Origin of the sequence: Halorhabdus sp. SVX81 (assembly GCF_029207715.1) — an archaeon.
GTDB lineage: Archaea > Halobacteriota > Halobacteria > Halobacteriales > Haloarculaceae > Halorhabdus.
Window position 1 is genome coordinate 681,680 of sequence record NZ_CP104322.1, and the last position, 110,744, is coordinate 792,423.

The 110,744-nt window shown below is 63.3% G+C and carries 116 protein-coding genes (1 of these 116 cut by a window edge); 49 read left to right on the forward strand and 67 right to left on the reverse strand.

The annotated features are described in order from the left end of the window. Nucleotides 1-132: 132 nt before the first annotated feature. Nucleotides 133-1,917, reverse strand: a complete 1,785-nt coding sequence (locus tag SVXhr_RS03245) for an Hvo_1808 family surface protein (protein ID WP_275739395.1) — start codon at nt 1,915-1,917, stop codon at nt 133-135. A gap of 143 nt (nt 1,918-2,060) precedes the next feature. Between SVXhr_RS03245 and SVXhr_RS03250 the strand changes: the two genes are divergently transcribed. Then, entirely contained in the window at nt 2,061-2,633 is a 573-nt protein-coding gene (locus SVXhr_RS03250) for a cysteine hydrolase (protein WP_275739397.1), read from the forward strand. After that, nucleotides 2,633-3,115 (forward strand): GNAT family N-acetyltransferase, encoded by a 483-nt coding sequence (locus tag SVXhr_RS03255; protein WP_275739399.1) that lies wholly within the window; start codon nt 2,633-2,635, stop codon nt 3,113-3,115. Before SVXhr_RS03250 ends, SVXhr_RS03255 begins: the two co-directional genes overlap by 1 nt. A gap of 151 nt (nt 3,116-3,266) precedes the next feature. Here the strand turns inward: SVXhr_RS03255 and SVXhr_RS03260 are convergent, their stop codons facing one another. Further along, nucleotides 3,267-3,950 (reverse strand): hypothetical protein, encoded by a 684-nt coding sequence (locus tag SVXhr_RS03260; protein WP_275739401.1) that lies wholly within the window; start codon nt 3,948-3,950, stop codon nt 3,267-3,269. Nucleotides 3,951-4,163: 213 nt separating this feature from the next. Beyond that, nucleotides 4,164-5,234 (reverse strand): aldose 1-epimerase, encoded by a 1,071-nt coding sequence (locus tag SVXhr_RS03265; protein WP_275739403.1) that lies wholly within the window; start codon nt 5,232-5,234, stop codon nt 4,164-4,166. A gap of 112 nt (nt 5,235-5,346) precedes the next feature. Between SVXhr_RS03265 and SVXhr_RS03270 the strand changes: the two genes are divergently transcribed. Next, complete coding sequence (locus tag SVXhr_RS03270; protein WP_275739405.1) at nt 5,347-6,792, forward strand: dihydroorotase; 1,446 nt, start codon at nt 5,347-5,349, stop codon at nt 6,790-6,792. 66 nt (nt 6,793-6,858) lie between these two features. Here the strand turns inward: SVXhr_RS03270 and SVXhr_RS03275 are convergent, their stop codons facing one another. Continuing rightward, on the reverse strand, nt 6,859-7,566 hold the full coding sequence (locus SVXhr_RS03275) for a helix-turn-helix domain-containing protein (RefSeq protein WP_275739407.1): 708 nt from the start codon (nt 7,564-7,566) through the stop codon (nt 6,859-6,861). Between the two features lie 166 nt (nt 7,567-7,732). On the opposite strand from SVXhr_RS03275, the gene SVXhr_RS03280 reads away from it, so the two are divergent. Then, the gene (locus SVXhr_RS03280; RefSeq protein ID WP_275739409.1) at nt 7,733-8,767 is read left to right on the forward strand and encodes an ATP-binding cassette domain-containing protein; all 1,035 of its coding nucleotides are present in this window, start codon (nt 7,733-7,735) and stop codon (nt 8,765-8,767) included. Next, nucleotides 8,764-9,696: an ABC transporter permease gene (locus SVXhr_RS03285; RefSeq protein ID WP_275739410.1), complete on the forward strand. Its 933-nt coding sequence runs from the start codon at nt 8,764-8,766 to the stop codon at nt 9,694-9,696. The genes SVXhr_RS03280 and SVXhr_RS03285 overlap by 4 nt, the downstream gene beginning before the upstream one ends. A gap of 69 nt (nt 9,697-9,765) precedes the next feature. On the opposite strand, the gene SVXhr_RS03290 is transcribed toward SVXhr_RS03285, so the two are convergent. After that, on the reverse strand, nt 9,766-10,545 hold the full coding sequence (locus SVXhr_RS03290; protein ID WP_275739412.1) for a DUF5806 family protein: 780 nt from the start codon (nt 10,543-10,545) through the stop codon (nt 9,766-9,768). 113 nt (nt 10,546-10,658) lie between these two features. Here SVXhr_RS03290 and SVXhr_RS03295 point away from each other — a divergent pair, with 113 nt between their 5' ends. Beyond that, entirely contained in the window at nt 10,659-11,027 is a 369-nt protein-coding gene (locus tag SVXhr_RS03295) for a universal stress protein (RefSeq protein ID WP_275739414.1), read from the forward strand. Beyond that, a complete protein-coding gene (locus SVXhr_RS03300) occupies nt 11,024-11,584 on the forward strand; it encodes a GNAT family N-acetyltransferase (RefSeq protein WP_275739416.1) in 561 nt (186 codons plus the stop codon). Before SVXhr_RS03295 ends, SVXhr_RS03300 begins: the two co-directional genes overlap by 4 nt. On the opposite strand, the gene SVXhr_RS03305 is transcribed toward SVXhr_RS03300, so the two are convergent. Next, complete coding sequence (locus SVXhr_RS03305) at nt 11,581-12,033, reverse strand: universal stress protein (protein ID WP_275739418.1); 453 nt, start codon at nt 12,031-12,033, stop codon at nt 11,581-11,583. The genes SVXhr_RS03300 and SVXhr_RS03305 overlap by 4 nt on opposite strands. A gap of 153 nt (nt 12,034-12,186) precedes the next feature. On the opposite strand from SVXhr_RS03305, the gene SVXhr_RS03310 reads away from it, so the two are divergent. Together SVXhr_RS03310 and SVXhr_RS03315 are read left to right on the forward strand one after the other, a co-directional pair. Then, entirely contained in the window at nt 12,187-12,645 is a 459-nt protein-coding gene (locus SVXhr_RS03310) for a universal stress protein (protein ID WP_275739420.1), read from the forward strand. A 2-nt stretch (nt 12,646-12,647) separates the two neighbouring features. Beyond that, nucleotides 12,648-13,715: a recombinase RecJ gene (locus SVXhr_RS03315; protein ID WP_275739422.1), complete on the forward strand. Its 1,068-nt coding sequence runs from the start codon at nt 12,648-12,650 to the stop codon at nt 13,713-13,715. Between the two features lie 313 nt (nt 13,716-14,028). Here SVXhr_RS03315 and SVXhr_RS03320 read toward each other — a convergent pair whose 3' ends face one another. Together SVXhr_RS03320 and SVXhr_RS03325 are read right to left on the reverse strand one after the other, a co-directional pair. Further along, entirely contained in the window at nt 14,029-14,451 is a 423-nt protein-coding gene (locus SVXhr_RS03320) for a GtrA family protein (RefSeq protein WP_275739424.1), read from the reverse strand. Next, on the reverse strand, nt 14,451-15,899 hold the full coding sequence (locus SVXhr_RS03325) for a sulfatase (protein ID WP_275739426.1): 1,449 nt from the start codon (nt 15,897-15,899) through the stop codon (nt 14,451-14,453). Before SVXhr_RS03325 ends, SVXhr_RS03320 begins: the two co-directional genes overlap by 1 nt. Nucleotides 15,900-16,249: 350 nt before the next feature. On the opposite strand from SVXhr_RS03325, the gene SVXhr_RS03330 reads away from it, so the two are divergent. Continuing rightward, complete coding sequence (locus SVXhr_RS03330; RefSeq protein ID WP_275739428.1) at nt 16,250-16,678, forward strand: zinc ribbon domain-containing protein; 429 nt, start codon at nt 16,250-16,252, stop codon at nt 16,676-16,678. Between the two features lie 119 nt (nt 16,679-16,797). On the opposite strand, the gene SVXhr_RS03335 is transcribed toward SVXhr_RS03330, so the two are convergent. Continuing rightward, a complete protein-coding gene (locus tag SVXhr_RS03335; protein ID WP_275739430.1) occupies nt 16,798-17,391 on the reverse strand; it encodes a TetR family transcriptional regulator C-terminal domain-containing protein in 594 nt (197 codons plus the stop codon). A gap of 407 nt (nt 17,392-17,798) precedes the next feature. Between SVXhr_RS03335 and SVXhr_RS03340 the strand changes: the two genes are divergently transcribed. Further along, entirely contained in the window at nt 17,799-19,283 is a 1,485-nt protein-coding gene (locus tag SVXhr_RS03340; protein WP_275739432.1) for an MATE family efflux transporter, read from the forward strand. Nucleotides 19,284-19,401: 118 nt separating this feature from the next. Further along, nucleotides 19,402-19,650 carry a hypothetical protein gene (locus SVXhr_RS03345; RefSeq protein WP_275739434.1) on the forward strand — a complete coding sequence of 83 codons (249 nt, stop codon included), beginning with the start codon at nt 19,402-19,404 and terminating at the stop codon, nt 19,648-19,650. A 19-nt stretch (nt 19,651-19,669) separates the two neighbouring features. Here the strand turns inward: SVXhr_RS03345 and SVXhr_RS03350 are convergent, their stop codons facing one another. The 18 genes from SVXhr_RS03350 to SVXhr_RS03435 form a co-directional block, all read right to left on the reverse strand. Continuing rightward, complete coding sequence (locus SVXhr_RS03350; RefSeq protein WP_275739436.1) at nt 19,670-20,107, reverse strand: DUF5807 family protein; 438 nt, start codon at nt 20,105-20,107, stop codon at nt 19,670-19,672. Between the two features lie 121 nt (nt 20,108-20,228). Continuing rightward, nucleotides 20,229-21,974 carry an archaellar assembly protein FlaJ gene (gene flaJ / locus SVXhr_RS03355; protein WP_275739438.1) on the reverse strand — a complete coding sequence of 582 codons (1,746 nt, stop codon included), beginning with the start codon at nt 21,972-21,974 and terminating at the stop codon, nt 20,229-20,231. Next, nucleotides 21,974-23,647 (reverse strand): type II/IV secretion system ATPase subunit, encoded by a 1,674-nt coding sequence (locus SVXhr_RS03360; RefSeq protein ID WP_275739440.1) that lies wholly within the window; start codon nt 23,645-23,647, stop codon nt 21,974-21,976. Before SVXhr_RS03360 ends, flaJ begins: the two co-directional genes overlap by 1 nt. A gap of 12 nt (nt 23,648-23,659) precedes the next feature. After that, nucleotides 23,660-24,421 carry an ATPase domain-containing protein gene (locus tag SVXhr_RS03365; RefSeq protein ID WP_275739442.1) on the reverse strand — a complete coding sequence of 254 codons (762 nt, stop codon included), beginning with the start codon at nt 24,419-24,421 and terminating at the stop codon, nt 23,660-23,662. Next, nucleotides 24,418-24,867, reverse strand: a complete 450-nt coding sequence (locus SVXhr_RS03370) for a flagellar protein G (protein ID WP_275739444.1) — start codon at nt 24,865-24,867, stop codon at nt 24,418-24,420. The genes SVXhr_RS03365 and SVXhr_RS03370 overlap by 4 nt, the downstream gene beginning before the upstream one ends. After that, the gene (locus tag SVXhr_RS03375) at nt 24,860-25,315 is read right to left on the reverse strand and encodes a flagellin (protein ID WP_275739447.1); all 456 of its coding nucleotides are present in this window, start codon (nt 25,313-25,315) and stop codon (nt 24,860-24,862) included. The genes SVXhr_RS03370 and SVXhr_RS03375 overlap by 8 nt, the downstream gene beginning before the upstream one ends. Next, the gene (locus SVXhr_RS03380) at nt 25,299-27,011 is read right to left on the reverse strand and encodes a FlaD/FlaE family flagellar protein (protein WP_275739449.1); all 1,713 of its coding nucleotides are present in this window, start codon (nt 27,009-27,011) and stop codon (nt 25,299-25,301) included. The genes SVXhr_RS03375 and SVXhr_RS03380 overlap by 17 nt, the downstream gene beginning before the upstream one ends. 252 nt (nt 27,012-27,263) lie before the next feature. Continuing rightward, on the reverse strand, nt 27,264-27,779 hold the full coding sequence (locus tag SVXhr_RS03385) for a chemotaxis protein CheD (protein WP_275739451.1): 516 nt from the start codon (nt 27,777-27,779) through the stop codon (nt 27,264-27,266). Then, a complete protein-coding gene (locus tag SVXhr_RS03390) occupies nt 27,779-28,996 on the reverse strand; it encodes a chemotaxis protein CheC (RefSeq protein ID WP_275739453.1) in 1,218 nt (405 codons plus the stop codon). Before SVXhr_RS03390 ends, SVXhr_RS03385 begins: the two co-directional genes overlap by 1 nt. Then, nucleotides 28,997-29,356 (reverse strand): chemotaxis protein CheY, encoded by a 360-nt coding sequence (gene cheY, locus SVXhr_RS03395; RefSeq protein ID WP_275739455.1) that lies wholly within the window; start codon nt 29,354-29,356, stop codon nt 28,997-28,999. A gap of 151 nt (nt 29,357-29,507) precedes the next feature. Further along, entirely contained in the window at nt 29,508-31,562 is a 2,055-nt protein-coding gene (locus tag SVXhr_RS03400; protein ID WP_275739457.1) for a hypothetical protein, read from the reverse strand. Further along, on the reverse strand, nt 31,559-32,071 hold the full coding sequence (locus SVXhr_RS03405; RefSeq protein WP_275739459.1) for a hypothetical protein: 513 nt from the start codon (nt 32,069-32,071) through the stop codon (nt 31,559-31,561). The genes SVXhr_RS03400 and SVXhr_RS03405 overlap by 4 nt, the downstream gene beginning before the upstream one ends. Nucleotide 32,072: 1 nt before the next feature. Continuing rightward, complete coding sequence (locus tag SVXhr_RS03410) at nt 32,073-32,729, reverse strand: hypothetical protein (RefSeq protein WP_275739461.1); 657 nt, start codon at nt 32,727-32,729, stop codon at nt 32,073-32,075. A gap of 120 nt (nt 32,730-32,849) precedes the next feature. After that, nucleotides 32,850-33,470 carry an archaellin/type IV pilin N-terminal domain-containing protein gene (locus SVXhr_RS03415; RefSeq protein ID WP_275739463.1) on the reverse strand — a complete coding sequence of 207 codons (621 nt, stop codon included), beginning with the start codon at nt 33,468-33,470 and terminating at the stop codon, nt 32,850-32,852. A gap of 211 nt (nt 33,471-33,681) precedes the next feature. Further along, nucleotides 33,682-33,966, reverse strand: a complete 285-nt coding sequence (locus SVXhr_RS03420; protein WP_275739465.1) for a hypothetical protein — start codon at nt 33,964-33,966, stop codon at nt 33,682-33,684. Nucleotides 33,967-34,087: 121 nt separating this feature from the next. Further along, the gene (locus tag SVXhr_RS03425) at nt 34,088-34,423 is read right to left on the reverse strand and encodes a helix-turn-helix domain-containing protein (RefSeq protein ID WP_275739467.1); all 336 of its coding nucleotides are present in this window, start codon (nt 34,421-34,423) and stop codon (nt 34,088-34,090) included. A gap of 315 nt (nt 34,424-34,738) precedes the next feature. Next, nucleotides 34,739-35,464, reverse strand: a complete 726-nt coding sequence (locus SVXhr_RS03430; RefSeq protein WP_275739470.1) for an ATPase domain-containing protein — start codon at nt 35,462-35,464, stop codon at nt 34,739-34,741. 90 nt (nt 35,465-35,554) lie between these two features. Then, nucleotides 35,555-35,980, reverse strand: a complete 426-nt coding sequence (locus tag SVXhr_RS03435) for a chemotaxis protein CheW (RefSeq protein WP_275739472.1) — start codon at nt 35,978-35,980, stop codon at nt 35,555-35,557. 259 nt (nt 35,981-36,239) lie between these two features. On the opposite strand from SVXhr_RS03435, the gene SVXhr_RS03440 reads away from it, so the two are divergent. From SVXhr_RS03440 to SVXhr_RS03460, 5 genes are all read left to right on the forward strand, one after another. Then, nucleotides 36,240-37,304, forward strand: coding sequence for a chemotaxis response regulator protein-glutamate methylesterase (locus SVXhr_RS03440; RefSeq protein WP_275739474.1), 1,065 nt, complete (start codon nt 36,240-36,242; stop codon nt 37,302-37,304). A 6-nt stretch (nt 37,305-37,310) separates the two neighbouring features. After that, nucleotides 37,311-39,317, forward strand: a complete 2,007-nt coding sequence (cheA, locus tag SVXhr_RS03445) for a chemotaxis protein CheA (protein ID WP_275739476.1) — start codon at nt 37,311-37,313, stop codon at nt 39,315-39,317. Between the two features lie 41 nt (nt 39,318-39,358). Further along, nucleotides 39,359-40,174 (forward strand): protein-glutamate O-methyltransferase CheR, encoded by an 816-nt coding sequence (locus SVXhr_RS03450; RefSeq protein ID WP_275739479.1) that lies wholly within the window; start codon nt 39,359-39,361, stop codon nt 40,172-40,174. Between the two features lies 1 nt (nt 40,175). Continuing rightward, on the forward strand, nt 40,176-41,402 hold the full coding sequence (locus tag SVXhr_RS03455; protein ID WP_275739482.1) for a HEAT repeat domain-containing protein: 1,227 nt from the start codon (nt 40,176-40,178) through the stop codon (nt 41,400-41,402). Between the two features lie 70 nt (nt 41,403-41,472). Then, nucleotides 41,473-42,336: a CheF family chemotaxis protein gene (locus tag SVXhr_RS03460; protein ID WP_275739483.1), complete on the forward strand. Its 864-nt coding sequence runs from the start codon at nt 41,473-41,475 to the stop codon at nt 42,334-42,336. 45 nt (nt 42,337-42,381) lie between these two features. On the opposite strand, the gene SVXhr_RS03465 is transcribed toward SVXhr_RS03460, so the two are convergent. From SVXhr_RS03465 to SVXhr_RS03480, 4 genes are all read right to left on the reverse strand, one after another. Further along, nucleotides 42,382-43,257 carry a CheF family chemotaxis protein gene (locus SVXhr_RS03465; RefSeq protein ID WP_275739485.1) on the reverse strand — a complete coding sequence of 292 codons (876 nt, stop codon included), beginning with the start codon at nt 43,255-43,257 and terminating at the stop codon, nt 42,382-42,384. 143 nt (nt 43,258-43,400) lie between these two features. Next, nucleotides 43,401-43,784: a 30S ribosomal protein S6e gene (locus tag SVXhr_RS03470; RefSeq protein ID WP_275739487.1), complete on the reverse strand. Its 384-nt coding sequence runs from the start codon at nt 43,782-43,784 to the stop codon at nt 43,401-43,403. A gap of 88 nt (nt 43,785-43,872) precedes the next feature. Next, nucleotides 43,873-44,322: a CopD family protein gene (locus tag SVXhr_RS03475; protein WP_275739489.1), complete on the reverse strand. Its 450-nt coding sequence runs from the start codon at nt 44,320-44,322 to the stop codon at nt 43,873-43,875. Between the two features lie 90 nt (nt 44,323-44,412). Next, on the reverse strand, nt 44,413-45,051 hold the full coding sequence (locus SVXhr_RS03480; protein ID WP_275739491.1) for a chemotaxis protein CheC: 639 nt from the start codon (nt 45,049-45,051) through the stop codon (nt 44,413-44,415). A 106-nt stretch (nt 45,052-45,157) separates the two neighbouring features. Here SVXhr_RS03480 and SVXhr_RS03485 point away from each other — a divergent pair, with 106 nt between their 5' ends. After that, complete coding sequence (locus SVXhr_RS03485; protein WP_275739493.1) at nt 45,158-46,201, forward strand: phytoene/squalene synthase family protein; 1,044 nt, start codon at nt 45,158-45,160, stop codon at nt 46,199-46,201. Between the two features lie 33 nt (nt 46,202-46,234). On the opposite strand, the gene SVXhr_RS03490 is transcribed toward SVXhr_RS03485, so the two are convergent. The 7 genes from SVXhr_RS03490 to SVXhr_RS03520 form a co-directional block, all read right to left on the reverse strand. Next, nucleotides 46,235-47,413, reverse strand: coding sequence for a cystathionine gamma-synthase (locus SVXhr_RS03490; protein ID WP_275739495.1), 1,179 nt, complete (start codon nt 47,411-47,413; stop codon nt 46,235-46,237). Further along, entirely contained in the window at nt 47,410-48,393 is a 984-nt protein-coding gene (locus SVXhr_RS03495; RefSeq protein ID WP_275739497.1) for a PLP-dependent cysteine synthase family protein, read from the reverse strand. Before SVXhr_RS03495 ends, SVXhr_RS03490 begins: the two co-directional genes overlap by 4 nt. Nucleotides 48,394-48,794: 401 nt before the next feature. Beyond that, entirely contained in the window at nt 48,795-50,204 is a 1,410-nt protein-coding gene (locus tag SVXhr_RS03500; RefSeq protein WP_275739499.1) for a DHH family phosphoesterase, read from the reverse strand. A 222-nt stretch (nt 50,205-50,426) separates the two neighbouring features. Beyond that, nucleotides 50,427-51,995, reverse strand: a complete 1,569-nt coding sequence (locus SVXhr_RS03505) for an ATP-binding protein (RefSeq protein ID WP_275739501.1) — start codon at nt 51,993-51,995, stop codon at nt 50,427-50,429. A 476-nt stretch (nt 51,996-52,471) separates the two neighbouring features. Beyond that, nucleotides 52,472-53,206 (reverse strand): uroporphyrinogen-III synthase, encoded by a 735-nt coding sequence (locus SVXhr_RS03510; protein WP_275739502.1) that lies wholly within the window; start codon nt 53,204-53,206, stop codon nt 52,472-52,474. Nucleotides 53,207-53,245: 39 nt separating this feature from the next. Further along, on the reverse strand, nt 53,246-54,367 hold the full coding sequence (gene hemC / locus SVXhr_RS03515; protein ID WP_275739504.1) for a hydroxymethylbilane synthase: 1,122 nt from the start codon (nt 54,365-54,367) through the stop codon (nt 53,246-53,248). 84 nt (nt 54,368-54,451) lie between these two features. Beyond that, the gene (locus SVXhr_RS03520; RefSeq protein WP_275739506.1) at nt 54,452-54,997 is read right to left on the reverse strand and encodes a CDP-2,3-bis-(O-geranylgeranyl)-sn-glycerol synthase; all 546 of its coding nucleotides are present in this window, start codon (nt 54,995-54,997) and stop codon (nt 54,452-54,454) included. Between the two features lie 120 nt (nt 54,998-55,117). Here SVXhr_RS03520 and SVXhr_RS03525 point away from each other — a divergent pair, with 120 nt between their 5' ends. Further along, on the forward strand, nt 55,118-55,318 hold the full coding sequence (locus SVXhr_RS03525) for a zinc finger HIT domain-containing protein (RefSeq protein ID WP_275739508.1): 201 nt from the start codon (nt 55,118-55,120) through the stop codon (nt 55,316-55,318). Here SVXhr_RS03525 and pyrF read toward each other — a convergent pair. Next, nucleotides 55,306-56,154: an orotidine-5'-phosphate decarboxylase gene (gene pyrF, locus SVXhr_RS03530; protein ID WP_275739510.1), complete on the reverse strand. Its 849-nt coding sequence runs from the start codon at nt 56,152-56,154 to the stop codon at nt 55,306-55,308. The two genes, SVXhr_RS03525 and pyrF, sit on opposite strands and share 13 nt — an antisense overlap. 142 nt (nt 56,155-56,296) lie before the next feature. Between pyrF and SVXhr_RS03535 the strand changes: the two genes are divergently transcribed. Next, nucleotides 56,297-56,956 (forward strand): HAD family hydrolase, encoded by a 660-nt coding sequence (locus SVXhr_RS03535; protein WP_275739512.1) that lies wholly within the window; start codon nt 56,297-56,299, stop codon nt 56,954-56,956. A 109-nt stretch (nt 56,957-57,065) separates the two neighbouring features. After that, complete coding sequence (locus SVXhr_RS03540) at nt 57,066-58,397, forward strand: hemolysin family protein (protein WP_275740861.1); 1,332 nt, start codon at nt 57,066-57,068, stop codon at nt 58,395-58,397. A 139-nt stretch (nt 58,398-58,536) separates the two neighbouring features. On the opposite strand, the gene SVXhr_RS03545 is transcribed toward SVXhr_RS03540, so the two are convergent. After that, nucleotides 58,537-58,902 carry a hypothetical protein gene (locus tag SVXhr_RS03545; protein WP_275739513.1) on the reverse strand — a complete coding sequence of 122 codons (366 nt, stop codon included), beginning with the start codon at nt 58,900-58,902 and terminating at the stop codon, nt 58,537-58,539. Continuing rightward, nucleotides 58,902-59,342: a DUF2240 family protein gene (locus tag SVXhr_RS03550; protein WP_275739514.1), complete on the reverse strand. Its 441-nt coding sequence runs from the start codon at nt 59,340-59,342 to the stop codon at nt 58,902-58,904. Before SVXhr_RS03550 ends, SVXhr_RS03545 begins: the two co-directional genes overlap by 1 nt. A gap of 166 nt (nt 59,343-59,508) precedes the next feature. Here SVXhr_RS03550 and SVXhr_RS03555 point away from each other — a divergent pair, with 166 nt between their 5' ends. From SVXhr_RS03555 to ppk1, 4 genes are all read left to right on the forward strand, one after another. Beyond that, nucleotides 59,509-59,709, forward strand: a complete 201-nt coding sequence (locus tag SVXhr_RS03555; protein WP_275739515.1) for a ferredoxin — start codon at nt 59,509-59,511, stop codon at nt 59,707-59,709. A gap of 149 nt (nt 59,710-59,858) precedes the next feature. Then, a complete protein-coding gene (locus tag SVXhr_RS03560) occupies nt 59,859-60,230 on the forward strand; it encodes a 30S ribosomal protein S8e (protein ID WP_275739517.1) in 372 nt (123 codons plus the stop codon). 422 nt (nt 60,231-60,652) lie between these two features. Further along, nucleotides 60,653-61,354, forward strand: coding sequence for a metallophosphoesterase family protein (locus tag SVXhr_RS03565; protein WP_275740863.1), 702 nt, complete (start codon nt 60,653-60,655; stop codon nt 61,352-61,354). 4 nt (nt 61,355-61,358) lie between these two features. After that, the gene (gene ppk1 / locus SVXhr_RS03570) at nt 61,359-63,581 is read left to right on the forward strand and encodes a polyphosphate kinase 1 (protein WP_275739519.1); all 2,223 of its coding nucleotides are present in this window, start codon (nt 61,359-61,361) and stop codon (nt 63,579-63,581) included. A 12-nt stretch (nt 63,582-63,593) separates the two neighbouring features. Here the strand turns inward: ppk1 and SVXhr_RS03575 are convergent, their stop codons facing one another. Continuing rightward, nucleotides 63,594-64,598, reverse strand: a complete 1,005-nt coding sequence (locus tag SVXhr_RS03575) for a PhoU domain-containing protein (RefSeq protein WP_275739521.1) — start codon at nt 64,596-64,598, stop codon at nt 63,594-63,596. Nucleotides 64,599-64,956: 358 nt separating this feature from the next. Between SVXhr_RS03575 and SVXhr_RS03580 the strand changes: the two genes are divergently transcribed. From SVXhr_RS03580 to phoU, 5 genes are all read left to right on the forward strand, one after another. Beyond that, nucleotides 64,957-65,949, forward strand: a complete 993-nt coding sequence (locus SVXhr_RS03580) for a phosphate ABC transporter substrate-binding protein PstS family protein (RefSeq protein ID WP_275739523.1) — start codon at nt 64,957-64,959, stop codon at nt 65,947-65,949. Between the two features lie 50 nt (nt 65,950-65,999). Then, nucleotides 66,000-67,004 (forward strand): phosphate ABC transporter permease subunit PstC, encoded by a 1,005-nt coding sequence (pstC, locus tag SVXhr_RS03585; RefSeq protein ID WP_275739525.1) that lies wholly within the window; start codon nt 66,000-66,002, stop codon nt 67,002-67,004. Further along, nucleotides 67,004-68,686, forward strand: a complete 1,683-nt coding sequence (pstA, locus tag SVXhr_RS03590) for a phosphate ABC transporter permease PstA (protein WP_275739527.1) — start codon at nt 67,004-67,006, stop codon at nt 68,684-68,686. Before pstC ends, pstA begins: the two co-directional genes overlap by 1 nt. A gap of 2 nt (nt 68,687-68,688) precedes the next feature. After that, nucleotides 68,689-69,552, forward strand: coding sequence for a phosphate ABC transporter ATP-binding protein PstB (pstB, locus tag SVXhr_RS03595; RefSeq protein ID WP_275739529.1), 864 nt, complete (start codon nt 68,689-68,691; stop codon nt 69,550-69,552). 87 nt (nt 69,553-69,639) lie between these two features. Then, nucleotides 69,640-70,320 carry a phosphate signaling complex protein PhoU gene (phoU, locus tag SVXhr_RS03600; protein ID WP_275739531.1) on the forward strand — a complete coding sequence of 227 codons (681 nt, stop codon included), beginning with the start codon at nt 69,640-69,642 and terminating at the stop codon, nt 70,318-70,320. Between the two features lie 124 nt (nt 70,321-70,444). On the opposite strand, the gene SVXhr_RS03605 is transcribed toward phoU, so the two are convergent. The 5 genes from SVXhr_RS03605 to SVXhr_RS03625 all read right to left on the reverse strand — a co-directional run bounded on the left by SVXhr_RS03605 (nt 70,445) and on the right by SVXhr_RS03625 (nt 73,547). After that, nucleotides 70,445-71,179 (reverse strand): class I SAM-dependent methyltransferase, encoded by a 735-nt coding sequence (locus SVXhr_RS03605; protein WP_275739532.1) that lies wholly within the window; start codon nt 71,177-71,179, stop codon nt 70,445-70,447. Between the two features lie 53 nt (nt 71,180-71,232). Continuing rightward, entirely contained in the window at nt 71,233-71,916 is a 684-nt protein-coding gene (radB, locus tag SVXhr_RS03610) for a DNA repair and recombination protein RadB (protein WP_275739534.1), read from the reverse strand. Nucleotides 71,917-71,993: 77 nt separating this feature from the next. Further along, the gene (locus SVXhr_RS03615; protein WP_275739536.1) at nt 71,994-72,902 is read right to left on the reverse strand and encodes a hypothetical protein; all 909 of its coding nucleotides are present in this window, start codon (nt 72,900-72,902) and stop codon (nt 71,994-71,996) included. Nucleotides 72,903-72,960: 58 nt separating this feature from the next. Beyond that, on the reverse strand, nt 72,961-73,314 hold the full coding sequence (locus tag SVXhr_RS03620; RefSeq protein WP_275739538.1) for a type II toxin-antitoxin system PemK/MazF family toxin: 354 nt from the start codon (nt 73,312-73,314) through the stop codon (nt 72,961-72,963). Then, nucleotides 73,311-73,547 (reverse strand): hypothetical protein, encoded by a 237-nt coding sequence (locus SVXhr_RS03625; RefSeq protein ID WP_275739540.1) that lies wholly within the window; start codon nt 73,545-73,547, stop codon nt 73,311-73,313. The genes SVXhr_RS03620 and SVXhr_RS03625 overlap by 4 nt, the downstream gene beginning before the upstream one ends. A 99-nt stretch (nt 73,548-73,646) precedes the next feature. Between SVXhr_RS03625 and SVXhr_RS03630 the strand changes: the two genes are divergently transcribed. Further along, nucleotides 73,647-74,384 carry a hypothetical protein gene (locus tag SVXhr_RS03630; RefSeq protein ID WP_275739542.1) on the forward strand — a complete coding sequence of 246 codons (738 nt, stop codon included), beginning with the start codon at nt 73,647-73,649 and terminating at the stop codon, nt 74,382-74,384. Nucleotides 74,385-74,409: 25 nt separating this feature from the next. Here SVXhr_RS03630 and larC read toward each other — a convergent pair whose 3' ends face one another. Further along, complete coding sequence (gene larC, locus SVXhr_RS03635) at nt 74,410-75,690, reverse strand: nickel pincer cofactor biosynthesis protein LarC (protein ID WP_275739544.1); 1,281 nt, start codon at nt 75,688-75,690, stop codon at nt 74,410-74,412. A 103-nt stretch (nt 75,691-75,793) separates the two neighbouring features. Between larC and SVXhr_RS03640 the strand changes: the two genes are divergently transcribed. Next, complete coding sequence (locus SVXhr_RS03640; protein ID WP_275739546.1) at nt 75,794-76,678, forward strand: ketopantoate reductase family protein; 885 nt, start codon at nt 75,794-75,796, stop codon at nt 76,676-76,678. On the opposite strand, the gene SVXhr_RS03645 is transcribed toward SVXhr_RS03640, so the two are convergent. The 5 genes from SVXhr_RS03645 to SVXhr_RS03665 form a co-directional block, all read right to left on the reverse strand. Further along, complete coding sequence (locus SVXhr_RS03645) at nt 76,675-77,040, reverse strand: NifU family protein (RefSeq protein WP_275739548.1); 366 nt, start codon at nt 77,038-77,040, stop codon at nt 76,675-76,677. The genes SVXhr_RS03640 and SVXhr_RS03645 overlap by 4 nt on opposite strands. Nucleotides 77,041-77,090: 50 nt before the next feature. Further along, nucleotides 77,091-77,411, reverse strand: coding sequence for a DUF5783 family protein (locus SVXhr_RS03650; RefSeq protein WP_275739550.1), 321 nt, complete (start codon nt 77,409-77,411; stop codon nt 77,091-77,093). Between the two features lie 91 nt (nt 77,412-77,502). Further along, entirely contained in the window at nt 77,503-77,784 is a 282-nt protein-coding gene (locus SVXhr_RS03655; protein ID WP_275739552.1) for a hypothetical protein, read from the reverse strand. Between the two features lie 66 nt (nt 77,785-77,850). Continuing rightward, nucleotides 77,851-78,714: a 2-oxoacid:ferredoxin oxidoreductase subunit beta gene (locus SVXhr_RS03660; RefSeq protein ID WP_275739554.1), complete on the reverse strand. Its 864-nt coding sequence runs from the start codon at nt 78,712-78,714 to the stop codon at nt 77,851-77,853. Next, complete coding sequence (locus SVXhr_RS03665) at nt 78,711-80,483, reverse strand: 2-oxoacid:acceptor oxidoreductase subunit alpha (RefSeq protein WP_275739555.1); 1,773 nt, start codon at nt 80,481-80,483, stop codon at nt 78,711-78,713. The genes SVXhr_RS03660 and SVXhr_RS03665 overlap by 4 nt, the downstream gene beginning before the upstream one ends. Nucleotides 80,484-80,703: 220 nt before the next feature. Between SVXhr_RS03665 and ftsZ the strand changes: the two genes are divergently transcribed. The 7 genes from ftsZ to SVXhr_RS03700 all read left to right on the forward strand — a co-directional run bounded on the left by ftsZ (nt 80,704) and on the right by SVXhr_RS03700 (nt 85,799). After that, the gene (gene ftsZ / locus SVXhr_RS03670; protein ID WP_275739556.1) at nt 80,704-81,864 is read left to right on the forward strand and encodes a cell division protein FtsZ; all 1,161 of its coding nucleotides are present in this window, start codon (nt 80,704-80,706) and stop codon (nt 81,862-81,864) included. A 97-nt stretch (nt 81,865-81,961) separates the two neighbouring features. After that, a complete protein-coding gene (locus SVXhr_RS03675; protein ID WP_275739558.1) occupies nt 81,962-82,135 on the forward strand; it encodes a protein translocase SEC61 complex subunit gamma in 174 nt (57 codons plus the stop codon). Further along, entirely contained in the window at nt 82,135-82,572 is a 438-nt protein-coding gene (locus tag SVXhr_RS03680) for a transcription elongation factor Spt5 (RefSeq protein WP_015788653.1), read from the forward strand. Before SVXhr_RS03675 ends, SVXhr_RS03680 begins: the two co-directional genes overlap by 1 nt. A 491-nt stretch (nt 82,573-83,063) precedes the next feature. After that, entirely contained in the window at nt 83,064-84,041 is a 978-nt protein-coding gene (locus tag SVXhr_RS03685) for an ABC transporter ATP-binding protein (protein WP_275739561.1), read from the forward strand. Next, on the forward strand, nt 84,038-84,871 hold the full coding sequence (locus tag SVXhr_RS03690; protein ID WP_275739563.1) for an ABC transporter permease subunit: 834 nt from the start codon (nt 84,038-84,040) through the stop codon (nt 84,869-84,871). Before SVXhr_RS03685 ends, SVXhr_RS03690 begins: the two co-directional genes overlap by 4 nt. A gap of 7 nt (nt 84,872-84,878) precedes the next feature. After that, nucleotides 84,879-85,508 (forward strand): hypothetical protein, encoded by a 630-nt coding sequence (locus SVXhr_RS03695; protein ID WP_275739565.1) that lies wholly within the window; start codon nt 84,879-84,881, stop codon nt 85,506-85,508. A 3-nt stretch (nt 85,509-85,511) separates the two neighbouring features. Continuing rightward, complete coding sequence (locus tag SVXhr_RS03700; RefSeq protein ID WP_275739567.1) at nt 85,512-85,799, forward strand: transcriptional regulator; 288 nt, start codon at nt 85,512-85,514, stop codon at nt 85,797-85,799. An 18-nt stretch (nt 85,800-85,817) separates the two neighbouring features. On the opposite strand, the gene SVXhr_RS03705 is transcribed toward SVXhr_RS03700, so the two are convergent. From SVXhr_RS03705 to SVXhr_RS03715, 3 genes are all read right to left on the reverse strand, one after another. Further along, entirely contained in the window at nt 85,818-88,955 is a 3,138-nt protein-coding gene (locus SVXhr_RS03705; protein ID WP_275739569.1) for a PAS domain S-box protein, read from the reverse strand. A gap of 216 nt (nt 88,956-89,171) precedes the next feature. Next, nucleotides 89,172-90,149: a phosphoadenosine phosphosulfate reductase family protein gene (locus SVXhr_RS03710; RefSeq protein ID WP_275739570.1), complete on the reverse strand. Its 978-nt coding sequence runs from the start codon at nt 90,147-90,149 to the stop codon at nt 89,172-89,174. A gap of 74 nt (nt 90,150-90,223) precedes the next feature. Then, entirely contained in the window at nt 90,224-90,802 is a 579-nt protein-coding gene (locus SVXhr_RS03715) for a hypothetical protein (protein WP_275739572.1), read from the reverse strand. Nucleotides 90,803-91,045: 243 nt separating this feature from the next. On the opposite strand from SVXhr_RS03715, the gene SVXhr_RS03720 reads away from it, so the two are divergent. The 3 genes from SVXhr_RS03720 to SVXhr_RS03730 all read left to right on the forward strand — a co-directional run bounded on the left by SVXhr_RS03720 (nt 91,046) and on the right by SVXhr_RS03730 (nt 95,181). Continuing rightward, the gene (locus SVXhr_RS03720) at nt 91,046-92,446 is read left to right on the forward strand and encodes an NAD(P)/FAD-dependent oxidoreductase (RefSeq protein ID WP_275739574.1); all 1,401 of its coding nucleotides are present in this window, start codon (nt 91,046-91,048) and stop codon (nt 92,444-92,446) included. 385 nt (nt 92,447-92,831) lie between these two features. Further along, nucleotides 92,832-93,860 carry a PQQ-binding-like beta-propeller repeat protein gene (locus tag SVXhr_RS03725; RefSeq protein ID WP_275739576.1) on the forward strand — a complete coding sequence of 343 codons (1,029 nt, stop codon included), beginning with the start codon at nt 92,832-92,834 and terminating at the stop codon, nt 93,858-93,860. Nucleotides 93,861-94,005: 145 nt separating this feature from the next. Further along, nucleotides 94,006-95,181 (forward strand): PQQ-binding-like beta-propeller repeat protein, encoded by a 1,176-nt coding sequence (locus SVXhr_RS03730; RefSeq protein ID WP_275740865.1) that lies wholly within the window; start codon nt 94,006-94,008, stop codon nt 95,179-95,181. 171 nt (nt 95,182-95,352) lie between these two features. On the opposite strand, the gene SVXhr_RS03735 is transcribed toward SVXhr_RS03730, so the two are convergent. Continuing rightward, nucleotides 95,353-95,691: a 2Fe-2S iron-sulfur cluster-binding protein gene (locus tag SVXhr_RS03735; protein WP_275739577.1), complete on the reverse strand. Its 339-nt coding sequence runs from the start codon at nt 95,689-95,691 to the stop codon at nt 95,353-95,355. Between the two features lie 86 nt (nt 95,692-95,777). On the opposite strand from SVXhr_RS03735, the gene SVXhr_RS03740 reads away from it, so the two are divergent. Further along, the gene (locus tag SVXhr_RS03740) at nt 95,778-96,224 is read left to right on the forward strand and encodes a hypothetical protein (protein ID WP_275739579.1); all 447 of its coding nucleotides are present in this window, start codon (nt 95,778-95,780) and stop codon (nt 96,222-96,224) included. Between the two features lie 457 nt (nt 96,225-96,681). Next, entirely contained in the window at nt 96,682-98,049 is a 1,368-nt protein-coding gene (locus tag SVXhr_RS03745) for a geranylgeranyl reductase family protein (RefSeq protein WP_275739581.1), read from the forward strand. A gap of 42 nt (nt 98,050-98,091) precedes the next feature. Here the strand turns inward: SVXhr_RS03745 and SVXhr_RS03750 are convergent, their stop codons facing one another. Next, nucleotides 98,092-99,369: an amidohydrolase gene (locus tag SVXhr_RS03750; RefSeq protein ID WP_275739582.1), complete on the reverse strand. Its 1,278-nt coding sequence runs from the start codon at nt 99,367-99,369 to the stop codon at nt 98,092-98,094. Between the two features lie 64 nt (nt 99,370-99,433). Then, a complete protein-coding gene (locus tag SVXhr_RS03755) occupies nt 99,434-99,760 on the reverse strand; it encodes an uS10/mL48 family ribosomal protein (protein WP_275740867.1) in 327 nt (108 codons plus the stop codon). Nucleotides 99,761-99,955: 195 nt separating this feature from the next. Between SVXhr_RS03755 and SVXhr_RS03760 the strand changes: the two genes are divergently transcribed. Further along, nucleotides 99,956-100,378: an NUDIX domain-containing protein gene (locus tag SVXhr_RS03760; RefSeq protein WP_008527220.1), complete on the forward strand. Its 423-nt coding sequence runs from the start codon at nt 99,956-99,958 to the stop codon at nt 100,376-100,378. An 11-nt stretch (nt 100,379-100,389) separates the two neighbouring features. Here SVXhr_RS03760 and SVXhr_RS03765 read toward each other — a convergent pair whose 3' ends face one another. The 3 genes from SVXhr_RS03765 to SVXhr_RS03775 all read right to left on the reverse strand — a co-directional run bounded on the left by SVXhr_RS03765 (nt 100,390) and on the right by SVXhr_RS03775 (nt 101,580). Next, entirely contained in the window at nt 100,390-100,719 is a 330-nt protein-coding gene (locus SVXhr_RS03765) for a hypothetical protein (RefSeq protein WP_275739586.1), read from the reverse strand. 146 nt (nt 100,720-100,865) lie between these two features. Next, nucleotides 100,866-101,105 carry a hypothetical protein gene (locus SVXhr_RS03770; RefSeq protein WP_275739588.1) on the reverse strand — a complete coding sequence of 80 codons (240 nt, stop codon included), beginning with the start codon at nt 101,103-101,105 and terminating at the stop codon, nt 100,866-100,868. A 184-nt stretch (nt 101,106-101,289) separates the two neighbouring features. Continuing rightward, on the reverse strand, nt 101,290-101,580 hold the full coding sequence (locus SVXhr_RS03775; protein ID WP_275739590.1) for a hypothetical protein: 291 nt from the start codon (nt 101,578-101,580) through the stop codon (nt 101,290-101,292). 175 nt (nt 101,581-101,755) lie between these two features. Here SVXhr_RS03775 and SVXhr_RS03780 point away from each other — a divergent pair, with 175 nt between their 5' ends. Beyond that, entirely contained in the window at nt 101,756-102,445 is a 690-nt protein-coding gene (locus SVXhr_RS03780; RefSeq protein ID WP_275739592.1) for a hypothetical protein, read from the forward strand. Nucleotides 102,446-102,510: 65 nt separating this feature from the next. Then, the gene (locus tag SVXhr_RS03785) at nt 102,511-103,560 is read left to right on the forward strand and encodes a DUF5787 family protein (RefSeq protein ID WP_275739593.1); all 1,050 of its coding nucleotides are present in this window, start codon (nt 102,511-102,513) and stop codon (nt 103,558-103,560) included. Between the two features lie 21 nt (nt 103,561-103,581). Here the strand turns inward: SVXhr_RS03785 and SVXhr_RS03790 are convergent, their stop codons facing one another. Together SVXhr_RS03790 and SVXhr_RS03795 are read right to left on the reverse strand one after the other, a co-directional pair. Then, entirely contained in the window at nt 103,582-104,070 is a 489-nt protein-coding gene (locus SVXhr_RS03790) for a DUF5797 family protein (protein WP_015788633.1), read from the reverse strand. 75 nt (nt 104,071-104,145) lie between these two features. Further along, nucleotides 104,146-104,595, reverse strand: a complete 450-nt coding sequence (locus SVXhr_RS03795; RefSeq protein ID WP_275739595.1) for a Mut7-C RNAse domain-containing protein — start codon at nt 104,593-104,595, stop codon at nt 104,146-104,148. Between the two features lie 134 nt (nt 104,596-104,729). Here SVXhr_RS03795 and SVXhr_RS03800 point away from each other — a divergent pair, with 134 nt between their 5' ends. Next, a complete protein-coding gene (locus SVXhr_RS03800; protein WP_275739597.1) occupies nt 104,730-106,796 on the forward strand; it encodes an alpha-glucuronidase family glycosyl hydrolase in 2,067 nt (688 codons plus the stop codon). A gap of 167 nt (nt 106,797-106,963) precedes the next feature. Here SVXhr_RS03800 and SVXhr_RS03805 read toward each other — a convergent pair whose 3' ends face one another. The 3 genes from SVXhr_RS03805 to SVXhr_RS03815 all read right to left on the reverse strand — a co-directional run bounded on the left by SVXhr_RS03805 (nt 106,964) and on the right by SVXhr_RS03815 (nt 109,974). Continuing rightward, nucleotides 106,964-107,422, reverse strand: coding sequence for a hypothetical protein (locus SVXhr_RS03805; protein WP_275739599.1), 459 nt, complete (start codon nt 107,420-107,422; stop codon nt 106,964-106,966). Between the two features lie 177 nt (nt 107,423-107,599). Continuing rightward, nucleotides 107,600-108,967, reverse strand: a complete 1,368-nt coding sequence (uxaC, locus tag SVXhr_RS03810; RefSeq protein ID WP_275739601.1) for a glucuronate isomerase — start codon at nt 108,965-108,967, stop codon at nt 107,600-107,602. Nucleotides 108,968-109,014: 47 nt separating this feature from the next. Next, the gene (locus SVXhr_RS03815) at nt 109,015-109,974 is read right to left on the reverse strand and encodes a mannonate dehydratase (RefSeq protein WP_275739603.1); all 960 of its coding nucleotides are present in this window, start codon (nt 109,972-109,974) and stop codon (nt 109,015-109,017) included. A 154-nt stretch (nt 109,975-110,128) separates the two neighbouring features. Between SVXhr_RS03815 and SVXhr_RS03820 the strand changes: the two genes are divergently transcribed. Further along, nucleotides 110,129-110,744: the 5' portion of an SDR family NAD(P)-dependent oxidoreductase gene (locus SVXhr_RS03820; protein WP_275739605.1), read on the forward strand. It continues 176 nt past the right edge of the window; only the first 616 of its 792 coding nucleotides appear in the window; it begins with the start codon at nt 110,129-110,131; its stop codon lies off the right edge, out of view.

A 110,744-nucleotide genomic window follows, 5' to 3' on the forward strand; every position in this document is an offset into this window, starting at 1 on the left:
AACTACAGAATCTGAAGTCGACTCCGTCCCGTGAAAAGCGGGATCAGCCAATCGATCTGCCAGACCGAACTTCCAGCCGGCCTGGTGAGGTATTCACCGAACTCGATACTGATAAAATAGTGGTGGCCCGGATCAGCGACGGCGAGAGACGACCAAAACGAACCCGACGAGCGCGAGGATTGCCGCCCCGAGCGTGAACCCGGGACCGGAGGCTGTCGTCGTTTCGGTCGACTGCCGGTCGGTTCCGTCCTGGCTTTCGGTCGTCGAATCGTCCGTCTCGGCCGCCGTGTCAATTTCGGCAGTAGAGACGTCTGTCCCGGTCGCTTCGTCAGTGTCCGTTGTCGAATCGTCCGTTTCGGCCGATCCGTCTGTCTTGGTCGTCTCCTCGACTTCAGGAGCTGCCCCCTCACGGACGGCCGAGAGTTCCTCGATGCTCGGCGCGTTGACGACCGTGAACGTCTCGCCATCCCGATCGAGGTAGAAGGCGTCGTTGAACTCCTGGCCGTCGGGGATCCGGTAGACGTTCTCGTAGCCTTCGACGGAGACCGCGTCGTGGAACTCGAGGAGTTGCTCGTACCCGTATTGGAACTCCTCGGCGTCGTCCGGCGAGTCCCAGATCGTCTTGTAGACGTAGCCAGTCTCGTTGGTCGCACTCGACTCGTCGGTCACGTACGGCACGAGTTTGTCGCCGTCCCAGCCGGCCGTGTACCTGTGATCGTAGTTGTATGGATTGAGTTCGCCGGGCCTGTCGTCATTCACGATATTGGTGTACGGGATGATATCGATCGCACCGTTGGTCTCGGAGCCCGGATACCACAGCATCATGTACAACCCTGCCTCGCCGAAGGAGGCGTAGTTGACTGTCCCGTTGATGTCGAGCGGTCGCCACCGGTCGTCGCTACGGTCCTCGATGGACACTGACGTCGGTGCGTCTTTGCCGTACTTCTCCGGGTGGATCGTCTGCTCGGTCGATGCGGGTGGGTTGTCGTAGATCGCGTTCACCGCGCTCCATCCACCCAACTCCTGGATGTCCCGGACGAACGCCGGACCGTCGCTGTAGGGCTGATACGTGAGCATCTGGAGGCCGACGTGGGTGTCGACGTCGGCGTTCGATCCGCTTTGTGATCGCTCGGGCATGATGCAGGTTCCGTTCCACTCGTTCTCACACCGCTTCTGGTAGAGATAATCGACGTAGTTGGCGTCGCCCTCGACGATGCCATGTCTGGCTCTGGCTTCTTCCGTGGTGGTCGGGTTACCTACCGAGGAGAGATTGAACTGCTGATCCTGGAGGGCGTGGAACAGTTCCTGTGAGAGGACGATCTCGTCCATCTTCGGCGTCGTGGCGTTCTCGGAGATGATCTTGATCTCTTCGTCGCCGTAGTATCCGAGCCAGGCGGCCCGGTTCTGCTCCGCATCGCGGATCACATTGGCCGACTCGTTGACCATGAACAACGCCTCAAACATGGTGTTCGCGCGCAAGCGCCGTGCGGTAGTCGCGTTCGACTGGTTCACGACCTGCTCGCTGTGTTCCTCCCGGGAGATCACTTCGACCGGGATTGTCTCCTCGAATTCGAGTTGTCGGACCTGCTCGACGCGAGCCATGCTCCGGGCCACAACCGCGTCGAGTTCTGACTCGTTCAACCCGTCCTCGGGTGTGACGGAAATCGACTCGTTGTACCAGTAGCCGTTCTCCCACCCGAGGACGTCTTTCTCGGGGTCCGGCGGATGCGTCTCGTTCGTTTCTGTCCCGTTCGTCTCCGTTTCGTCGTGTGTCGTCTCGGGGACGTCACCGACTGAGAGTGGGTCACTCGCTGTCGGCGTCGATACGTCGGTCGCTGTCGCCGTCGCGATCGTCACGGGCTGGAGGGCCAGTGCGACGACGACGATAGCCGCCATGATCTTGGTGCGGGAGACCATGCGATCGAACGTCGAACGCCCCCGATATTAAAAACAACTGAACAGCTACATACTCTGAAATCTGACAGCGAACGCCGAAGACGGACCGTCTGTACGCCGACGCCCGAACGTCTTTTGTCCGGCCGACCGTAGGACGCCACGCCATGGAATTCGATCCGGATTCGACGGCCGTCGTCGTCGTGGACATGCAAAACGGCTTCTGTCACCAGGAGGGGAGTCTCTACGCACCGCCGAGCGAAGACGCGGTCGACCCCTGCGTCGAACTGGTCGACCGCGCCGGTGAGATGGGCGCGTCAGTCGTCTACACTCGGGACGTCCACACGGACGAGCAGTTCGAGGACGCCCACTACTACGACGAGTTCGAGCGCTGGGGTGAACACGTCCGGGAGGGAACCTGGGACGCCGAACTCGTCTCGAAACTCAAGTCCCGCGACGCCGATCTGATCGTCGAGAAACACACCTACGACGCCTTCCACGAAACCCAGCTGGACGGGTGGCTCACGGCTCACGGGATCGACGACCTGGTGCTCTGTGGGACGCTCGCGAACGTCTGCGTCCTCCACACCGCCGGGAGTGCCGGCCTTCGGGACTACCGCCCGGTCCTCGTCGAGGACGCCGTCGGCTACCTCGAGGAAGACCACCGAGAGTACGCCCTGGAGCACGCCGACTGGCTGTTCGGCGAGGTACTCGACCGCGAGTCGATCGAATTCGCCTGATGACCGGCCGTTCCAGCGATTCGACCGTCCGCCGATTTCAGCCCGGCGACGGCCCCGACGTGCGGCGCGTCCACCGGGCGGCACTCCGGGCGGCGGGGACCGATCCTGACGATGTCCCCGGGAACCAAGATCTCCGGTGGATCGAAGAGACGTATCTCAGGTCTGGCGGGGAGTTCCTGGTCGCCGAGCGTGATGGCCGGGTCGTCGCCTGCGGCGGCCTCCTCGTCGAGGGCGAGACAGCCGAACTCATGCGGATCGCCGTCGATCCCGCCCACCAGCGGGCGGGCTACGGGACGGCGATCCTCGACGGGCTGGAGGCGACCGCCGCCGAGCGGGGCTGTGCTCGGATCGTCCTGACGACCGCCGACCGACAGGCCGCGGCGAAGCAGTTCTACCCCGATCGCGGGTACGAGCGACGGGATGAACGTCGCGTCAATGGCTACGAGCTTATCGAGTTCGAGAAATCTCTCAGCACCTGTTAATCGAAGCGGCCGACGATAGAGGGATGAGATCTTGACTGGTCTTCTCATCGAATCCGCGTGCGTAATGGCAGTTATAGTGCCGTTCACGGCTAATTTATGGCAATACCACCCTAATTGAAGCGGGTGTTTTGTGGGCGAACGAGTTCCCTTCTCATTCGAGCTCAAAGTCTTCCATCTTGACCCTGTAGATGCGAATGGATTGTATCTTGTTTCGAGGGATGATCTCGACGGTGTTGGTCAACTCATCGGGATCGAGATCTGGAAAACCGATCCCTGTAAAATCTTTTTCTGAAAGATTATCGAACCTAATCAATTCAATATCGTCTTCGCTGTAGCCGTTGAGAAATCCCCGGGTAGGATTTACGTCTTGATCGACAGGCTCGAGATCGACTTCCACGTAGTACTCCTTCGTGAAATCACCCAATCCATCCTCAGTATACTCTCGAATCGTCTTTTGCCAGCGACTAACATTGCCCACGTCTTTCAACGCAAGTGTGTCAGATCGTTCAACGATCTTTGTTTGATAGAAATCTACCCCTTTCGTAGCGAATATCCGGTGAATGATATCCGAAATCACTCCGAGGACTGGCGGGAGAACAAAATAGAACACTATTTCATGGCCTAACAACGGAATATCGGCGGTGATATCTTGAAGTATCTGAAAGAACAGAGCAAAGAACAAGACAAGAATGACGTGGCTACGCTTTAGCTCCTCGAAGTCTGACGTTCGAAGGCCGACGTAAACAAAATACGCGAAGAAGGCAGGGAAAAATAGTGTTAGCGATTCTAATATCTGATCTAGATTAGTTAAAATGTCGGGGAACGATAGGGCCACGCTTACTCGTCGTCAGATGTGGGTTTTTCACCCTTCGCCATCGTTGCAGGGATCTCTTTGGGGTTGTTCCCTCCACTCTTTGAGTTCTTTCGAAGCTCACGGCGTTTGTCGTTCTCGGCCATTTCGGCTGAACATACTCGCTCACAAACTAAAAAGATGGGGGGTCTGACACCGATCTCATTTCGATATGCTCTTGGAAGATCTAATGGGCGATTACTGCGTCTCAACCGTCCCGTCAGGCCCGACGCGATCGACGCGTTCCGCTCCACTGAACGTCGTCGCGACGAACGACGCCTCGACCGTCTCGCCGGGACCGAGTGTCTTCATCGTGCCGTTCTCGCGCTGGGCGCCCGGATAGGAGTGGCCGGGATGGGACGTCGTCGGTTCGAGGCCGGCCGTGTAGTTGCGCCCCCAGAAGGGCGCGGCCTCCACGCCGCCGAAGGGTTGCCAGTACCACAGCGACTCGAAGACGTCGGCCGGCCAGTGGATACCGAAACCCAGGTCGAGCTCCGGATTGGTGACGGCGTACCATCCCTCCTCGAACCCGCGCAGGTACGCCATGTCGTTGTGCCGGGCGTCCGTCGGCGGGAACGTCTCCAGGTCGACCGTCCCGCCGTCTGCACCTGGCGCGTTCGGCCACTCGAAGGTGGCACCGCTCTCGAGTCGGTTGTACTCGTTGCCGGGGTCGTAGTCCTCGACGTACCCCTTTTCGGCCGGGACGTCGAGGTGGGCCTGTGGGCCGATCAGCGGTTGCCCCAGCGTGAGGTGTTGCTGCCAGGCGTATTCGAGTTCGAACGCCCCCTCGTTGGTGACCGACTCCTGAATCTCGAGGCGGGCGGCGTCGGCCGGTAGCGTCAACTCGCGAGTGATCGAGAAGGGATACTGCCGGAGGTCCGTCGTGAGTTCGAGGGTCACGGCCGTCTCGTCGTCGCGGGCGATCGACGCCTCCCAGGGCACGAGTGCGGTCTCGCCGTGGTGCTCGTAGGTGCCGCCCGGGAACTCGAGCGGACCGGCCGCGACGGGGAGGTTGACCTGCCACCCGCCTGGGTAGTGTTCGTCCCACGACGGTTCGGCCCCCTGGAGGACGCTCGGGGGCGGCGACCACTCGTGATCGGCGTGCCAGAGTACGTCGACGTCGGTCCGCTTGTCCCTGAACTCCAGGATGTCCCCGCCCTTGCCCTGTAAGACCATCACGCGCAGGTGACGGTTCTCGAGGACCGAGGCGTCGATCCCCCGATAGGCGTAGTCCGTCGAGATCCGCGGTCGCTTGTTCCAGTCGTCCATGCCGGGACCTCAGGTGCCACGGGCTAAGAACCTGCGAACGTCCCGGGGTCTCTGCGCACCTCGGCTGTCTTACTCCGGGACACTTAGGGTCGCGGGGCATCGATCCGAATCCATGCTCATCAGGAATGCGACGCTCCCTGACGGCCGCCGTCGGGACGTTCGCCTCGACGGTGAACAGATCGCGGCCGTCGGCGAGGGCCTCTCGGGGGAAGACGATACTGAAATCGACGCGACGGGCAAGCGCCTGTTGCCGGGCATGATCGACACACACGTCCATTTCCGACAACCGGGAGCGGGCCACAAGGAGACCTGGGCGACCGGCTCGCGGAGTGCGGCCGCCGGGGGGGTGACGACTGTCGTCGACCAGCCCAATACCGACCCGCCGACTGTCGACGGCGATGCGTTCGACCAAAAGGCCGGTCTGGCAGCCGACTCGATCGTCGACTTCGGCCTCAACGGTGGCGTCTCGCCGCGGTGGGATCCCGACTCGCTGCTTGACCGCCCACTCTTCGCCCTCGGCGAGGTGTTCCTGGCGGACTCCACCGGCGACATGGGGATCGACGAGCGACGCTTCCGGGAGGCGCTCGCGGCTGCCGCCGAGGCTGACGTGACCGTTACCGTCCACGCCGAAGACGAGAGCCGGTTCAACCTCGGCGCGCGCGACCGCAGCGACGCCGACGCGTGGTCGGCCTATCGACCGGCGCGAGCCGAGATCGACGCCGTCGAGCGGGTCTGTGCCCTCGCCAGCGAGTACGACGTCGACGTTCACATCGCCCACGCGAGCACGCCGGAGGCGATCGACGCCGCCGGCGAGGCCGGCGTGAGTACCGAGGTGACGCCCCATCACCTGTTTCTCTCCCGATCGAATCTCAATGATCTGGGAACGCATGGCCGGATGAACCCGCCCTTACGCCGCGAGAAGCGCCGCGAGCGCGTCTACGACCGCGTTCGAAACGGCCAGGTCGACATCATCGCAACGGATCACGCCCCCCACACTAGCGGGGAGAAGGACGCCGGCATCTGGGACGCCCCGAGCGGCGTTCCGGGTGTCGAGACAGCCCTGCCGCTGTTGCTAGAAGAGGCCCGCCGCGGTCACCTCTCGTACGAACGCGTCCGTGATCTGACGGCCGCGAACCCGGCCGCGCTGTTTGACCTGCCGAGGAAGGGGCGGATCGCCGAGGGATATGACGCCGATCTCGTCCTCGTCGATCCCGAGGCCACCCGGGAGATTCGGGCCGACGATCTCCACACGACGTGTGACTGGACGCCCTTCGAGGGCTGGAGCGCTGTCTTCCCGGAGCGCACGATAGTCCGGGGAGCCATCGTTTACGAACGAACCGATGGCGAAGAGAGCTTCCAGGACCAACAAGGCCGAAACGTCCGACTGGAGCGTCCCACAGCGGATACTGACGATGAAATCGAGACGGGAGATCAGGGCGAGGCCACCGAACAGGCGGATACTGCGGGCGAAGCAACTGCGGAAATGCTCCCCGACGAATTGGTCGACAGTGATGACCAATCCCCGGAAGGGGTCGACAGCGCTGAATCAGCGGAATAGACCACCGACGCTACCTGCCTGACGGATCGGCCGACGGCACCGAATCACCATGGACGACCCGCACGGTCACTGCCGCTCGACGGTCTCGCTCAGCACCCCGCGAACGAGTGTCGCTTCCGCCCGTCTGAGGTGTTCGCCGACCGTCCCGCGGGAGACGTCACACGCCTCGGCGATCTCCCGCTGTGTCGCCGTCCGTGGGATCTCGTAGTAGCCCAGTTCGAGGCCGGTCCGGAGGATCTCCTGTTGACGATCGGTCAGGCGCTGAGTCGGGTCGTCCTGATCGGCCCGGTACTCCCCCGAGCGTTCCAGCCGGAGGCTCGCTCCCGGCGGATCGGCGTCGAAGATCGCTTGCAGCGCCGACTCCGTGCCAAGCACCGTCACGCGAAGGCCCTCGGGAGTCATCTTGGCCGGCCAGTCGACCGTGATCGCCTCGCGATCGATGACCTCGATCAGGGCCTGCTCGGTGGGATTGGGCTCGTAGTGCACCGAGACCAGCGGGGTTTCGCCCTCGCTCACCGAACAGGAGAGCACCCCGGGATACTCGTCGTCGATCGCTTCGAGCCGATCCGGATCGCCCCGGAACTGGGCGACGACAACGACGGTCCCGTCATCGAGAAGATTGATGTATTCGATCGTCTCCTGCGTGGCGACGTGAGCACCGTGCAGCCAGACCTCCCGCGGATCGGCCGATCCACTCCCGCCGTAGTGCTCGTCGTAGTCCTCGGCCTGGCCGGGGTCGTCGGTCGGCGAGATGACGACGGTCGCGTACCGCATACAACCGGCGTAGATTGCCCCGGGAGATATAATTCCTGTGTGTCAGGTAGGCCTATCGTCGCCAGGAGCCGGGCAGGTCCGATCGGCCACTTTCGAGGGGGTGGTATAGCTCCCCCGTGCATGCTCGGGATAACGCCGAGGGTGCCTCCGGTCCCCGTTCTGTCCGATGGTAGCTCAGACCGACGGGCAGACACGAAATAGGAACGCGATAGAAGCGACCGATCTCGCGGTGACATACGCGGACGGAACCCGGGCTGTCCGGGGGATCGACCTCGCCGTCGCGGAGGGCGAGTGTTTCGGATTCCTGGGGCCGAACGGGGCCGGCAAGACCACCGTTATCAAAGCGCTGGTGACGCTGCTTGGAACCACCCGAGGATCGGTGCGGATCAACGGCTTCGACCCGCATGATTCGCCGCGGGCGGTGCGGGCCTCGATCGGGTATATGGCCCAGGAGACCAGCGTCGACGAGACGCTCACCACCCGGGAAAACCTGGCGTTCGCCTGCGATCTATACGGCGTCTCTCGCGGGGAGCGGGCCGATCGGATCGCGGACGTCCTCGAACTCGTCGGCCTCGAAGCCGACGCCGATCGCCAGGTGGGGACGTTCTCCGGGGGCATGGCGAAACGGCTCGATGTCGCGACCGCGCTGGTCCACGAGCCACCGATCGTCTTCCTCGACGAACCGACGACCGGACTGGACCCGCGCTCCAGAAACCGTCTCTGGGAGCACGTCCGGGCGATCAACGACCGCGGTGTGACCGTCTTTCTCACGACCCAGTATCTCGCGGAGGCCGACGCCCTCTGTGATCGGATTGCGGTCCTCCAGGACGGATCGATCGTCGCGACCGACACGCCAGCCACACTCAAGGCCGCTATCGGCGGCGACGTCCTCGAGGTCACACTCGCGGACCCGAACGACGAGCGACGGGCCGAGGCCCGCCGGATCGCTCGCGACGTGGGCTTTGACCCGTCGGCTGTCGAGCCGACCGACGACGGGATTTCGGTTACCGCCGACCGCGCGCGATCGGCCGCCCCCGACCTCCTCGTTGCCCTCTCGGAGGCGGGTCTGGCCGTCACCGGGTTCGAGGTCCATTCGCCCACGCTCGATGACGTGTTCCTCTCGCTGACTGGCGAGGACGCCGGCGAGGAGCCGACACAGGCATCGCAGGCTGCCGCCGTCACGCCGGGAGGTGACCGATGAGCGCATCCGCCGCCGATGCGAGCGCGGCTGCTGAAGGCCGCCAGCGCGCATCCGGCAACTCAGTTCCCGGTGACGTCTGGATCACGTTCGTCCGCTGGGTCCGCAAGACCGTCCGGAACCCGTATCTCGTGGTCGGCGCGCTGTTCACGCCGGTTCTGTTGCTCGTGTTGTTCACAGAACTGTTCGGCGAGGTGACCGTCGGCCCGCTCCAGTCGGCGCTTGGCGAGGACGTCTCCTATATCACCTACCTCGTCCCGGCGGTCGCGATCCTCTCGGCGATGGACGCGGCGGCGTTTTCGGGGATGGGGCTGGTCGAGGACATCGAGAGCGGGATGTTCGAGAAGACCCTCGTCGCGCCGATCCACCGCAGCGCGATGGTCTTCGGGAAGACGCTCGCGGACGTCCTCCAGATTCTCGTCCAGACGGGACTGATCCTCGTGATCGGGTACGTCGCCCTGTGGATCGATACGGGTGGCGCGCCGGGGCCATACGTCCGGACCGGGTTCGTCGGCGTCCTCGCGATCGGACTGGTCGTCGTGCTCTTCTCACTGTGGTACGCCGCCGTTTCGAACATCGTGGCGCTGGTGACGCGTGACGCGGAATCGACGTCGCTCTGGACAAACGTCCCCCAGTTGCCTCTCCTCTTTGTCTCGACGGCGTTCCTGCCCGCCGACTTCCTGCCCGGGTGGATGGAGCTGGTCGCGACGGTCAACCCTGTCACCTACGGCGTCGAGACCGTCCGGGCGATCGTGCTCGGCCAGGACACCCTCAGCGTCCTCGAGGTATCGGCGTTCGGTGGCCTCTGGAACACGCTCGGCCCGGCGCTCGCGGTTATCATCGGCCTGAATCTCGTTCTCGGCGGCATCGCCGCCGTCTTCTTTCACCGCGCGACGAGTGCGAGCGTCCGGGGCGGGCGGGCCGACGACTGACCGTCCAGTCGGCCGGGCGTCGACTCGGCGCATTCAAATACGTCGTCCATCTCCGCGGCCGTGCGGGAGTCACTCGCCGTCGACGGCGACTTCGAAGGTATGCCCGCACTCGGGGCACTCGGCCTCGTCGTGGCGCAGCGCGACACTTTGATCGCGAACTTCGCGCATGACTTCAGAGATGCGATCTTCGGCTTCGAGTTCCTCGCCGACGCTCAACTCGACGCCTTCGACTTCCAGGAGGAACTTCGCCACTTCCGTGGCTTCGTACATCAGATCGTCGAGTTCGTCGGCGGTGAAGAAGTCGCTCATCGCCCCATAGAGGAAGGTTGCGCCGGCCATCCGGACCTTCTCTTCGAAGGAGGCTCGGGCCTGATTGACCGCCTGGGGCGAGTAGGTATCGGTCATAAAGGGGACGAGTTCGGGCAGGTTCTCGCCGATCTTGGTCATCTCGACGCCGGTCTCGGTCCGGAAGTCGGCACACAGCCGGGCGATCGCCCACTCGCGGGCAGTGATGTAGGTACGTTCCCGGAGGAAATCGTTGGCGCGCTCGTAGGTGCCGCCGTCGATTTTCTGGAAGCGTTCGTACGATCGGACGTCTTCGGGAACGCCGTCGGGTTCGTCCGGGGATTCGTCGTCGGCTTTGTCCGCGTGAGCACGTGACGCCTCTTCCGGGTCAGTCTGTGGTTCCTCCTCCTCTTCCGGATCGGCCCTCGTTGCCGCGTCGGTCGCATCGGGCTGTTGGGCCGTGGTTTCATTTGCGCTCGCCGCGGGGTCGGAGTCCTCGTCCGCCGGAGACGACGAGCCGTCGTTTGCGCCTTCCTCGTCTGCGGGCGGTGAGCGGTCGTCCATGCGGTGACGTTCGGCCCCGGTATGAAAAACATGTCGTCGCTGCCCCCCGTTACCTCTTTGGTACGCGTAGCGAGGAACAGAGACTTTTTAGGCGCTACCCCAATGGGAGACATATGAAAATCCTGTTGGGAGTCGGCGGGAGTGAACGCTCCCGACGCGCGCTCGAGGACACTGTCGAGCGGGTACAGGAAACTGGCGAGGCGCTCGCGGTGGCGATATTCGACGCCGAGGACGTCGACGCGACGGCAACCGAGGTCGAGTCCGACGTCCGTGAGACTCTCGAATCGGCGGGCGTCGAGGCGGAGATCCACCGCCTGTCGGGACATCCCGCCGGAGAACTAGTCGGGCTCGCCGACGAGGGGGACTTTGACAGGCTGGTGATCGGCGGCGGGACTCGCAGTCCGCTCGGGAAGATTCAGCTCGGGTCGATCGCCGAGTTCGTGATACTCAACGCCGAAACCCCGGTGACACTCATCCGATGAACGACGATCGTTCCTATCCGGTGGAGGTATCCGGGCCGTTCCCGACGCCGCCCCATCGCTTCGTCGACGGGGAAGACCGGGAGATCGTCGTCCGCGTCGCTGACGACGACCGGGAAGCGTTAGTCGCGATGTACGAGGCCTTCGACTCGGAGGACCGGGCCCAGGGGATCCCGCCGGTCGACGAACAGTCGATCCGTCGGTGGCTCGAACGCGTCTTCGAATCCGACTGTCTGAACGCGATCGCCTGGCACGACGACGACCCGGTCGGCCACGCGATGTTAGTCCCGGACGAGGAAGGCGCCCACGAACTCGCAATCTTCGTCCTCGGGACCCATCAGTCCGCGGGCATCGGCACGGAGTTGCTCCAGACCCTGCTTGGCTATGGGAAACGCGAGGGCATCGAGCGCGTCTGGCTGACGGTCGAACGCTGGAACGAACCCGCGATCGGGCTCTACCAGAAAGTCGGCTTCGAAATCAGAAACACCGAGAGCTTCGAACTGGAGATGGCGATCCGGATCGCCGATCCCGGTGACGACTCGTCGGCCGCCGACCCCTAGACGGAGAGGACGGGCTGGCTTGCATACGAGAGGACGTACTCGGCAACTTTTCCGAGCATCGCCCCCGGTTCGTCGATGGCACACTGTCGCGGGATGACGATGAAGTCCGCCTCGATGTCCTCGGCGGCATCAAGGATCACGCTGACTGGATGACGACGTAGCGAACTCGCCGAGTACCCGAAGGCGGTCGACTGCGAGAGCGCGATGTCGTGGCCGTCAGCATGCACCTGTTCCCGGACCGCGCGCATGAACGCCCGATGTTCGTTCGCGACGCTATCGGCTTCGATGTTGCCGTGTTCGAGTCCCGCGGCGACTGCTTCGTCGATCACGTGCAGGACGTGTAATTCGGCCCCGTAGCGGGCTGCGATCGGCAATGCGTGCTCGATCGCCTGCTCCGATCGGTCGGTCCCGTCGACCGGAACCAGGACCGTGTCGATTTCGACGGCCATTACGCCAGCCTGCGAGTGGAGCCATCAAAAAACCCACTGGGCGTCTCGCCGTGCTTGCGCTCCGCCCCGATCGGTCCGCATCGGTCCAAGCCCACCGGGGGTTGCGGGCGGCGGTCGCTGAACCTTTATACGAGCCGACCGTCCCTTTGCTCCATGTACGATACTGTCGTTTTGGCGACTGACGGTTCCGGGAGTGCCGATCGAGCGGTGACGGTCGGCCTCGATCTCGCCCGTCGGTTCGATGCCACGGTCCACGCGCTCTATGTGACTGACGCGGGCGAGGTCACCGCCTCGCCGGCGGCAGTCCGGGACGATCTCGAGGACGCCCTTCGAGCGCACGGTCAGGACGCGCTTGCGCAACTCTCCGGACAGACAGACCAGCCCCTCGTCACGGCTGTCAGGGAAGGCCGACCCGCCGACGAAATCTGTGCCTACGCCGCGGACATCGGGGCCGACGTCGTCGTGACTGGCACGCGCGGCCGTCACGGAGAGCATGCCTTCCTGCTTGGCAGCGTCGCTGAAGCCGTCGTGAGACGCTCGCCCGTCCCCGTGTTGACCGTCCGACAGCTCGAAGGCACCCAAGCTACTGCCGCGACACGACAGGAGGCCTAAGCGTGGACGACTGGCTTATCGACGACGACCGTCTCTCGATCGAGCGCAAGTCGATCCTCCCCGGTGAGGGCTTCTTTCATCCTGACACTGTCGAGGAGGCCGAACGCGAACGTGAGGCGACAGAGACGCTCGCCGACGCCGGGACGGTCGTCATTGCCGACCCCGACGCCGATGGGCTCGCCTGCGTCGCATTGATCCGGGAAGCGGCCGGCGAGGCGGCACTCCTGGAGGCGAGTCCGCACAACCTCGCCCGTGCCTTCGAATGGACCGCCGAGTACCTCGAACCCGGCGCGGACGTCTTCGTCTGTGATCTCTGCCCCGACGACACTGAGGACATCGCAGGGCTGGCCGACATTACAGCCCGCGCTGGGTCCGTCCGGTGGTTCGATCACCACCAGTGGGACGACGACCTCGCCGCCGCCGTCGAAGACGCCGGCGTGGATCTCACTGTCGGCGAGTCCGAGGAGGCGTGTACCGCCGACGTCGCACTGGCCGAACTCGACGCCGACTTCGACGATCGGTTCGTCGATCTGACGGCCGTCACCCGTGATCACGACCTCTGGATCCGCGACGATCCCCGAAGCGACGACCTGGCCGATCTCGCCCACTGGACCGAACCTGCGGAGTACATCGATATCGTCCGCGAGCACGGTGCCGACCTCCCGGCCGAGGCCGAGGAGCTGCTCGCCGAGCGCCGCATCGAGAAGGAAGCCCTAGTCGAGAAGGCCGTCGAGCGCGCCCAGTTGCGGGAGGTCGGCCCCTGGACGGTCGGCGTGACCTACGGTCGTTGCTCACAGAACGAGGTCGCAGAGGCACTCCGCGAGCAGGGGGCCGACGCCGCGGTGATCGTCAAACCAGCCGGCTCGGCGTCGATCCGCGGGACCGACACCTTCGAGCGCGCCCATGAGGTCGCCGCCCAGGTCAACGGCGGCGGCCACCCCAAGGCAGCCGGCTGCAAGCCCGACGTCTACGACGACATGCTGGATTACGCACACCACTGGACGACGAGAGGTGCGGTGGCAAAGCAGGCGATTGTGGACGCATTCAGGCGGCTGGACGTCGAGGAGTAGACCGCGAGCAATGCGAGACGCGACCGACGGGAGCGTCTCGGAAACGCGAACGGGGAACGAAGTGACCCGTGAGCAACGCGACCAACGGGAACGAGCGGATTTTTGGTCCAGATTTTTGCGCGAGTGGTGCGGAGCGAGCGGTGAAACCGCGAGCGAAGCACCCGAGCGGAAAAAGGTGGACTCGGACGACGAGAGGTGCGGTGGCAAAGCAGGCGATTGTGGACGCGTTCCGGCGGTTAGAGATCGAAGAGTAGTACCGCGAGTGACGCGAGACGCGACCGACGGGAGCGTTTCTGGTGGCGTTTGACGCGCCTTACCCCCACGTCCAGTGGGTGTCGAGTGCGAACCGATAGAGTCCGCTGACGCCGATCGCGACGGCGTTGGCCAGCAAGTACGGGATGGCTGCCCACTCGACCAGGACGAACAGCCCGACGAGCTGGATCGGGATTGCCGTCCCGCGGACGACGTTCGTCTTGAGGAGGCCGTAGAGATACTCGGCGACGCCGGTGTTTTGCATCGTCTGAAACGTCCAGGCGTTGTTGAGGACGTACGAGAGGACGATCGTGAGTTCGATCGCAACCACTGCCCCGATGAGGTACTCCAGGTCCCCGAACTCGACGAACACCCAGAGCAACACCATCTGGACGCCGGCCGCGAACGACCCGACGACGAAGAACCGCCGGAGCTGCCTGGCGTAGGGCCCGCTGTGAAGCGCTCTGAGTGTTGGTCGTACCATCATCGGTAGCCCAGTGCTTTCAGGCGTGTCTGTAGGTCATCGTCGACTTCTGCGTCCGTCTCCGCGCCCGCTTCGGCCGACCCCGCCGCCCCGCCGCGGATCCTGCTCGCGTGCTCGCCGACGATGTCGGCAAAGTCCTCGACGATCCGTCGTTCCTCGTCGGTCATGTCCGCCGAACGGTCGTCCTGCTGGGTCGGATCCGACGGCCGATGATACAGCTCCGTCGCCCCTGTATCGACGTTCTCGATGTACGTCCACTCCCGATCCCGGACGCTGACGAGCAACTCGCCGTCGTCGAGCGAGCGCGGGATCGGCTGGCTCGTCACCTCTTCGCCGCGGACAGTGATCGAGACGAGCGGCTCGTCGGCCGGTAGCTCGCCGTCCAGTAGCGTCGGGACGAGTGAGTGGCCCTCCCACGCCGGATGGGCGTCTACCGAGAGGAGGTCGGCCACCGTCGGCGGGATCGAATCGAGCCCAACCTGCCGGTCGACCCGTCTGGCCGGCGTCCCGGGTACGTCGACGAGCAGCGGAACCCGGATTAGCTCGTCGTAGAGCTTCGGATAGTGGGCGAGATGCCCGTGGTCCTGGAACTCCTCGCCGTGATCACCGGCCAACATGACCGCGGTCTCATCGGCGACGCCGGCTTCCGAGAGCGTCTCCAGGACCCGACCGACGCTGGCGTCGATCTGCCGGACGGCAGCCTGATAGAGCGTCCGAAGGTCCGCGAGGGTTCGCTCGCCGACTTCCCAGCCCAGCCCGGTCCGGGCGTGGGCGTGGAGCATCCGGTGGGTCCCGAACAGATCGCTCGAGACGTCCCGGATGTACCGCGGAGCCGGGACGTACGGCGTGTGGGCGTCCATGTAGTGGATCCAGAGGAAAAACGGCTCGGACGTGTCTTCGAGGAACGACTGGGCGGCGTGCTCGACGTCGAACATTCGAGAGGTGTCCAGAAATGGCCGGGCGTCGGTTTCCCGCCGGAGCCAGGAACCGATCCGCCGGAGCGGGGAGGCCGCGAACTGGAGCCACGCCTCGACCGTCGGATGGGTCGCCAGGTACCGGCTGTAGATGCTCGAACCGACGCTGGCAACGAAGGGTTCGAACTCGTCGAACCCCTCGTCGTAGCCCCACTGGGACGTGAGAAAGCCGTTGGCGGCGTTGAACCCGGCCGTCGCGACGCCCGCCTCGGAGAGCACCGACGCGAGCGACGGTGAGTCGGCGATTCCGACCCGATCCGAATCGGCGAAAACTGGCCGGGACGCGAGCATCGACGGGAACGAGAACGGCGTCCAGTTGCCGTTTGCGAAGGCGTGCTCGAAGACGGTCCCGCGCTCGGCGATCCCGTCCATCACCGGCGTGTGTTGGCCCCCGTCGTACGCCCCGAGCGCGTCCGCTCGGAGCGAGTCGACCGTGATCAACACGACGTTTGACGGCTCCCCGGTGGCTTCCATTTGTCTATCGTGGCCTCCGTCGGTCCGCCGGCGATCAACTCGTCTCAGAGCTAGCTGCCAGCGTGGATCCCCTGCCGTTCACACTCGCGTCGTCGCTGCGTTTCCGATGTGGTTGCCCCGTCCACACAGTAATTACACGGTTAGTCGCCCTCTTTAGCGTTCTGGTCTGTTTGACGACCATTCTTTGCCGTCGGCACGCTGCCGAACGGCATGCGTGACTGTATCAACCACCCATTATTATCTCGTCACATTTCTGAATTGTAACGTTTGTGGTGGCTCGAGTGCTACTTGCAGTGATGCCCGTCTGGTGAACAGAATGCTTATGGCTGACTAACCGTTCAGTTATCAGCATGAGACAGCCGAGTGAGCGAAAGCGACCGTGGCTTGCGGCCCTCCTTTCGTCGTTGGTCACCGGACTGGGGCATCTCTATCTGGGGCGATGGCGTCGTGCGCTGGGATGGCTCGTCGTGGTGACCGGTGTGGGACTGTTTTTGGTGGATCCGACAGCCATCGCGTCGCTCGCCGCCGGGTCTGTCCCGGACCCGGTGGCTCTCGGGCCACTGTTCGTCGTGAGTCTGCTTTCCGTTCTTGATGCGTACATCTTGGCACGCGCCCAGAACGTGATGCAGCGGGTCAGCAACACCGTCGAGGGGGCACGAACTCATTGTCCGAACTGCGGAAACGAACTCGATCCCGAACTCTCGTTCTGTCACTGGTGTTCGACGGAAATCGATCGGTCCACTGAATCGCAACCGGACCCGATTACCGAACGGACGTGATCCGTTCGTTGTTCCGACTGCGCGCTATTCGACACTGAGGGACCCGATACAGACGACAGCACGGTCTCGACTGCGTTCGGTCATACTCGGATAGTTCGGACTCTAACGGGTTCTACGCGTTATGCAAAGAGAACAGCCTCGATGTATTCATCGGCCGCCCGTCGCGCCGTCGAAAGCGTGTCTGTCTCGCCGTGGATGACGGCCCGTGTCCTCGCGCCGTCGACGATCGTCATGATCGCTCTCGCGACGTGCTCGGAGTCGGCCTCGACGAAGACGCCTGCCTTGATCCCGTGGTCGATCACCGTCTCCAGCAAGTACCGGACGTACTCGTCGTTCTGCCGGAAGCGGTCCTCGAAGGCGTCGTTGTACGGTGCCTGGCTCCGCATTTCCAGCAGGGCGATCAGAAAGTTCCGGTGGTCCTTCGGATCGACGAGCAACTTATCGAGCAATAATTCGAGTCGTTGCTCGGGCGCAGTCGTCTCGACTTCGTGAATCGTCTCGACGAACTGGTCGATGACGTAGTCCAAAAACGCCGCGAGCAGGTCGTCTTTGGTGTCGTAGTGATAGTGTATCGCCGCCGTCGACTTGCCGTACTCGTCGGCGATCCGTTCGATCGTGAGATCCGCGTACCCGTGTTCCCGAAGCGCACGATAGGTTGCGCGCATGATCGCCTCGTCGGTCTCGGAAAACGACCGTTCGAGCGGGTCGGCCATCGTCTTGACGTACGTCGGATCCTAATTAACTGTTTTGACTTACACGTCAGTGACATTTGCCCACAATCCCGCCGGTATTGGGTCTCTAAAGGGGAAGATTCTCGATTCTGGACGATTCTCGTCCGCTCCCAAAGACTTTTGACTAATTGGTTAGTAAGTACTGTATCTACTGTGATCGTCGACGCTTCACTCAGGACCTTCTCTGAAGAGACGCATTGTCGGGTCTGTGTGCAGCCTGTGACGGACCGCGGGCGGGACGCGGGGACCATCCCGGAACCCGGGCCTCCATGGCGTCGGTTCCGTCATCCAGTCCGGGAGACCCCCTTCGGCAGGCCGCTGAACGGGCCGGGCGTTCGAGCCATCGGCCGCGAACTGTTCACCCCTGACCTGCTGGACGGGTGTCGATAATGGGTGTTCGGGACCGCCTCGGCGCGCTGTTCAAGGGGCCCGAGGAGTTCGACCTCACGTCGGGAGCCATCGGCAAACCGTTGTTTTTCCTGTCGATGCCCATCGTCATCACGAACCTGTTTCAGACGGCGTACAACCTCGCGGATACGTTCTGGCTGGGGCAATACAGCACCGACGCGCTGGCGGCGATCAGTTTCGCGTTCCCGATGGTGTTTCTGGTCATCTCGCTGGGTATGGGGATTTCGGTCGCGGGGAGCATCCTCGTCGCCCAGTACACCGGCGCGGACGAGGAGCGAGAGGCCGAATACGCCGCGTCCCAGACGGTCACCTTCGCCGTCCTCGCCTCACTTCTGCTGGGTGGGGCCGGCTATCTCTTCGTCGATCAGTTCCTGGGGATCATGGGCGCGTCGGCGTCCGTGTTGCCCCTCGCGACGAGTTACATGGAGGTCATCTCGCTGGGGCTGGTGTTCATGTTCGGCTTTGCGGTGTTCGTCGCCCTCATGCGCGGGTGTGGCGACACGATCACGCCGATGGTCGTCATGTTCGGGTCAGTCGTCGTCAACATCGTCATCGATCCGTTCCTGATCTTCGGGTGGACCGTCGTCGAAAACGTCCCCCTCGTCGGGACGATTTCGTTCCCGGAACTCGGCATTCAGGGGGCGGCCGTCGCGACGGTGTTCTCCCGAGCGCTCGCCCTCGTTGTTGGGCTCGCAATCATGTTTCGCGGGACCCGCGGGCTCGAAATCCACCTCCGCGATATGGTCCCGGATCTCCACTATTTCCGCCGACTCGTCCGGATCGGGCTTCCCGCATCGATCGAGGGGACCGGCCGCGCGCTCTCGATGAACCTGCTTCTGTTCGTCGTCGCGACGTTCTCGGATCCGGTGGTCGCGGCCTACGGCATCGGGACGCGGATCTTCTCGGTCGTGTTCCTGCCGGCGACCGCTGTCGCTCGCGGCGTCGAGACGATGACCGGCCAGAACATCGGCGCGAACAGGCCGGCCCGCGCTCAGCGGGCTACTCGGCTCGCCGCGACGTTCCTCTTCGGTGTCCTCACCGTCGTTGGACTCGCCGTCTTCGCCGTGCCAGAACCGATCATCTCGGTGTTCGTGGGTGCCGGCCAGGACAACGCCGAGGCTGTCGTCTCCGCCGGGTCACAATTCCTGCGATACGTCGCACTTTCGTTCGGCTTCATCGGCATCCTGCGGGCCTACACGGGAAGTTTCCGGGGTGCCGGCGAGACGCTGACAGCCGCAGCGATCGCCGTGGTCACGCTCGGGGGAATCCGGTTCCCCGTCGCCTGGGTGGGTGCCGCCGCGCTCGGTGCCCCCGGCATCTGGGTCTCGTTTGCCGTCTCGAACGTCGTCGGGGCGGCTGTTGCCTACCTATGGTATCGTCGCGGGACCTGGCGCGAGGGTGATCTGACGGAGACGAAGATCAGCACTGACGGGACCGCCATCGAGCCGACCGCGACGGACGACTGATACTGACCCCGGGAGGGGAGCCATCCTGGCCTCCCTTTCCAGTTCTGCCGGCCGAACTGCGTTGGTGGCACGGCAGATATATTGACTGACTGGTTAGTCAGTCTATCGGCTGTTCGAAATGGACGAAACGACTCCATCGGTACGAGAGCGGTTCCGGGACGCAAACGAGGACGGCCGGCTGTACTTCTGGGGCGGGATCATCGCAGCTGCGATCTCGCTCCTTATCCTGCCGATCGTCGGGCTACTCGCGATCTACTGGGGGTACAAGCTTCATGTCGAGGCAGGACGGACTGTCCCGGCGGTCGTCATCGCCGGGGCCGGCGCGACCGGCGTCCTCTACTGGATAGCCTATCTGGCGACGCTGTGAGCGCCCGTCCTGCAATCGGTCACGCCGTCTCTTCGGCGAGCCACTTCTCGCTGTAGGTCTCGCCGCAGGTACAGACGGCGTAGGCGTGGATCACGTCACCCTCGGCGTAGAGCCCGCCGACCTCCTCGTTTTGGGCTTCGGCGAACGCGAACACGAACTTGGCCGTGTGATCGGCTTCGGGGTCCTCGCCGCTCACCGGGCAATTGCCACCGGTCAGATCGTCGTGAATCTCGCCCGGCGTATCCATCGCCTGCTGGGCCAGCCCCATCGGATCCATCCCGACGACCGATTGGAACGCGCTCCGGCCTTCTTCACCCGGGAGGACGAGGACGATACCGTTCTCGACAGTCGTTGCGTGGTCTTCGAGTGATTCGAGGTTCGAGACGCTGTCCTCGTGGAGAAAGAAGGCGATGTCCTCGGGGCGCTCGCCAGCCAGAAACTCCGTCGTATCGGTCATACCTCGACGAAGTCGCCGAGAGCCAAAAGGAACGTGATCCGGGCGCTGACGGTGCCTGCTCCGGAGCAGCCCAGCGTGATTTGGAAGTCAGCGGCGCCCATCCTCGCGAGCTTGGCGGGGATCAGATGCTAATGACGCTGGAGACGACGAACTTCGTGAAGATCGCGACCAGCGCCCCGATCCACGACAGCGCGACGAAGTGCATGTAGCTGTTGAGCTTGTGGCCGCCGTCGGTCGTCCGGATCATCAGCGACGACAGCAGGGCGTTGAAGATCACGACGGTGATCAGCAGGAACTCGATGATCGGGATCTGGTACACCGAGGTGTGAATGAGCGAGCCCACCTCGAAGTTGCTCGACCCCGTCTGCAGGTTCAGGCTCATCTCCGAGAGGATGTTGACGACCTGCAGCCCGATGAAGAAGGCGAAGGTCGCGGCCGCGGAGATGCCGTACAGCACGCCGATGAGCGTCGTCGTCTCCTGATCGCGTTGCTGGCGCAACTGCAGGACCTCGTTCATGTTCTCGCTGATGAGTTCGCCCAACTGTTTCGGGCTGCCACCCATCTTCCGGCCGATGAGGTACATCTCGCTGAACGTCTGGATCAGGTACGATCGGGACTCGGCGGTGAAGTGTCGCCAGGCCTTCTCGGGTTCGATCCGCATGTTCAGCCGTTTATAGAGGTTGTCGATGTTCTCGCTGAGCGGCCCGAATTCCTTCTCACGGAGGGATTCGAGGACCGCGCCTGTCGTCGACTGCTTGGCACCCTCGGTTGATCCGAGCGCACGGATGAAACTGGGATACTCCTGATCACGGGCCTTGATCTTCTTTTCCTCCCGTCGGATGACGAGCCCCGGGATGAGCAGCGGTGTGATCGGGAAGACCGCGTAAATCGACAGTGGCACCGGATCCCAGAAGAAAAAGAGCATGTCGAGCGTGATCGGACTGATCCCGGCGAACCCGCCGAAACTGATGAACCCGAACACGAACGTCAGCCCGACACCGACGGCGAAACTCACGTTGAGTCTGCGTTCCATCGGCGAGGTGATCTCTTCGGGGTGATACCAGACCGGATCGTAGGGAGCCAGCGAGCGGATCGCGACGAAAAAGCCAGTCTGGACGAAGATGAACAGCACGATGACAGCGCTGACGGTCATCATCGGGTTCGTCCCCGTCAGGATCGGGAGGACGACCGCGAACACCAGGGCGAACGTCATCGAGAGGATCATCGACAGGTAGAGGTCTTTCATCACTTCGAGGTTGCCAAGCGTCCCCTCGTAGAGCGTCTTGTAGTTCTCGATGATCATGTCCTGCTCCGAGAGCAGATAGTCGTCGATACTTTGGCCCGCACCCATGGTGTAGGCAAGTCGGTCGAAGAAGTCCGCCAGGGCGTCGCTCGGGACTTCTTTCGCCCGGCGGCGACACGCGTCGTCCAGACTCAGGTTCCAGGTGTCGACCAGCTCGACGACCCGTCCCATCTCCGTTGCGAGTTCGCCGTACTCCTCTTCCTCGGCGAGCGCCCGGAACACCTCCATGCGGTCGATCTTGGTCGTCGAGAGGACCGTCATGTGTGTGACCATGAGGTGAAACCGGTTGTTCAGCGCCTGTTTGCGCTGGGAGAGTCGCACTTTCGGGTAGAACACGGCGGCCCCCAGCAACAACAGCCCGAGCAGCGGGAAGGGCACCTTGATCGCCAGCGGCAGGTTCACCAGCACCGCGACGCCGAGGGTGCCGAGAAAGAACACGAACGCCGGGAGGAGGATTCCGAGCAGGTATCGCTGGATCGGGATCCCCATCCCGCGGTAGGATTCCAGTAGCGAGGCTATCGTCCCGGAAATCGTCAGGTCGAGGGTGGCTTCTTCGGAGGCCATCAGTCTTGGCGGTGGATGTCGAAGGGGAGTCCCTCGACGCCGTCGCGCTGGAAGTTCTCGATCAACTCGTTGACCTCGTGGTAGCCCAGCACGTTCTCCTGGATCGCCCGCTTGATGATGTTCGCCCGGAACTGCAGGTCGTCGTAGATGTCACGGGTGTCCTCATAGCCCAGCAGCGTCGCGATCTGCTCTTCCAGCACGAAGGAGTTGTTCATCCCCTGGAAGACGATCTCGTCCTCGACGGGGTCCCAGTAGAAGCTCTGGCGGGTGACGACGCCGTCCATCTCCTTGGAGTAGCCCTCGATCTCCTGAACCGAGGTGACCCGGCGAAGGACGTCGTCGCCCTGCTTGACCCGGTTCTGGAACAGCGCGATGTCGGCGTTGTCCATGAACGTCTCGGGGACGTTGATCGGGTCGCCCGTGAACCGCTGGATCATCGAGACGATGTCGCTCGCGTGGAACGTCAGCATGACCGGGTGGCCGGTCTGGGCGGCCTGGAAGGCCATCCGCCCCTCTTCGCCACGGACCTCACCCACGATGATGTAGTCGGGCCGCGAACGCAGGGCGGCGGCGACGAGGTCGAACATGTCGACGTCGGTGCCCTCGTCGTCGCCCTCGCGGGTCAACAGTTGCTGCCAGGTGTCGTGTGGCGGCAGCACCTCGGAGGTGTCCTCGGCGGTGTAGATCTTGCTGTCCCGGGGGATGAACGACATGATGGAGTTCAGCGTCGTGGTCTTCCCTGACGCCGTCTCCCCGACGACGAACACCGTCTGTTCGTTCTCCAGCGCGAGCCAGAGGTAAGCGGCCAGCTCCGGGCTCAGGGTCCCCCATTTCGTAATCTGGAAGATCGACAGGGGCACCTCGTCGCCCTGGCGGATGGTCAGGGAGGGCCCCTTCAGCGAGACGTCGTCGGAGTAGATGATGTTGATACGCGACCCGTCGGGCAGCGTCGAGTCGATGATCGGGTCGCTGTCGGAGACGGGGTCGCCGATCCGCTCGCCCATGTTGCGCAGCCACTGCTCGTACTGGCCGTCCTCGCCGAAGTCGACGGTCGTCTTGATGAGGCTGTACACCGAGTGATCGACGTAACACTCGTGGGGACCGATGACGTGGATGTCCTCGTTGGCCGGGTCCCGCATCACCGGCTCCAGCGGTCCGAGCCCGACGATGTCCCGATTGAGCCGGTAGCGGATGTTCTCGTAGGTCTCCTCGGTGACGTCGACCTTCCCGAGGTTGGTGATGTCGCCCAGCCGACTCATGACGCCGTTGCCGCTCTCGCGGCTCTTGACGTTCGTAGTCTCCTGGAGGAGTTCCTCGATCCGGTCGTCGTACTCGGCCTCCTCGCTGGGCGCGGGTTTCATCACGCTGCGTTCGAGCAGCCGGTTGCGGACTTTCTCGAAGACCGTCCGCTCGTCGTCCGCGAGTTCCGGTTCGATCGCGTAGTACTTGATGTCCTGGCCGATGTCGCCGTAGATGTGGGTGTAGATCGGGCCGCCGACGGGATAGAGGATGTTCGGGCGGTTGGTCTCGTACTCGCCGTCGGCCTCCTCGACGAACATCGGGAACTCGCCGGTGATCTGCTTGAACTTCTGGAGGTGATCACGGAGATGTGGCCGCCTGGCTGCGTGCTGGCGGAGTTCGTCCGACGGTTTGGGTCTGCCGTGATCTGTCATGTGTAGTCCTCGTTAGGCGACGCTGCGTGATTCGATGACGATCCCCGTCCCCGACCGGACGGAGTAGCCGATGGTATCGCCGACCTGTTCGCCCATGCCGGCGAAGCGTTTCACCGAGATCTGTCGGCGGACGTCGTTGCCGACCTCGACCATTTCGAGTTCGATGAACACGTCGGCGATCGCCCGGAAGGGGCCGATCGCGTCCTCGTCGAGCGTCGAGGGGTCGACTGTGAGCATGATGACCTTCCCCTCGGCGATGACGTCCCGGAAGAAGCTAATGATCTCCAGGGCGGCCTGGCGTTCCTCGTTCTGGCGGACCAGGGCCTCGAACTTGGGGTCGTTCCGGAGGATGGCGTCGAAGGTGTCGATGATGATGACGTCCGTGTCCCACATCACTTCGGCGTCCATCAGCCGTTTGAGCAGGTCCATCCGGTCGCTCTCCTCGTCGCCGCCCTGGAAGGTGTTGGAGTCGCCGATGTCGGCGTGCAAGAACAGCAGGTTCTCGTCGAGGAGATGCTCGACCATGCCGTAGTCGAGGCTATGCATCTGATCGAGGAAACTGCCAACGGTCAACTCCGTCGAGAGCATCGTGACCGTCTGGCCCTCCTCACAGAGCCCGTAAGCAAAGCGCTGGCTCATGGCTGATTTCCCGGCCCCGTAATCCCCTTCGACGAGGACGATGCTGCCGGGCGGGATGCCGCCACCGAGTTCCTTGTTCAGTCTGTCGCGCTCGTCGAGACCAAGCGAGTACAGGTCAGTCGTTGCGATGCTCATGTGTTGAACTCGAACACCTCCCTGTCGCCGTTGATCGTCACCTGGACGCGGTGATCGCCGGTCGAGAGATCCGGTGCCGAGATCTCCATCCGGATGACGTTGCCCGGCCGCCAGTAGTCGCCGTCGACGACGGTAAAGCCAATATCGGTCCAGTAGGCCCCGTCGACGAGCACGTCCATCCCGGTTCCATCGGCCGGTAACCGCTGGGAACCGGTGTTTTTGACGTACAGCGTGATGTTTCCGTCCCCGTCGATGTCGTAAATCTGGGCACCGCTGTCGCTGATGATCTCGACTTCCGTCCGGACCTCCTGGCTGGCGTCGACGCCGAGATCGTCGACCGCGCCGCTGAGCTGACCGACGGTACTGGTGATCGTCCCCGCGACGCTCGCCGCCACGAGGATGCTCGCGATGAAGATGATCAAGTGCGACGCCGAGACGCTAGCCACTCAGTCCCACCTCCGTATCGGCCACGCCCGGACCACTGATGACTTTCAGCCGGTCGGGCTGGTTCGGAACGGTCATGTTTGCGGTGAGTCGCTCGCCAGTCGCCCAGATGTCGGTCGAACTGTCGCTACCGACCGCCCGATCGAGAAACGCCGTTTGCAGGGCTCCATCGACCATAAAGTCCGTATCCCCGACACTCAACCCGGTCGCCCCGGTGTTCTCGACGGTCGCGTTCACGTAATATAGCCGATTTCCGGTGAGGTTGTACGCTACCGTCACGTCTGTCAGATTGATCGCCGTATTCTGCTGGGCGAGCAGATCGTCCTGGGCGGCCGACCGGGCGTCGTTGACTGCTTCCATCGAGTTCGAGGCGGCGCTGTAGAAGGTTCCAAAGGCGACGAAAAACGCCACCAGGAGGATCGCCGCCGAACCACTAACGCTGAATCCCATCGGGGCCACCTCCGGTCTGGCGTGGCACCTGCTGGAGGGCGATCGACTCGGCACCGCCGCCGTTGAGCTGGCTCACGTACCGCAGGCTCCTGGTGTGGTGGTCGATAGTCAGGCTCGCGGCCTCGCCACCTTCGTCGAAGCCTTTGAGGTACGCCCGCAACTGGTCGGCGACGGACTCGTCGATCCAGTCGATGCGCTCGTAGTAGTCGATAGCCTCCGCCGTATCTCGAACGCCGACCTCCTCGACTAAGAACTCGAGCCACTCGACGACGATCAAGTCGGCGAGGAACCCATCGGGGAGCGCCGTGAGGTACGGCTTCCCGTCGTCGTCGTCCGCCGTCTCTGTCTCCGCCTCGGCGGTCGTCTCGCCCGCCGTCGTGTCGGCTTCTGGCTCGGTCGGTTGCTCGTGGTCGACGGCCTCTTCGGTGGCCGTCTCCTGGTCCGGATCGGCGGTGTCGTCGACCGGCTCCGCTGTCTCCTCGACCACAGTCTCCTCGACGGTCTCCGTCTGTTCGACCTCGTCCGCTTCGTTCCCGTCGTCCTCGATGACCGTATCGAACAGTTCGTCATCGGCAAGCCCGTCGCCCGTGCCATCGGCTTCGTCTTCGTCGCCCGTCTCCTCTAAGACATCCGCAGCATCCTCCGCGAGGAGCTCGTCGGCGTCGTCCTCGCCATCCTCGACCGATTCTCCGGGACTCGCTTCGCCCTCCTTTTCCTCGCCTTCGGCCCACTCGGCATCGCCGGATTCGTACTCGTCTTTGAGTTCCGCGAAGGACTTTCCGCCTTCGCCGTCTCCGTCATTTTCCCCATCGTCGGTGTCGCCACCGTCATCCATCTCGAAATCGTCGTCGAATCCGTCATCGATGTCGCCGAACTCGTCGTCGTCCATCTCGAAGTCGTCGTCGAACTCGTCTTCGATCGCGTCACCACTTCCTCCGGCGTCTTCGTCGGTGTCGAGGACGTCGCCAACGTCGGTATCGGCTTCCAGATCGTCGCCATCTTCGACCAAGTCCTCGTCGAAGAACCCCTCTGCGTCAGCGTTGGCGATCCCTTCGTCGAGATCTTCTTCCTCGGTCTGATCGCCGCCGTCGTCGAACAGACCGAAGGACTCGTCGCCGGGGCCGCCCAGTCCGCCCGCGTCGATGTCGTCCGCGAACGGATTGACCCCACGGGTCACCATCTCGTAGATGTCAAGCAGCTTTCGAACGTTCTCCTCGACGTCGTCGACCGTCTCCGAGATCTGCTCGTTCTCGTTTCGGACCGTGTTGACCGTCGAAGAGAGGCTCCCGACTTCCGTCTCGAGCTCGTCGAGACGGTGCTGGAGTTCGTCGGTGTCCGCACCGCCACCGCCCTCCATACCGCCGAACTCGTCGTCCTCGAACTCGCCGAAATCGTCGTCTCCCCCGCCGAACCCGCCACCCAGATCGTCCAGATCGTCGCCACCCTCCTCGGGCATCAACCCGTCGTCGCCGCCCCCGTCGACGGAACTGCTAGCGTCCCCCTCGTCGGAGAGGATCGAGTCGAAGACAGACCGGATACTCATTCCGAGCGCTCCCGTCGTCAGGATGGCGACGGCGAGTGGCTCGGCCGACACCGAGCCGACCGACTCGACGATCCAGCCGCCCGTGGCGTCGAGGAGGGGTTGACCCACCTCGCCGACCACAGCCCCGGACTGGAATAGCGAGAGAGTACTCATTGGGAAAATTATTCCCGTACGCGCCCTTCAATCTACCGTCTAGAGTATCATATTTGATAACTGATGGTTTCCTTCAGCAATATTGTCCAGAAATTAGCGTCTGACGCCTCGCGATTATGCCCATACCTTCCCGCAGAGCGGCCCTGGTATCGATATTGGGAACGCCCTGGGAGTCGGTGTGGCAGCCGGGGCGGTATGACTGTTTATTTATGTCTCACTGGAACTGGACTACACACCGACTGTTATACCGGCTCAGAGTCGCTTTGACTCTCTATTTGCACTTTTGACGATGAGTTCGCCGGTTTCACCTTCGAGTCTGATCGAGCGCCCGTGGTCGCCGCCCACGTCCTCGCCGACGATCGGGATATCCAGTTCCGAAAGCGTCTCTTCGACGACGTTCGCGTTCCGGACGCCGATACCGGACCCGTTCTTCGAGAAGTCGAGCATGTCGCTCCCGCCGGCGATCTTCGCGATCATGCTCGATCGGTCCGCCCCGTGCGCCTCGAGTTCGCTGACCAGCGTCTCGACGCCGGTGTCGGCGAACTTCGCCGGGTTGCCGCCGTTGACTTCCTCGGCGACCGGGAGCATCACGTGAACCAGTCCCGAGACGCCGGTCTCCGCATCGTGAAGCGCAACCCCGATACACGAGCCCAGGCCGCTGGTCGTCAATGTCGCCCCGTCCGTCGAGACGTCGTACTCGGCGATCCCGACCTTGATTCGTTCGGGGGTACTCGTCTGCTCTGTCCCCGATCCGTCGTAGACCTTCATCACTGGAATATTTCCTCGGGATCCGCGTCAGTCTTTTCTGCCCGTTCGACCGCCAATGCTTCGAGTGCCTGCCGGAGTTCCTCGTCGTTTGGCAACGCGTAGATCTCACTCTCGAATTCGACGTCCTCGGTCTGCATCCGCGAGTCGATGACGAAGGCGTGGTCCTGCTGCTGGCCGACCTGGGCTGCCAGCGGGTCGATGATGGCCCGCCCCATGTCATGAACCAGCCGCGGCGGCGTATGATCGACCGACGTCTGGAGGACGTTTGCCCACCCGTCGACGAATCCACTGGTCATGATGTTGCCCAGCTCTTCGATCGCCGCCGTGTGTTGATCGGTGAGCCCGTCGCCGTCGACTTCGGTCGGCATTAGCGCCTCGGCCGCGTTTTTCGCCGAGGCTTCATCGAACAAGACGAGCAGGAAGCCGCTCGGGAGCCCGGTGAACTCGACGGCCGTCCCGACGTACTGGTCGGTACCGACCTGCTTTGGGACGTCCTCGATCCGAGCGAAGTTGATCTGGGACACTTCCGCTTCCACGTCGATCCCGGTCATCATCGAGACGTTTTCGGCTGCCTGCCTGGTCCCCTCCCTGGTCATGCGGTTGAAGACGTGGAGTTTGTCCACCGGGATCGCGTCTTCCTCAGCGTCGACGTGGTCCGCCATGACCTCCGTGAGCGAGTCTTGATCCGGCAACATGTAGATGTAGAAGTCGACGGACTCGTCGACCCACTCGATCTCACTTTTGAACACGAACACCTGGTCGTCCGGGGTAGCCGTATCCGATGTGGGTAGGATCCCCTTGCCGGTCCCTTCTATGTACGTCGGTGGGGAGTGTTCGATCGTGGTCTCGAGGTAATCAGCCCACCCGTCGATAAACCCACTCATCATGATGTTGCCGATCTCCTTGACCCCACTTTTCGCCATGTCCCCGCCAGCGCCGTCCCCGGGCAGTAGTGCCCCCGTCAACGTTTCACTACACGCCTGGTCGAGCACCAGTACCGTCTGGCCCGACAACTCCCCCTCGAAGTCGAATTCGACGCCGACGAACGCCTGTTCGCCGAGCGCTTCGCCGACGTTTGCCCGATCCATCAGCGTGATCTGGGTCACGTCCACGTCGGCGTCGATCCCGGTCATCTGGGACATCGACGCTGTCGCTTGCTTTGCCCCTTCGTGGGCGAGTTCATTGAACGTCCCGAGCGACTGGATGTCGACGTTCATCTATGAGGGGACAACGTCCTCGATGGCTTCCATGACGCTTGGCTTCTGGAACGGTTTCGTGATGTATCCGTCCGCGCCGGCCTTGACGGCCTCTTTCATCTTCTCCTCCTGGCCGACGCTCGTACACATGATCACGTTCGCATCGGGACTCTCTGTCTTGATCTCGTCGGTGGCCTCGATGCCGTCCCTGATCGGCATCACGATGTCCATCATCACGAGGTCGGGATCGTTTTCCTTGTACGCTTCGACGGCTTCGACGCCGTTCTCGACCTCGTCGACGATCTGATGATCCTCCTCCAAGATCTCGCGTAGCAGGTTCCGCATGAACTCCGAGTCGTCCGCGATCAATACTTCTGGCATGGGTTCTACTTCCCAGGTTGGCGAATTGCCGGGATAAATGCTTCCGTACCATTATCGTGTTTGATAGCAAACGCCGGCGCTCTCGCCGGAATTCGACGGTGTATTTACAGAAAACTCGGGTGCGAAAGGCCGGGTTGCCGTCGGCCAAAACTCAAAAGAGCGGTATCACAGCCGAGAGCCACTCGGTGACCGGGAGTGCAAACTCGCCATACGTGAAGTATTCGATCCCGGCGAGGACATAAAGCGTCGTCCCGGCCCCGCCGGCGGCCCCGATCGCTGTCCCGACTGGCAGGTCGCGATCCAGGACGGTATCGACGACGACCACGAGCGCCACGACCCCCGCGACCGCCAGGTTCAGCAGTGCGTGAAACTGCATCGCCTCGCCGATCGCCGGGTCGAGTGCGACGAACGCCACGGTGACGCCGGCGACTCCGATCACTGCGGTCCCGAGATACGCCCCGAGGAACTCTCGGAAATCCGTCCTGAGACTACGCCGGACGGCCGGCAGTCGCATCACGCCGTAGATCGCCACGGGCATGATCGGGACCAGATATCGCATCGTAATCTGAGAGTAAAGCGGGAGCTGAGGCAGGAATAGGAGCGTGAAGGCGATGACGAGCGTCCCTGCGAAGAGGTCTGTCTGGTATCGCGGGGTCGAGCGGATCGCCGCCAGTTGTTCGGGAAGTCTCTCACGTCCGCTTTCCAGCCCTCGCTTGCCGAGGACGATCGGGATCGCGATCAACGTCCCAAGCATCGGCGCGACTTCCAGAACAGTCAGTTCAATCGCTTCTTGATCGTTGATTCCATATTGGACCTCGGGGATGTGGCCACTTCGAAGGATGACGTGACTGAATCGGCCGATGTCCCCGAAAACGATGTTGATCCCCTCTGTGGCGTAACCCCATAACTCCCCGAGCCGTGCGATGGTCACTTCGACGCCGACGATCACCGCCGTCAGGACCGCGTTGAGAAATCCGATCGTGGTGCTCACTACGCCAGCTACCAGCCCAATTGCGCCACCGAGCAAGCCAGTGATCCGAGACCACATTCCCGGTCCGGGAGCCTGGGTGTCGCCCGGAGCGCCGGGAGTGGTCGTCTCAGCCGGTGTCGTCGTCCCTTCCGGCGTTGGGGCGGATTCACCACCAGTATCGACGATCACGTCGCCCCCGGGCCCGAGTTCGGCGATGTTTCCAACCTTCCACAACATCCGTGGTGGAGTGAACGGTGACCCGGTAATGAGGAGATTTGTCAATCCGAACGGCAACAGCGAGAGGACGAAGACGGCTCCGACGGCCATCAACTCTCGAACGCCGTTACGTTGCGCAGTCACGAGATCGAACGGCACGAGCACCACCAGCACAACCAGCGCCTCGGCGGCGTGCAACCATGCGAGCACCCCGACGGCGGCGTACGCCAGCGCTCGCGACGGGAGCGTTTGATCCGCGTTCCGACTCCGGCCGAACGCGAAGACGACGACCGCGATCAGCGCCGCCGACATGACGTGGCGTTTGGGGATCGTCGCCCAGAACGCGATCGGGAGGGCGAGCGCCGCCAATAATCCCCCGGCGAGGCCGACCCGTCGCCCGTGGAACTCGCAACCGAGTCGATATATTGCGACGGCGACGACTCCCGCCGCCAGGAGCGAGAGCAACTGAAGGGCGAGCAAGCCATTCCAACGCGGATCCAGCGGCGTCGACAGCCTGACGTTCGCGACGAACAGCCCCAGCGCGAGCAGCGTTCCCACGAGTGTCACCCGGGACCGATCCAGTACGCGGCCGAGTTGCGATGCGAACCCAGCCACGAGAAGGCTCCAGGCCCCTGCCAGGACCAGTCGCAATTCGGCGATTACCGAGGCCCCTTCGAGGAGCCAGTAAAAGGGCAACGCGAGCGCTGCCTGCCCGTAGTTTCGGCCGAAGACCTGCCCGCCGTGTCGGTACAATCCCGGTTGGGAGCCCAGCGTCAGCGAGTATTCGATGTGAGCAATGTTGAGACGACCCTCGGACAGGTTGATGACCGTATTCGCAATGGCGTACGTGTCCGTGATGAAAAAGCCGACCCGCCAGAGAGCCGCCAGCGAAGCGATGACTCCCAGAAACAGCGTCAGCCCGACTCGATCACCGAACAGGACTGGGACGGCACGGTGACGTACCTCTCGCCCGAGTGCACTGATCCGCTCGCGAATGTCGGCCGTCCGCTCCCGATTCACTGTTCCACCTCGATCGTGACGGATTCGTTGAAGACGGTTCGATCGGTCGACAACGACTGGACGCGGACGCTCAGAGCCCCGTCGTAGCGGTCGGCCGAGAGCTGTCCGGGGACGAACGCCACGTCGTCCAGCCGGACGGTGATGTCACCGGGACCAGCAAGCAGCCGGGTCTCCGCGTGGTCAACATCGAGTTTCGGGACGACCAGGCGGTAGACGATCCGCGGTTCGCCCTCGACGGCGTCGATTGACAGCTTCGCGTCAGGGATTCGGAGGTAAGAGACAGCGGTCCCGAAACGGCCCGGGGTGATCTGAACCGCGTCCGCATCGACAGCCACGGTCGAGACCGTCGCGTTACCGTCGCCGATCGTCGCCGGCGGACCGCTTCCGCCGAAGGACAGTCCGGGCACGAGCGGGCCGGAGAACACGAGTGTGACGATCACGACGCCGATCAGCAACTGCTGGCTCAGACTGACCGGATCGCCGAACAGTGGATCGAACGCCCGGGCCATCTCAGAGTTCGAAACCGTCCTCGCCGATCGCTTCCATGAGTTCCCCGATCGTATCGTCCGGGCCGAGCCCCCGAGCCTTGATCGCTGCCGAGAGACTTTCCGTCGGGTAACTGATCGGGACGTTCGATTCGGTGAGCAGGATGCCGAGGATCTCCTCGACGGGCGTCTCGCTGTCGATGTGCTGGGCGTACCACAGGATCAGGCTCTCGAAGATCGTCACCACGTCGTTGGACATCATCCGGCGCTGGGACACCCGGCCGTCGAAGGTCGCCGTGACGTGAAAGCCGTACCGGGAGTCCGCCGTGTTGAACGAGTCACGCAGCCACGCCTCGACGTCCGCTTCAGTTAGTTCGCCCGTGGCGGTCGCGTCGTCCTGCCACGGCTCGCCCGACGATTGCGAGGTATCACTGGCTTCGTGCGACGGCGGTGGCGACTGTTGTTCGGGTTCCTCGTCGGTGTCGCCTGCCGGTTGGCTGGGCGACGACTCTGTGGTCGTCTCGCTCGTTTCGATCCCGTCGACGTCGCCGATCGGATCGTTCGGGGAAACGACGTACCGACCGTCTTCGATCTCCGCGACATGCTCGTCGTCGGAGATGTCGAGCTCCTCGGGGGCGAGCACGCGACCGTCGTCTTCGTCGTTGTCGTCCCCTGGTGGCATGTGTGATACTCTATGTCGGATTCCTATAACTCCGTCGGCGTGACGGCAGTGTAATCGGCGAGATTCCGTCTATCATGTCCCGTCACGCTGCGATCCGACGAAAGCAAAAAGACGTGTAGCTTAGAGGTTGACTGCGGATTTACCCGAGAGCGAGTCAGGCACGACCAACGTCGTCGTGGTCTCACCGCCCGAAGAGGTACTCATCGTGATCGTGGCCGTGTCGCCACCATCTAGAGACTGCATCGTACCCGAATCACTGAGGTTGAACAACAACACCGCACGATCTTGCTGCGAGTTCAAGGTGTCGTCAGCGCTTATCGAGCCATCGTCATCCTGGAATGTGGTGTATCTGAAGGTTTCGTCGTTGGCGTCAGCTTCATCCGTATTACTGTTGGCAACTAACTTGTACGCACCACCTGCCTGGGTCCACTGGATCGTCATTTCTTCCAGATTTACGGCATCAGCCCCAGATGCAAGTCGGGTTGTCATGTTAACGTGGCCGACCTGCGCAGGACTGGTTCCCTCAACAACACCCTGCGTTCCGACGTGGACCAGCCGATTGGTAACCTGCTCGGCTGCCTGTTCGCCACTTTCTTCCGCGCTACTCTGGAGAAACCCGGCCGTGTTGATCAGCACGCCCGCGGCGATCGCGGCGACCAGCACCATCGCGATGAAGACGATGAGTGTGCCGATCCCGACCTGGGCTCGCTCGTTCGGTTTGTCGCTTTTGCGTTCGAACATTGTGTGCTCCGCCTGGGTTGCTCCCAGACTCTACTTCGAATGTTCCCGTACACCCTCTTAAGAATAACTTCCAAATTATCTCTTCTGAAAACCGGAATACACGGATGAAAACCACTGGTTCAATAGGTGAGAATGTGGAACGGGACAGGTTTCCCGGAAGGGAACATCCGGGGGGATCTCCACACGGTACTAGTTTCGTGGTCCTGACCACTCACGCTTCGTAGGTGACGAGACTGTACATCACGAAGAGATAGCCGAAGGTCGTCAACCCGCTGTTGACCAACAGGAGTCCGCGCGTGCCATCGAAGTCAGTCACGAACGCGCTGATCATCGTGGCCGCCGCACCGGCCACTGCCAGGGCGAACCCAAGCGAGAGGTGTAACATCGCTCGACGTGATGTCTGGGCGTACGCACGTACTGCCATGCCGACCATCGTGAGTCCCGCAACTACGAAGACGAGGGTCAAAACCGCATAGAGGAGTTCAAGTACTGGCACTATCAGAGGGTTTCCGAGCACCCGTATTAAATCATTCCTCGAAAATATCTGCTTTGATAACGATCGACAGCGGCCTGGAGCTCCGGTATCGTAGATGGCGTCGGTCCGCTTGGTTCACGAATTACGACTCCGAGAGCGTCCGCCACGCCTCGTCGAGTTTGTTCGTCACTTCCGAGCGTTCTTCGACGTCGACCATCAGCGACTCGTCGAATCCGACCTCGATCGAATCGACGTTTCGCCGGTAGACTTTGATCCGTCGTCGATCGTCCGAGAGGACATTATCGTGGAGTTCCAGCAAATCATGCTCGGTGAGCTCGTCGATGCGCCGATAGCACGTCGCGATCGGGATGTCGAGTTCGTCGCTCAGGTCCTGTGCCGACTTTGGCTCGTCGGTCGCGTCCAATATCTCGGCGCTGTACTTGTTCCCCAGCGTCCGCAGTAACTCGACCGATGCCATCGTTATCAGATAATGAATCAGGCCGAAAATAAAAGTATCGACGATGAAAACGCGGTGAAACAGCTATCGCAAGTCATATTTTGATTCTGTCACGAGCGCCCGCCAGCGTGGCTTTACCCATCGTTCTCACCAATTAGAATGCGGAATCAACGAGTGATACGGTCCGAAATAGGGTGAGGATTCACATTCCGGGTTTCCGTTGGTGGTGGCTCCCGTTCGGATGTGACCAGCGACTGATGTGTGGTTGGACCCAGAACTTCGAGGCGGCTCGCCCGCCCATTCACAGCGGTGGCTCGGAGTCGTTCATCCGCTCATTCACAGTGGTGACTCGGAGTCGTTCATCATCGAGAACGCACTCGCGTTGTCGTGCACCTGAATGCCGCCGTGGGCGATCTCCATCGGGAAAATATCCGTCTCGATCTCCTGTTTTCGCATTTTCGCGACCCAGACGTACCGATTAACGCCCGATTCCGTCGGGGTCTGAATGAGGTAGATGTTGCCATCCGTCAGGAAGTTCTCCAGGCCGATGTCGGTGTCGGGGAACACGGAGGATTGCTCGTTGGTCAACAGGCTGGTGAGGCCGTTCTGTTTCAGGATGTCTGTGAACTTCAGCAGATAGGTCCGGCGCTCGGCGTCGTCGTCGAAGAACAACTCGAACATGGCAAGCGAGTCCAACACGAGTCGGTCGTACTCGCCGTCCTGGATGTCATCGAGGAGGATGTCGAGCGTGTCGGTGAAGTTGTTCTCCTGTAGCAGCCGTCGCTTGTCGTAGACTTTGATGTCGCCGCGGTCCTCGAATTCGGCCCACTGGTCGAACCCGATCGACTCGGCCGCCGCTTTGAGGTCCTCACGGTTTTCCTCGAAAGACAGGAAGATGCCGCGTTCGTCGGACTCCCTGACGCCGTTGTATATGAACTGCAGACCGAGGATACTCTTGCCGGCCCCTGGCGTCCCGACAACCAGCGTCGTCGAGTTCGTGACGATGCCGCCGTTGAGAATCGAATCGAGTCCGTCAATGCCAGTTTCGGTGAGTTCTACCATCGTGGATACCCCGTGGGCGTTGCCATCTATGCCACGTTGGGGTGCCATCACTGAAAAAGGCTTCCAGATCGTCTCAGCTAAATAACCGTTTTACTCGGCATGTACCGCGACCGGATCGACCCAGATGATAAATCCGTCCTCGCGCTTGACGACGCCCTTGATCGACGCCGAGTCGGACCCGCCGGGCGAGCTGTCGACGTCGGCCTCGTCGATCTGTCTGACCTGCTTGACCTCATCGACGAGCCACCCTGCCGCCTCCTGATCCTCGATGATTTCGGGATCGAAGACGATGATCCGCCGCTCTGCCCCCTCGTCATCGATGCCGAATACGACTTTCGGGTCGACGATCGACGTCGTGCGTCCACGGAGGTCCATCACGCCCCGGACGTGCCGTGGCGAGTTCGGGACGCTCGTGACATCCCCGACATCGACGATCTCGGTGACGTGATCGATACTCACGCAGTACGTTTCCGATCCGAGCTCGAACTCGAGTACCTGGCCTAACGTGTCTGACATCTGTATATTCCCTCCCGGCGGCGCGTCGAAGTTCACTGCTGGTACCGACTGCCACCGACTGGCGCTACTGTGGATTTCGGCAAAACTACCTTAAGTGTGTCCACCAGGTTATCAACGTTGATTACGACGGCGGAGTCTTTATTTGCCCTGTTTAGCAAGGTCTCACCGGAGACAGCCACAATGTTCGGACGTCGGCCACCCGGCTGCCGTTCGGTCGGTCACATTTAAATCCGCCGCCACACAGGTCAGCACACGGAACATGTCATCACGATCATCGCCCCGGGCCGTCGTCGCCGACGACTCTCATTTCATGCGGAGCGTCATTTCCGATATCCTTGCGGAGGGTGGGATCGAGGTCGTCGCGACGGCCAGAGACGGCCGGGAGGCGATCGATGCCGTCGGCGAACACGACCCTGACGTTGTGACGATGGACGTCGAGATGCCCGAGATGAACGGCATCGAGGCGGTCGAGCGGATCATGGCCGAGCAGCCGACGCCGATCCTGATGCTCAGCGCCCATACCGACGAGAACGCAGACGTCACCTTCGAGGCCTTAGAGAAAGGGGCCGTCGACTTTTTCACCAAACCCGGCGGCGAGGTGTCGATGGAGATGTCGCGACTGAAAGATCAGCTGGTCGAGATGGTGCTGTCGGTCGCCGAAGTCGACGTCACGACCGACGCCGGTCGGACCGAACCGGCCAGCCGTTCCGAGCCGACCCTCGCGCCGGGTGACGTTCTCGAAGACGCGACGCTGGTGATCGGCTCCTCGACGGGAGGGCCGACGGTCGTCGAACAGATTCTCTCGGAACTGCCGGCCGCAGCGGAGCTGCGCATCCTCATCGTCCAGCACATGCCGACGGACTTTACCGGCCGGTTCGCCGCGCGGCTGAACAAGCGAAGCGAGTACGCCGTCCGGGAAGCCGGCGATGGTGACCGGATCGGCGGCGGCGAGGCGCTGGTCGCTGCCGGCGGCCGGCACATGGTCGTCTCGAACTACCGGAGCGGTCGACTCCGGGTGGCCCTGACCGACGAGGACCCGGTCAACAGCGTCCGCCCGTCGGTCGACGTCACCATGGAGAGCGCCGCCGAGGTCATCGACGACCCACTGGTCGGCGTTATTCTTACCGGCATGGGAACTGACGGCGCGGCCGGCATTCGAGCGATCAAGGCTGCCGGCGGCGCGACGTTTGCCCAGGACGAAGCGTCCTCGGCAGTGTACGGGATGCCGAAACGGGCCGTCGAAACCGGACAGGTCGACGAGATCTGCCCGCTCGATGACCTATCGGATCGGATACTTGAAGCGATACAACTGGAGGGACACTAACCGCATATGGACGAACAATATCTCGACGCCTTCATCCGCGAGAGCGAGGAGGCAATCACGGAGTTGAACAACTCGTTGCTCGAACTCGAATCGGATCCCAGCAACCAGGCGGCGATGGATTCGATCTTCCGGACCGCCCACACGCTGAAGGGGAACTTCGGCGCGATGGGGTTCGACGACGCAAGTAACCTGGCTCACGCCATCGAGGATCTCTTGGACGCCATCCGCCAGGACGAGATGGACGTCACACCGGAGATCATGGATCTGGTGTTCGCGGGCGTCGACGAGATCGAAGCCATCGTTACCGAGATCGAAGAGCACGGCGAATCGTCCGCCGATACAGCCGACCGGGTCGAGGACATCCGAGCGGTCATCGAAGACGGCGCTGACGCTGCCGGTGCGACGGCCGGCGACGGGGCGGCGTCCGGCTCGGACGGTGCCACCGGGGCAGACGATTCGGCCAGTGGACCGGCTGTATCGGACCACTCGATCGACGTCGAACCGATCCTCGATCGCGTTGACGTGTCCGTTCCTTCGGACGGGCCCGTCACGCTCGCCGCGGTCGACATCGGCGACGGCAACATGCAAGGTGTCGACGCGATGCTTGCGTTGGATGCCATCGAGGACGCACTTGAGGTCGTCGCGACCGATCCAAGTGCCGACGATATCGAGAACGGCGACTTCGAGGAGACCTTCTCGGTGTTCGTCGCCGCCGACGAATCGACCGTCGGCTCGGCGCTTGCCGATATCGGCCCCGTCGAATCGTCGACGGTGCAGGACGTCACGCAGGCCGTCAGGGAAGCGGACACGGCGGATTCGACCAATGAGTCAGCCGACACCGGATCGGCAAATTCGAGCGCAGCCGACACGTCCGTCGACGAGATCAAGTCCGTCCGCGTGGATGTCGATCAACTCGACGATCTCCACGGGCTGGTCGAACAACTGGTGACGAGTCGGATCAAGCTTCGCCGGGCGGCCGAACAGAACAACGTCGATTCGACCGGGGAGACGCTCAACGAACTCGACAAGATCACGGCGAGCCTCCAGAACACCGTCATGGACATGCGGTTGATCCCGCTGCGGAAGGTCGTCGGGAAGTTCCCCCGTCTCGTGCGGGACCTCTCGCGGGACCTCGGCAAGGAGATCGACTTCTCGATCGAGGGCGAGGACATCGAACTCGACCGGACGATCCTGACCGAGATCTCCGATCCGCTGATGCACATCCTCCGGAACGCCGTCGATCACGGGATCGAACCGCCCGAAGAGCGCGAACGCAAGGGCAAGCCTCGCGAGGGCTCGATTACGTTACGGGCGTCCCGCGAACGTGATCACGTCGTTATCACGGTCGAGGACGACGGGGCGGGCTTAGACGTCGAGGCGATCCGCGAGCAGGCACTCGAGAAGGGCATCCGCTCGGCGGAGGAACTCGACCGGATGGACGACTCGGCGATCTACGATCTCACCTTTCATCCCGGGTTCTCGACCGCCGAAGAGGTCACGGACACGAGCGGCCGTGGCGTCGGCATGGACGTCGTCCACGAGACGGTTTCCCAACTCGATGGCTCGGTCAACGTCGAGAGCGAATCCGGCGAGGGGACGACGGTCTCGCTTCGCCTCCCGGTGACGATGGCGATCGTGAAGGTCCTGTTCATCCAGGTCGGCGACGAGCAGTACGGCATCCCGATCAAGAACGTCGACGAGATCACTGCCGCGACCGAAGCCCGCGAGATCAACGGCGACGAGGTCATCAAACACAACGACGAGATCTACCCGGTCATCCACCTCGACGAGGCCTTCGACGTCCCGGGCGAGACGAAAAACGGTGACGGCATGTTGATCCGCGTCCGGGAGTCCGAACGCAAAGTCGCCCTCCACTGTGACGAGGTCAACAGCCAGGAGGAAGTCGTCGTCAAGCCACTGGAGGGCCTGCTTTCGGGGACGCCCGGTCTCTCCGGGACTGCCGTGATCGGCGACGGAAACATCGTCCACATCCTCGACGTCGTGACGCTGTGATCGCATATGCTTAGTGATACCCAACCCCAACCGAGAGGACGATGAGCCGCCGATCAGGATCACAGCGTGGGTTCACCTCGCTGCTCGAGTACATCGGCTCCGAGCTCGACTTCGAGTCGGACTTTTACAACGACGCGTACCTCGATCGACGTATCACGGCCCGGATCCGCCGGACTGACAGCGAGGACTATCGTGCCTACGAGCGGTTGTTGAAACGCGACGGCGAGGAAGCCGACGCGCTGCTGGATTCGCTGTCGATCAACGTCACCGGCTTTTTCCGGAACCCCGAGGCCTGGGAGCAACTCCGCCCGGTCCTCCGGGAACTGACTGACACCCACCGGACGGTCCGGGTCTGGAGCGCCCCGTGTGCCGACGGTCGGGAGCCGTACTCGCTGGCGATGCTGGCGAGCGACGACGACCGCATCGACGAGCGACGACTCGACATCCTGGCGACGGACATCAACCCGGACATCCTGACGGAAGCGCGTGCTGGCGTCTACGAGGCGTCACAGACGACCGATATCGAGTCCGAACTCGAACCGCTATCGAACGCCTCGACGTACATCGATCGCGACGGCGATACGTTCACCGTCCGTGAGTCGATCCGGGAGATGGTCTCCTTCGAGCAACACGATCTCATCCGCGGGGACCCGCAGGGCGAGTTCGACCTCATGCTGTGTCGGAACTTCCTCATCTACATCGACTCGTCGTACAAGCGACCGATTTTCGAGACGATCAGCGAGTCTCTCCGGAGTGGCGGGTATCTCATGATCGGGATGACCGAGACGATCCCGGCCCAGTGTCGTGAGACGTTCGAATCGGTCGACAAACAGCGCCGGATTTACACCAGGGCGTAGCATGTCACTGTTCGAACTCCAGCGCGAAGGCGACGTCCAGGAGCTCATCAGACTCCTCCGGGAGAGCGACAACGAGGACGTTCGGACGCGTACGGCGTCGATGCTTGGGGAGTTCGACGACCACATGGACCGGCGTGACGTCGTGAGCGCGCTCGTCCAGGCTGCCGAATCCGACGATTCGAGCGCGGTGACGGCAGCAGCCGTGGACTCGCTGGACGAACTCGGCCAGGACGCCATCGAGGCACTCATCGAGTCGATGGCCGGCGTCGACTTCGACGATGAAGGGGCAGACTGGGTTCGTGCGAAGGCCTTCATCAAGGCCCTCGACGCCGAGGTTCCCGAACTCCGGATGGCAGCCGCAAACGGGCTCGGGCAGTTCGGCGATAGCGACGCGATCGAACCGCTGGTCGGACGGTTTACCGACCCCGACCCCCGGGTCCGTGCACGGGCCGCCAGAGCGTGCGGATCGATCGGCGACCCCCGGGCCACTGACCCGCTGGAATCACTCCTGACGGACGACGCCGTGGTGGTCCGGCGGGAAGCTGCCGAGGCGCTCGGCCAGATCGGCAACCGCCAGGCGCTGGGGGCCCTGCTGGACCTCTATGACGACCCCTCCGAGCGTGTCCGACGGATCGCGGTCAACGCCTTCGGGAATTTCGAAAACGCCACCCCGGTCGACGCGCTGGTCGGGGCGCTCGGCGACGATGCGGCGGTCGTCCGGCGGACGGCCGTCTATTCGATCATTCAACTCCTCGCGAACGTCCCGACCCAAAAGAGCCACGAGATCCGCGAGACGATCGTCGACCGGCTGAGCGAGACTGACGACGCGAGCGTGGTAGCTCCGCTGGTCGAAATCTTAGAGGAAGGGACCCAGGACGCCCAGCGCCGGAACACGGCGTGGCTGCTTGGCCGTGTCGTGACCGAACCCGACGAGAGAGTGCTTGACGCGATCGTGACGGCACTCGATGACGACGATCAGATGACTTCCCAGTTCGCGGCGACGAGTCTGACTGAACTTGACGACGACAGCGTCGAAGACCGACTCCTCGACGTCGTCACTGATACTGATCGACCCACTCAGGCTCGGACGCAAGCGATCTTCGCACTCGGCAAGATCGGTGGAGACCGGACGCGCGAGACGCTCGACACGCTGCTCGACGAGACCGACGAGGAGGAGATCCGCAAACGGGCGTTCTCGGCCATCTCGAAGCTCGGAGGCCGACTGTGATCGCCTGTCAAGACGGCCGAGACGTTAATATGGCCGGCACCCAACCACCCGACACGGGTTGTCGACACCGATGAGTGAAGGCGAACGCAAACTCGCCGACAGTCGGGGAAAGTTCGTCCAGGTAGTCGAGAATGGCCGGAAACTCAACGACGTCGAGTGGATCCCTGGCCGGATTTTGCTGTCGAACAAGCGGCTTGTCCTGGCGAGCAACGACGGCAAAAAGACGATCCCGATCGCGGAGATCCGGAGCGTCAAAACCCGACAGAACGTCAACAAGGCCATCGCCAACGTCTCGGGCTACGTCTCGGTCCAGACTGGCGGTGACGTCTTCTTGCTCTCGCCCGCCGACGAGGAGTCCTTCGCTTCCGCGATCTACAGCGCCCGCCTGGATCAACAGGTCGTCCTCGCGAAACACCCCGCCGTCAAGGGCGGCGTCGTCCAGGACACGTCCTGGGAGAAAGCCCGCATCAAAGTCTCCGAGGCCTCGGTCGAACTCGCGATCTCCAGCGGCCAGTTCGTCGAGATCGACCTCGATGACGTCGGGACGATCGAGGAGACCGAGCGGACCGTCCTCGAAAAACAGCGAAACGTCCTCGAAGTCGAACACGCCATCGACGGGACGAGCGTCAAGACCTACCTCTCGGGATCCCCGAGCGACTGTTCCATCCTCGCGTCGCTCCTTCGCTCGGGCGATCAACACGTCGACTCGGACATCGAACTCACCGACGACGAACGGGAAGTGCTGATGGCGCTTTACTCGGGCGTTTCCCCCTTCGAGATTCCCGACTTCGTGGGTCTCGATGTCGAGGACGTCGAGGCCATTTTCGAGCAACTGGCCGAGCACGGCGTCGTCAAGAAAACACGCACCCGCCGGGAAGTCGGACTCAAACCCCGCGGTCGCTCGATCGCCAGCGACGTCATCGCCGATCAGTGACGCGATCCCCGATCAGTGACCGTCGATTTCCGGCAGACCGGCCCGTTACTCGTTGACGTCTTCGAGATGGCGGTTGACGACGACCCGCCCTTTCGACGTCAGCGCCGGTCCCGCGTCGCCGGTCGTGAGGAGTTGTTTTTCCTCAAGGTCGGTTACCAGCATCGTCACCTCGCTGGCCTCACGGTCGAGGACGTTCGCCAGCGGAATCCCCTCCATGTCGCCCGTCGAGTAGACGGCGACCAGGAGTTCGATCTCGGGGTCCGAGAGCTCGATATCCTTGAGTTCGCCCATCAGATCGGAGTACTCCAGTCGGAGGTAACGTCCGAGGAGGCTGAGCATCCGGGCGGAGGGCATCGCCGCGACGGTCGTAATCGCCTCTCCGTCGGGCATGTGCCGGACGGCCAGGACGGCGCGTTCGGAGCCGGCGATCTCTCTGGTCGAGCGCTCGAACTTTGTGACTTGTGCGAGTGTCACGGTGAAGGAGTCGTTTTGGCGCTTGAACTGCACGCCCTTCGGCTGCAAGAACAGTTTCGCGGGGACGTACTCGGCATCGGTTACCCGCCCACCGATCTCGGCCGGGTGCTGTACCGTCGAGTCGGTTCCATTCAGCAGCGCCTTGAACAGCACCGTCGAGAACTTCTCGATCGTCTCGTCGTCCGCCTCGACGACGGCGACGAACCGGCTGTCACTCTTCTCGAAGGCGATCGTCACCGTCGAGTCGAAGAAGTCACCGAGATCGGGCGGGACGTGCCCCACTGCCACGTCGAAGATCGAAGACAGCGGGATCGTCGTCTTTGACTCGTCGGCCGCAAGCACCAGCCGCTTCTGACTGAGGAGCACCCGCCCCTTTACCGGCTCCGACCGGGCTGACCGTTCGGAGTTGAACGAGGCGACGAAATCCGCGATGACTGATTCCGACATGGATTCTCGTCTATCTACGCCTCGATAGGATTGGCCAACTATTGAGCGTTACGTGCGAATATCAATCGAGAGAATGCAACGCGTCGCCGGTCCGGTGGTCCGGACGGCACACTGGTCTCCCGACGATTCCGTCGGTCCGGCTGTTACTCCGCGGTGAGCAACTCGCTGACGTCCCCGTCGCCGTGCTCGACGATCGTCGCGTTGACCTGCCTGACTGCGTCGCTGATCTCCCGCCCGCGAACGGTAACGCGTTTGCGTTCGCCGTCGCGCTCGGGGTTGAAACCGGTTCCACCTTCGAGCAGGATGGACTTGAGGTTCGGCCCGAGCACGTCTTCCCGAAGCGGACGGCCGGCGTCGTCGGAGCCGCCGGTCACCTCGAGGGTGAACCCGTCGAGACCGATCGCGCTTCCCTCGACCTCGTCGCCGAGTTCTCGACCCACGAAGCGGTTCGCGTCCTGTCCGTCAATGTCGACCTGATAGGTTTCGCCCGTGTCCGGATCGGCCACGGCGACAGTGAACTCAACCATACCCGAATCAAACCGGCCGCGCTAAAAAAGCCCGTCGGAACGCGGCGGTTGCCGGCCGGGACGGCTCTCGATGTCGTCTCCGGGCGCCTCACCAGGGTGCGACCAGCGCGCCGGCGTCGACGAACAGCGCCACGGCGACGACTGACGCCGCGAGGAAGAACGGACGCGCGTCGGCAGCGGGCGTGCGGACCTTCCGTTCGTCCGTCCCGTCGGCGAGTCGCGCGGCACCGATCTCCGAGAGGGCTGCGAGGGTGAGCCACAGCACGACCATGCCGACCACGAGGTGGCCCCGCGTCGTGCTGAACAGGGAATCCATGTATCCGTTGGCCGCCTGGTGACCGCCGGTCAACAGCGTCACGACCGCGCTCGCACGCGCGATCCGCTTGAACTGCGTGGTGAATCGCGACAGCGGTTCGCTATCGAGAGCCCCCTCCCTGGCCGCCGGCAGGACGGCAATAGTCATGAAGACGACGCTCCCCGTCCACACCGCAGCGAACAGCAGGTGGACGCTGCTTACGGCCACGTCTGCGAGTGTCATGGGCAAGCCAACGGCCCCGACCCCCATCAAAACACGGAATCAACACCGTCGACGCTCCTCGAAACACGGGATCGGGACTGAGGTACCCCCTCAAAATACGGGATCGGCTTCGGTGTCGGAATCGTCGATCTCCCCGAGTTCGAGTTGATCCAGCAGGTTGACGAACGATCCCGGATCGGGGATCAGAAACAGCCTGATCTTGAACGCCTCGTCACGGTCGGTCACGTCCACGAGGCTGTCGAGGACGATCGACAACGAGTCCACCCGAACGTGAGAGAGGGCGTCCTCGGCGATCTCTTCGCCCCCGGTGAACCGGAGCGTCGGCGTCCCCATGTCGATGGTCGTCCCCAGCGTGTTGGCGATCCCGTCGATGAAGCCCGACGTGAGGATGTTACAGACTTCCTGGAGTGCGCTCTCCTGTAACTGGTTGAACTCCTCGTCGACGGTCGTCCCGGTGAGTAACTCGGCCATTTCACGGCCTGTCTCCTCGTAAAACGTAAGCAAGAAGACCCCGTACGGCGGCTCGTTGAGACGGATGCTGGCGCTGTAGATCGGATCGGTTCCGATCTCCCGGGCGATATCCGGTGGTTCGACGAACGCCAGACTCTTGATCTCGACCGTCGAGTCGACGCCGGCCAGCGATCCGAGCGAGGTGGCCGCGTTCTCCGCGCCGGCCTTGATCAGCTGGTTGATGACCCGCAATTTCCTGATGTCGATGAGCAGCGGCATCTGGTCGGTCCTACCCACACCGAACCGACACTTAGTGATTGTGTCTGACGGGACTCGGTGCTCGGATTTTTTTGTCTGGGGGGTCTATCTCCTCACGTTGATATCAATGGATTCCGGACCACCCCCTGACCTTGAGTGGTGTTACGAGGCTGTACAGGGGGTCTCTCGTACGTTTGCGCTGACCGTCGAGGCACTCGACGAGCCGATGGCATCCCAGATCGGGCTCGGGTATCTGCTCTGTCGCGTCGCCGATACCGTCGAAGATGCCGGCCATATCCCGCCTGATGAGCAGGTGTCGCTGCTCGCCACGTACGATGCCGCGCTCGATCCCGACAGCCCTGAAACGATGGTCGATTTCAGGGCCGCTGTCGATCCGTGGCTCCCGGAACCGGAACGCTCGGCGGACTGGACGGTCGTCGCGCGCGCACCGACGGTGTGGACCACGTTCGCCGATCAACCGATGGATGTTCAGGCGGCGATCGTCCCGCCCGTCAGGGAGATGGTCGACGGAATGGCGGATTTTCTCTCTCGACATGCCGACACCGGCGGGCTCCGACTTTCGGACTACGCGGAACTCGATCGGTACTGTCACTACGCCGCCGGGACTGTCGGGACACTTATCACGAACCTTCTCACACGCGATGGGGTCTCACCTGACCGGACCGAAGCGTTGTACGACACTGCTGGATCGTTCGCTCGGCTCCTCCAACTCGTCAACGTCGCCAAGGACGTCCACGCGGACTTCGAGGAGGAGAACAACGTCTACTTGCCGGCGACGTGGCTGGCCGCGGAGGGCGTCGACCAGGAACACGTCCTTGCAGAGCGCAACCGCGATTCGGTTGCCCGGGTGGTCGAACGCACGGCCACGCGCGCCCGCTCGTTTCTGGATGACGCCCAGTCCTATCTCGAAACGATGCCGCTCTCTCACGGTAATACGCTCGCCGCCTGGTCGGTCCCGTACCTGCTGAGCGTCGGGACGCTCCGGGAACTCGAAAACCGACCGGGCGACGCGCTTACCGAATCGGGCGTCAAAGTCGATCGCGAGGAGGTATTCGCCGTGATGGCCGTTGCGAGCGACACCGACCATGAAAAACTCGGTGACCTCCGTTCCTCGATCGCGCGGGAACCATATCATCTCGTCGTCGAGTGATTGCGCTCGTTTGCCGACCGGTTCCGGTATGTCCTATCCGTCGATCGCAACTGAAAGCGCTTGCTCCAGGTCGGCTCGCAGGTCCCCGACCCCTTCGAGACCGACGCTGAGTCGAACGAGGCCGTCAGTGATGCCGTTTCGGCGTCGTTCCGCCGCCGGGACCGCGGCGTGAGTCATCGACGCCGGGTGTTCGATCAAGCTCTCGACACCCCCCAGACTCTCGGCCAGCGTGCATACGTCCGTGTTCGAGACGAACGTCTCGACCGCTTGCAGTGGCGCGTCGAGGTCGAAACTCACCATCCCGCCGTAGTCATCCATCTGTCGCGTGGCAACGTCGTGGTGGGGATGTGTGGCGAGGCCCGGATAGTGGACTGTTTCGACGGCCGGTTGCTCGGCGAGCCACGATGCCAGCTCCATGGCTGTCTCGGAGTGGCGGTCCATCCGGACGGGGAGGGTTTTGATCCCGCGGAGGACGAGGAAACAGGCGAAGGGGTCCGGCGTCGCCCCGACGCTGTTCTGGTAGAAGCCCAGTCGCTCGTCCAGTTCGGCGTCGTCGGTGACCAGTGCGCCGCCGACGACGTCGGAGTGACCGCCGAGGTATTTCGTCAGCGAGTGGGCGACGATGTCCCCGCCGTGCTCGATCGGCCGCTGGAGATACGGCGTCGCGAACGTATTGTCGACCGCGAGCAGCGCGTCGTTCGCGTGGGTGACGCGTGCGACGGCCTCGATATCCAGCACCCGCATGAGCGGGTTCGTCGGCGTCTCGATCCAGACGAGTTCGGTCGTGGGTCGCATCGCCGCATCCAACTCGTCGGGGTCGGTCGCGTCGACGAATGAGAATTCGAGGTCGTAGTCCTCGTAGACCTGTGTGAACAGCCGGTGGGTCCCGCCGTAGACATCCTGGCCGACGACGACGTGGTCGCCGGCTTCGAGCAGGTTCAGGACCGTATTGATCGCGGCCATCCCACTCGCGAACGCCCGCCCATGAGAGCCGCCTTCGAGGCTGGCAAGGTTGTCCTCCAGGGCCGTCCGCGTCGGATTCCCCGTCCGGGAGTATTCGTAGCCGCGGTCCTGGCCGGGGGCGTCCTGGGCGAACGTCGATGAGGCGTAGATCGGTGGCATGATCGCGCCTGTTTCGGCGTCGGGCTCCCACCTGGCGTGGATCGCCCGCGTCTCGAACGCCGTCGGCTCGCTGTCACTCTCGTCGATCATTCCTTTCCCTCCCACTCGTCGAACGCCCCATAGATGTTCTTCGAGAGATATCGCTCGCTCCCGTCCGGGAAGACGGTCACGACGGTGTCATGGGGCGCGTCCCGGTCGCCCGCCGCAATCTCTCTGGCCACCCGCCGGGCGGCCACACTCGCTGCCCCGGAACTGGATCCCACGAGGTGTCCCTCCTCGGCGGCGAGGCGCTGTACTTCGGCGTGGGCTTCCCGATCCCCGACCGTCAGGAAGTCGTCGATCTCGTCGGACTCCAGCAGCTCCGTGACTCCGGGGTCGTGTGTCCCGATCCCCTCCGTCTTGTATGGCTTCTCCTCGCGCGGCTTCCCGACCAGTGTGCCGAACGTCGACCCCGCCGGTTCGACGGCGACGACGTGGACGGCCGGGACGTGCTCGCGGACGGCGCGAGTGATCCCCGTCAGGGTCCCACCCGATCCCACGCCGACGACGATCGCCCCGGCCTCGCCGTCGAGGGCTTCGAGGATCTCCGGCCCGGTCGTCCGGTAGTGGGCCTCGACGTTCAGCGGCGTCGAAAACTGTTGGGGGACGGTAGCGTCGTCTCTGCCTTCGGCGATCTCGTGTGCGCGCTCGATCGCGCCGTCCATCCCGCCCTCGCCCGGCACGTGGACGATCTCGCCGCCGAGGGCGGCCATCAACCGTTCCTTCTCCGGGCTGAAGCCCTCCGGAACGACGAAGACCGCGTCGAGGTCGTGTCGGCCGGCCGCGATCGCCATCCCGATGCCGGTGTTGCCGGCTGTCGGCTCGACGATCGTCCCACCGGGTGGGACCGCCCCACGCTCCAGCAATTGTTCGACGATGTGCTTGCCGATCCGGTCCTTGACGCTGCCGCCCGGGTTGAACGTCTCCACCTTCGCGTATATCTCCGCCCCGTCGACGCTGTCGAGTTCGACAAGGGGTGTTCGGCCGATCGTTTCGAGTACGGATGTCGCAGGTTCGTGGTGTGTCGTCATGTCTCTAGGCTGTATTGAATCACTGATCGCCGATGCGAGCCGCCACGCAGCGTATCAACAACAGCGACAACAGCCAAGAGACGGTGAGAAGGAGCGTTGATCGTGAACCCGTGCCCGTCGGCGTGCCCGCGGCTGTCGGTGGGGCACCATCGGTTGATCCCAGTCACGCCGCCTGCTTGAGGTGGCGCCCGGAATCGAATGGGTTCGACCCATACTGACGAAAATGTGTGGGCGCTTTATGCCGCTTTCTGTTTGAGATCGCCGAAGAGGTCCGCGTCCTGACTCGAACGAGCCGAACTCGCTTCTCGACCGGCCCACTGTATTTGCTATAGCGTAATATGATTTATGCGGTGGCAGACAGACAGCTCACTGGCGAGATATTCGTCGGTCATCCGCGGATTTCAGGCCAGTTGCTCGGCGATAGCGCTCTCGAGCCGGTCGATGAACTCCTCTCGGCGGGCCGCCGGGATCGTCGCGCCGGCGGCGATGTCGTGGCCCCCGCCGTCCCCACCCACTGCGACGCTCGCCGTGTGGATCGAATCCGAGAGGTCCAGCCCCTGGCGAACGAGCGTAGCTGTCCCCCGGGCCGAAACCTTCCGCTCGTCCTCGGACTTCCGGGCGAAGGCGACGATCGGCCGTTCGCGGTCGACGCCGGGGAGTCCGAGTGCCATGCCGGCGACGATCCCGACGATCGTCTCCCGGATAGCGTCGTCGGCGTCGAACCACTGGACTGTCTCGCCCGATTCGACGCCGTTCTCGCGGACGTACTCAAGGCCCTCCGAAAGGTTCCGCCGGTGATTCGCGAGCAATCGACGGGCGCGTTCGAGGGCTTGCTCGCGGTCGCCGAGACAGACTGCCAGCCCCACGTCGGCGCGTTCATAGCGTGCGGTCGCGTTGAGAAGGGTCGAGAACTCGCTTGCGTCCCGAAGTTCCGTGCCCTGCGTCTCCTCTGAGAGCGTATAACTCGTCCCGACGAGTGAGTCGATCCGGTCCGCCGGCACGCCTCGCTCGACACCGCGCTGGACGAGCCCGCTGACGACCGTCTGACGCTCTTCTGCGGAGAGATCGACCCATCGACGCCACTCGCCATCCACTTCGAGATCGATCCCGAGCGATTCCAGGAAGTCGATCGCGCCGGCTTCGTCGCCCGAAACCCCGGGAATCTGGGGTTGATCGGCGTATTCGAGCAGCTTCGGCAGCGGTCGGGTCTGTTTGCCATACAGCGCGATGTCGGTCGCCTCCTCGAGAACGCCGGCTTCCATTCCGTCCTCGACGATCGCCCGGTTGGCCCCGACGAGCTCGCCCCCGACGGCCTGCATGTCGCCGACGGCCCCGACCACCGCGAGCGCGGCGAGGTCACGGTTGTCCTGTTCGTCTTCCTCCAACGCGCGTGCGAGGAGGTAACTTGCCCCAGCCCCCGAGAGTTCGGATGCGCCGTCGATCCCTTCGAGGAGGGGATTGAGGTGATAGCGCGTCTCGGCGTCGGCCGGCTGGTGGTGGTCGACCACGACCGGTTCGAAATCACCGTGCTGCTCGTGGTTCGCGATCACGTCGAGTTGGCCGCTCCCGAAGTCGGTGAAAAGCACCGTCTGAAAGTCTCGTGCGGCGATCGACGCGATTTCCTCGTCGTCGAGCTGGTTTTTGAAAACCGTGGTGGTGGGGATGCCCGCCCGTTCGAGGGCCGTCGTGGCGATCCCGGCACTCGTCAATCCGTCAGCATCGATGTGCGAGGCCAGGAGTACTGCTTCGGCCCGTCGAAGGCGATCGGCACACTCCGCGGCTCGATCGGCGAGTTTCGGCACGGGTGCCATCGCTACCCCTTGGTTCGGACAGCGATAAAAACGTCAGGATCGGACCAATAAACCACATTCCGCTATATCAATGGTGGATGGCGCGGTATCTGCTCGTCAACTCGGAAACTGACCGGCCAAATCGTGAGCGCTTCCGGTCGATTACCGTGGTGCGCTTGACGGCGATTCGGTTGGCTCATGCCACGGGTCAAAAGTCAGCTCCGCACGGCCACAGCGACGCGGTCAGTCCGAACTTGCTGTCTCTCGATCCATCAGTGTCCGTCCCCCGATGTACAGCACACTCATCGTCGCGCCCCAGATCAGGTGGGTGAGCAACGACGGAAGCGACAGGCTCGGCAGCATCGCCGGCTCGCCGACGAGGCGCAACCACAGCGGCATAATGACGCCTGCGGCGACGAGCCAGAGGACGATCGCCCACCCCATCCCGACTGCCAGACACCATCTGACGTCTTCGGCGTAGGGGTCGGGGACGGACGCGAGGATTCCAGCGTACATCAACCCGAAGACGACGCTGTGGAACTCGTGGGTAATCCAGCCGACGAGTGGCTGGGCGCTCCCGTACAGCGACCCGATGATCGGTACCACACCCGATGTCGCCTGCCCGACGACGCCCATCGTGACGCCGGCGACCAGCGACGCCACGACAGCCATCCCCATTTCGACACGGGAAACGCCGAAAGAATCGGCGGCCCGGACAGTCGATCGCCCGGGGTGAGTCCCGGTTGATGCCAGCGGGATCGCCAGATCGATCGTGGTCGTCTCGCCATCGTCGCTCGTTTCGGCGTGGCCGCCGATCGTATCGAGGACAAGCCTGACGACGTTGAGCCCGAATCCGCTTGCCGGGTCGTCGTAGTCGCCGCTGGTCCCCTCTTCGAGGATTGCCCGCTGGGAGTTGGTCAACGCCGCTCCGTCGTCCGTGATCCGGAGATGGGCAAATCGATCGTCGTACTCGATGGCGATCGAAACCTGCGTGGGGCCATTGTCGCGGTCGGTCCCCCGCCGGAGGACGTGCTCGATCGCGCGGACGAGCATTTCGTTGCCCCAGACCGTCACCGATTCGTTCGGCCGGCGTTGGACCTCGTAGGAACATTGCGCCACTTCCTCGGAGACAGTGTCGACAGCCCGATCGACCGTCGTCGTTACGTCCATCGCGTCGAGTCCGCGCCTGGCACTTTCGGTCGTGCGAGCCAGGTGTTTGACGTCTTCGACGGTCCGCTGGATACCGTTCGACTGGGTCTGTACTGTCTCGACGACGCGATCTTGCAGCTCCGGATCGTCGCGTTCGCTGAGAATACCGATCTGACCGTCGATCACCAGCACGGCGTTGAGAACCCGATCGCGCAGACTTCGGTTGAGAATCTCCAGGCGGTCGGTCTGCTGTTTGAGTTCCCCGCGCTGGCGACGGTTCTCGGCCGCATAGATACCCGTCAGTGCGCCCCCGATCGCCCCGCCGATCAGGAAGTTCGACAGCGCTGGTTGCCATTGCACACCGGCGATTTCTCCCATCTCATCGACGCCCGATCCCATCAGCGTCAGGACCACGAGCAGGAACATGGTCGCCGTTCCGATCACGGTCCAGAGGGCCGTGGTTCGGACGTAGCGTCGATCGAACGACCCGACGGTCAGCGCAACCCCGAACGCCGACAGCGTGAGCCCGAGCGTCAGTGGGACGACGCCCGCGAAGGCAAACCGCAACGGTTGCTCTCCGACGGTGAACGTCACGGTAACGCGAGTCAGGCCGAACCCGATCACCGCCACGATCAGCCCCGCCGGGGAGAGACGACGGTTCACGGCGGATCTCAGTCCGAACAAAGACACGGTGTTCCAAGGGCGGTCGCTGCTGGCAAAATACCTTGGGTGGAGCAACCGGTAGTGTTCAGATAAGGATCTGTCCAGAGTGAGACTGCCCTGAAAGCCCTCACCAGTTTCGGTCCCGCGACTCGCTGCGCGCTTCGAGCCTTTCAGGCTCTGCAGTGCTTGCTTCGTCGGGGTTCCCGAAAGGGGAGGTCGGCGTTGCCGACCTCCTCAAACCGTGGCGGCAGGGAGACGGCGTCGCCGTCTCCATTCGAGGCGGTGCAACCGCCTCGCAGCCGCCACGTGTGGCTCGCCCTTTCATTTTACCAGAAGACGCAGTCTTCTGGTCGCCCGAAAATCTTCGATTTTCGCAGGCCGCCAGGATTCGGCTGGAAAGCCAGCAGAAACAGACTCTTTGCTCGGTGCTTATCTGAACACCGTCGAGCAACCCCGTTCGTTGTGAGGGAGGGCGGCTATCGATCGAGCTCGTCGACGGCTTCGGTGGCCAGTGCCTCGAACTCGGCCGTTTCGGGGACGACGTCGACCGCGATCCCCTGCTCGCTGGCGGTCTCCCGTGTCGGCTCACCGATCGTCCCGACGACTGCGTCGGCCACTCCCTCGATCGCCGCCGCTCGCTGGCCTCGCTCACTCGCGATCGCCAGAAAGTGTTCGACCGTCAACGAGGAAGTGAAAAGCGCGGCGTCGAGGGTTCCGTCGACAGCGAGCTGTACGGATTCTCCCGCTTCTTCGGGTCGGACGAGCCGATAGAGCACCGTCTCGTGGACGTACGCGCCGGCCGACTCCAGCCCGTCCAGCAACACGTCGCTGCCGTGGTCGCTGCGGGCGACCTCGACTCGCGATCCCTCGACGCGATCGGAAAGGACGTCGACGAGCCCCTGCGAGGAGTACGTCTCCGGCACGATGTCGACCGCGATCCCGTTCGCCCGGAGTGCCTCGGCCGTCGGCTCGCCGATCGCACACACTGTCGCGTCGCCGGGCGTCCACTCGTCGGCCACCAGTTCGGCCCCGGTTTTGCTCGTGAAGATAACGACGGCCGCATCTGTACGGGGCTGAGCTCCGGTCGGCTCGACGCTGAGCATCGGGTCGGCGATCGGCTTCACGTCGAGCGATTCGAGGAGTTCGACCGCCGTCTCCAGTCGCTCGTCGTCCGGGCGGAAGACGGCGACGGTCGGCCGGTTGTCAGTCATGTCTCTCCCTCCCGGTGCGGTGAGTGCCGGCGACCGGCCTCATGTGTCGTCGGCCTCCGCCATCTCCTCGGCGCGTTCGATCACCTCATCTGCACCGCGGTCGGCGAGGTCCTCGCCCAGCTCGCGGGCGGCGTCGACGTGGTTTTCGACCGGGAGTGCGCGTCGGTCGGCGATCTCCTCGGTTCCGTCGGGCGCGAGCACGCGGACTGTCGTCGTGACGACTCGACCCTGGAACACCGCCCGGACGCCGATCGGGGCCACGCAGCCGCCGCCCAGCGTTTCGAGGACCGTGCGCTCGACGGTCGCCTCGACGCGCGTGCGAGCGTCATCAATGATATCGCGGATCGTCTCGGCGGCTTCGCCTTCCTCGGCGACGACGGCGACGACCCCCTGGCCGGGAGATGGAACGAACTGCTCGTCGGGGAGTGCCTGGAAGTCGAGGTGATGGGTCAGTCCCAGCCGATCCAGCCCGGCTTCGGCGAGCACGATCGCATCGTATTCGGTGTCGACTTCGCGTGCCGTGGCCCGGCGTTCGATCTCGGCGAGGCCGTTGAACCAGTTGTCGAACGACTGCTCGAACGTCTGGCCCGTCGCCTTCGTTTCGTCGTCGCCATTTTCGGTGGTTTCTTCGCTCTCTTGGGCATCCAGTCGCGCCGTATACTCGGCCTTGAGGGTGGGTGCGAGTAACTTTTCCACCCGCGTATCGACGTTGCCCCGCAGTGGCTGGACGTCGAGATCCGGGCGTTCGGCCAGCAACTGCGCGCGCCGGCGGAGACTGGACGTCCCGACCGTTGCGCCCTCCGGAAGGTCATCGAGGTCGGTTCCGTCGGGCGTCACCAGGACATCGTTCGCCGGCGCGCGTTCGGGCACTGCGGCGATGGTCAACCCCTCGCGATCCTCCGTCGGGACGTCCTTCAACGAGTGGACCGCGGCGTCGGCCTCGCCGTCCCGGACCTGTTCGTCGAGGCTGTGGACGAACGCACCCGTCTTGCCGAGGCGATGGATGAGTTCGTCACGGAGCTCGTCGCCCGTCGTCTCGACTTCGAGGAGTTCGACCTCGTGACGGCGACTCTCCAGGGCGTCGCGTATCGCCCCGGTCTGCCGGAGCGCGAGATCCGACCCGCGCGTGGCCAACCGGAACGTCGTGGCACGGCTGCTCATTAGCCGTGTGTCCACGGTCGAGCGGGATAACCTCACCGCTCGACGCTGGCGATAGCTGGCCCGGATCGAAGTGCCGCCAGCCGATCAGTACGGCTCGTCTTTCAGCCCCAACACGTACGCGAGCGCGTTCGTCGTGACGTGCAGGATGGGAGTCAGGATGACGACGACTGCCAGCACGGCCGGCGTGAACGTCTCGCCGAACCAGGTTGGCGCGGCGAGTGCGGCCAGGCCGAGCGCGCCGAGTACGAAATCGAGTTGATCGAGGCCGGGGACGGGCGCGCCGCGCTGGCGATCGAGGCGGCGTTTGATGAACGAGGCGGCGATGTCACCGACCATCGCGCCCAGCGCCAGCGCGACGGCGGCCGCGATCGGGAACCCAGGCAGAGCGACGCCGATCGCGTCGCCAATGGCGGGTGCCGCGGCGTCGAGTGCGAGCGCCAGGGCCGCCCCCGCCGCGGTGCCGGCGACCGTGCCACGCCAGGTCTTGCCGTCGCCGAGCAGGCGCGCACCGCGATAGGTTCGCCCGCCGTCGATCGGCTGACCGCCGCCGGCCAGCACGGCGACGTTGTTGGGGAGATATGCGGGCAACATCGCCCAGAACGCGATGACGACGACCGAGAGCCACGACATCTTTCCCGGCGATACGATGGCCGTCAGTTAAAGCCATCTGATTCCGCTCGTGGCGTGGTCGGTTTGATCCGGCAAGCATGTGCCCCCAGTTCTGAAGTCCGTGGCCGGCCAAGAGAGGATATGAGCAGTTCCGGTCTCTGTGGCATCTGCGGTCGCACCGGTGCCGGGTACACTTGCGATAGATGTGGCTCGCTCGTCTGTGAGCGCCATTACGAGGCGTCGGTCGGATTCTGCGTCGAGTGCGCGGGCGAGGTCGGCGGTGGCGGACCCAGTGGGAGCGGGGATGGCCGGCCTGATGACGCCGACACCTACCGGTACTGATTCAGCCGGCGCTTGAGTCGCTTTGCGGCCTCACCAGCTGCCCGGTAGTAGGCATCCGGATCGGCGTCGCCCGGCCCGCCCGCCTCCTCGCCGGCGAAGATGATCCCCCGCGAGGAGTTCACGAGGCCGACTTGTGGGTCGACACCCGGCACGTCAGCCAGGCCGTGCTCGACGGCGGCCTCGGCGTCACCACCCTGCGCGCCGACGCCCGGCACGAGGAAGGGGAGGTCCGGAACCTGCTCGCGCAGGGCTTCGAGTTCCTCCGGGGCCGTCGCGCCGACGACCAGGCCGACGTTGTCGTTGCGGTTCCACAGATCCGCGAGCGCCGCGACGCGTTCGTACAGCGCCTCGCCGTCTTCGAGTTCGAGGCCCTGGAGGTCCGCCCCGCCCGGGTTCGAGGTCCGACAGAGGACGAAGACGCCGGTCTCCTCGCGGCTGAGAAACGGCTCCAGGGAGTCTCTGCCCATGTAGGGGTTGACGGTGATCGCGTCCGCATTGAGTCCATCCCCGTCGAGCACTTCGGCGTACTGGCGGGCCGTGTTGCCGATGTCGCCCCGCTTTGCATCGAGCAGGACTGGCACGTCCTTGCCGTGGGCGTAGGCGATGGTTTCGGCCAGCGCGCGCCAGCCGTCGGGGTCCTCGTAGAACGCGGCGTTGGGTTTGTACGCCGCGGCGTGCTCGTGGGTCGCGTCGATGATCCGGCGGTTGAACGCCCACCGCGGCAACTCCCGGTCGGCGAGGTGGTCGGGGAGGCGGTCGGGATCGGGATCTAAGCCCACCGAGACGGCGCTGTCGACCGCGTCGATCCGGTCGGCCAGTCGCTCGAAGAAGGTCATATCTTCCCTCCGGATCCCCTCGACTCAAGTATTTCCATGTGGGCGACGACTTCCTCGCTCCTCTCGTGCTCGGTCTGTGAACGCGACCCAGACGTTGCGTCGAACACAACACTCAATTGTGCCTCCGCTGTATCCTCTCTCGATGACCGTCAACGCGGTGGTCTTCGACCTAGATGAGACGCTGGCCGTGACCACGCGCGATCGGGGGACGCTGATCGAGGAGGCGACCGCCGTCGCCGGCGGCGACCCGATCGAGTACACGACCTATCAGGATACCCACCACGAGGCAGTCACGAGCGAAACCAGGGCCCCCATTTTCGAGGCCGTCATCGACGACGAGACAGTCGATCCCGACGCCGTGGCGGACACCTACCGCGAGGCGGTCAACGACGCGCTCGTTCCGGTCGATGGCGCGAGTGACCTGCTCGCCCATCTCACCAACGGCGCTGGCTACCGCGTCGGCGTGCTCACCGACGGCCCCGTCCGCGCCCAGCGGAGCAAACTCGACGTGCTCGGGTGGGATGACTATCTCGACGCCAGCATCGTGACCGGGGCCTTAAAGACGCGCAAACCCGATCCGATCGCGTTCGAGGCGATCCTCGAGGAGATGTCTGTCCGTCCGTCCGAGGCGGTGTACGTCGGCGACAAGCCGGAGGTCGACGTCGCGGGAGCCAAAGACGCCGGCCTGGCCGCGGTGCAGGTGCTGTATCCCGGTGGTCCCGAGTTGCACCCGCGGGCCGACGCCGCGGTCGATCGGGACAAGCTTCGGACGGATTTGCTCGACGTTCTCGCCGGCCTGTGAGCGGGCGGCGACGTGGCCCGTGAATCCGTTCGATGATTTTTGTATATGGAACGAGAGGCATAGATATGCGCTTGTTACAATCGAGCGGTAGTCCTTGCTGGTGGCACCGATGGTAAACGTCGCGCTCTCGGCAGCACAACTCGTCTTGGCGCTGATTCTGGTGGTATTAAACGGCTTTTTCGTCGCTGCGGAGTTCGCCTTCGTCCGGGTTCGGGGGACATCGGTCGACCAGCTCGCCGAGGAAGGGCGGCCCGGCTCGGCGACGCTGCAAGAAGTGATGACGAATCTCGATAACTACCTCGCCACGACGCAACTCGGCATCACCATCGCCTCGCTCGGATTGGGGTGGGTCGGCGAACCCGCCGTGGCGGCGCTCATCGAGCCAATACTGGAATCGGTTCTGCCGGCAAGTCTCATCCATCTCGTGGCGTTCGCAATCGGATTTAGTATCATCACGTTCCTCCACGTCGTCTTCGGTGAACTCGCGCCGAAGACGATCGCAATCGCCCAAACCGAACGACTCTCGCTGTTTCTCGCCCCGCCGATGAAGTTCTTTTATTTCATACTCTATCCGGGTATTGTCGTCTTTAACGGGGCGGCTAACGCGTTCACGCGGTCGCTCGGTGTGCCGCCCGCTTCCGAGACGGACGAGACTCTCGGTGAGCGAGAGCTCCTCCGGGTACTCACACGATCGGGTGAGGTGGGGGACATCGACCTGGCAGAAGTGACGATGATCGAGCGGGTCTTCGATCTCGACGACATCGTGGTGCGGGAGGTCATGGTTCCACGGCCTGACGTGGTGAGCGTTCGGGCGGATGCCGCGCTCTCGGACCTCCAGTCGATCGTCCTCGAGGCTGGTCATACCCGCTATCCAGTGCTTGCCGCCGAGGACGGCGATCAAGTGATCGGATTCGTGGACGTCAAGGACGTGTTACGAGCGGAGGTGGAGGGTGGGGACGCCGAGTCAGTCGGCGACATCGCCCGCGAGATCGCGATCGCCCCCGAGACGATGGCACTCAGCGATCTCCTGAGACAGTTCAGGGAAGACCAACAGCAAATGGTTGCAGTCATCGACGAGTGGGGGGCGTTTGAGGGGATCGCAACGGTTGAAGACGTCGTCGAGGCGCTCGTCGGGGACCTCCGGGATGAGTTCGATATGGACGAGCGCGAACCCTCGATTCGCCCGCGTGATGATGGGGGATACGACATTGATGGGGGCGTCCCGTTATCAAAAATCAACGACATGATCGAGGGGGAGTTCACGAGTGACGAGGTCGAAACGATCGGTGGGCTGGTACTCGAGCAACTCAACCGTGCGCCGGAACGTGGCGATCGCGTTGCGGTCGCCGGGTACGTCGTCACGGTGACGAGCGTCGAGGGGTCCCGAATTTCGACGATCCGGGTCCAGGAACGTCAAGAGGGCGATTCAGTAGTGGACTGATCGGACGTCCCCTGGCTGGCCGGAGGTCCGAACACCTTCGACCGGAACCGGATGCGCACGAATGCGGATCCGTGAGTCCGCCGAAGGTTCGCGTCTCGCCCGACTGGCGGTGACCGATTCGATGACACGCTGGACAGACTCACCTCTCAGTGGCGACGTTGACGAGCAGATCGACGGCTCGCTTGACCGCGGCGGCGGTCGGGACGGTGACCTGCACTTGCTCGTCAGTTACGTCCATCTTCAAAAATTCATCGTCCGCGTGGGCTTGCACAGTCGATTCGCCGGCCCGCACGCCGAGGACAAGCCCGTCCGACGTCGGCTCCAGTGTGGCGAGGACGCGACCATCGTCGTCGACGACTGCCGGGCCGTCATCCGGAGCGGACGGCTCTCGGTCCTCGCCCGCCACGACAGAGAGCCGATCCAGCCCGGCCGTCTCGCGGCCGTCGATCTCCGCCCGCAGGAGCGTCGCGATGCGCTCGCCGTCGGTGACGCAATCGTCGACCATCAGAGGGCCTCCAGCGTGCGATCGATCGCCTCGTCGACCTCGATGCCCTGCCGGCGGGCATAGAGGATCGCCGCCGTCTCCAGGGTGACGCCGAGATCGGACTGGAGGCCGTTGATCGCCGCGACGGCTTGCTGTTTGTCCGTCCCCTCGGCCACGACCGTATCGAGGACGCGCTCGAACGTCGAGCGCTCGCGGAGGATCGATTCGTCAGGCTGGTAGCCGTCGGGAACAGTCACCGACGTCGGATCGAAGGCGAGTTCGAGGCTGTCGTCGGTTGCCGTCACCAGCCCCTCGCCTTCGGCGATGTCGATCAGCCGCTTTGCCTGCTCCGGTGAGAACCAGTCCCGATCGAGGCTGAGGTCGACCACGAAGTCACTCCGCGGAAGCTGGTCGCTTCCGGCCTGGACGAACGGGGCGGCCACGGCTGTCCGGAGACTCATCGTTCGCAGGTGGTCCACAGGGACGCCTAAAGCTGGCGATCACGCCGCGCCGCCGGTGAGCGATCCGCCGTGGACTCCCACGATTCTCCGTGAGGATTCCAGAGCGCAGAGAAAACCAGTGTGCTTTATGAGTCTCAATCGGCAAATTCCACCGGAGGCAACAATAATGGCTACAGTGGAAGTCGATCAGGACCTTTGTGTCGGCGACGAGATCTGTGCGGCAATGGAACCGGAAATCTTCGAAATGCGTGACGACGGGCTCGCGTACGTCGTCGACGGACAGGAAGAGGTCGACGGCGATATGGTCGCCGCCGCCAGAGAGGCTGCGGACGCCTGTCCCGTCGACGCGATCACCGTCGAGGAATAACGCCCGCCGCAACGCGTCGTTTTTCGAAGCCGACCGATGAGACGTTTGTCCGTCCACGCCGACCCCGCCGTCCCAGCTCGTTCTTTCCGCGGACGAACCGGCGACTGTGATTCGAGAGGTTCAAGTGCGCGCTGATACTTCTCTCAAACATGAAATTCCAGGGCCGCTCGACCCGAAAACGTACTGGAGGTCGACGACGTCACGCACGGAACAAGCGCCGCCACGAACTCGGCGACGAACCGACCGAGACGGAAGTCGGCGAGCAGAAACTCAAGTTCGTCGACGCTCGTGGCGGGACCGAGAAGATCCGTGCCGTCGCAACCGACGTCGCCAGCGTCGCCACCGACGACGGGACTGTCGCTGCCGAGATCGAAAACGTCGTCGAGAACCCCGCCAACCCCAACTACATCCGGCGGAACATCATCACGAAGGGCGCGGTCGTCGCGACCAGCGAGGGCGAGGCCCGCGTCACCTCCCGACCCGGTCAGGACGGCCAGGTCAACGCCGAACTGCTCGAATAACGCAGTCCCGTATTTTCGAGTCGGCCTGCCGTCCAGTGGCGTCACTTCCAAAGCACTGACCAATCGCCAGACTGCAGTTGGGTCGATTACTTAGAGATGGTCGGGACAGTGTCGACGACCGGTGGCCACTCGTCCTGATTTGGCCCCATCCCTACTCACAGAATCATTTCGGTAACAGCCCCGGCAACGGGGACGACCCGTAGGTGCTCGCAACGTATAGCTCGGCGTGCACGGCCATGGTCCGGACACGCGTCCCGTTTCTACTGCCTGTCGAATGCGGTCCCGATTGCGCCGGGTGACCATCCAGGGCGAGGATTCGCGTATATATCCTATATACCGGCGTATAGATATATTATAAAGGAACGACCCTCTTGGCCCCGATAGCACTCGTAGTGGCCGAGACGAACGCCACCTTCGAGATCATGTCGCTTACCTTTGATACTGCTATTGAAGCCCGTCATCGACGCATCGATCCGGACGACTATCGGGAGACGTACGTGATCGGCGACGTTCACGGCTGCCGGGCCACGCTCGACGCGCTCCTCGATCAACTCGACGCCGGCCCGGACACGCTGTTGGTGTTCGTCGGCGATCTCGTTCGCAAAGGCCCAGACAGTGAGGCTGTGATCGAGTTCGTGCGTACGCACGACAACGCCGTGACCGTCATGGGAAACAACGAACGCAAACTCGTCGACGGCGAGAAGACGATCCAGGGACTGTCCGATGCGGACCTCGCATACCTCGAGGGGCTCCCGCTTTCGATCTCCTGGCCCGGAAATCTCGTGGTCCACGGGGGAATCGATCCCCGAAAACCGCTGGGCGAACAAACTCGGGAGGATCTGCTGACGTTTCGTTCACTGGGCGATGGGGGCTACGAGCGGCCGTACTGGTTCGAACAGCACTGTGAGGCCCCTCGGGTGTTCTTCGGACACACCGTGCTGGCCGAACCATTCGCCACAGCGGGGGCCGTTGGTCTGGACACCGGCTGTGTCTACGGTGGTCACCTGACCGCATACCGGCTTTCGACCGGCGAGTTCGTCTCGGTCGAACCCGCCGTGACCCACCAGTCCCGGTCGACCGATAGCATCGTCGAGCCGCGACCACAGTGTCGGCCCACCGCCTGATCCGATGGCAGGGAATTCGACCGACTACGAGTATGCACCGTATTCCGTCGATCGAAACCTGCAGGATCCGGACCTGTATCTCAACCGCGAGTTGAGCGAGTTGCAGTTCCAAAAGCGGGTGTTACACGAGGCTCTGGACGAGCGGAACCCACTACTGGAACGCCTCCGGTTTCTCGCCATCTTCACGAAGAACATGGACGAGTTCTTCATGAAGCGGGTCGGCGGCCTCAACCAGCAGGTCGAGGCTGGTGTCACTGGCGTGACTGCTGACGGCATGACGCCCGAAGGCCAACTCGATGCGGTACTCGAAGAGGCACGCCCGTTGTTCGAGCGCCAGGCCGCCTGTTATCGCGAGGAGATCAGGCCGGCCCTGGCCGAAGCCGGGATCGAGATCGTCGACTATGCCGATCTCACGCCCGAGCAGGAAGCCGCGGTCAGCGACCACTTCGAGCGGGACGTCTTGCCGACGCTGACGCCGCTGTCGTTCGATCCTGCCCACCCGTTTCCGTTCATCTCGAACCTGAGTCTCTCGCTGGCCGTCCTCACCCGCCGTCCCGGGGCCGACGAACCCACGTTCACGCGCGTGAAGATCCCGCAGAACCAGGAGCGACTTCTGGAGGTGGCCGAGGGCCGGTACGTCCTCCTCGAGGAAGTGATCCGGGCGAACCTCGGGACGCTCTTTCCGAACACCGAGGTACTCGAGACGGCGCTGTTCCGATTGACACGAAATGCGGAGGTTCGACGCAACGAGGAGGTCGCCGAGGACCTCATCGACATGATCGAAGACGTCATCGAACAGCGCCGCTTTGCGACCGTCGTTCGCCTCGACATCGAGGCGGGCGCTCCTGACCGCATTCTGGACGTTTTGACCGAGCAGCTCGACCTCGCTGAGCGAGAGGTGTACGAACTCCCCGGTCCGCTCGACTACCGGGACTTCTTCGAACTGACCGACCTCGATCGGCCGGACCTTTCACTTTCCGAGTGGTCACCACAGCCACATCCGCGGCTTTCGGGTGAGGAACACGGGTTCGATCACCGCTACGACATCGACGCGACAGGCAGTGAGTTCGATCTCTTCAGCGAGATCCGGCGGGACGACATTCTGTTGCACCATCCGTATCACTCCTTCGACGACACGGTCCAGCGGTTCCTGGACGAGGCGGCCCACGATCCGGACGTCTTGGCGATCAAGGCAGCCATCTACCGGACGGCCAGTGACTCCCAGGTGATCGAGAGCCTGATCGAGGCCGCCGAGAACGGCAAGCAGGTCGCGGTGATGGTCGAACTCAAGGCCCGATTCGACGAGCAGAACAACCTGGAGTGGGTCCACCGCCTCGAAGAACACGGGATCCACGTCGCCTACGGGACGATCGGGCTCAAGACCCATACGAAGACAGCACTCGTCGTCCGCCAAGAGGACGACGGCGTCCAACTGTACTCCCACGTCGCGACCGGCAATTACCACTCCGAGACGGCAAAGGGCTACGTCGATCTCGGGCTATTGACAAATGATCGGGACATCGGGCATGATCTGGTCCACGTGTTCAACTTCTTCACTGGCCCGGCACTCGACGAGGAGTTTCGGACGTTACTGATCGCGCCGGTGACGATGCGCCAGCAGTTCACCCGGTTCATCCGTCGGGAAGCCGCACATGCTCAGAACGGCGACCGAGCCCGAATCGTCGTGAAGATGAACGCACTCGAAGATCCACAGATCGTCGCAGAACTGTACCGAGCTTCCGCCGCCGGAGTCGAAATCGATCTGATCGTTCGGGACATCTGCCGACTTCGCCCGGGGATCGAAGGGCTGAGCGAGACGATCACCGTTCACAGCGTCGTCGGGCGGTTTCTCGAACACTCCCGGATCTTCTACTTCGAGAACGGTGGTGAGCCCGAATACTACATCGGCTCGGCTGACTGGATGACTCGTAACCTCGACCATCGCGTCGAGGCGGTCACACCCGTCGAGGACGTCCGGCTGCGCGAACAGCTCCGGTTTACGCTCGAGGTGATGCTCGCTGACAATCGGAAACGCTGGGTCATGCAGGCGGACGGTCGGTACGAACAATGCCGGCCGGCGGAGGAGCCAGTCCGGAACACCCACCGGATACTGATGGACGCAGTGCGTGACGCAAAAACGGCCGAGGACGCGGTTCGTGGGATGGTGTCTGCCTATCCGGTCGAGGCCGACTTGCTGGTCGAGTCGAGAGACGAGCGGACCGAGTGACCGATCGGCTCCTCAGGTCGGTCGCGGAACTGCTTTCTGGAGTGCGCTTTCGGCGATGTTGCTCCCGTAGTCGGCGGTCCGACTCAACGAGTCGACCACCAGGCCGAGTCGGTGGGCGCGCTGGGGGTCGTCGAACTGCCGGATCAGACTGTCGACCTCTCGGGCTTTCTCGTCGACTTCGGGGATACGCCCCCGTGCCTCGTTGGCCAGCGAGACCGCCTCGTCAGGATCGTCGGCCAGCAGGGCGTCCATCGCTGTCTCGGGCACGGAGATGGCGATCTCCCGGAGTTCGTCGAGCGCGTCAGCCTCCTCCTCGGGGACTGCCTCGATGTCGGTGGCGATGTCGGCGATCTTGTTGGCGTGGTCGGCGATACGTTCGAGTTGGCGTGCGCCGGACTGATAATCGAAGACGGTCTCCCGGGGGAAGCCCATATCGTTGGCCGCTGTCGGGTTCCGCAGGACGGTTCGGAACACCCGTGAGACCATATACCACAGCCGGTCGACGTCGTCGTCCCGTTCCATGACGTCGGCGGCGAGTTCGTCGTCGTCCTCGATCAGGGCCGTCACCGCGTCGGCCGTCATCGTCAGCGAGACCAGCCGCATCCGGGTGATCGCGTTGTTGACCGACAGCTCCGAGGAGTCCAGCAGATCCTGGAGCACGACCCGGTCGCCGGTCTCCTCGATGACTTCCAGGCCCACGAGTCCCTGGGTGGCGTTTCTGATATGCCGTCGCTGGCTCGCGCTGATCCGTGGCGCTTCCAGGCGGATGATGTCGAAGCCGCTGACGTACATCGTCATGACGGCACGCGTCAACTCCGACTCGTCGGTCAATCCGTTCACGTCGAGGCTCCCCTCGGCCCGTTCGCGTTCGTCCTGAGGCGAGAGTAACAACATGTCCTCCTCGGAGTGGAACTCCACGACGCTGCCCGCGCTGACGTCGTTTTCCGTCGCCCACTCTTTCGGTAATGAGACCGTATACGTCGAGCCACCGGTGACCTGAACCTTGCGGGTCTCCATATCACCCTATATTGACCGTATCACAATAAACGCTTTCGAATCTATATATAATCTCTCGGGATGGCGACCAGGGACACATTCGAATCCGGCGCTTCGGGGCCGTAAACCCCGATCCTGTCCACACACCGTTCAATCCCCCTCGATTCACCTGGCACCCATCCGAACGACGAAACCGATCAGTAGCCAGGTCACTCGTCCTGCATTCACATTGTACTATCCGGAAAGACCACCACAATCTGGCGGTTTGGGCGTTCTTGCTGTTTTCTACGGCGGGAAACGGACGGTGGTAAATATGAATATATAGTCTATATACTACTAATAGTAGGGTACTTATTCGTCTCGGTGGCTTTTTCGAACAATGTCACGGAAGTCAGATCGCGCCGTGTCGCGACGACAGTTCCTGCTCGGGGCCGGGATGGCAAGTGCCGGCTCGATAGCGCTTGCGGGCTGTACCGAACAGGGTGGGACGCCGACCGACGGGGAGAGCTCACTGTCGGGTGAGTTCAGGATGACCGGGTCGAGCACGGTGTATCCTCTGGCTGTGGAGGTTGTCAACCAGTTCGAAAACGAACATTCCAACGTGAACATCCCGATCAACCGGACTGGAAGCGGGGGCGGGTTCAGCAACCATTTCTGTGTCGGGAATTCGGTCATCAACAACGCCTCACGGCCGATCACCGAGGGTGAGCAACAGCAGTGTGGCGAGAACGACGTCACGCCCCACGAGATCAAGGTGGCCAGCGACGCGGTGACAGTTATCGTTAACGGCGATAACGACTGGGTCGACTGCATGACTGTCGACCAACTCGGCCAGATCTGGCGAGAGGGCGGTGCGCAGAACTGGAGCGATGTCGATCCCTCCTGGCCTGACGAACCGATCAACCGCTTCGGTGCGGCGACGACCTCCGGTACGTTCGATTACTTCAAGGAGACGATCGTCGGTGAGGACACAAACCACACCTCGGAGTACTCGGCGACCGAACGGGACAACGAGATCCTCGCCGGTGTCCAGCGTGATCAGTACGCCATCGGGTACTTCGGCTTTGCCTACTACGCCGACAATCAGGACGTCGTCAAGGCCGTCTCGATCGACAACGGCGACGGCTGCGTCGAGCCATCCCTGGAGAATGCCCGGTCCGGCGAGTACCAGCCGCTATCGCGACCGCTGTTTACCTACGTCGCCGAGGGCGCACTCGAACGCGAGGAAGTCGCCGAATTCTGTCGGTTCTTCGTCGAGCAGAGCACGAACCAGGATCTTGTCGCCGACACGGTCGGATACGTTCCAAACACCGAGGACGAACGGGAGCGGGAGCTCCAAGAGCTGAACGACACTATCGAGTCGGTCCAGTAGGACCGTTCCGAGTCGCTTTTCACCACCACCTGGGAAAACACAGAACATAAATGAGTGCTGAAAGGAACGCACCGGACCTGACTGGCGGCCCAGATACACGGACGACCCGCGAGTCGGTCTATCATGCACTGTTTTTCGTTTCGGCCGCCGTCTCGATCCTGACCACCGTCGGGATCATCCTCGTGTTGACTATCGACGCGGTCGGGTTCTTCTCTCAGTATCCCACTGTCGAGTTCCTTACGGGTGCGACGTTCAACGTCCAGCGTGAAGTCTTCGGGGTCCTTCCGCTGGTTGTCGGCACACTACTGATCACGATCGGGGCGGCCGTTATCGCACTCCCGCTGGGTGTGTTGACGGCGATCTACCTCAGCGAGTACGCCAGTCCACGCGTGCGGTCGATACTCAAACCGTTGCTCGAAGTACTGGCCGGCGTTCCGACGGTCGTCTACGGGTACTTCGCGCTGGTGTACATCACGCCCGCGCTCAACGTCGTCCTCAACTGGCTCAACGGCACGCTCGGGCTCGCGTTGCCCACCCTCGGGCTGTTCAATGGCCTTTCGGCGTCGATCGTCGTCGGTATCCTCATCATCCCGATGGTCTCCTCGATCAGCGAGGACGCTATGTCCGCGGTACCGGATTCTCTCCGGCAGGCGGGGTACGGACTTGGAGCGACCAAGTTCAAGGTCTCGACGACGGTCGTCGTTCCGGCGGCGATCTCGGGCATCGCCTCGGCGTTCATCCTCGCAATCTCCCGTGCCATCGGTGAGACGATGGCAGTCACCCTCGCGGCCGGTACCAGCCCACTGGATCTACCCGCCACGAAGTCGGTGTTCGGAGTCCCGTACGTCGCCCCGGCGGACATCTTCGGACTGTACGCCGAGAGCATGGCGACGATGACCTCGAAGATGATCGACATCGCCGGCGGGGACCTCGCAGGGGGATCGATCAGTTACGACGCGATGTACGCGATCGGGCTGACGCTGTTCGTCATTACCTTGACCATGAACGTACTCAGTGACCGTATCGCAGCACGCTACCGGGAGGAATACGAGTGATGTCGGTCGGCTCCAATGCGTCGAACGGCTCGGCGTTCGGGGAGGTGAATCGGCTCTGGGGTATTGCCTTTCGGTATCTCTCGGCCGGCGCGTCGGTGCTCGGCTTGATCGCGCTCGCCTCCCTGCTGACGTTCGTGTTCTGGGACGCCTTCGGTCTCTGGAGTGCGGGCGTGGGGTGGTATCTCACCTTCGGAGCGACGCTGGTCGTCCCGACGGCCGCCTTCGGCTGGTACGCACGGACGCGACCGGCCGTCGCCGAGGCCGCGCTCGAACTCGTGACCGGCACGGTCGGCGGGCTGCTCGGCGGCGTCGGGGCGGTTATCGTCCTCCTCGTGATCGCCGGTCCGACCGTCTGGTTTGCGTACTTCCTGACGATGCTCGCACCGGCCGGGATACTGTACGCGTACGGCCGATACGAGGCTGCGGCGAACTGGACCGGGCTCGGTGTTTTCCTCGCCCTGTTGGTCGGGCCGCTGGTCGGGACGCTCGCGCTCCCGGTGTTGACGACCGTCGGGGGACAACTCGGTGGTCCTGGAGTCATGTTTGTCTCGGTCGTCCTGCCCGGCGCGGCGATCCTGGCGTTCGTCCTCCGGTCGGTGTTCGAGTACAGCCAGCGGATCGCGTTCGGGGCTGCCGTGGCACTCCCGGCCGTTGCGATCGCCGCTGTCCCGGTGATCGATCGGGTCGCCGCCGTCTCGCGGACTGTCTGGCTCACCCTGCTGGTCGTCTTCGTCGTCCCGGTAGCTGTCGCGGTGGCGAACACGGGTCGCGAGGAGGGCCGTCGGCCCGCTTTCGCCCTGCCGGCGATCCTGCTGGGCGGGTTCGTGCTCGGCCGGGTGATCGTCGACGCGTTCGGCTTCCGTCGACCGGAACCCTGGTTCGACTGGCAGTTCCTCACGAGCGATCCGGTCACGGGAACCGCCGCCGACGCGGGACTATACCCCGCAATCGTCGGCTCGGTGTTCGTCATCGTCCTGGTCGCCATCCTCACGTTCGTACTTGGCGTGGGCGCGGCGATCTACCTGGAGGAGTACGCCCCATCCAGTGGACCGCTGGCCGGCCTCACCCGATTGATCCAGATCAACATTTCCAACCTCGCGGGCGTCCCCTCGGTCGTCTACGGGTTACTGGGGCTGGGTATCTTCGTCAACATGCGTCTTGAGTCGCTGTCGATCCCCGTCGTCGGGATCGAGATTCCGCTGCCGTTCACCTACACCGGAATCGGTGTCGGGACGGTCCTGACGGCCGCGTTCACGCTCTCGTTGCTCATTCTTCCCATCGTCATCATCTCGGCACAGGAAGCCGTTCGGGCCGTCCCGGGTTCGCTCCGTCAGGCGTCCTATGGGATGGGTGCCACAAAGTGGCAGACCGTTCGGAACGTGGTCATTCCGGAGGCGCTGCCGGGGATGCTGACCGGGACGATCCTGGCACTCGGACGGGCGATCGGCGAGACTGCGCCCCTGATCATGGTCGGCGTTGCGACGAGTACATCGAGCCCGCCCAGCGGCTTCTTCTCGACGGTGAGCGCGATGCCGAGGCAGATCTACACCTGGTCGGCGCTGCCCGGGGACGCCTTCCAGCACGGCGTGACTGCGGCCGGCGTCGTGACGTTGTTGATCGTCTTGCTGACGATGAACTCGGTGGCGATCCTGCTGCGGAACAAATACGAAACGGAGGCCTGACGATGTCACAGGACAATACTTCACCCGACCCAGCATCGAACGACGAGCAACTCGTCTCGACAGCACCCGGACGTGGCGGCCTCAGTGACGGCTCCGACCCCACAGCGACGGCGAGTCATACCGTCATTGAGACCCGCACCCTGAACGTCTACTACGGAGATACCCAGGCGATACAGGACGTTTCGATGGAGATCCCATCGAACCGAGTGACTGCGATGATCGGTCCCTCGGGGTGTGGCAAGTCGACGTTCCTCCGGTCGATCAACCGGATGAACGACCTCATCGACGCTGCCAGGGTCGAGGGTGAGTTGCTGTTCGAAGGCAAGAACGTCTACGACGACGACGTCGATCCTGTTGCGCTGCGCCGGAAGATCGGGATGGTGTTTCAGCATCCCAACCCCTTCCCCAAGAGCATCTACGACAACGTCGCCTACGGCCTTCGCATCCAGGACGAGACCGAGAACTTAGACGAGAAAGTCGAGACAGCACTGAAGCGGGCGGCGCTGTGGGATGAAGTCAAGGACCAACTCGATGAGTCCGCTCTCGATCTCTCGGGTGGGCAACAGCAGCGACTCTGTATTGCCCGGGCCATCGCTGTCGATCCTGAGGTGATCCTGATGGACGAACCCGCCAGCGCCCTGGACCCCATCGCGACCTCGAAGATCGAGGACCTCATCGAGGAACTCGCCGAGTCCTACACTGTCGTCATCGTCACCCACAACATGCAGCAGGCGGCCCGGATCTCCGACCAGACGGCCGTCTTCCTCACCGGCGGCGAACTCGTCGAATACGACGACACCGACAAGATCTTCGAGAACCCGGAGAGCCAGCGTGTCGAGGACTACATCACTGGCAAGTTCGGATGACGCATCATTCCATCGGCTCTCGTGGATCTTCGGCGAATCGTTCGAACATGACCAACATATATAGGATCGACTCACCCAGGAGGAAACATGCCACGTGAAGGATATCAGGAGAAACTCGACGAACTCCAGGAGGACGTCCTCTACATGAGCGAGGTCGTCTTCGACCGTCTCCAGACGGGACTGGACGCCTTGGAGAAGAAAGACGACGAACTCGCCGAGGAGGTCATCCACGGCGACGACGAGATCAACCAGCTCTATCTCGATCTGGAACGCGAGTGCGTCAACCTGCTCGCGCTCCAGCAGCCGGTCGCCGGCGACCTTCGCTTCATCGCTGCGAGCTTCAAGATCATCACGGACCTCGAACGCATCGCCGACCTTGCCGTCAACCTCGGCGAGTACGCCATCGATGCCGAACAGGATCACGGACCGGACGTCGACGTCCAGGCGATCGGCGAGATCGTCGTCGAGATGAACGAGCAGGCCATGGCGGCCTACACTGACGAGGACAGCGAACTCTGTTATGCGATCGGCGACCGCGACGACGAGGTCGACGCGATGTGTCAGGACGCCTCCGACACGGTCATGCGAAACCTCATCGAACGCGAGATCGACGACGAGACGACCGACGAGGAGATCGAATCCCTCATGCGTGACGTCTCACGGCTCCTCCTCACGGTTCGGGACCTCGAACGCGTCGGCGACCACGCCGTCAACATCGCCGCCCGCACGCTGTACATGGTCGACAACGACGACGCCCTGATCTACTAAACGACCTTTTTACTGCAGGGGGTCGCCTATGGCGACCCCCACTTGCAAAAAGCTCGGCCAAAAACAGCCGAGCGCCGTCGGCGCTCGGCGAAACGCGGCGCTTCGCGCCGCGTATGCTCGTCCACTATCTTTCCTTCTCTAGTATCGCGGTGTACAGCCCGCCTTCGCCCGCCCACGTCTCCGTTCGCGTCCAGACAGTCGCTTCGAGAACGTCGTCCATCTCCGTCGGCGAGACGAGCAGGTAGTCGAACCACGGCGTCGCGAAGGTTTTGTAGCGCGTCCGCATCCTGAGCGCACCGGGGAACCGGCCGCGGTCCCGGTTGAACGCGTGGTACTCCCGATGGTGTGGATCGTCGGTGTCGTGTGGATCCCGGCTCTGTGCGAGGATTCGACCGTCCTCCGTCGTGACCGTCGCCAGGCCATCCAGGACGTCCGGCGCGGTCTCGGCAGTCCCGACCAGTCCGAAATTGGCTCCGAGCATCAGCACCGTCTCGAACGCATCGGAGACGAACACGTCAGCGACGTCTATCACGTCACACTGCTCGACCGTGTCGAGCCCGCGGTCCCGACTCACCTCGACCGCACCCGGCGAGACGTCGATCCCGGTCACGTCGTGGCCCTGTCGCTGTGCGTACAGCCCGTGTCGACCGGCACCGCACCCGATATCCAGGACCGATCCACGGAGATGATCGAGGGCAGTCTGTTCGTCCGTCCCCCACTCGTCGTAGTCGCTGAAGTACATCGCCGGTCCCGCCGACGGCGCGATATGCCCGTCGTCGCGCTCGACGATCTCGAACCCTTCCGCCCGCTCGTGGTAGTCACGTATCGCCTGCCCGTAGGCGTCCTCGTCGGGATCCATGCGCTGTTCTCAGGCGGTTCACAGAAAAATCCGGCGGGAACGATTGGCACCGTTCAGATGTCCTCGACGCCAGACATACCGGCGTCCGTAATCTGGAAACGGGCGGTGTCGCCGGTCGCTTTTGCGTGATGCTTTTCCAGCGTGGCGCGACGCTTGCCGCCGCGGAAGCGATCCAGCCGGAGGACGAGCGACGACCAATGATTGAGCGTGTGGCCGCCCAGGGGCCGTGCCCGATCGCCGTCAGGATCGCTGAACACCTGATTGGTAAAGGCGACGGCAAGATCATGCTTACGGGCCAGGGCCAGCAGATGTGTGATCTGGCGGGCGACCGCCCGCAGCGCCTCGCCGTCTTCCTGTTCAGTGCGCTCCAGCCGGTAGAAGCCCGTCGCGCTGTCCAGCACGATCAGATCGACCTGACTTCCGAACTCCTCGGCGTCGCGGACTGCCTCCTGTTGTTCCTCGAAGGTGTGGGCCTCGGTGAGGATGATCCGCGAGGCGAGGTCCTCGACATCGCCGCGGGCGTCGGCGAGTTGCTCCAAGCGGTCGATCGAGACGCCCTCGGTGTCGAGGTAGAGTGCTGACTCCCCCGCTGCAGCCGTCTCGACGGCCGCCCCCAGCGCGAGGTTGGTCTTCCCGGCCGCCGGCTGCCCGTAGATCTGCGTGACGGCACCGCGTTCGAGGCCCCCGCCGAGCAGCTCGTCGACGGCGTCACAGCCGGTCGAAATTGGCTCGCTCACTGCGCGGTCCTACTGGCGGTCCGTGCAAAAACCCCGCGGATCGACGGCCCCTGAACAGCGAGTGAGTTTGGCACCCGTTACTGCCCGTCGACGCCACGAGCGCCGTCCACATCGGCAACGTATCGGTCGAGATTCTCTCGGATGGTTTCGGGATCGTCGAGATCCGTCCAAGCACAGTGAATCGGCGGTCGCCACCAGCCACGGCGTCTGATCGTGAGTGTCGTCTCGGTCTGTTCGACACTCGTGATTCGATTCCAGCGGTCGAGGCGACGGATAACGGACCGCGTGCGCTCCAGTCCGGACGGTCTGGCACGGTAGGTCCAGGACTCCCCGAGGTTCAGCAGGACAAAGCCGGAGACATAGGCGATCCAACCGAAGACTGTCACGGCGATGCCACCGGGAACCAGATCGAGAAACGCCGTGAGGAACCCGACAGCGATCATCGCCAGGGAAGTCCCCACGACACCGATCCGCCACAGCCGTGGCCACCCCGCCTCCCACTCGCACTCGATCGGTTCGTCGGCGAGGATCGCGTCGATGTACCGTGTTCGGGACATCGCCGCCAGCAAGATACCGAACAGGCCGCCGATATAAGCGACGGCGAACACGGCGATCACTGCCATCTCGGTGGGGAATGCACTCACCTCGCCGGCGACGAGGTATCCAGCCGCCGTGACGCCAGCCACCACGACGAACGCCCACTGGCGGCGTGACCGCCCCAGTCGTTCGGGCAAGCCCGCCAGCCGACGGACGGCAAATGCCGTCCCGATCGTGGTCACGGTCACGACGACGAGAAACGCCACGTACAGTGCTGCCGCCCCGCTGATCCCTGACTGCACGGCCAGGGCAAGAGCTGCTGGGGTCACGAGCGCAGTCACGTAGAGTCCTCCCGCGAGGGCGTACGTCGTGTCGACGCGCTCCGCGACCGCCCCACCGGGAGCGGATCCCAGATCCGCTCCTCGTTCGGAGCGACTGAACGGGCCCATATCGGACTCTGTCCTTCCAATATGTTAATTATTTCGAACGTTCGAGGTAGCAGTAATATCAGTCGAGTCCGAGACTTAGTTTCAGCGCGTCGTCGATCTCCACCATCGTCCCTGTATCGAGGCTCCCGAGTACCGAGTGGATCCGCTTCTCGATCGATACGACGCGAATCTGGTCAAGCCGGACCGAAGAGTCCTTCTCGAACGGAGAGTCATTCGCCTCGACGAGTACCTCAAACGGGTATCCCCGGTACGTTCCAGTCGCCGGGGCGACGATCGTCGTACTCGAATTCGCGTTCCCAACGTCGTTCTGGACCACGACGGCGGGTCGGGTTTTCTTCATCTCGTGGCCCTCGGCGGGATCGAGTCTGCCGATCACGACATCTCCCCGCCGAACCTCGGGAGGACCACTCATTCATCGAGATCCTGCCAGGCCTCTTTCGACGTTTCGTCCCACTCTTCAGCGAGTTCAGCTGCTCCTTCGGACGCCTGGCGGTACGCGGCCGCCAGTTCGTCGTCGTCAGGGCCGTCGGTTTCGACATCGACGACGGCGACGGTCACCCGCTTGTTCGCGTATTCCGTTCCGAGGTAGATCCGCCCCCGGTCGTCTGTCTCGTTGGTCTGGAGTTCGTCGGCATCCACCTTCATGGTGCCCACTATTACCCACGGCAGCATGAATCTTCCCGTGTTGCGGTTGGAGACGACAGGCACCGAGCGTACCAAGTACGTCGGCCGCAATACTCCACCGTGATCGTTGTCGCCACTGCGGACTTCGAACTCTATCACGGCGTGGTCACGGAGCTGCGCGACCGCGGCGTGACGTTCACCACCATCGAGCCAGACGACGATCTCCCCGACCGGACCGAGGCGGTCGTCGTGGGTCCCGACGAGTCGATCGACATTCCGGCGGATGTCGCAGTCGTCGAGGCCGATCCCGCCGAACCCCGGCGCGCCGTCGAGGATCTCCTGGCGATCATGCGAGGCGAGGGCGGGCGGATCATCGTCGGCGTCGATCCGGGCGAGAAGCCCGGGATCGCGGTGCTGGCCGGGGATGTGGTGATCGGTGCTTTCCAGGTCCCGGCCGATCAGGTCGGCGAAGTCGTCCGTCGGGAAGTTGAGGACGCCGCGGACCCGCTGGTCCGGATCGGCGACGGCGCGCGACTCGTCGGCTCGCGGATCGTGGACGACCTCGAAGCCGTCCCCGTCGAGGTGGTCGACGAGACCGGGACGACGCCGTACCTCGGGACGGGAGCGAGAGGGATGGGCGACGTGCTCGCGGCCGTCAATATCGCCCGGATCGAGGGCGAGCGCGTCGATTCGATCGACATCGACCCGACGACGGGAGAACTCGACCGAATCAAGGAACGCTCCAGGGAGGAAAGCGAGACGAACCGTGCCATCGACGAGGCTCTGGCCCGCCGGGTCGCCGCTGGCGAGTTAACCATCGAGGAGGCGCTCGCCGAGCATCAGGTCGGGAAGGACTGACCCGCCTGGGAACGCCGCGGCCAATTCACTCGTCGAGCGCGCGCTCGGCCCGGGCCATGATCTCTCTGACTGGCCGATCCGTCTCACGCGCGACTGCCAGTGCGTCCTCGTATTCCGCACTCGCGTCGAGCCACGTCCCCTCGCGGTCGCTGGCAACCTTCACGTCGACCGGGTAGGTCTCGGCGTCGAGTTCGATGTCGACCGTCCGCGTTTCGCGCTCGGCCACCCAGCGATGCCCGGCCCCGTGCTCACGGACGCCGAGCGTGCCGGTCTCCTCGGCCAGTCGCCGGGCCACGCGATCGGCGTCCTCGGGCTTGACCACGACCTTGATCAGATGGCCGGGTCGGGATTTCTTCATCGTCGCCGGGAGGATCGAGACGTCCCGCGCGCCCGCTTCGGTCAATGTCTCCTGGAGCCCACCGAGCATCTCCGGACTCACGTCGTCGACGTTCGTCTCGAGGACCGTGATCGACTCTCGCCGGAGATCGCCTGCCGTCTCGCCGAGTAGCACCCGGAGGGCGTTCGCCCGGTCGCCCGTCTCGTGATCGCCCGCGCCGTAGCCCGACGCCCGCACGTCCATGGTTGGGAGCGTCTCGACGCCGTCAGCGACTTCGGCGAGGATCGCCGCGCCCGTCGGCGTCAGGAGTTCCCGCTCGACGGGGCCACCCTGGATCGAATAGTCGGCGTCGGCAGCGATCTCGACCACGGCTGGTGCGGGAACAGTTGTGGTTCCGTGGGCCATCGAAACTGTCCCGTCGCCGGTCGACAGCGGGGTCGTGAGGACTTTGTCTGGATCGAGATCCGCGAGCAACAGGCTCGCCCCGACGACGTCAGCGATGGCGTCGTCGGCCCCGACCTCGTGGAAGTGCGTCGCATCGAGGTCGGTGCCGTGGACTGCCGATTCGGCATTGCCCAGGCGCTCGAAGATCGCGAGTGCGCGCTCTTCGATCGCGTCCGGCAGGGCCATCCTCTCGACGACATCGATGACCTCTTCGTAGCGTCGCGTCGGGCCGTGTCCCTCTACCGTGGACTCGTGCTCGTGCGTAGCGTGATCGTGATGGTGGTCGTGGCCGTGTTCCGCTCCATGCTCGTGTTCGTGGCGCTGGGTCTCCGCGTTGTCCGCGTAGCGAACGTCGACGCTCGCGGCATCGATCCCGCCGGTCGTCGTCCGGCCGACGACGTACTCGACGCCGAGGGCGTCCTCGACGGGCGCGAGCACGTCGGGATCCCCACCGGCATCGAGCAGCGCCGCCAGGATCATGTCGCCGCTGGCACCCATCCGGCCGTCGAACGCGAGCGTGTCCATGCACATGCGGAGGCGATGCGCGACAAAAAGCGCTGGTGTCTCCGCTCGTTCTCTCCTGGCGGACGCCGGTACTGACTTGTCTTCGCCGGCCCCAGCGCCACCAATGGATGTCGTCGTCTTCGGCGCGGGCAGCCTCGGGAGTCTGATCGGCGGGTTACTCGCCCGCGAACACGCCGTCACGCTGGTCGGCCGCGAGGAGCACGCTCGCGCAGTACAGGCAGGCGGCCTCCGAATCACCGGCGAGATCGAGGACGTGGTTCACCCCCGTGCCTCGACGAACGCTCCCGACGCGACCGATATAGTGATCGTGACCGTCAAAGCCCACGACACGCCAGCGGCCGTCGAGGCGCTCTCGGCGTGTGACTGCGACGCGGTGCTCTCGCTGCAGAACGGGATGGGCAACGAGGAGCGACTGGCGGCGCTCGACACCGAGATTCTCGCGGGCACGGTAACTTACGGCGCGATTCAGGACGAACCAGGGAGCGTTCGATGTACCGGACTCGGCGAGGTGGTCCTCGGTCCGCCGGACGGTGGACGGAGTGCGCTCGCAGATCGGATCGGCGACGCGTTCAAAGCGGCGGGGATCGAGACGACCGTCGCGCCGGACATGCCCCGGCGGCTCTGGGAAAAACTTGCGGTCAACGCCGGCATCAACGCGACGACAGCACTCTCTCGTGTGCCGAACGGCGCACTCAGCGACGGCCCGCTGTCGGACGTCGCGCGCCGAGCCGCTCGTGAGACTGCCCGGGTCGCGCGATCCCGGGGCGTCGACCTGGCTGACGACGACGCAATCGCCGCGCTCGAATCCGTCGTCGAGGCGACCGCCGACAACGAATCATCGATGTATCGTGATGTCCAGTCCGGCCGCCGGACAGAGGTCGACGCGATCAACGGCCACGTGGCCGAAAGCGACGTCGAAACGCCAGCCAACGAGCTACTGGCGGCGCTCCTCCGGGGCTGGGAACGGGAGCAAAACCTGCGGAATTAGAAGGGGGCGGCCGGGCCTTCGTCGTCGTCGCTGTCCAGACTGCCGCCGCGGGAGTCGCCGGGACTCGAAGACTCCTCCATCCCGCCCATGCCGCCACCCTCCATGCCGGTGTTGGCGTGGACGGTGTTGATCTCGGGGATTTCCTTTGTCATGCGGGACTTGATCGCCTGAACCGTCATCGGCGAGATGCCACACCCGCTGCAGGCCCCGCCGAGCATAATCGTCACTTCGCCGGCCTCCTCGTCGAGATCCTGGACGGCCGCGCTTCCGCCGTGCATCTGGATCTGCGGGAAGTTGCGCCGCAGGAAGTTGACGACGCGCTGTTCGAGATCGGACGACCCTTCCTGTGACTCTGTGCTCATTGTGACTCTACGTAGCCGAGCTGTGGCTTTAGGCCTTTGGACTCCGACAACTACCGCGCCTCCTCGAAATCAAAGACGGAGCGCAGTTGGGTTTCGAGTTCGCCGGTGTACTCCCCGAGGACCGTCTCCAGGCGGTCGGCGTCCACGTCGGGGAGTCGATCACTGGCGTCGTCGGGCAACTCGATCCGGAACTCGCCGTCTCCCTCGTAGAAGGGCTCGCTTTCGGCGAGGATTCGCTGGTCGATCCCGTGGATCAGGTCGGAGTCGTGGCGCTCGGACATCGCTTCGAACGCCCGGCGATAGGCCTGCTGGAGTTCGGTGAAGTAGTGCTCGTACTTGTCGGTGAAGCGGTCCGGGTCGAAGTCGGTCATGTGTGACCTTTCTCGGAACGGGGCAAAAACCCGGCGTCGCCGGCAGCCTACTCGTCGGGTTCGCGCCCGGGGTCGCTCGACCGGGCAGGCGTCACTCTCGCGGTCGTTCGTCGTCGGCTGCGATCGGAATGTTGGCCCGGTTGTCGGGGAACGCGAGGACGTACAGCGCGATCCCGAGAATCCCCGCGAAGACGATCCCCGCGATTGCGATGAGTCCGTCCGATGTCGTCACGAGTTCGCCGGCGGCGAGTGTCCCGTTCATGACGAGAACGAGCACCAGAACGATGAGCGTCGTCATCACGCCGAAGGCAAATCCCGCGCCGAGTAAGAGTCGGTCGTCGTCGGTGATCGCCGGTGTGGTGTCTGGGGCCATCAGTTCGTTCAGTAATCCGGCCGCTCGTTTATAACCCGTGGCCTGCCAGGCCGGGGCCTCGCGCGTTCAGTAGAACTCCCGGACGAGCCGATCGGCGCGTTCGGGCGCGCCGTCGGGAATGTCGGCCATGTTCCGATCGATCCCCTCACGTTCGCTGAAGGGAACGCTGTCCTCGTTCTGATAGAGGACGCCGATGTGTTCGGCCCCCGGGTCCATGATGCGATCCTTGGCCGCCTCGTAGTTACCGGGATCGTGATCGGTTTCGTCGAGGTTGACGATGCTGTCCCGGAAGTAGTCGTAGGTGTCGACGTCGTTGAACGTCACGCACGGCGAGTAGACGTTGACGAAGCCAAAACCGTCGTGTTCGATCGCCTGCTGCACCAAGTCGGCGTGGCGCTGGGAGTCCGAGGAAAACGACTGGGCGATGAAGGTCCCGCCGGCAGCCAGTGCGAGTGCCTGTGGATTGACCGGCGGCTCGACGGTCCCGTCCGGCGACGTCGCGGTTTCGAATCCCTGTCGCGAGGTGGGCGAGGCCTGGCCCTTCGTCAGGCCGTAGATCCGGTTGTCCATCACGACGTAGGTGATGTCGATGTTCCGTCGGACGGCATGGATGAAATGGCCCACCCCGATCGAGTAGCCGTCGCCGTCCCCGCCGGCGACCATCACTTCCAGGTCGGGGTTGGCGAGCTTGACGCCAGTGCCGACCGGGAGTGCGCGGCCGTGGACGCCGTGCAGCGCGTAGCTGTGCATGTACGTCCCGATCTTGCCAGAACAGCCGATCCCGGCGACGACGAACGTGTTGTCCGGGTCGTTGCCCGTTTCGGCGAGGGCTTTCATCATGCCGTTCATCGTCCCGAAGTCACCGCAGCCGGGACACCAGGTCGGTTGCTTGTCAGATTTGAAGTCCGTGAAGTGCGTGTCGGAACTCATCGTTTCACCTCCTGTGGGGCGCGTTCGCCGGCGATCGCCCCTTCGATCTCGTCGGCGAGTTCGTCGGCCTTGAACCGGACGCCCGTGTACTTCGTGACGCGCTGGACGCGCGTCAGTGTGTCGTGCTCGATCAAGTCCGCGAACTGCCCCGTCGCGTTACACTCGACGACGATCACGTTCTCCGCAGCCTCGACCTCGTCGGTCAGATCAGGCCGCGGATAGATATAGGGCACCGAGAGGAACCGGACGTCGATTCCGCGATCGTCGAGCATGCCCAGGGCCTCCCGCATCGCCCCTTCGTTGGAGCCCCACGAAATGACGAGCGTTTCGGCGTCGCCATCCCCGAACTCCCGGTAGTCGAAGTCCTCCCGGTCGCGGGCGGTGTCGACCTTCCGCTGGCGCTTCTGTACCTGTTCGACGCGGACGTCCTCCTCTTCGGTCCGGCGACCCAACTCGTCGTGTTCGAGGCCGGTCGTCATGTGTGCAGCGTCGGGCGTTCCCGGGAGCGCGCGCGGGCTGACGCCGTCCTCGGTCGCGGCGTGGGCCTTGAAGCGCCCCTTCTCGTCGAGCCACTCCTCGACTTCGTCGGGGTCGACGACCTTGCCGCGGTCGATCTCGACACTTTCCATGTCGAAGCGCTCCGGCGAGTAGGTTTGCTCGGTGACTGCAAGCGCGAGATCTGCTGTCAGGTAGACCGGGAGCTGGTACTTTTCGGCGAGGTTGAACGCCTCGACGGTCCGGTCGAAACACTCGCCGATGGTCGTCGGTGCGAGGACGAACCGCGGGATCTCGCCGTGCCCGCCATAGAGCATCGCGTTCAGGTCACCCTGTTCCTGCTTTGTGGGCATCCCGGTCGATGGCCCCGAACGCATCACGTTGGCGATCACGAGGGGTGTCTCGCTCGTGGCGACCAGCCCGAAGGTCTCGCTCATCAGGTCGATCCCCGGCCCGGACGTGGCGGTCATCGCCCGCGCGCCGGCCCTGGCCGCGCCCAGCGCCATGTTGATCGCCGATAACTCGTCCTCGGCCTGGACGACCGCGCCGCCGAAGGCCTCGATCCGCCCGGTGAGGTACTCCATGATGTCCGTCGCGGGCGTGATCGGATAGCCCGCATAAAACCGACAACCGGCGGCGATCGCGGCCATGCCGATGGCCTCGTCACCGTTCAGCAGGACGTAGTCCTCGTCGGTCGTTTCGAGGGAGAACTCCTCGCTGTAGTCGGTCTCTTCGCGGACGAAGTCCCGTCCGAGTCGGGCCGCTTCCCGGTTGTTCGAGACGATCGCCTCGCCTTTCTCGCCGAAGCGCTTGACCAGGGCTTCGTCGAGATATTCGACGGGGAAGCCGGCGACTTCGCTCGCGGCCCCCAGCGCGACAACGTTTCGCATGATCGCCCCGCCGGCCTTCTCGGCAAGGCTGTTGAGTGGGATCTCTAGGCCGATCATGCCCTCGGGAACTTCGACGTCGGCCATCGTCGTCTGCTCGCCGTCGTAGATGATGACGCTGCCCTCCTTTAGTTCGTCGAGGTTCTCGTCGATGGTCCGCTCGGTGAGCGCGATCAGGATGTCCAGCCGATCGACCACGCTCTCGACGCGCTCGACGGCGGTCCGGACCTTATAGGCGGTGTACCCGCCCCGGATGCGCGAGGCGAAGTCCTTGGAGGTGAAGACGTGGCGACCGGCCCGCGAGAGCGCCCGGGCAAAGATCTTGCCCGTCGAGTCGATCCCGTCGCCGGCCTCCCCGCCGATGGCCCAATTGAGATCGTTTACCATGTAGGTCCGAACTATCCCGCCACCGAGAAAAAGCCTTCTGCAACCTGCAGTTTGCGGGGCGTATCGTGTTCGGGCACACTTCAGGCACGATCGGTGATGCCGGCCCCGCAAATCCGGCTGTTGGGCGTGCTCGACGCCGAACCAACCGTGCGGCTGTCTGACGTGCGTCGGACCGGAGGGGAAAGATAATTAGTCCTGACCCGCTACGAGTCATTTAAATATGGACTCTATCATCGACGACGCCATGGAGGAGACCGACGACGACCCCGAGGAGTCGCCGGTCGAGGGGAGCACCGAATCGACAGACACGTCGGCCGAGGAACCGGCGACGTCCGGCCAGATGACCGACGAGGAACTCGCCGACGTCGTCGAGGACCTCGAAACCAAGATCACGGTCGTCGGCGCGGGGGGCGCTGGCGGCAACACGGTCACCCGGATGATGGAGGAGGGGATCCACGGCGCGAAGCTGGTCGCGGCAAACACCGACGCCCAACACCTCGCCGACGAGGTCAAAGCCGACACGAAGATCCTGATCGGCAAGAAGCGCACCGGCGGTCGGGGGGCCGGCTCGGTGCCGAAGATCGGTGAGGAGGCCGCCCAGGAGAACATCGAGGACATCCAGCAGTCCATCGACGGCTCGGACATGGTGTTCGTCACGGCCGGTCTCGGCGGCGGGACGGGCACCGGCGCTGCGCCGGTGATCGCACAGGCCGCCCAGGATTCGGGCGCGCTGACGATCTCGATCGTCACGATCCCCTTCACCGCGGAGGGTGAGCGACGGCGGGCCAACGCCGACGCCGGCCTGGAGCGCCTCCGTGCCGTCAGCGACACCGTGATCGTCGTGCCGAACGATCGGCTGCTCGATTACGCCCCGTCGATGCCGCTGCAGGACGCCTTCAAGATCTGTGACCGCGTCCTCATGCGCTCGGTGAAGGGCATGACGGAACTCATCACCAAGCCCGGCCTGGTCAACGTCGACTTCGCCGACGTTCGGACGATCATGGAGAACGGCGGCGTCGCGATGATCGGCCTCGGCGAGTCCGATTCGGAGAACAAGGCCCAGGACTCGATCCGGTCGGCCCTGCGCTCGCCGCTGCTGGACGTCGAGTTCGACGGTGCCAACAGCGCCCTCGTGAACGTCGTCGGTGGCCCGGACATGTCCATCGAGGAGGCCGAGGGCGTCGTCGAGGAGATCTACGACCGGATCGATCCGGACGCCCGGATCATCTGGGGCGCGTCGGTCAACCACGAGTACGACGGCCAGATGGAGACGATGATCGTCGTCACGGGCGTCGAGAGTCCACAGATCTACGGCAAAAGCGAGGCCGAGCGCGAGAAGGCCGCCCAGCGCATGGGCGACGACATCGATTACGTCGAGTAGCGCTCCTCTCGCTTGCGCCCGCTGGTTGCTCGTTTGCCTGCTCTCAGCGTCGAGAGCCATCAATAGATAGAAAAGCCCCGAGTTGCAACCCTCTTCCATGGACGTTCCGTACGATATCACGTCATACGTGCGGGTACTCAAGCTCGCGAGTACCCCCTCCTGGCAGGAGTTCTCTCAGATCGCGAAGATCGCGGGCGCGGGCATCCTCCTGGTCGGATTGCTCGGGTTCGTCATCTTCGTCCTCATGGTACCGCTATCGGGTGGTCTGTGATGGGGATCTTCGCCGTCAAGACCACGGCCAGTCAGGAGCGCACCGTCGCCGACATGATCATGAACCGTGAGGAGGACTCGGTCCACGCCGCACTCGCGCCGGACAGCCTGACCTCCTACGTCATGGTCGAGGCAGAGGATGCTTCGGTATTCGAACGGATTCTCGACGAGATACCCCACGCCAACGGCGTCGTCCAGGGCAAGTCCTCGATCAAGGAGGTCGAGCACTTCCTCTCGCCGACGCCGGATGTCGAGGGGATCGCCGAGGGCGACATCGTCGAACTCATCGCCGGCCCGTTCAAGGGCGAGAAGGCCCAGGTCCAGCGAATCGACGAGGGTAAAGATCAGGTCACGGTCGAACTCTACGAGGCGACGGTTCCGATTCCCGTGACGGTTCGTGGGGATCAGATCCGCGTACTCGATTCAGAAGAGCGGTAACGTACCGCGAGCAAGGCGAGCGGTTTGGCCGGTCGAGTGGAACGAGACCGGTTTTTCGCCCACGTTTTTCGAGGAGCGGTTCGCGACCGAAGGGAGCGAACCCGACGAAGAAAAAGGTGGCAGCGTGACGGTGGAACTCTACGAGGGGAACGAAGGAGCCCTGTGTTACTGAAGAACGGAACGCTTCCACTGCGTGTTGCGTGCCGGCGTTTTCCTACCGCCACTGGCGGTAGCTGATTTCGCCAGCATCCGATCGGCGGTCTCTGGCATCCTTCTTGACTTTCGGACAAGTCCCGAACCAGCAAACTTTGCATCGAAAAGCCAGTTTGCGACGCAAAGTTTATTGAACGGCGGGCGGATACCGGAATCGTACGCATGATCCCCGCTGTCGTGACGGCCCTTCCCCAGAGCCGACGTGGTACCCCTGGTCGCGAGCGTCGAGAGGCATCGAGGCGAGACCCGAGTCGACCGCCCTCGGGAGGTATCCGCGGATGACCGCCATCGAGATCGACGACCTCGGAAAGGAGTACGGTGATCTGACTGCCCTCGATGGGCTCGACCTCAGCGTCGAGACGGGCGAAGTCTACGGCTTTCTCGGCCCGAACGGGGCGGGGAAGTCGACGTCGATCAACCTCCTGCTTGGCTTTCTCGATCCATCGTCGGGCTCGGCGACGGTGCTTGGCCACGATATCGAACGCGAGTCCCGGGCGCTTCGCCGGCGCACCGGTGTCCTCCCGGAGGCGTTCTCGCCCTACGAGCGACTCACTGCCCGCGAACACGTCAAATACGCGGCCGATCTCAAGGACGTGGCTGTCGACCCGGATGCACTCCTCGACAGAGTGGGACTCACCGAGGACGCATGGGACCGGTCTGCCGGCGGGTTCTCGACCGGGATGGAGCAGCGACTCGCGCTGGCCTGCGCACTCGTTGGTGATCCCGAGGTGTTGATCCTCGACGAACCCTCATCCGGGCTCGATCCGCGCGGGATGGCCAAACTGCGCGAGTTGATCCGCGAGGAAGCCGCCGACGGGACGACTGTCTTCTTCTCGAGTCACATCCTCTCGGAGGTCGAAGCGGTCTGTGACCGGATCGGGATTCTGGTCGACGGCAACCTCGTCGCCGAGGGGACGATCGACGAACTCAGAGACGGGACCGAGACGCATTCGCCGCTGGACGTTCGCGTGGATGCGGTGCCGGAGGGCTTCGACCTTACCGATCTCGATGGCGTGGCCGCTATGAGCGTCGAGGACAGCACGCTCTCTGCGCTGGTGACCGACGCCGGCGCGAAGATCGAGGTCATCCGTCGGGTCGATCAGGTCGCCGAAATCCGGGACGTCATCTCCGAGCCGGCGTCCCTGGAGGCGCTGTTCGATCGCTACGCCAACGGGGAATCGACGGATGAGCCGGTGGATGATGTCGAGAGCACGGCGGACGAGACCGACACGGAATCCCCGGAGGTGACGGCATGAGCCAGACGCTCACTGTCGCCCGGAACGATTTCCGTGACGTTCGGCGTTCGAAACTACTCTGGGGCGTGATGGGGATCTACGTCGCGTTTACGGCGCTGATCCTCTACGCGGAGGGGACAGCGTCCGAGCCTGATCTCGCCACGGCGCTGTTCAACCAGGTCTTTTTGACGACCCTGCTGCTTCCGCTGATCGCCATCGCCGGAAGCTACCTGGCGATCGCCGGCGAGCGCGAGTCGAACACGGTCGCGTTCCTGTTGAGCCAGCCGACCTCGCGGGCGGCCGTAGTGACCGGGAAGTTCCTCTCGCGAAGTCTGCTGATCGTCGGGTCATTGCTCGTCGCGTTCGTGGTCGGGGGCCTCATCGGGGTCGTGATGTATCCCAGCCTCGAACTCGGCGTCTCGGGGACGTTTATCGTCCTGACTGTGGTGTTCGTCGGTGCGTACGTCGGGCCGTCGGTCGCCATCTCGGCGGCGACGGATACTCGATCCCGGGCGATCGCCGGTGCGGTCGGCTTCTACGTCCTTACGGACGTGTTGATCGTCTTCGAAAACTTCTCGCTGGTCGACGCGGTACGGTTCCTCTTGGCTGAGACACTCGGCCTCGAATTGGGCCAGCACTTCTATGAGTTCGTCCACAACCTCACGCCCGCCGGCTCGTATCTGAACGCGACGTATCTCATCTTTGACCCGGCGAACCACCTCCCTATCGAACCACTGGGCGTGATCCCGTTCTACCTGAAACCCTGGTTCAGTGTCGTGATCCTGCTCGCATGGACTGTCGTGCCGCTGGCGATCGGCTACTGGCGCTTCCGGGGTGCGGAACTCGGGTGATCGACCGATGAGTGACGAAGACGTCGACCCGGCGGAACTCCAGCGACAACTCGACGATATCAAGGGCGCGATGGGGCTTGCCGAGCGGTATCCCGGCCGCGCTCGACTGTGGTTGCTCGCCGGCGTGCTCGTCGGCGCAGTCGCGCTCGGCGTTCAGGTGACCTTTTTCTTCCACGAGACGCTTTCCGCGACGGCGTACGTCCTCATTTGGGGCGTGTTCGTCGTCGTGGCCGTCCTGGCGCTGTGGGTGATGGCTACCAGGCTCCCCCGCAACGACGCGCCCGAGACAGCGCCGAGCTGGCGCGCCCTCTTCGGGTCGCTGGGTGCGTTCCTCGTCGCGGCCACCAGCGTCCCGGGGAAGGTCGCCGGACAGGTCGATGGACTCGACCGGGCGACCCTGTACTTCGGGCTCGTGATCGCCGTCCTCGGACTGGCGTTGCTCCTGACGGGCGTCGTCCTTTCGGCCTACCGCGTCCGCCGCCGCGATCGCCTGGTGTTCTACGCCGGCGGCGTCTGGACGCTCGCCTTCGCCTCGATGATACCCTACGTTGCATTCCTGCGATACGTCGGCGTCGGCCTCTTCGGTGTCCTCTTTGGCCTGTACGCCGTCGTTGCGTATGCCTCCCTGACACGGTGATCCATGGACTTCGACACACTCGTCCACCAGCCGACGCGGCTGCAACTCTTCGCGTATCTGTACCGGTACGGCGAGTCGAGCTTCTCGGAAATTGTTGAGGAACTCGACATGACGGAGGGCAATCTCGCCAGCCACATGAACAAACTCGAGGATGCCGATTGCGTCGCCGTCGAAAAGCAGTTCGTGGATGGCTCCCCGCAGACGACCTACCGACTGACCGATCACGGCCGCGAGAAGTTCGAGGAACACGTCGGCCAGCTAGAGGCACTGATCGAGAGTCTCGAGGAGTGAGACGCATCTGCACCGACCCTACGGGGCTTCGACGCCGGTGATCTCGAAGCGAGCGCCGCCGTCCTCGCTGTCGGTCACAGCGACGTCCCAGTCATGTGCGTCGGCGATCTCGGCGACGATCGCGAGCCCGAACCCGATTCCGTCCTCGCGGGTCGTATAGCCACTCTCGAAGACGGTTTCTCGTTCGTCCGGCGGGATACCCGGCCCGTCGTCGGCGACGTAGAACCCGTCCGCCATGGAGCCGACCGTGATCTGTACGTCTTCGCCCCCGTGTTCGACCGCGTTGCGAAAGAGGTTCTCCAGCAGCTGTCGAACCCGGCTCCGGTCGGCACGGATCGGCCGGTTCGATTCGACGGACAGCGTCGCCTCGGCTGTCTCGACGGCGTCCCAGCAGTCGGCACAGATCGTCTCGAGGTCGATACGTTCCATCTCGTCGATCCGTTCGCCTTCCCGGGCCAGTTGGAGGATATCGTCGATCAGGACAACCATTCGGTCGATCGCTTTCGCCGCGACGTCCAGGTGCTCGCTGTCGCGCTCGTCCAGGGCGAGCTGGACCCGTGCCTCGGCGACGTTCAACGGGTTGCGGAGGTCGTGGCTGACGATGCTGGCGAACTCTTCGAGACGCTCGTTCTGGCGTTCGAGCTCACGACGTCTGTCACGGAGTTCCTCCTCCCGGTCCGTCCGGATGAGAGCTGCTTCGACCATGTCGCCGAAGACACGGGCGAGCGAGACGTCAATGTTTTCGAAGGCGTCCGGTTCCGTCGATCCGATGTTCATCACGCCGTACTCGCCCAGCGGGAGGATGATTTCACTCCGGATCGGCGTTTGGGGATTGTGCCGGTCGTTCACCGCGCTCATCTCGTCGATCACCAGTACCTCTCCGCTCCAGAAGGCGTCCCACGAGAGGCTCTCCGTCCCGGTATAGCTCGGCATCTCACCCACCAGTTCCGCGGCAGCGTCGGTCCAGGCGGCCGGTTCCAGTGTCTCGCTGTCCTCGTCGTAGAGCCAGACAGTGTTGATCTCCTGGCCCAGCACACTCGCGACCGTCTCGACGGCGTGCTCGGCAACGGCATCCTGATCCGGTGTCGTGATGAACGGGCGCGTTCGTTCGTGGAGGGCTTCGAGAGTGTCCTCGCGACGCGTCCTGTCGGTGACGTCCCGGCCCACGGCGACAATCCCACAGAAGCGCCCGTCGATAGTCAGCCGACTGAGCCGATACTCGAAATAGATCGGATCGGCGTCGGGGATCTCCATCGTGAACTCCCCGCGGTACTCCTCGCGTTCGCCATCGACGAGTTCCCGGTAGGGGTCGTCCGAACGCGCTTCGCGAAGCTCCCGGATGAACGGGCTGGGTTCGCCGACAAGCTCCGCCGCCGTCATTTCGTGGACTGCTGCCATCGCGTTGTTGACGACCGTGTACTTTCCGTTCTCGTCCATGACCGTTGCTGGATCGAGCATCGCGTCGAGGATCTGCTGGTACTGTCTGAGCTCGCGTTCGCGTTCCTTGTGGTCGGCGATGTCCCGACCGGTTCCGGCCACCCCGAGCACGTCGCCGGACGAGTCGGTCAATCGCGTCCCGGTGAACTCGTAGGTGATCCGTTCGCCCTCGGTCGTGAGCACGTCCGCTTCCACAACTGCCCTGCCAGTCCCAAGCGCCTCGTCGATCGCGTCGGCGACGCGCTCGCGTTCTTCTGGTGGGAAAAAGTCGGTCGCCGCCATCGTCTCGATCTCCTCGTCGTCGTAGCCGGTCACCGCACCGAGGCGATCGTTCCAGCGACGGAGGCTGCCATCGGGATTGATCAGGTATAGCACATCTTCGAGGCTGTTGAGTGTTTCCTCGATGAACGCACGCTCGGCTTCAAGTTTCGACTGTCGTTCCTTGCGCTGGGTAACATCTCTGGTTGCACCGACGATCTCGACGACCGTGCCCGCCTCGACGACGGGTGCGAGTTTCGTGTGAAACTGCCTGGGTTCGTCGTGGGGACCGACCGGCAACGCCACTTCGTATTCGATCGGTTCTTCTCGGTCGACGCACTCACGATACTGGGTCTCGATTTCGGTCCCGAATTCAGCGCCGTAGATGTCGGTGGGGCTTTTCCCTTCGATGTCCTCGGTCGAGTGGCCGGTCAGCGCCTCGTACGCCCGATTTACCCGCCGGATCCGAAACCGCTGCTCGGGGCTGACGTCGACCAGGAAGATCCCATCCTGGGCGTGTTCGAACACCGTCTCCGCCTGGCTCCGATAGCGTTTCCGTTCCAGCAATTGGGTGAACCACCGGGCGAGCAGCTCGAAGAACGTCTTCTCGTCGTTGGTGAACGGTTCCTCACGCGGGTCGCTGCTGACGTAACACAGTGTGCCGAACAACTCACTCTCCACGAGCAGTTTCCGGCCGATGTAACAGCCCAACTCGAAGTGCTGGTAGGCAGGATCGTCCTCCCAGCCAGCTCCTGGGGCGTCGTGAACGTCGAAGATCGAGTCGGAGTCGATCGTTCGTCGACAGTACGTTTTCGAGAGGTCGGTTACTCCCTTCTGGACGATTTCGGACCCGGTCACGCTGATCACTTCGTGTCGGTTCCGATCCTCGTCGATCTTGACGAGATGGCCGTTTTCAGCGCCGAGGCGCTCGCGGCCCAGTTCGAGCAACTGATGGGCTTTCTCGTCGGTTGTGGTGTCCGGATCGGCGGTGATATCCAGAAGTTCCCGCCGATACCGCTCGCTTTCGCGCTCCCGTTGGTCGTACCGGGCGACCGTGATCTCGGCTTCGCGGCGGGAGACGAGATTTTCGATCCGATTGGCCAGTACCGTGTACTGATCGGTCCCGCTTCCCTTCTGGAGGTACTCGCTCACCCCGGCCGAGATTGCCTCACTGGCGATCGTCTCGCTTCCTTTGGCGGTGAACAGAACGAAGGGTAGGTCAGGGTGGTCCCGGCGAACGGCTTTGAGAAATTCGATCCCGTCTTGGCCCGGCATCTCGTAGTCCGAAACGATACAGTCGTAGGCATTCTCCGTGAGGCGATCCAACCCATCCGCGGCACTCGTCGCAACGTCGACCGTGAACCGCTCGTTTTTCCGCTGTAAAAATTCGGCCGTGATATCGAGGAAGTCCGGTTCGTCATCGACGTGGAGGATACGGACCGACTCGGTTGTCTCGCTCATGTTCGTTCCAATATGGGATGTTTTCACAATGCAAGGTAATAAGTTGTAGGCACGCCGGTACTTTTCAGTGGATGCTCGGGGCGGCCCTGAGCGGTTGTGACTGCGTGGAATTGATTGGCACTCACCGGACGCGACCGACGGGAGCGTCCGGCCTTTTTGGTCGAGCTTTTTGCGAGGAGGGTCGCCCTGCGACCCTCCGAAGTAAAAAGGTCGTCCTTACATGTAGCCGAGATCGCGCAGCCGTTCCATCAGGTCTTCCTTGTCCTGGGCGCGGCCGGCGCGCTCGGTCGTGTTGGCCATGTCCTGGAGCCAGGCGGGCTCTTCGGCGGATTTGTCCGTACTGACCTGGCTCCCGAGCGACCGGAAACCGGCGAAGTACTTGGGGCTGACCGGGACGTCTTCCTTCTCGACGCCTTCCGGCAGATCGTCCTGGCCCTGCGGGACGTACCCATCGTCCGGAAACGCCTCGACCGTGTCCGGGACCGCGAAGTGCCAGAAGGCCTCCCAGACATCCGGTTCGGCGAACTGGAGGATCGGCTGGATCCGGTCGTGGGGCGGGTAGATGTCGGGGTCGTGGCGCGGGCTGAAGAACGTCTCGTCGGCGCGGGCCTCCTGTTCGTCCCAGCGGACGCCGCTGAGGATCCCATCGACGTCGTGCTCTTCGATGGCGTCGTTGAGCGCGACGGTCTTCAGCAGGTGGTTGCCCACGTAGGTATCCAGCAGGAACGGGAACGTATCTTCCTCGTATTCGAGGATGTTCCGGATGTGGTGCTGGTTGTGCTCGCTCAGCGAATCGACAGGGATGTCGTCACCGGGTTCGAGCCCGTTCGCCTCAACGTACTCGCCGACGTCGGTGTTACGGGCCCAGATGACTTCGAGGTCCCATTCGTCGGCCCAGTGTTCGACGAAGTCGATGAGCTCGTCGAAGTGCTGGTAGTGGTCGATGAACACGACCGGGGGGACCTCGAGATCGAAGCGGTCGGCGACCTCTTTGACGAAGTAAAGCGTCAGCGTCGAGTCCTTGCCGCCGGTCCACATCACGACCGGGTTGTCGTACTGTTCGAGCCCTTCCTTCGTGACCTCGATGGCCTTCTCGATCTTGTGCTCGATGCTCGGATAATCCGCGGGGTCCTCGCCGTCGCCGTCCGAATAGTCGACGTCGAGATACGCGGGGAAGTCGGCTGCGCTCGTCATGCGTGTAATTACATATAATTAGGCTCCGCAAGAGTCTTTCGAAACGGACAATCCAGCCCGTCGGGAGCGTCGCCTCAGTGGATGAATTCGTTGTCGCGCCAGTCGACCCCGCCTTCTCCCTCGTCGTCGGCGGGGTCCTCGGTGACGGCGACGGAGGCTGGCGTTCGTTCGCCGTCGACGATCTGGACCGCCTGTAGTTCCTCGTCGACCGCCACGATCGCCGTGAGTGTCCCCTTCTCGGCAATCTCGGCGATGCCACACAGCACTTCGAACATCGGGAACTGCAGGGTCGTGTTCTGCAGTACCGTCTCGCGGTCCCCCTTGAAGCAGGCGTACTCGACGAGTTCGGATTCGATCTCCTCTTCCTCCTCTTCGAGTGCGCCCCACTGGCCGCCACCGCCGGTCCCGCGTGGGGGTTCGGGTTCTTCCTCGTAGACGCGATTTTCGGTCACGCTGGCCTTGAGCTGGGCGGTCGGCGTGTATTTGCTGATGCTCTCATCAGTGGCGACCGCGCTCAAAATCAGCGTGTTGTTCCGTCGCGTGATCTCAACGTCGTCGATCTCTTCGGGCAACTCGGGGTCGTCGAAGTGATCGTGGACGTCTTCGAGGGGCAGTTCGAGCGTCGAGTGGAGTCTGTATACGCGGCTCGTCATGGTTTGAACAGGGAATATGGCCGTCTCGCGCGACGATTGTGTAACACCAATATTCGTGTGCTTATACGGGGCCCGGGCATATATGGCCTGCCCTTTCCACCACAGATCACCGACTCCATCTATCGCCCTTAGAGAGCCGTTGGCCCCGATACTCTCTGGGAACCGGATTGGCGTGTGCCCGGAACATGGGGCCAGTAACTCGCCGTTCCAAACGGTTTTGTTCGCCCACGCCGGTCATTTTGTATGAGCATTCACGTCGCAGTCGTTGGCGCATACGGAAGTGCCGGCGCGGCAGTCGCCGGTGATCTGGCCGACGATCCCGAGATCGAACTCACACTGATCGACGACGGCGACCCCGGCGGTGGCCTGTGTATTCTCCGCGGATGTATGCCCTCAAAGGAAGTACTCTCGGCCGCCGAGCACCGATTTGCGGCCCGGAAAGACGAGCGACTCGTCGGTGAGGTGCCGGATGTCGATATCGAAGCCGTCGTCGAGCGCAAGAACGAGCATACCTCGGGATTCGCACAGCATCGCCGCGACGCGATCGCCGAACTTGCCGAGCAGGACAACGTCGAGTTCATCCACGACACTGCTCGATTCGTCGATGATCGGGTTCTCGACGTCGACGGCCGTCGGATCGAGCCCGATTACGTCGTCATTGCGACGGGCTCGAACGTCGCGATCCCGCCGATCCCCGGCATCGAGGATGTCCCGGTCGGGACAAGTGCCGACGTCCTCGACCGGACCGAGTTCGGCGATTCGGCGATCGCCCTGGGGCTGGGGTACATCGGGCTGGAACTCGTCCCGTACCTGACCGAGGCCGCCGACATGGATCTGACTGTCGTCGAGGCGCTCCCCGACGTCCTCGAGGAGGCCGACGAGCCCTTCGGCGAGGAACTGCTCGACTACTACAAGGCGCACTTCGACGTCGACGTGCTGCTGGACGCCGAGGGAACGTCCGTCGAGCAGACAGCGGACGGCGGCGTCCGGATGACCGTCGACGCCGGTGGGGAAACGCACACGGTCGAAGCCGACGAACTGTTCGCCTTCACCGGCCGCGAACCGGCACTCGACCGCCTCGGCATCGAGAACACGTCACTCTCGCCAGGCGAAAGCTGGGTCTCCGACACGATGCAGGCCGCAGGCGACGACCGGGTGTTCGTCGTCGGGGACGTCAACGGCCGCGAACCGATCCTTCACGTCGCCAAGGAAGAGGGCTTTACCGCCGCGGACAATATCCGCCATCACCGTGACGGCGACACCCTCGAGGAGTACGAGAACGTCCACCACCACGTCATCTTCTCGGGGCTCGGCGTCCTCCCCTATGCCCGCGTCGGCCACTCGGTCGAGTCCGCCGAGGCTGCCGGCCTGGACTTTGTGACGGCCACTCGGGACGCATCAAGCGACGGCGTGTTCAAGACGAAAGACGTTGCCGACGGCCTCGCCCGACTCGTCGTCGGCACCGACGGCACGGTCCTGGGGTATCAGGGACTGCACTATCACGCCGACGTGATGGCCAAGACGATGCAACTCGCCGTCGAGATGGAACTCGACGTCCGGGAGATCCCCGACCGGGCCTACCACCCGACGACGCCCGAAGTTCTCGACGGCCTCATCGGCGATACGGCGGCAAAACTCGACTGACTTCCATCCCGGTGGAGCCGGGGGTGGTGTATTCCATGACATGGGGCAGGATCGGCGTCGAAAAATGCGTTCGGCAGGTGAGTGAGCTGATTGTCGCTCAAAGACGGTTCTCTTCCAGAACTAGTCGGACACCATGATGATCGTGCTTTCCGGATTGTTCTCACGTTCATCGTTGGTGATTGCGACGACGCAAAGGCATTCGTTAGACTGAAATATAGGCTATTGTACCATTTGGGATATGCCCTCCGTGACACGTCGTGGAGCCCTCGCCGTCCTCGGAAGCGTCGTTGGCGGCATCGCTGGCTGTGCCAGTCTCCGCGGGAGAGAATCGCCCCCGATTCAGCGCTCGTGGCATACGGGAATTCACGAGTGCTCATCCGTCGCCATGACCGCCACAGGCCATCTCCTTGCTGGCTGGCACGGTCCGTTCCGCGACCAGCCAATCGTCGCTGGCCTGGATCGCACCACCGGGGAAACCACGTGGACGGTGACAGTCGGGAAAGGCAAAAACTCACCCATTGGTGTCGATGGCGGCCAGGCTTATGCCATTTCGAAGGCCGAAACGATGATCGCCGTCGATGCGGCCGCTGGTGACACCATCTGGCAGCGCCCGCTTGCTCCGATCGACGATGCTGACCCCGGCGTCGTCGAGTTTGCCCCGATTCCTCTCGGCGACCGTCTTGTGGTCCCGATCTCCGGCACCGAAGATGACATCCCTGATCGGTTGGTCGTGGTCGACCGCGCCGACGGTGAGACGCGTTTCATCCACCCATTGCCCGCGTCGCTGTCGGGTGCTCCTGGCGCGACAGCAAATGGGGTGATTGCACCCCTCGTCGACGGCCGTGTTCTCTTCCTCGATCGGACTGGGGCGGTCGAATGGACTCGCGAGATTGGGGCGGCGCTCTCAGCCGTGAGTGCTGTTGATGGGGCTGCATATCTCGGTGCCGCCACGGAGGAACTACTGGCGATGGACTCCACGACTGGGAGCGTACTGTGGCGTGGCCAGTTGTCAAATACCGTGTTCACTCGTCCGCTAGTGGCCGATGACCGCGTGTACGTTGGTGGTGCCGACTACACTCTCCGGGCGTTCGACACGGTCTCGGGCCAGCAGCTCTGGCGCGATGACCTCGGGAACGCCGTGACGCACGGCCCACTGCCGGTCGGTGATCGCCTGGTGACGCTGGTCGGCGGGAACCACCGCATCCGTGGCTCAAGCGGCACTATCCCGTTCGACCCGACCGTTCTCTATGTCCACGAACAGGACGGGACACGTGTCCGGACAGTTCCGCTTGATGGGCGGCCCTTCGAGGACGGCGGCGGCGTGGAGTGGGCACAGGCAGCTGGCGAGACCGTCTATCTGGGACAAACGTTTGGTCTGACACGGCTCGCCCCGGAGGCGATTACCGATGCGTGAACCCGACACCGCTGGCGATACACAGAACTCTCGACAGCCCGCAACCAAGCGAGAAGGCAGCCGGTACTACTCTCGCCGTCAGGCCCTCGTCTCGCTTACGTCGGTTGGGACGCTCGCGCTGGCCGGGTGCAACTTCCAGTCGGTGATGACAGGTGTGCAACCACTTTGGGAACGGGATTTCTCGTCTGCGATGGCCGCGGGCCCACCAGCCGCGACTGATGAACACGTTGTCGTCGGTGGACAGGATACGCAACTGCACGCGTTCAGTGCTGACGGGGAGCGAACCTTTCGCTTCGAAACCGGTGGCCCGATCGAGGCACGACCGGCTGTCCCTGCATCGGGTGGACCGGTACATGTCCACAGCACTGACGGTGACCTCTACACGGTCGGACTGTCGGGGGCGAAGCTATGGCATGTGGAGGGCCAGGCACAGAACAGATGGCTCGATCGTCAGGGCCCGTTGCTGTTCGGCACCGCTCCGGACGGCCGTGGAGTCACCGGCTACGATGCGCGTGATGGTACACGTCGTTTCCAGCTGTCGGGCCAAGCCGATCCGTACCCTCCCTCTCCGTTCAGTAGGTCCCCCACGCTCAGTGGGTCGGTGTGCCTCCTTTCGGCTCCGAACTCGGATGGAGACGAGAAGCTGGTGGCGCACGCTCCGAGGACTGGTGAAGTGCTGTGGGAGTCGAAAGCTCGCGATGGGTCTCCCTCCGTCGTAGCTGCGGATGAGTGGGTCCTCACGGCGTATTGGCGGAGTGACTCATATTCTACCGTGTGCATGCGCCGGGCCAGCAATGGCCATATCCGATGGCAGACTGCGGTTGCTGGCGACGTCTCCAGTCATTTTGGATCGCCACTCTGGCTTGGCGAGCACGTCTATGTGCAAAGTAGCCGTGACGAACGTCCGGATGAACTCGTCGCCATCGACCGTGCGGATGGATCCATTCAGTGGCGTCGAAGCGTCGGATACGAACTCGAGAGGGTGACGCCGACTTCTGCGGGCGCCTTCGTTGCGAGCTCGGTCGTTGACCCCGACGGCGGTATCTTGGTTCGGCTGGACGCTTTTTCCCCCGATGGCACCCGGCGATGGCAGACGACGACTGATGTCCACATCGGCGGGACAGTTCAATCGCTGGGGCGTGTCGGTGGGGTTCTCTTTGTTGCCAGCGACAACGAAATCGCTGCCTATGACCCTGACAGCGGTTCGCGTCGGTGGCAATACAACCCGGAATCCTCGCAGATTGGCGTGTCGGCGGCTGATGGTGCGCTGTACATTTCACACAGAGATACCGGGGGCCTGGCGCGATTGCCAACGGATTGATCCAGGGGTGCTCGATTATCTGGACCAGATTGTAAGTCGGACATCATCTACCAACGACGCGATGACGCCGAGCGTGCGCGATCCTGGTACGGCGAATTTCGAGAACTCGTCTAATGTGTGGTTCAATGGCGCGCTATCGTCCCCTACGTGCCCGACGCCGGAAGAAATTCGTCAGTCGTCCGCGGCTGCTTCGTCGCCCGCACCCGCTTCGACGGCCGCCTCGCTCTCGATGCTCGGGGGATACTTGCCGCGGTCGAGTTTGAGATCCGACTGCGGGCGGGCCATGCAGGTCAGCGCGTAGTTCTCTTTCTCTTCCTCGGTCAGTCCCCGGGCAGCCGGTTGGGTGACCTCGCCCTCGACGATCTTCGCCGAACAGGCGAGACACATGCCGACCCGGCAGGAGTACTCCTGGGCGATCCCTTCGTCGAGACACCGGCTCAGAATGGTGTCCGTGTCCTCGACCTGGATGATTTCCCCGGTGCCCACAAACTCGACGGTGTATTCAGCCATAGGGTGGCGTACGCAAGTCCCCGACAAAACTCTTTATGGGATCGACGGGGGTGGCATCTACGTTCAACCAAAAAAAAACATATGGTTTGACGGGAGAGCTTCTTTATATGCCGCCTGAAATATCCCGGCGAGCGGTTCTCGGTCTCGGTGGTGCCGCAGTCGGTGCCGGGCTCTTGGGTGTGGGCCTGACGAGCGGATCCGAGACGGAAGCGACGGTTCCGATATTCGTCGAAAACCGCACCGACAGTGAGCATACAGTCCTTGTTCTCATCGATCTTCTGGAAGAAGTCAGTACGAAAACGGTCACTGTGGCTCCCGGTAAGCGCTCGTTTGCACTCCGAGTCCCGGAGGTCGAGTTCGGACTCAGTGCAGAGTTAGCGAACGGCGAGAGTGGATTTGATTCCGCGGTGCCATCGCCGGAGGAGGATTTTTATACGAAGACGGGATTCTTCGTCGTGGTGACGGAGGCGAACGGGCACGAGCGTCGATTGTGGATCGAAAATTCCAACGGCGACTGGTATTCGAACCGATAGCGGCCAATCTTGGACGGCGATCACTGTCTCGGCGATTAGATGTCTTCCACTATCGTCGTTCGGTCCTGTCTGGTGTTTCGGTAGTCATATCGGGAGTCGAGACCACCACAGACAGCGTGAAAGCCCCCGGGCACTCGCCGGCTGCGAACCGCGCTGCGCGCGCCTACGGCGTGCTTGCGGGTTCTCGCTCGACGAGTGCCCGGCCCCTTTCAGTCCCACCCGTATAGGCTTCTCAACCAGGAGACGTGGGTGGGACTGAAAGGGGCGGGCCGTTCGAGGAAGGCGGACCCGACAAGCACCGGAACAGAGTGAGGAGCGCAGTCGCGGTCCCCCCGACTCGAACGGCTCGGGGCTTTCATGCTGTTTCCATTCACCATTCCAACCATCCAACGCGACACTACTCATGATCGCTGCCCAAGCGCAAAGAGTTAACCCCGTCCGGCGTTGACCGGAGTCCATGACCACCGCCGAGTACGACGCTGTCGTCGTGGGAGCCGGCGTTTCCGGTTGCTACGCGGCGGCGACCATGGCCGAGGAGGGCCTCGACGTGGTGATCGTCGAGCGCAAGTCCGAATCGGAGGCCGGCCACATCGCGTGCGGGGATGCACTCAAAGGCGCGAGCAACTTCCCCGAGGCGATCCCACGCTCGCAGATCGAACCGTCGATCACCAATTCGGTCGTCGATCACGGCCACTTCGAACTCCCGAGTGAGGGCACCGCCGTCGACATCCCCGTCCCGGGCGAACTCGCCGTCATCGACCGCCTTGAGTTCGGCAAGTTACTCATCGAAGGGGCAGAAGACGCGGGCGTAACCTTCCACTACGACACTGTCGTCAATACGGTGCGCCAGGACGGCGCTCGCGTCACCGGCATCGAGGCGATCCGCAAGGGTGGGCCAGTCACCTACGAAGCCCCAGTTGTGATCGATGCCGCCGGTGCCCTGTCGATCCTCCAGGACGAGGCCGATCTCGCCGACGCGACCTTCGACACCAACGTCACTTACTCCCAGTTCAGCTCCGGGTATCGGGAGATCATCGAGGTCGAGGAACCCGTCGACTGGCACGACGCGCTGGTGCTCAAACCGACCGAGCGATCCGCGGGCTATCTGTGGTACTTCCCGCGGACCGAGACGGAGATCAACGTCGGGCTGGGCTTTCAGATGGGCGAGGAACCGATGGAACTCGTCGACGCACTCCGCCGGGACATCGAGAACCGCGCGGAGTTCAAAAACGCGACTGTCAAGGACAAACTCGGCGCGGCGATTCCGACCCGTCGACCCTACGATTCCGCGACTGCGCCCGGGTTCATGGCGATCGGCGACGCCGCAGCCCACGTCAACCCGACGACCGGCGGCGGGATCGCCGGCGCAGCCTACGCCGGGAAGTACGCCGCCGACCAGGCCATCGAGGCCGTCGAGGACGGCGACCCCTCCGAGGCAACGCTGTGGCGGTACAACGAACGCGTCATGGAGCACTTCGGCGCACGCTACGCAGCGCTTGACGTCTACAACATCTTCACGACCGCCTACGAGATCGACGACCTGACGGGCATGCTGGCCAGCCTCCCGATGACGAAACTCTCCGAGGCGCTGTACTCGGGCTCGGCTGACCTGAGCTGGTCGCTGAAACTCAAGACGGCACTGAAGAGTCGGGGCCACTGGGGGACGATTCTCGACCTCTATCGGACCAAACGCCACGCCGACGAACTCCTCGAGCACTACGAGGCATATCCGGAGTCACCGAGTGGCTTCGAGGCCTGGCAGGATCGGCGTGACGACCTCATCCAGGACGTCTACGAGACGACCGGGGCCGAGGCGAAGTACTGATAGAGGGAGGCGCTTCGTTCGGCTGCCCCACTCTTCTCCATTTCAAAACTCCTGCTCGCTGATCGCCAGGATCGCCTCTCGAAGCACGTCCACCCCGATCCCGATCGACGTCTCGTCGACGTCGAACGTCGCCGTATGGTGACCTCCCGGGTGATCCGTCCCGATTCCGACGAAGGTCGCTTCGCCACCGTGCTCCTGGACGCGACGCATGAGGTACGTGGCGTCCTCGCTACCGCCGAGTTCACCCCGTTCGCGTCGGGACGCTACGCCGTCGACAGTACCTGCGACGTCATAGACGAGTCGCCGAAGTTCCGGGTCGGGATCGGCGCTCGGGGCTTGGGCCCCCCAGTCGACGCTTCCCCCGCACTCGTGCATCTCCGCGGCCGATTGGATGACCGTCTCGGCGCGTTCGCGCATGTACTCCCTCAGTTCGGTTGTCCCGCCGCGGACTTCGCCCTCGATGTACGCCGATTCGGCGATCACGTTCGAGGCCGATCCGCCGCCGACGTTCCCCGCGTTGACTCGCGTCGCGCCGTCGGTGTGTCGCGGGATCGCGTAGAGGTTCCCGACGGCCGTCGTCATCGCCTGGACGGCGTTGCGGCCGTGATCCGGGTGACCGCCGGCGTGGGCCGATTCCCCCGCGAACTCCGCCCGGAAATTCGAAACGGCGAACATGCCCTCGATCCCGGCGACGATCTCGCCGGTCGGGTAGTCCAGACCGATGTGGATCGCCAGCAGCGCGTCCACGTCGTCGAGGTGGCCGCTCTCGGCGATGGCGTGCCCGCCGCCGATAACCTCCTCGGCGGGCTGGAAGATGAGTTTCAGCGTTCCCTCGAAATCGCTGTCGGCGATGGCTTCGAGGACGCCGACGCCGATGGTTGCGTGGGCGTCGTGGCCGCAGGCGTGCATCGCGTCGTCGTGTTCGGGCCGGAATCCCTCGGCGACGGGCCGGTGGTCGGGATCGCTCGATTCGGTTCGCGGGAGTGCGTCGATGTCGACCCGGAGACCGACGGTCGGTCCTTCGCCGCGCCGGAGGACGGCGATCGCACCCGTCTGTCCGCTGTCGAGCCGGTCGAGTGTCGCCTCGTCGACGCCTGCCTCGCTCGCACGTTCCCGCCACCGGGCGAGGTCGTCTTCGTCCGGGACGCCGGCTCTGGCGGCAGTGTCGAGAGCCTCGGAGCCGACGAACACCTCGTCGACACCGATCCGTTCGATCTCCTCGAGGATGCGGGCTGTCGTGTAAAACTCCCGCCAGGCCGGTTCTGGGTGTCGATGAAGATCACGTCGAAGTTGCTTGAGATGCTCTGGGGTTTCGGTCATACGTCCGCAGAAACGTTTGTGCTATGTAAATCGCACGCGCTGTCGTCCCGTAATCGCCCCCTCTTCACCGACCGGCACCGCGGCGCTGCTCGACCGACACCTCGATGTGGACGCGCTCGGGGAACTCCCACTCGGCGATGTCGCGGGCGAACTCGTCGTGCCCGATGATCTCGATCGTCCGGGTGAACACTGTGTAGTGCCAGGGATCGAGTCGGTTGCCGTCCGCACTGAGGTCCGCCGATTGGGGAACGCGAAGCTCCTGGGGGGCCTGGGGATGGGGGCCTTTCAGTTCCACGCCCTTCTGCTCGGCGGCCTCTTTGATCTCGGTCACTACGTCTTCGAGGACGTAGCGATCCCCGCTTTCGACTGTCAACGTCATGACGAACGGCATCTCGTCTTCTGGGTCCGCGGCCGACGGGGAAAAACCCATTCCTTTGGGGCGCTCAAGCGATCGATTTCGGCCTTCGTCTCCGGACAAATTCCTGTTATATACCTATCACTACTGGGTGTGCCGGGCGGTGCTGTTTGCGTCTGTCGGTTCCTGGCTTCGATATGCTCTTAAGTTCCGCATGACTAGATGTCGGTAATGATCGAGGCCACGAGCGCGGGAGCCATCCTCTTTCGCGATACGCGTGGCCAGCGGGAGTACCTGCTGCTCAAGAGCCGCCCGGGGGACTGGGAGTTTCCCAAAGGCGGCGTCGAGGGCGAGGAGGAACTCCAGCAAACCGCCATCCGCGAAGTGAAAGAGGAGGCCGGAATCGACGACTTCCGGCTCATCGACGGCTTCCGTGAGGAGTACGACTACGTGTTCGAGGCGAACGGCAACACCATTCACAAGACCGTTCACCTGTTCATCGCCAAATCCTTCGAGGCGAGTGCCGAACTCTCCACGGAGCACCACGACCACCAGTGGCGCGACTACGAACAGGCGAAAAACACCATCACCCAGGATGGCCCCCGGGAGATCTTCGAGGAGGCCCACGACTTCATCGACGAGAAAGACGTCTGAAGCGGCCGGCGTCACCCCCGGAAGCGGGGCGACCTCGTCCGCGAGCGACGTCGCGTCGGTAGCTGCCGGCTCTCGATCTCATCGGCATCATCCTTGGTGGGATCGTCGTCCACTTCGCTCTCAAGGCGACGGAACGGTTCGAGCAGCAACGAGATCGCGACATAGCCCAGGCCGACGAGCATAATCACCAACAGTAGCAACGCCGGCGTCGGGTCCAGAGTGAACTCATAAAACATTGCATCCACCTGTAGCACGATGGCAGCCAAGAGTGTCGCGATGATGGCGAGCCAGCGCTTGACTCCACGGACGTGTCGGGCAAGCACTTCGATATCGGAGGGCATACCTCTTCGGTCGACTGGTAGGGTTTTATGAACAACGATATGCTATTTACGGCAACTCGCTGTCGGACTGCTCGTGATTGCAGGGGAGCCGTTCACGACTTCTTTGCGGCGACTGCACTGATGAGGACAGCCCAACCCGCCCCCGATCAGGGGGACACTTCAGTATCTGGTGGCTCCCGGAACAACGACACGATGAGATAGACCGGGCCGCCCAACAGCGTCCCGAAGACGGTCACCAGCAGCGGTGCGCCCAGCCACGTGGGTGCTGCATTGAGATCGGACAGCGTGCCCAGGGTCACGCCGGCCAGCAGGATCGCAACGACGACGAGCCATCGTTTGATCGATCGCAACTCCCGGTGGACGGCATCTCGGTCGTCAGGGACCATATTCCGGAAAATCACGTCAGTTGACAAAACTGTGGCGGTCTGGCTCTGTCCGCCGGAACCGTCCCGCCGGGCGAGGACGACAGCGGGTTCGTCCTCGGGATTTGTGTCTCTCTGTGAGTCAATCGCGCTTGGGTCCCCGACGATGAATGCAAGCGGTTGGTGGAATAGGGCCGAGATCGACCGATCAGTTGATCAGCGCCAGGATGACGAGGACAGCACCCATGGCCGTAATGGTGGTCCCGAGGAGGACGACAGTTGTTGGGAACAATTCCCACATTCGGTTGTCGTTGGGCGGCTCGTACTGGCTGAAATCAAACAGATACCCGGCTGCCAACATGACCATGCTGAGGGCGACCACGAGTTGACCGGCGGTCAAGATGATTGAGTCCGCCCGTAGCCAGGAGCTGACAGCCAGCAGGGTGTTCCCGAGCGCCATCCCACTGAACCCGACAATCAATCGCTGCTTGTCGTTCATATTGATAGCTTCACTCGTCCAATCAAATACGTTGTGCTGGGGCGCGTTCGTTTTCGGATCCGCCATTGTATTTCTCGACAGGACGCGCGGTTCAGCGTCGTTCTCTCTTCGATTCGAGTGACCTCCCATCCGAAAATCCGATAGTTTTATCAGCCATTAATGAAATTCGATCTGTATGACGGGGGAGGGGGACGAACTGTCTGATCGGTGGTGTCGGGTGCTCGAATACGGGTTTTTCCTGCTGTGGGTGCTGACGATCGCCGCCGGTGGCATTTTCAGCTACGTTTCGATGACCTCCACGGCGGCGAGTGGATTCGGCACGATCAACACGTCCGTGTTTCCCGAACCGATCGCCTCGATCAGTGGCTGGCTGTTGATCGCCTTGCCGCTGTACGGCGTGCTGTATCACATGATCGCCGCGGTCGGGTTGTACGCCGACGCCAGCAAACTCCATGCAGCCGAACTCGACTGGTATCCGTTTCCAATCCTCTATGCCGCCGGCGGACTTGCCCTTTCGGCGCTCGTCGTCCTGCCGTACCTCCGGAAGCGCTACGAGTATCTCCCGCCGGATTCATCGTCCCGGCTCTGGTTCCCGATCGTCATGTTCTGTGTCAGTGGGGGATTTTTGGCGCTGGTCGGCTTCGGGATCGGTGGCCTGGACGTCACGGCGCCACTCGTGTTGCTGGGGTTGGGTCCGCCACTGGCGTTGGCTGTGTATCACGATGCCAAACGCGTCAACGCGAGAACCGACTGGCAACCGAACCCGATCACGTACTTCATGTCCGTGCTGTTCACGACGGTCCTGTTGGTCGGCCCGTACCTGATCGGCGGACTCTACATTTATAAACGCCGACAGGTTGCGTGACTTGGGACCTCTCTTGTCCAGTGGGCATCGAAACGCCTTCGACAACGCCGTTCCTCGCTCGATCCGTGAGCGGCCAGGACTATCACGCCGAGTTCGACTTCGAACTGCGGGTCTGTCAGTGGGCCGAGCGCGCCTGGCCGCCGGGCGGCGACCGTGAGAACCCGATTCTCGTCGCCCGGCAACTCGGCACGAAACGCCGCCGCTGGGACACGATCGTCTTCGAATGTGATCCTGACGGCCTCCGTCAGCGTGCCGAGTTCGGCGAACGCGCCCTCGACTCGGATCTACTCGACGTCATCCCGCATGCGCCCGCCGAGTGGACCTACTACCGCGATGCACTCCCCGATCCCGGCTATCCCTGGCGGTACGTCCGGGAGGCGATCCATCGTGCGGCCGACCGCGACATTTTGGACGTCCGAAAGAACGGCGGGAAGATCGAGATCCGCCGGAAGTCCGTGTATCCGTCATGGGTCGAGCGCGTGATCGCGATCGAGAACAAGCCGGATCTCGACGCGAGTGCGGCGCGCCACCTCGCCCCCCAGATCGAACGCGACGTCGCGATGGGACTGGCCGACGAAGTGTGGGTCGCCACGGCCGAGACGGGCGAGCGGATCGAACCCGCGTTACTCGAGAACGTCCCGGTCGAGGCCGGCATCCTGGTCGTCGATCCATCGGCTGGCGATGCCGATGTCGCCTGGAACCCCCGGACGCTCGACCCGTCGAAACCTGGCGTCCGGATTCTCGACCGCCCCTCGGGTGGCGACCACGACGCCTCGGCTGCGCGTTTCGAGTACGTCGACCCGGAGTGGAAGGCACAAAAACGCCGAGAGATCGCCGAACGCGCCTACGAACGCGGGTGGCGAAGTTACGTCGAGTCGATGCGGCCCGACTGTCGACACTTCGAGCTGAGTTGGGAAGAGCCCGGACCGACCCCGTTCTGTGCCGCCAAGGACCGACGGCAGACTGCCGCGGAGTGTCGCGGTTCGTGCGGTGACTTTGAACCCGAACCGCCAGTCTGGCGGACGAAGGGATGGCCGATCGAGGGTGGGCCAGGTGCGACGATCAAGCGACTGCTGGCACGGCGGCGTCGGCGTCAGCGCCCCGGCATGAAGTAAGTCAGAAACGTAGCAGGGATTTCACTCGCGCTTTTCGACCGTGAGTTCGTCACGTTCGACGGCCAGTCGATAGGTCGGGACTGTCGTGCGAACGCGTTCGAGAATCCCCTTGTCGGTCAGGCTGCCGAGTGCGCTTCGGACGTCGTCGACTGACGGATCTTCCCCGGTCTCACGAACGTCCTGCAATACCGAGACGACGCTCTGGGGTTCCGCTTCGGGGCCGGCGATCACCTCCAGCACACGGCACTGTAACGCCGAGACGTGGACTGTCAAGTCGTCGTTTCCTCCCTCGACCAGCCCCTCGCGCTCGACGAGTTCGGCCGCTTCCGGCGTCGCACGGATCAGGCTGTCTTCGTCGCGATAATAGTACTCACCGAGGTCGGATTCGAGCACCTGGTGGACCTCGCTGCCGCTCTCTAAGTCCCACTCCCCCTGGAGTTCGGCATTTTTCGTCGGCTGGAGGGCGACTACGTCAGCCAGGCGCTGTAGGGCCTCATCGGAGAGCGTCATCGACGGTGATTCGCCCACACGGTATTACAGCCTTCTGGATTCGATCTGTCCCAGTAGTCTGTCTCGCGTAGCCACTCACAACTCGGCGAGCGTCTGGGCGACGTCGTCCCAGTGGCTGCCCTGCCAGAAGTACTGGCCACAGTCCCGACACTGCCAGACCGACTCGGCGTCCGGGCTGGGGACCGACGCCGGCGTCGGTTCGTCGGCCGTGACCGCATCGAGGTGACCGTTGCACGTCCCGCATCGCACCGGCGGCGCGGCGAGCGTGAGGTTGTATCCTGCCGCCTGTAGTTCGCGCAATTGGTCGCGAATCCCATGCGCTTCGAGCGCCAGACTCTCGGCCGCTCGCATCGCGAGCTGTCGGTCCCGGGTGAGCAGGACGCGCCCTTCCTCCGCGGCGATCGCGAGCAGTCGGTCGTCGGCCTCGACGCCGCGATCGAGTGCGTAGGCGGCGTCGTACCCGCACATCCGGAGGTGCGTCGCGAGTTTCCCGAGCATCGCGTCCACCAACAGCCGATCGGCCATCTTCGCAGTGACTACGGACTCTGGCTGAAAAAGGCCCGCGGCCGTCACCGCCAGGGATACCGTCGCCCGCCCCCACCGCCGCGCACTCCCCCGATCAGTACAGTTTTGTGGCCGGGCGGTGATTGCCGGAGCATATGCCGCGGACCCAATACGACGACTGCTGGCTCCGATACGACCGCGTCAGTGAGGACCAACGCGAGTCGTATCGCCGCCGTCTCAAACACGCCTACGTCGCCGAGGAATCCCCCGAGTGCAGCGCCGTCCGGGACGAACTCCGGGAGGCGATCCCCGGGCTGCTCGGCGAGGACGTCCACCTCTGGCAGCACCGCCCGGAGACGGTCGATGGCTTTCTCGCAATCGGGACGCCCGGCGACATGGAAGTGATCAAAGAATCGATCCCCGACGGGGCGGTCGACGACCTCGACGACGACGGCTACCTGATCCGATCCGTCGAGTACGAGGGCCAGGACTGCCTGGTCGTCACGAGCGGGGCCGATCAGGGCCTGGTCTACGGAACCTTCCACCTCCTTCGATTGCTGAACATGGGCGAGGCCATCGACGAAATCGACGTCCGGGAGGAGCCGGCCTACGCCAACCGGGTGATCAACCACTGGGACTGCCCGTTCCGCCGGACGGTCGAACGCGGCTACGCCGGCGAGTCGATCTTCGACTTCGACCGCCTCCCCGATCTCCGGGACCGTTATGAGGACTACGCCCGCCTGCTCGCGTCGCTCGGCATCAACGGTGTCGTCCTCAACAACGTCAACACGGAGTATTATCCCCGGGGCAGCACCAACGAAGCCTCCCAGGCGTTCGACGGCTGGCGACTGCTGGAATCCCGGCGACTTGAAGACCTCACCAGCCTCGCGTCCGTCTTCCGGCGCTATGGCATTCAAATCTACCTCTCGGTGAACTTCGGCGCGCCCAAGCGCATCGGCGACCTCGACACCTTCGACCCCCTTGACGAGGACGTTCGTGAGTGGTGGCGGCAGAAAGCAGACGAGATCTACGACCTCATCCCCGACTTCGGCGGGTTCCTCGTCAAGGCCGACTCCGAGGGCCAGGACGGCCCCTACAACTACGACCGCGATCACGTCGAAGGGGCCAACGCCCTCGCGCAGGCTCTGGAACCCCACGGCGGGCGCGTCTGGTGGCGGGCGTTCGTCTACGGCTCCCACGAGGACCGCGCCATCCAGGCCTACGACACCTTCGAACCGCTGGACGGCGACTTCGCCGAGAACGTCACCGTCCAGGTCAAGAACGGCCCGATCGACTTCCAGCCACGCGAGCCCGTCTCGACGTTGTTCGGCGCAATGCCCGAAACCGACCTCGGGCTGGAACTCCAGATCACCGGCGAGTACACCGGCCAGGGCGTCCACGCGACCTCCCACCTCCCGATGTGGAAGGAGATTCTCGAGTTCGACACCCACGCCGACCGGGAGGGGTCCCGCGTCCAGGACTTCTTCCGGGGCGACGGCGAGGGCGTCGTCGGCGTCACGTCGATCGGCGAGGATCGTACCTGGACGGGCCACTACCTCATGCAATCGAACCTCTACGCCTTCGGGCGGCTGATCTGGGATCCCGACCTCGACGCGGAGACGATCACCGACGAGTGGATCACCCAGACCTTCGGAGCCGACGAGGAAGTCATCGACACCATCCGGGAGATCCTGCTGGACTCCTGGGAGGCCTGCGTCGACTACGAGACCGGCGGGCTCGGCCTGATCCACATGATGCACAACGGCCAGGAGTACCTCGAGAACCACTACGACCCCGCCCCCGAGGAGTGGCCGGGCTATCACTGCGCGAGCGAGGAGGGCATCGGCTACGACCGGACTTCGACCGGTAGCGGCTACGCACAGCAGTTCCGCGAGCCCGTCGCCTCGCGCTTCGAGGACGTCGAGACCTGTCCCGAGAAGTACCTCCTGTTCTTCCATCACCTCCCGTGGGATCACGAACTCGAGGACGGCACCACAGTGATCCAGCGCCTCTACGACAACTTCTACGACGGCGTCGAAGAGGCCGAGCGCCTCCGTGACTTGTGGCTCTCCCTCGAAGGCAAGATCGACGACCGGCGCTTCGAGCACGTCGCGACGCGCTTCGACGAGCAGGTCCACCAGGCCGAGAAGTGGCGCGACGTCATCACGGGGTACTTCTACGACTTCGCGGAGATCGAGGACGAACAGGGTCGCGTTCCCTGAGGACTGCCGTCAGTCAGTGATTCACTGACAGCACGACGGTTGGCCTACAGTGCGCTTGATTAGTATACATGGATCATAAGTGAGGGGTCGCTTCCTGTCGCACTGCCGCGAAACGCCTGCTTCAGTGCGCTTTTGATCACGACAAAGCCGAGTGAGTACCGTCCGAATCAACTCTGACAGCTGATTGCTTCGGGTGGATCGGAAAGATCTGCAACGAGGTTCACTGTCGTTCCGAACACGTCTTCGGATTTCTGCCAGATGAACGATGGAAGGACACACTCACCATCGAAGTCGTCTCTTCCAAGGTCGATTGTTCTCCGTTGGCCGTCTACACGACTGTGAACGACGATGGTCTCGGACTTCTCGGGGAGATCGGGCACGATGGTTTCAGTGTTCGTTTGACCGTTGTCCGGTGCTGGCCCGATCTCGTGTGATTCCCAGTATACCCTCTCGCCATCGGATTCGACGATCACATCGAACGCGACCGCTGTTGACGTCGTGTTCACCAGGGAGACGCCACCAAGCGTGACGTCAGGAGGGCCGCCAGTGGGCAACGAACACCCGGTGAGGGCCCCGATAGAACCAGTACTGAGTGCCAAGAAACGACGCCTGGTTGGAGGGTTCACGGAAATGAGATTATCAGACAGGACCGATAATTCTTCGGTTGAATCGATGCTATAGATCAACTCAGGACGGCTGTGGCTGGCAGCCTGTTACCGACGCGTTCAATGAGACCATTCGGACTGTATATTGGGAATTTGCCGTCCGTGCAGCTGTTTCCCCGGTAGGAATATCAGCGCGTCTCAGAACCCGTACAGTTCCTTCGGCCGGTCGTACGCCAGGTGATCCACGAGGTCCTTCCCGCGTGCCATCGACAGCTGGCCGCGGTCGACCATCCGCCCGACGACGTTCGCCAGCGAGCGCCGGAACACCTCGAACCGAGAGTCATACGAGACCACCTTTCGGGAGTCACTGACCATCCCGGCGTGGTTGGCGAGCAGGTCGATCGAGGCGACTTCTTCGAGTTGTTCCTCGATACCCATCGGCGAGTCGTGGAACCACCACGCCGGCCCGATCGAGAGGTTCGGGTAGGCCCGCGCAACGACGGTCGCGCTCGGGTAGTGGGTCGGATCGAGCGTGTAGAGGACGATCTCCATCTCGCCGTCGAAGGCATCGAGAAAGTAGTCGATGTCCTCGACGATGTCGACGTCCTGGGTCGCGACGTCGCCGCCGGCGTTGATGCCGACCTCGTCGAACAGCGATTCGCGGTAGTCCCGGACGGCCCCGACGTGGAGTTGGGTGACCCACCCTGCCTCGGCGTTCAACTCGCCGATGAACTCGAGCATGAACGCCCAAAAATCCTCGACGGCTGCCGGGTCGAGATTCTCACCCCGCCGGGCCGCGTCGTAGATCTCCGCCGCTCGCTCCCGACTGACGGGTTTGGAGTGGGGGTTCGTGCCAGTCCCGATGTCACACGCCTTGCAGCCGTGTTCGCGGAAGTAGTGGTGTTGCTCTTCGAACGCCGAGAGGAAGCCATCGAAGGTGGAAACGTCGGCCTCGGTGACGGCGTCGAGTTCCTCGACGAAGGTCGACCACTCGGCGTTGTCGATCTTCATCCCCCGGTCGGGCCGGAACGTGGGGTGGAGTTCGACGCCGTCGACCTCCTCGGCGAAGCGTTCGTGGGCTTCCAATTGGGAGGTCGGATCGTCGGTCGAGCAGATGATTTCGACATCCATCTCCCGGAGGACTGCCTGCGGGCGCATGTCGTCAGTCTGGAGTTGGGCCTTCGTCTCTTCCCAGATTTCGTCGGCGGTCTCCGGGGTGACTTCCTTGTCGATGCCAAAACGGCGCTTGAGGTCGAGGTGGAGCCACTCGTAGGTCGGGTTGCCGGCCATCATCGGCAGCGTCTCGGCCAGGGCGTTCCACTTCTCGCGGTTGGACGCGTCGCCGGTGATTTTCTCTTCCGGGACGCCGCGCTTGCGCATGAGTTGCCAGACGTAGTGGTCGGTCGCCCCCTCGACGTCCCAGATATCGTCCCACGTTTCATTCGCGAGGATCTCGTCCAGATCGATGTGGTTGTGCGGATCCACGATCGGTCGGTCGGCGATGTGGTCGTACAGGTCGAGCGCCGCGTCGGTCTCCAGTAAGTAGTCGTCCTCAAGGAACGCCATGTCGAGACGTCGGACCCGCCGGCAGTAAGTAGTTACGAGATTCTCGCCTATTCCTCGACGGCTTCGAGCAGCCCCTTCATGTAGCCGACGGCGAACAGCCGGCCCATGTCGGTGTAGCCGGCCATCGTCTCCTCGCGGTCCTCCTCGCCGACCATTCGCGGGACGTGATCCGGCCGGACCGGCCCATCAAAGCCGACGTCGGCGTAGGTCTGCATGGTCGAGAGCATGTCCGTCGGCCCGTCGTCGTGCCAGGTCTCGGCGAAGGAGTCGGGCGTCCCCTCGACGTCCCGGAAGTGGACGAAGTGGATCTTCTCGGCGAGCGCCTCGATCGCCTCCTCGGTGTCGACTTCCATCGCCCCGAAGTTGCCCTGACAGAAGTTGACGCCGTGGTTCGGGCTGTCATAGAGGTCCAGAATGCGCTCGTAGTCCTCGAGTGAGGTGACGATCCGTGGGACGCCACGGACCGGCGACAGCGGCGGGTCGTCCGGGTGCAGCGCCATCTTGACGCCGGCCTCCTCGGCGACTGGAACGACTTCGTCGAGGAAGTACGCCAAGTTGTCCCAGAGTTCTTCTTCCGTGATGTCAGCTTCGGGGTGATCCGCGGCCTGCTCCATCCACTTGTGATCGTAGCCGATCCGCTTGGAGCCGCCGCGGCCGGGCAGTGAGTCCGAGGTCCGGATGACCCCGAGCGGGAGCTCCGTCCAGACCCAGCTGTAGACGTCGATGTCGAGCCGGCCCATGTTCCGCAGCAGCTGCTTGACGGCCTCGATCTCCTCGTCGCGGCCCTCCTTGCCCAGCACCGTTTTCTCCATCGGCGGGCGGTCCTCGACGACATCGAGGTCGAAGCCGTGGTCCTCGAAGCGGCTGGTCGTCTGCATCAGCGTGTCGTAGTCCCACCACTCGCCCTCGACGCCCCAGAAGCGCACGACGGCGGTGTCGACGCCGAGTTGCTTGGCGAAGGTCCAGCGCTCGTCGGGACGCGGCGGGAGCATCAGTGCTGTATCCATGACCGCGACTTTCGAACGTGGACAATTCTTTCTTTCGTTGTGGCCGTCGGTCCCGTCATCGAACGACGGCTCTCGGGACGGGCGAAATGCCAGCAGGGAGGCTGTATCGACGGCTTGAAGTGAGTAACTGGATTGCGATTAGACGAGGAAAACAATGACAGATCAATTTGAAGACAAGGCAGTTATCGTTACCGGCGCGTCCTCGGGGCTTGGACGCGCGATCGCGAAACGCTTCGGGGAAGCTGGCGCGAACGTCACGAACGCGGACATCCAGCCGGACCCCCAGACTGGCGGCACACCGACCCACGAGGCCATCAACGAGGCCGACAACGACGGCGAGGCCAAGTACGTCGAAACCGACGTCTCCTCGAAGGAGGATGTCCAGGTCGCCGTCGACGCCACTGTCGAGGAATACGGCAGTCTCGACGTGATGGTTAACAATGCTGGCGTGACCAAGATCGCCCCCGCCGAGGAGATGGACATCGATGACTGGCGGTGGGTCATCGACGTCAACCTGACTGGCGTGTTCATCGGCAGCCAGATCGCGGGCCGACAGATGCTCGAACAGGAGGATGGCGGTTCGATCGTCAACATGGCGTCGATGATGGGCGAGATGGGGCTCCAGAAGCGCTCGCCGTACTGCGCGGCCAAGGGCGGGGTCATCAACCTCACGCGGACGCTTGCCGTCGAATGGGCAGCCGACGACATCTACGTGAACGCGCTGGCTCCCGGCTACATCTACACTGACATCACGGAACAGACCCAGGACT

Bases quoted from the DNA above. Each gene is read 5' to 3' on its own strand.
- SVXhr_RS03245 (WP_275739395.1), bottom strand. From the start codon at position 1,917: ATGGTCTCCCGCACCAAGATCATGGCGGCTATCGTCGTCGTCGCACTG.
- SVXhr_RS03250 (WP_275739397.1), top strand. From the start codon at position 2,061: ATGGAATTCGATCCGGATTCGACGGCCGTCGTCGTCGTGGACATGCAA.
- SVXhr_RS03255 (WP_275739399.1), top strand. From the start codon at position 2,633: ATGACCGGCCGTTCCAGCGATTCGACCGTCCGCCGATTTCAGCCCGGC.
- SVXhr_RS03265 (WP_275739403.1), bottom strand. From the start codon at position 5,234: ATGGACGACTGGAACAAGCGACCGCGGATCTCGACGGACTACGCCTAT.
- SVXhr_RS03270 (WP_275739405.1), top strand. From the start codon at position 5,347: ATGCTCATCAGGAATGCGACGCTCCCTGACGGCCGCCGTCGGGACGTT.
- SVXhr_RS03275 (WP_275739407.1), bottom strand. From the start codon at position 7,566: ATGCGGTACGCGACCGTCGTCATCTCGCCGACCGACGACCCCGGCCAG.
- SVXhr_RS03280 (WP_275739409.1), top strand. From the start codon at position 7,733: ATGGTAGCTCAGACCGACGGGCAGACACGAAATAGGAACGCGATAGAA.
- SVXhr_RS03285 (WP_275739410.1), top strand. From the start codon at position 8,764: ATGAGCGCATCCGCCGCCGATGCGAGCGCGGCTGCTGAAGGCCGCCAG.
- SVXhr_RS03290 (WP_275739412.1), bottom strand. From the start codon at position 10,545: ATGGACGACCGCTCACCGCCCGCAGACGAGGAAGGCGCAAACGACGGC.
- SVXhr_RS03295 (WP_275739414.1), top strand. From the start codon at position 10,659: ATGAAAATCCTGTTGGGAGTCGGCGGGAGTGAACGCTCCCGACGCGCG.
- SVXhr_RS03300 (WP_275739416.1), top strand. From the start codon at position 11,024: ATGAACGACGATCGTTCCTATCCGGTGGAGGTATCCGGGCCGTTCCCG.
- SVXhr_RS03305 (WP_275739418.1), bottom strand. From the start codon at position 12,033: ATGGCCGTCGAAATCGACACGGTCCTGGTTCCGGTCGACGGGACCGAC.
- SVXhr_RS03310 (WP_275739420.1), top strand. From the start codon at position 12,187: ATGTACGATACTGTCGTTTTGGCGACTGACGGTTCCGGGAGTGCCGAT.
- SVXhr_RS03320 (WP_275739424.1), bottom strand. From the start codon at position 14,451: ATGGTACGACCAACACTCAGAGCGCTTCACAGCGGGCCCTACGCCAGG.
- SVXhr_RS03325 (WP_275739426.1), bottom strand. From the start codon at position 15,899: ATGGAAGCCACCGGGGAGCCGTCAAACGTCGTGTTGATCACGGTCGAC.
- SVXhr_RS03330 (WP_275739428.1), top strand. From the start codon at position 16,250: ATGAGACAGCCGAGTGAGCGAAAGCGACCGTGGCTTGCGGCCCTCCTT.
- SVXhr_RS03335 (WP_275739430.1), bottom strand. From the start codon at position 17,391: ATGGCCGACCCGCTCGAACGGTCGTTTTCCGAGACCGACGAGGCGATC.
- SVXhr_RS03340 (WP_275739432.1), top strand. From the start codon at position 17,799: ATGGGTGTTCGGGACCGCCTCGGCGCGCTGTTCAAGGGGCCCGAGGAG.
- SVXhr_RS03345 (WP_275739434.1), top strand. From the start codon at position 19,402: ATGGACGAAACGACTCCATCGGTACGAGAGCGGTTCCGGGACGCAAAC.
- SVXhr_RS03350 (WP_275739436.1), bottom strand. From the start codon at position 20,107: ATGACCGATACGACGGAGTTTCTGGCTGGCGAGCGCCCCGAGGACATC.
- flaJ (WP_275739438.1), bottom strand. From the start codon at position 21,974: ATGGCCTCCGAAGAAGCCACCCTCGACCTGACGATTTCCGGGACGATA.
- SVXhr_RS03360 (WP_275739440.1), bottom strand. From the start codon at position 23,647: ATGACAGATCACGGCAGACCCAAACCGTCGGACGAACTCCGCCAGCAC.
- SVXhr_RS03365 (WP_275739442.1), bottom strand. From the start codon at position 24,421: ATGAGCATCGCAACGACTGACCTGTACTCGCTTGGTCTCGACGAGCGC.
- SVXhr_RS03375 (WP_275739447.1), bottom strand. From the start codon at position 25,315: ATGGGATTCAGCGTTAGTGGTTCGGCGGCGATCCTCCTGGTGGCGTTT.
- SVXhr_RS03380 (WP_275739449.1), bottom strand. From the start codon at position 27,011: ATGAGTACTCTCTCGCTATTCCAGTCCGGGGCTGTGGTCGGCGAGGTG.
- SVXhr_RS03385 (WP_275739451.1), bottom strand. From the start codon at position 27,779: ATGAAGGTCTACGACGGATCGGGGACAGAGCAGACGAGTACCCCCGAA.
- SVXhr_RS03390 (WP_275739453.1), bottom strand. From the start codon at position 28,996: ATGAACGTCGACATCCAGTCGCTCGGGACGTTCAATGAACTCGCCCAC.
- cheY (WP_275739455.1), bottom strand. From the start codon at position 29,356: ATGCCAGAAGTATTGATCGCGGACGACTCGGAGTTCATGCGGAACCTG.
- SVXhr_RS03405 (WP_275739459.1), bottom strand. From the start codon at position 32,071: ATGGCCCGGGCGTTCGATCCACTGTTCGGCGATCCGGTCAGTCTGAGC.
- SVXhr_RS03410 (WP_275739461.1), bottom strand. From the start codon at position 32,729: ATGCCACCAGGGGACGACAACGACGAAGACGACGGTCGCGTGCTCGCC.
- SVXhr_RS03415 (WP_275739463.1), bottom strand. From the start codon at position 33,470: ATGTTCGAACGCAAAAGCGACAAACCGAACGAGCGAGCCCAGGTCGGG.
- SVXhr_RS03425 (WP_275739467.1), bottom strand. From the start codon at position 34,423: ATGGCATCGGTCGAGTTACTGCGGACGCTGGGGAACAAGTACAGCGCC.
- SVXhr_RS03430 (WP_275739470.1), bottom strand. From the start codon at position 35,464: ATGGTAGAACTCACCGAAACTGGCATTGACGGACTCGATTCGATTCTC.
- SVXhr_RS03435 (WP_275739472.1), bottom strand. From the start codon at position 35,980: ATGTCAGACACGTTAGGCCAGGTACTCGAGTTCGAGCTCGGATCGGAA.
- SVXhr_RS03440 (WP_275739474.1), top strand. From the start codon at position 36,240: ATGTCATCACGATCATCGCCCCGGGCCGTCGTCGCCGACGACTCTCAT.
- cheA (WP_275739476.1), top strand. From the start codon at position 37,311: ATGGACGAACAATATCTCGACGCCTTCATCCGCGAGAGCGAGGAGGCA.
- SVXhr_RS03450 (WP_275739479.1), top strand. From the start codon at position 39,359: ATGAGCCGCCGATCAGGATCACAGCGTGGGTTCACCTCGCTGCTCGAG.
- SVXhr_RS03455 (WP_275739482.1), top strand. From the start codon at position 40,176: ATGTCACTGTTCGAACTCCAGCGCGAAGGCGACGTCCAGGAGCTCATC.
- SVXhr_RS03460 (WP_275739483.1), top strand. From the start codon at position 41,473: ATGAGTGAAGGCGAACGCAAACTCGCCGACAGTCGGGGAAAGTTCGTC.
- SVXhr_RS03465 (WP_275739485.1), bottom strand. From the start codon at position 43,257: ATGTCGGAATCAGTCATCGCGGATTTCGTCGCCTCGTTCAACTCCGAA.
- SVXhr_RS03470 (WP_275739487.1), bottom strand. From the start codon at position 43,784: ATGGTTGAGTTCACTGTCGCCGTGGCCGATCCGGACACGGGCGAAACC.
- SVXhr_RS03475 (WP_275739489.1), bottom strand. From the start codon at position 44,322: ATGACACTCGCAGACGTGGCCGTAAGCAGCGTCCACCTGCTGTTCGCT.
- SVXhr_RS03480 (WP_275739491.1), bottom strand. From the start codon at position 45,051: ATGCCGCTGCTCATCGACATCAGGAAATTGCGGGTCATCAACCAGCTG.
- SVXhr_RS03485 (WP_275739493.1), top strand. From the start codon at position 45,158: ATGGATTCCGGACCACCCCCTGACCTTGAGTGGTGTTACGAGGCTGTA.
- SVXhr_RS03490 (WP_275739495.1), bottom strand. From the start codon at position 47,413: ATGATCGACGAGAGTGACAGCGAGCCGACGGCGTTCGAGACGCGGGCG.
- SVXhr_RS03495 (WP_275739497.1), bottom strand. From the start codon at position 48,393: ATGACGACACACCACGAACCTGCGACATCCGTACTCGAAACGATCGGC.
- SVXhr_RS03500 (WP_275739499.1), bottom strand. From the start codon at position 50,204: ATGGCACCCGTGCCGAAACTCGCCGATCGAGCCGCGGAGTGTGCCGAT.
- SVXhr_RS03510 (WP_275739502.1), bottom strand. From the start codon at position 53,206: ATGACTGACAACCGGCCGACCGTCGCCGTCTTCCGCCCGGACGACGAG.
- hemC (WP_275739504.1), bottom strand. From the start codon at position 54,367: ATGAGCAGCCGTGCCACGACGTTCCGGTTGGCCACGCGCGGGTCGGAT.
- SVXhr_RS03520 (WP_275739506.1), bottom strand. From the start codon at position 54,997: ATGTCGTGGCTCTCGGTCGTCGTCATCGCGTTCTGGGCGATGTTGCCC.
- SVXhr_RS03525 (WP_275739508.1), top strand. From the start codon at position 55,118: ATGAGCAGTTCCGGTCTCTGTGGCATCTGCGGTCGCACCGGTGCCGGG.
- pyrF (WP_275739510.1), bottom strand. From the start codon at position 56,154: ATGACCTTCTTCGAGCGACTGGCCGACCGGATCGACGCGGTCGACAGC.
- SVXhr_RS03535 (WP_275739512.1), top strand. From the start codon at position 56,297: ATGACCGTCAACGCGGTGGTCTTCGACCTAGATGAGACGCTGGCCGTG.
- SVXhr_RS03540 (WP_275740861.1), top strand. From the start codon at position 57,066: ATGGTAAACGTCGCGCTCTCGGCAGCACAACTCGTCTTGGCGCTGATT.
- SVXhr_RS03545 (WP_275739513.1), bottom strand. From the start codon at position 58,902: ATGGTCGACGATTGCGTCACCGACGGCGAGCGCATCGCGACGCTCCTG.
- SVXhr_RS03550 (WP_275739514.1), bottom strand. From the start codon at position 59,342: ATGAGTCTCCGGACAGCCGTGGCCGCCCCGTTCGTCCAGGCCGGAAGC.
- SVXhr_RS03555 (WP_275739515.1), top strand. From the start codon at position 59,509: ATGGCTACAGTGGAAGTCGATCAGGACCTTTGTGTCGGCGACGAGATC.
- SVXhr_RS03560 (WP_275739517.1), top strand. From the start codon at position 59,859: ATGAAATTCCAGGGCCGCTCGACCCGAAAACGTACTGGAGGTCGACGA.
- SVXhr_RS03565 (WP_275740863.1), top strand. From the start codon at position 60,653: ATGTCGCTTACCTTTGATACTGCTATTGAAGCCCGTCATCGACGCATC.
- ppk1 (WP_275739519.1), top strand. From the start codon at position 61,359: ATGGCAGGGAATTCGACCGACTACGAGTATGCACCGTATTCCGTCGAT.
- SVXhr_RS03575 (WP_275739521.1), bottom strand. From the start codon at position 64,598: ATGGAGACCCGCAAGGTTCAGGTCACCGGTGGCTCGACGTATACGGTC.
- SVXhr_RS03580 (WP_275739523.1), top strand. From the start codon at position 64,957: ATGTCACGGAAGTCAGATCGCGCCGTGTCGCGACGACAGTTCCTGCTC.
- pstC (WP_275739525.1), top strand. From the start codon at position 66,000: ATGAGTGCTGAAAGGAACGCACCGGACCTGACTGGCGGCCCAGATACA.
- pstA (WP_275739527.1), top strand. From the start codon at position 67,004: ATGTCGGTCGGCTCCAATGCGTCGAACGGCTCGGCGTTCGGGGAGGTG.
- pstB (WP_275739529.1), top strand. From the start codon at position 68,689: ATGTCACAGGACAATACTTCACCCGACCCAGCATCGAACGACGAGCAA.
- phoU (WP_275739531.1), top strand. From the start codon at position 69,640: ATGCCACGTGAAGGATATCAGGAGAAACTCGACGAACTCCAGGAGGAC.
- SVXhr_RS03605 (WP_275739532.1), bottom strand. From the start codon at position 71,179: ATGGATCCCGACGAGGACGCCTACGGGCAGGCGATACGTGACTACCAC.
- SVXhr_RS03615 (WP_275739536.1), bottom strand. From the start codon at position 72,902: ATGGGCCCGTTCAGTCGCTCCGAACGAGGAGCGGATCTGGGATCCGCT.
- SVXhr_RS03620 (WP_275739538.1), bottom strand. From the start codon at position 73,314: ATGAGTGGTCCTCCCGAGGTTCGGCGGGGAGATGTCGTGATCGGCAGA.
- SVXhr_RS03625 (WP_275739540.1), bottom strand. From the start codon at position 73,547: ATGAAGGTGGATGCCGACGAACTCCAGACCAACGAGACAGACGACCGG.
- larC (WP_275739544.1), bottom strand. From the start codon at position 75,690: ATGGACACGCTCGCGTTCGACGGCCGGATGGGTGCCAGCGGCGACATG.
- SVXhr_RS03640 (WP_275739546.1), top strand. From the start codon at position 75,794: ATGGATGTCGTCGTCTTCGGCGCGGGCAGCCTCGGGAGTCTGATCGGC.
- SVXhr_RS03645 (WP_275739548.1), bottom strand. From the start codon at position 77,040: ATGAGCACAGAGTCACAGGAAGGGTCGTCCGATCTCGAACAGCGCGTC.
- SVXhr_RS03650 (WP_275739550.1), bottom strand. From the start codon at position 77,411: ATGACCGACTTCGACCCGGACCGCTTCACCGACAAGTACGAGCACTAC.
- SVXhr_RS03655 (WP_275739552.1), bottom strand. From the start codon at position 77,784: ATGGCCCCAGACACCACACCGGCGATCACCGACGACGACCGACTCTTA.
- SVXhr_RS03660 (WP_275739554.1), bottom strand. From the start codon at position 78,714: ATGAGTTCCGACACGCACTTCACGGACTTCAAATCTGACAAGCAACCG.
- SVXhr_RS03665 (WP_275739555.1), bottom strand. From the start codon at position 80,483: ATGGTAAACGATCTCAATTGGGCCATCGGCGGGGAGGCCGGCGACGGG.
- ftsZ (WP_275739556.1), top strand. From the start codon at position 80,704: ATGGACTCTATCATCGACGACGCCATGGAGGAGACCGACGACGACCCC.
- SVXhr_RS03675 (WP_275739558.1), top strand. From the start codon at position 81,962: ATGGACGTTCCGTACGATATCACGTCATACGTGCGGGTACTCAAGCTC.
- SVXhr_RS03680 (WP_015788653.1), top strand. From the start codon at position 82,135: ATGGGGATCTTCGCCGTCAAGACCACGGCCAGTCAGGAGCGCACCGTC.
- SVXhr_RS03685 (WP_275739561.1), top strand. From the start codon at position 83,064: ATGACCGCCATCGAGATCGACGACCTCGGAAAGGAGTACGGTGATCTG.
- SVXhr_RS03690 (WP_275739563.1), top strand. From the start codon at position 84,038: ATGAGCCAGACGCTCACTGTCGCCCGGAACGATTTCCGTGACGTTCGG.
- SVXhr_RS03695 (WP_275739565.1), top strand. From the start codon at position 84,879: ATGAGTGACGAAGACGTCGACCCGGCGGAACTCCAGCGACAACTCGAC.
- SVXhr_RS03700 (WP_275739567.1), top strand. From the start codon at position 85,512: ATGGACTTCGACACACTCGTCCACCAGCCGACGCGGCTGCAACTCTTC.
- SVXhr_RS03705 (WP_275739569.1), bottom strand. From the start codon at position 88,955: ATGAGCGAGACAACCGAGTCGGTCCGTATCCTCCACGTCGATGACGAA.
- SVXhr_RS03710 (WP_275739570.1), bottom strand. From the start codon at position 90,149: ATGACGAGCGCAGCCGACTTCCCCGCGTATCTCGACGTCGACTATTCG.
- SVXhr_RS03715 (WP_275739572.1), bottom strand. From the start codon at position 90,802: ATGACGAGCCGCGTATACAGACTCCACTCGACGCTCGAACTGCCCCTC.
- SVXhr_RS03720 (WP_275739574.1), top strand. From the start codon at position 91,046: ATGAGCATTCACGTCGCAGTCGTTGGCGCATACGGAAGTGCCGGCGCG.
- SVXhr_RS03725 (WP_275739576.1), top strand. From the start codon at position 92,832: ATGACCGCCACAGGCCATCTCCTTGCTGGCTGGCACGGTCCGTTCCGC.
- SVXhr_RS03730 (WP_275740865.1), top strand. From the start codon at position 94,006: ATGACAGGTGTGCAACCACTTTGGGAACGGGATTTCTCGTCTGCGATG.
- SVXhr_RS03735 (WP_275739577.1), bottom strand. From the start codon at position 95,691: ATGGCTGAATACACCGTCGAGTTTGTGGGCACCGGGGAAATCATCCAG.
- SVXhr_RS03745 (WP_275739581.1), top strand. From the start codon at position 96,682: ATGACCACCGCCGAGTACGACGCTGTCGTCGTGGGAGCCGGCGTTTCC.
- SVXhr_RS03750 (WP_275739582.1), bottom strand. From the start codon at position 99,369: ATGACCGAAACCCCAGAGCATCTCAAGCAACTTCGACGTGATCTTCAT.
- SVXhr_RS03755 (WP_275740867.1), bottom strand. From the start codon at position 99,760: ATGCCGTTCGTCATGACGTTGACAGTCGAAAGCGGGGATCGCTACGTC.
- SVXhr_RS03760 (WP_008527220.1), top strand. From the start codon at position 99,956: ATGATCGAGGCCACGAGCGCGGGAGCCATCCTCTTTCGCGATACGCGT.
- SVXhr_RS03765 (WP_275739586.1), bottom strand. From the start codon at position 100,719: ATGCCCTCCGATATCGAAGTGCTTGCCCGACACGTCCGTGGAGTCAAG.
- SVXhr_RS03770 (WP_275739588.1), bottom strand. From the start codon at position 101,105: ATGGTCCCTGACGACCGAGATGCCGTCCACCGGGAGTTGCGATCGATC.
- SVXhr_RS03775 (WP_275739590.1), bottom strand. From the start codon at position 101,580: ATGAACGACAAGCAGCGATTGATTGTCGGGTTCAGTGGGATGGCGCTC.
- SVXhr_RS03780 (WP_275739592.1), top strand. From the start codon at position 101,756: ATGACGGGGGAGGGGGACGAACTGTCTGATCGGTGGTGTCGGGTGCTC.
- SVXhr_RS03790 (WP_015788633.1), bottom strand. From the start codon at position 104,070: ATGACGCTCTCCGATGAGGCCCTACAGCGCCTGGCTGACGTAGTCGCC.
- SVXhr_RS03795 (WP_275739595.1), bottom strand. From the start codon at position 104,595: ATGGCCGATCGGCTGTTGGTGGACGCGATGCTCGGGAAACTCGCGACG.
- SVXhr_RS03800 (WP_275739597.1), top strand. From the start codon at position 104,730: ATGCCGCGGACCCAATACGACGACTGCTGGCTCCGATACGACCGCGTC.
- uxaC (WP_275739601.1), bottom strand. From the start codon at position 108,967: ATGGCGTTCCTTGAGGACGACTACTTACTGGAGACCGACGCGGCGCTC.
- SVXhr_RS03815 (WP_275739603.1), bottom strand. From the start codon at position 109,974: ATGGATACAGCACTGATGCTCCCGCCGCGTCCCGACGAGCGCTGGACC.